A 109,384-nucleotide genomic window follows, 5' to 3' on the forward strand; every position below is an offset into this window, starting at 1 on the left:
CTCGCCCTCGGGGTGGCCGCCGTCGATGGCGCGCTGTCGGACCATCTCCGCGTCGAATTCGAGGCCGAGCAGGATGGCGAGGTTGGTGATCCACAGCCACACCAGGAAGATGATGACGCCGGCCAGGGTGCCGTACGTCTTGTTGTACGAACCGAAGTTCGCGACGTAGAGGGCGAAGCCGGCGGAGGCGACCATCCACAGCACCAGTGCCAGGAAGCTGCCCGGAGTGACCCACTTGAACCCGCGGCCCCTGGCGTTGGGCGCGGCCCAGTACAGGATCGCGATCATGATCGTGACCAGCAGGACCAGGACCGGCCATTTCGCGATCGACCACACCGTCAGGGCGGTGTCCCCGACGCCCAGCGCGCTGCCGGCCCGCTGGGCCAGGGGGCCGGTGAACACCACGATCAGCGCGCTGACGACCGCCAGCACCATCAGGACCACGGTCAGCACCAGGCGCAGCGGCAGGACCTTCCAGGCGGGCCGGCCTTCGGGCATGTCGTAGACGGCGTTGGAGCTGCGGATGAACGCCGCGATGTAACCGGACGCGGACCACACCGCCAGCACCAGACCCACGATGGCCATGAGCGATCCGGTGCCGCCGTTGCCCTGCAGTTGCTGCACGGCGTTGGAGATGATGTCGCGGGCCGGACCGGGCGCCAGGTTCTGGAGGTTGTCCATCACCTGTTGGGTGGCGGACCGGCCGGCGATACCCAGCAGGGACACCAGCACCAGGAGAGCGGGAAAGAGGGAGAGAATTCCGTAGTAGGTCAGGGCCGCGGCGCGGTCGGCGAGCTCGTCGTCCTTGAACTCTTTGACCGTGCGCTTCAGCACCGCCCCCCATGACCGCTTCGGCAGGGAGGTCGGCCCATCCGGTGCGTTGCGCTCCACTTCCGCGTCCGGCCCGATGTTGTCTGTGCCCTGTCGGGTGTCGGGTTCGCCGTTCCCACGGTTCTCGAAGCGCTCGGAGCCGTGGCGGTCGGGGTTGTTTCGGTGCTCATCTGGTTCCGGTGTCCGTGCCATGCCAGATGGGTAACCGCGACCGGCGGGACGAAAACACCTTGCCTTTATGCACGCTACAGCCGTTTCGCCCCATGGATGCCTCTGCGTCGGGCGGACAGCCCTGCACGAGGTCCGGCAGGAGGGTTGCGGTGATCACCGGCTACGGATTCCGCCCCTGCCGGAGCAGTCCGCCGCCCCCGCTGCCAGCCCCCATGGGGAACCGACGGCTGGGCGGACGCGCGAGCTCGTCCGTGCGGCGACGAGTACAGCGCGGCTCGTCGGGCATGCGGTCCGTAGGTTCCCGAAAGATCGGGGCAGTAGAACAGGAGGAGTTGTCGTGTCGTTCCTGTGGGCCATCATTGCGGGACTCATCATCGGGCTCTTGGCCAAGCTCGTCCTCCCTGGCCGCCAGCCCATCCCCCTGTGGCTGACGGTTCTCCTCGGCGTTGTCGGTGCTGTCGCGGGCAATGCCCTCGCCAGTGTCTTCGGCGTGCGGGACACCGGCGGCATCGACTGGATCCGGCACATTTTCCAGATCGGCATCGCTGCCGCCCTGATCGCTTTCGTCACCCCCCTGTGGGCCCGACGACACGCTTGATCGACTGCGATCCCGCCCTGTCGGCACGGCTTCCGCACCGACTGGGCACCCCTCGGGCACGCAGAGCGGCCGGCTGGGCGCCCCGATACGGCCACTCGGCCGCAGGCGCCGGTCAGCCAGGAATACGTGCCGCAGCAGCGCACTACTCCCGGGCCGGGGCTTACATCGTCCGGGTGGCACAGGAAGGGCCCCTCAACACGGTTGAGGGGCCCTTCCTGACGGTTGGGGAGGCGAGCGTGCCTGAAGGTTGATCCCCCTGCCCAGCCATGGGGACTGCGAGCTTGCGCGGCCACCCACTCCCCCGGCGGTCCGCGATCCGCCGGTGGCTGGATCGGGCCGAAGCGGTGACCCACGGCGATCGCCCACCGTTGAGGGCACCGTGATCCGGCCTGCACTCGACGCGTTGCCGCGGCCGGAACGAGGTGTCGGTCCGACGGCGGCCGCGGTGACGGCCTGGAGCACCTGCCCAGGCCCGGGTGAGGGGACGCTTCAGGCCCCTGGCATCCGCTCCGGGGCGCCAGGGGCCTGAAGACCGCCTCGTGGTGAGGTCAGGCGGGGGTGATGTTCTCCGCCTGCGGGCCCTTCTGGCCCTGGGTCACGTCGAAGGTGACGGCCTGGCCTTCCTGGAGCTCACGGTAACCGTTGGCGTTGATGTTGGAGTAGTGGGCGAAGACGTCCGGGCCTCCGCCGTCCTGCTGGATGAAGCCGAAGCCCTTTTCGGAGTTGAACCACTTCACGGTTCCGCTGGCCATGCTGGTGCCTCTCAGTCGATATCGGGACCGCACCGCGCGGTCCCGGAGGTGATCGCCCTGGTCCTCAGGCACTGCACAGCAAGAAGCCCACGCCGTCGCGTGGGCAGGTACTGCGAACCACGACATCTGCGGACGACGCTACACCGTGAAAGGACCCACCACCAGAGAGCAACTCCCCACCGCTCAGGCTGTGTCCCAAAAAGTCCGAGCAGCGGGTCGACGCCCGCAGTCCGGCGCTTCCGCCGGCAGCCCGGCAGCCCGGCAGCACGGCTCCGGCCGAGAGTCCCGGACGGCCGGGCTCGGATGGAGGCGCACCCGGCAGGTCCGGGCGGCCGTGGACCGTACGCGGGGCACGCCGGCGGCCGTGAACGAAGCCGGGCAGCCACCGGACACTCGGCGTCATCGGCGCCGGAGCGGGTGGAGCGGCTCGCACCCGGGTGGCGGCGGTCAGGGCGGGGTGAGGCCGGTCAGCGCCGCTGCGTCATGCGTCGGCTCGGGACTGGGGCCGAGCCACTCGCAGAAGAGGACGGTGGCGTCGTCCTGCAGGTGTCCGTCGTGGTACGCGAGGACGGCGTGGACGAGGCGGCGCAGGGTCTCGGGGACGGGCAGGCCGTCGGCGTGGTGCCGGATGAGGAAGTCGGTGAAGCGCTCCAGCCCGAACTCGACGTCGCCCCGGCCACGGGCTTCGGTGATGCCGTCGGTGTAGAGCACGACCCGGTCCCCTGGTTCGAGCTGCTCCCGGCACAGGGTGGCCTCCAGGCCCAGTCCGGTTCCCATGGGGTGCGCCGGCCGGCAGTGCAGTTTGCTGCTCCAGCGGCCTCCCCGGATGACCACCGGTGGATGGTGGCCGCGGTTGACCCAGGTCAGGACGCCGGTGCTGGTGTCGAGCTCGGCCAGGATGCCGGTGACGTAGCGGGCCTGCCGGTACTGCTCGATCAGCGTCTGCTCGATCCTTTCGGTGATCTCGATCAGGCCCGCGTTCTGCCGGCGGGAATTCCGGCAGGCGGCCATGGCGAGGTTGGCCGTCAGCCCGGCCGCCGTGTCGTGTCCCATGGCGTCGAAGATCGAAAGGTGCACGACCGATCCGGCCGTCGCGTAGTCGAAGGCGTCGCCGCTGATGCGGTAGGCGGGCTCCATCGCCGCGGAGATCACCACCCGGCCGTCCGCGTAGGTGCGCGGCGGCATGAGATGCCACTGCATCTCCGCCGCGATGTTGAGCGGCTCCGTCCGCGTCAGGCGCGCGAAGGAATCGCTGTGACCGCGCTTGCTGACCACGATCAGTGCGATGAGGGATGCCAGCGCCTGCATGTCCCGCCGGACGCGCTCGCCGTCCGCGACGGTGGTGACCCGCAGCACCCCGATCCGCTCGACACCGTCCAGCAGCGGCACCCACCACCGGTGTTCCGAGGCAGCCGCGGACCCGTCGGGCATCACCTGGTTGAACTGGTAGGCGCGCCCGGCGACCGTCCCCTCGATCTTCAGCTCCGCCTCCGCGCCTTCCGGCGCCCGGCCCGCATCCAGCCCTTGGCCGGTCAGCAGCCTCAGCGCACGGCGCTGCAGGTCACCGACGTAGATCAGTACCTCGGGGAAGCCCGCGGCCGTGGCGTGCTCGGCGATCCGGGCCGGCAACAGTTCCAGCGGCATGAGGTGGCTGGCGGCCAGCAGGCCCTCCAGCATCCGCCGGCCATCCCGGCTTCCGTCGTCCACAACAGCACCCTCTCCCTCAGCGCAGTCGCGCGCCACCCATGGCCGACGCGCGCGTCCCCTCTCAGTCTCTCCCCGACCGGGGCCATCAGTCCGTGATCCTTCGACGGCCGGAAACACGACTGCCCAGGTCGCAGCGGTGCCCCGCCCGTGGGTCTGGATCTGGCTCCGGGTCCGGGTCCGGGTCCGTGTCCGGGTCCGTGTCCGGGTCAGCGACTGTGCGGCGCGTGCTCGCCGAGCTGATGGACCACGTGTGGTCACTCAAGACCCCAGGTGGGCGTCCGGCGACCGTGATGCGACGCCGAGTGGCCGGTAGTCCGACCAGATGGTACGACCCGGGCCGGCCAGGTCGTGCCGACTGCCGGGCCGTCGCCGGTGTTCTCGCTCGCGAGGGTTACGGCAGATGGTTCAACGGATGAGACCCCGGTCTGCGACGCCGCCGGCGGGATCCGGCTCGGCGAGTGGAGGGTGTGCCGCTCGGATGTGGTGGTGCATCGCAGCTGCCTCGGCGTCCAGTCCTCGGTCGGTGTAGATGGCGGCGGCCTCTTGCCAGCAGGCGATGGCCTCGGTCACGCGTCCGAGGTGGGTCAGCGAGGTGGCGAGGACGGCGAGGGGCCAGGCGAGTGTCTCGTCGTGGCTGCCGAGTGACGCGCGTCCGAGTGCGATGGCGCGTCGGCAGTGAACGATCGCCGTGCCGTGGTCGCCGAGGCCCTGCCAGCCCCTGGCGATGGCCGAGAGGGCGCATGCCTCGCCGTCGGAGTCGCCGAGCCGGTGGCGCAGCCACGCGCTGCGGCTGCCGTGGTCGATGGCTTGCCGGTGGTTGCCGAGATCAGCGTGGAGTTCGGCGATGTTGCCTTCCGCCACCGCTTCCCACCGTCCGGTGTCGAACCCCCGGCTGAGTACGCGCACCTCCTCGAAGTGGTGCAGGGCTTCGGCGAACCGGGTCTGTCGGCGTAGTAGTCGGCCGAGTTCGGTGCGGGCGGCGATCTGAATGTGGATGTTGCCGGCGTCCTGGGCGAGTGTGGAGGCGTGGGTGAGGTCCGGCTCCGCGTCGGGGTGCTGCAGGTGCGCCAGCGCTTCTCCGCGAGCGAGCAGGACGTTCGCTTCGTGCTCGGTCTCGCCGGACCGTCGCGCCGCCCGCAAGCCCGCGGTGGCGCTGTCGATGCGTTCCTCCCAGGCGCCCATGAGCACGAGGAAGCCGAGAGCGTCGACGAGGTGCAGGGCGTACCGGTCCATGGAACGGTCGACAGCTTGGTGCAGGGCGGCGACCAGGTTGGTCCGTTCGGCGGTGAACCACGCCCAGGCCTGGTCACGGTGGGCCATGGGGTGGGGATGGGCCGGCTCGGCGGGTTCTGCCACCAGGCGCGTGCAGGCCGGGTAGAGCCGGCGGTCGGCGGTGTGAGCCGTGTGGCTGTACCACGTGAGCATCGCGTCGAGGGCGTGGCGGCGCTCGTCCTCGGTGTCGTGTTCACAGGCCAACTCGTCCGCGTAGGCGCGCAGCAGGTCGTGGAAGCGGTACCGGTCGTGCGCGACCGGTTCAATGAGGTGCGCGTCGGCCAGCGCGTTGAGCGACTGCCGTGCCTCGCGTGGTGACAGGCCGGTGAGGGCCGCAGCTGCGGGTGTCGAGATGTCTGGACCGGGGTGCAGGCCGAGGCGCCGGAACAGGTGCGCCTGCGGCGCGGCCAGTTGTTCGTAGGACCACTCGAGTACGTTGCGGACTGCGGCGTAGGGGTCCTTGCCCCAGCTCAGTGCGTCGAGTCTGGAGTCCTCCTCGGCGAGCTCGGCGACGATGTCGGCGACGGAGACGTGCTCGTACGCGGCCGCGCGCCCGGCGGCGATCCGCAGCGCCAGCGGCAGCCGCGCGCACAGCCGGACGAGGTTGTCCACCGCGGCTGGTTGTGCTCGGGCTCGTACGGGACCGACGATGCTGACGACCAGACTCGAGGCCTCGGCCGGGGAGAGCACGTCGAGCGTGAGCCGGTGCGCGGCTTCGGTGACCACCAGGCCGGTCAGGCTGTCGCGGCTGGTCACCAGCACCATGCACCCGGGTGCTCCCGGCAGCAGCGGCCGGACTTGCTCGGCGCAGTTGGCGTTGTCCAGCACGATCAACATGCGTCGCCCCGCCGCCAGCGTGCGGAACAGTCCCGAGCGGGCGCCGGTACCGGCGGGCACCGCCGCCGGATGTATGCCGAGGGCGACCAGGAAGTCGTTGAGTACCTCGTCCGGGTTCGCCGACTTGCCGGGACCGTAGCCGCGCAGGTTGGTGTGCAGTGTGCCGTCCGGGAACCGGTCCTGGACGCGGTGGGCCCAGTGCACCGCCAGCGTCGTCTTGCCCACTCCGCCTGACCCGTCGAGAGCGGAGATCACCACGGCCTGCCCGCCGGCCGGCGGTAACAGGGCGTCGAGCGCGGCCAGATGGTCGGCGCGGCCGGTGAAGTCGCGGATCGTCTGTGGCAGCTGGCGGGGGACCGGTGACGCGACGGCCCAGGGAGGCCTCGGGGCAGGCAGGGCGCCGACGACGGCCGAGGCGAGGTCGTCCCGGCCGGGCGCGGCGAGGTCGTCCCGGCGGGGCGCGGCGGGTTCTCCGCGAAGGATCTGCTCGTGCAGCCGCTGTATATCGGCTCCGGGGCCGACTCCCAGCTCTTCGGCGAGGCAGGTCCTGAGACGGTGGAAAACGTGCAGCGCGTCCGCGCGTCGGCCACAGTGGTCCAGCGCCGTCATCAGCTGCGCGTGCAGCCCTTCGCGCAGTGGGTGGTCGTGCACGAGATCCCCGAGATCATCGACGACCTCACGGTGCTCGCCGAGTTGCAGCCGCCATCTCGCACACAGCTCCAGCGCGCTGAGCCGCTGTTCGTCCAACCGTGCGGCGGATCTGGTCAACGCCGCGGTACCCAGCCCGTCGAGCGCGGGCCCACGCCAGAGGCTCAGCGCCGGCCGGATCGCCCGGACTGCCCGATCCAGTCTCCCCTCAGCGGCGTGGCGGCGGCCGTCGGCGACCCCGGCGGCGAACCGGAGCGAGTCGAGCCGCTCCTCATCGACGCAGAGCCGGTAGCCGGGTTCCAGGGTGATGATGAGCCGCTGGTCGATGTCCCCCAAGCGTTCCCGCAGTGCCGAGACAGAGTTCCGCACCTGCTTGATGGCGGTCGCGGGTGGCTCGTCGTCCCAGGTCGTCTCGACGAGCCTGGACAGTGGCACGACCGAGTTCGGTGCCAACAGCAGCGCCGCCAACACTCGCTGTCGACGTGCTCCGGGCAGAGGCACCCGCTCACAGCCTGTCCAGACCTCAAGCGCGCCGAGTACTCGAAAATCCATCCTCCCGGCCTCTCCCCCTTGCCGACAGTAATCGGATCACAGCATAGCGTTCACCGAAATAGTCCACGTAGCGGCCGATGGTGACGTGGTGATGACGCCGTGGGGACGGCATGCGAGACGGTGACGTCGTACTCACCGATCCCCACACTCGCCGAAGGCGTCCACGCGGCGGCGAACAGGGGACGTTCCGCTATTCGCCATCCGACCTGGAGAACGTCCACACATACCGTCCGTCCGGGTCGCACTGCTGCTCACCCGCGCCGCCGACAAGCACGATCGATACGAACCTGCCGGTACCGGGCGGAAACCGGTGCCGGTTCGCGACCCCGGCCGTCAGTTCCGCACGGCACCCCTTCTCGTCCCCTTTCCGGGGACGGACCCGAATGGCCGGGCAGTGCCCCAGGCGGCGCGCCAAGTACCTGAAACCGAGGGGATCAATCATGAAACTCAAAGGGCACTTCATTCGGCTCGCCGGTGCGGGTGCGGCGACCGCATTCGGCTCGACGCTGCTGGTCGGCGCCGCATCCCCGGCGCAGGCGGCACCGGTCTACTACCAGGTGATCAACGGCAACAGCAGCAACTCCTGCCTTCAAGTGGTGGACGTGGTGGTGGGCGACCCGACAGACCAGGGAAACCTCGTCCTGGGTAACTGTGACCGCAGCGCGAAGCAGGTGTGGACGATCACCGGCGGCGTCTTCAGGAACCCGGCATCGGGCCACTGCCTCGACGGAAACGGCGCGGACGTCTACACATTCCGGTGCAACGCCGGCGGGTATCAGAAGTGGACGACCACGTCCGGCAGCCCGAAGTCCATCAAGCACAACTGGAGCGCCAAGTACCTGCACGCGAATGGAACGGTGGGGGCCCACGTCGTCTTCCAGCCCACCATCGGGACGGCGTCCCGCTGGGTCATCGACCAGGTGTGAACCGGCTGCCCCCGTGAGCGCCGCGGGCCGTCCCCACCGGCCGCCGCCGTCCCCGGGACGCGGTACTCGGGTGTCGGACGATCAACCATGGCACACAGGGGCGGCACCAATCGCATCAGCCTCCGCGCGCCACCGCTTGACCGGCGCGTACACCTGACGCCGGGAGACACCCGGTTCAGCGGCATCGGCGGCGCTCAGCCCAACTGCCGCCCGGTCGGCCAACTCTCCACGCGTCGAAGCACCATCATTCCGCGTTCGAGATCAGCTCTCGATGCGCGCCCTCAACGGGCACGGCGCTCGTGCTCGCGCCGTGACCACTCAACGGACCCCTCACCAGGAGGATGTCGTGCGCATACTTCCCACGAAATCGACACCGGCGAGGACCGCCCTCGCGGTCTTCGCGGCCTTCGCACTCGGCGCCTCGGCTTCCACAGCGGCCGCCGCACCCGCCCCGCAGGCGCCGGCGCCCGATCCCGCCGGTAAGTACTGCTCAGTGGATCTCAGCGATCAGCAGAAGACGACCTGCTTCACCACGGAACAGGACCTGCTCTCCTACGGCTCCACTACGGCGTCGGTCGACCTCATCGCGGTCTACAACTGGATCAACTACGAGAAAGGCGGCGGCTACACCATCTACTCAGGCGATCGGGGTTGTACCAGCACCACCAGCGACGTCGACTACGCCATGCCGAACCTGAACCATCCGTACGCGTACAGCAACCCCAGTGGCATCCTCGAGAACGACACGTACAGCTCGGTCAGCACCTACTACGATCAGCACTGCGACATCAAGCTCTTCGATGGCGCCAACTACACCGGCGCCTCCTCGGAGTGGATTGACCGGTGCACTCATCTGGGCGGATCGGGAACCGGTGACTGCCCGTCCGCCAACTGGTACAACCGCGCCAGCTCGTACCGACTCAGCTAGGACGCGCTGGTGCCCCAGTCGCGCGTGAGACGGGGGCACCGCCGACGCCGTCTGCGAGCCCAGTGGGGCGGTCACGCATCAGTTCGCTGATTGCGTCGGGGCGGTGCGTCGGACGGCGGTGGCGAGAGCCGTGCCGATGGCCTGTGCCCCGTTGGCGTTGGGGTGCAAGGGCATGGCGGCACGGGTGCGTACCCATCCTTCGACGAAGCGATCGGCGGGTGCGGCGCACGCGTCGTGGCCGATACCGAGGCGGTAGGTGTCGACGAAGACCGCGCCGTGTTGTTGAGCGGCCTGCCTCAGCCGGGTGTCGAGGTGGCGAAATACGCTGTGCAGGTAGTCGGCGTCGGTGTCCCAGACGGGCTGGACGGGAAAACAGCCGCCGGGGCGGATGACGTTGCCGTAGCCGACGACGAAGACCTTCGCGTCGGGTGCGCGGCGGGAGATGTCGTCCAGCGCCGCCGCGAACGAGGGGGCCCACGCGTCGATGGCGGTTCTGACCTTGTCCGAGCCGCCTGCGGAGTACTGGGCGGCGCAGCTCACCCCTGCGGGCTCAGGGTCCGGGTTGAGGCAGTCGAGGGCCAGGCCGGGCAGGCCGGTGTCCATGCCGCCGACAGTGATGCTGACGATGTCCGTCTCGGAGGAGAGCGCCTCGTACTGGGCTGCGGTACCGGGGTACTGGGAAGTGCTCAGGTCTTCCACCGTGGCGGCGGAACAGCTGACGTCGGTCAATTTGGCGCTCAGCGCCTTGGCGGCGATGTGCGGGTAGTTGACGAGTGAGCGGAGGCACAGCAGGTTCGAGACGTCGGGCGGTGGGACCTGCGGTGAGGCGGCGAAGGAATCACCAAGAGCCACGTACTCGAGCGGCTCGTCGGCCGCCGCGGAAGCGGTCGGCACCACTCCCGGACAGGCAAGCATTCCAGCGGTGATGAACGCACAGAGGAAACGACGCGGGGTGAATCTCACCGGGGTAGCCCCTTCTCGCAGGTATGGGGTATTCACATATTTTGTGCCGGTTCTACCACATTGTTCGTTTGGTTCAGGGGCGGCGCGTCCCGGGTCGGCGACGACGGCCGGAGGCTGTGCCGCTCGGATCGGCAGCTGGGCCACGCGACCGCCCGCCGGTCCGCCGTCGTCGACCGGTAGGGCACACCTGCGGACCGGTCGGCGCCCACGACTCATCGCTCGGCGGCGGCCTGTGCCACCTCCGTCCACCGCCGTTGGGCAGGCAGTCGGCCGGAACGTGTCTGCGACCGAGTACGGGGGGCACATGGACCCTTGCACTCTTACCGTTTGCCGCCGTCCGAACAAGGGAGTTGTCCCATGCTGGGCATAGCCGCAGCCGTTCTGTTCTTCATCGCCTTTCTGATCAACACCGCCGACATCGCCACGAACGAGGTGTTCTCCTCGGTCAACGTCATGCTGCTGGGGCTGATGCTCCTGGGGCTGCAGGTCGCGGGCGTCGGTTCCTCCTGGCGCACCGGCCGCCGCTGAGCCCACGGGAGACGACGGTCGCCGCCATACCCGGTCGCGGGGAGCGGCGGCGACCGGTGGGGCTGCGGGCCCGCCGTGAGCGTCCGGCACACGGCACGCGAACCCTCATGCGGGAATCCGAACGTGCGGTGTGTCGAGCCGGAGCGAAGCGACTCGGCCTCCACACGCCGGGGCGGGGAGCGGCACCCGGTGCCCGTGGTGTACGAAGTCCTACGTGAACGTACAGACCGAGGCCGCCACCGTTCGCGTCTTCATAGCCCTCGCCCCGCCCGACGACGCGAAGCGGGAACTGGCCCGGGCACTGCGGCCTGCCTACGACGCCTACCCGCGCATGCGGTGGAACCGCATCGAGGACTGGCACATCACCCTGGCGTTCCTCGGTGAACTGCCGAGGACGGCCGTTTCACTCCTGCGGCCGCCGCTCGGAGAACTCGCAGCGAGGCGCCGCCCTCTGCAACTGGCCCTGCGAGGCGGCGGGCACTTCGACGAGCGTGTGTTGTGGAGCGGGGTCGACGGGGACCTCGAAGGGCTGAGGCTGCTCGCCGAGGAGGTGCGGGGGCTGGTCAGAGGGCGCGGCATCTCCTTCGCGGACCGGCCGCTGAACCCCCATCTGACGCTCGCGCGCTCCCGCCGCGACGACGCTTCCAGCGCTGTCCGGGCGGCCGCGGGACTCTCCGCGTTCAGCGGCCGCACATGGCAGGCCGAACACCTGCACCTGGTGGGCAGCAACGTCGGTCGCGGCCCCGGGCCGATCCACTACCGCGACATCGAAGCCTGGGCCTTCAACGGCGCGTCATGAACCATCCTGCCGGCACGTGCGGGGAAGGGGCCCGGTCATGGGCCTGCCGCGGCAGGCGGCACAACGGAGTGACGGTCGACGCCGGACGGCGCACGATACTTGGGGCGGCCGGGCTCGGCGCACCCCGGCCGACAGCATGTCAGGGCGCTCGGCCGCCCGACAGGTGAGTCCGGGCGGCTCCCTACCGTGTGAGGGCCGCCGCCCCTCCCCCGACTGGCAAGGAGCACCAGGCCGTGAACGTCGAGATCGCCCAGCACATACGCGACACTGCCGCCCGGCTCGGGGACGGGGTCCCCTACGCCCCGAAGGTCTTGGCCGGGCGGCTGGCCGACGAGCCCGACATGGGCCGGCCCTCGGATCCGCCCGGCCTCCTCACCGTGACGGTCGACGGCGACCTGTTCGAGGACTGCCCCACGCTGACCGTCGGCTGCAGCCGCTGACCGGCTGACCACACGAGGGGGGCCGGTCCCCCGGGTGGCGGTACGCCGAGCCCTGGAGCCACGGCGTCACAGCACCCACCCCACGCCCCGGCACGGTCGCCCACCGGACGACCGCCTCACGAGACCTCTCGGGTCGCCGCGCCCTGCCTGCGAACACGCGTCGCCCCGCACCGCCGTCTCCGGCGCGGCTGCCCCTGCGTCGACCGCTGGGCACACTGCGCCGCTGCTCCCGGCCCCCCTGTTGTACGCGAGGCGGAGGGGGGCTCCCGCGATGGGGAAGCGGTGCGGCACGGCGTTCGGTGGTGTCGTTTCAGGCGCAGCAGCCGCGCCCGGCTCCGCACCCGTATGCGTCCGCTCCGGCGTCTGCGGATGCGACCGACGCGGCGGCCGGGGTGGCGCAGCAGCCCTCGCCCCGCCAGGCGTCGCGGCCTTCCTTGGCGGCGATGGCCGCTATGACGAGCGCGGCGACGGGGTCGGCCCAGGACCAGCCGAGGGTGGCGTTGAGTACCAGGCCGATCAGGAGAACGGCCGAGAGGTAGGTGCACAGCAGCGTCTGCTTGGAGTCGGCCACCGCTGCAGCGGAGCCGAGTTCGCGGCCGGTCCGGCGCTGAGCGGCCGACAGGAACGGCATCACGGCCAGGGACAGCGCGGCCAGCACGATGCCGGTCATGGAGCGCTCGGCCTCCCCGATGCCGGCCAGCAGCGTGCGGACGGCGTCGACGCCGACGTACGCGGCGAGGGCGAAGAACGACACCGCGATGATCCGCAGCGTGCGCTTCTCCCGCGCCTCGCGCACGGCGTGGTCGCGGGAGGAGAACTGCCAGGCCACCGCCGCGGCGGAGGAGACCTCTATGACGGAGTCCAGGCCGAAGCCGATCAGTGCGGTGGAGGAGGCGACCGTCCCCGCGGTGATGGCCACGACCGCCTCGATGACGTTGTAGGTCATGGTGGCCGCGACCAGCAGCCGTATCCGGCGGGCCAGGACGTCCCGGCGGGCCTCGGCCGGGCGCATGCCGACGGGTATCTCAGCGGTCATCTCAGCAGCAGTCCTTCTTGTCCGCGTCCACACAGGTCTTGTCGGCCTCGACCGCCACCACGGCGGTGCGCAGGTCGTCCAGCGCGTGACCGAGGCGTTCGTCGGCGAGCTCGTAGCGGGTGCGGCGGCCCACCGGCACCGCGACGACCAGGCCGCAGTCGCGCAGGCACGCGAGGTGGTTCGACAACCGCGTGCGGGAGATCTGCAAGGCGTCGGCAAGGTCGGCGGGGTGAGCCGGGGCCTCGCGCAGGGCGAGGAGGACCCGGCAGCGGATCGGGTCGGCGAGGGCGCGGCCGAAGCGCGCCAGAACCTCGATGTCGGCAGCGAGAGTCAGCACGGCCATGACTGTACACGTCATCGTGAATTCATCAACATCTGGATTCGGAAGCGCGGAAATCGGGCTTCGCCGACAGTCGATACCGGCGCCCCGTCACGCAGCCGCAGGAGGGGAGTGAGGTCCGCCTCCTCGGAGCAGGCACACCTCACCGCCGTTCCGGCGAGCCAGGCCGGGGCACCGGTCACGTCGTAGCAGTCGACGCGGCGGTCGGCTCGGCAGTCGGCCGGCCGGGCCGGGAGGTACGGCGGGGTAACCGGCGGCAGCCGGGGTGGTCTTGGGAGCCGGGAACCGGCCGGGGCCCGTGCGCCGATCGTGGCCGGTGACGGCTGCGCGCGCCGGCGCCCCGCCCGTACCGCCGAAGGTCGGTGGGCGTCGACGGTACCGGCACCTCAGGCCGCGCCCGTACCCACCGACGGAGTGTCGGATGCGGGCCCGGTCACGGGCGGCGGGCCGACTCGGAGCACGCCCGCCGCCGCGCAGAGCGCCACGGGCAGCAGCAGCGCGAGGTTCAGTGGTACGAGATGGGTCAGCGGGCCGATCACCGCGGGACCGGCCAGCATGCCGAGGTAGCCCAGCCCCGCGACCCGGGAGACATGGGCGCCCGCCGCGTCCTCGTCGGTGTGACCTGCGGCACTGAAGAGCTGCGGTACGCAGCCGGACAGCCCGAGCCCGAAAACGGCCCAGCCCACCAGCGCGGGCGCCACCCACGGGGAGAGTGCGGCGACGGCCAGACCGGCGCCCGCGGCGGCGGCGCCGTAGCGGACGACGACCACCGGGCCGGTGCGGGCGACGACCCGGTCCGCGAGCAGTCGGCCCACCGTCATGGTCGTGGCGAAGGCGCCGTAGGCGAAGGCCGCGGTGGCGGCGGGCGCGCCGAGCACGTCCTCCAGGTGCAGCACGCTCCAGTCGTTGGCGACGCCTTCGCAGAGCATGAGCAGCAGGGCCATCACGGCCAGGGTCCACACCGTCGGGGTGTCCGCCGCCGCCCGGCCGGGCGTGCGCTGTCGGACGCGGGGCCGGGGACGGGGCCGGTGGACGCGGGGCCGGCGTCGGCCACCGTGCCGCCGGAGCGGGCGCCGCTCCGGACGCCGCCCGGCGGGCCGAGCAGAGCCGGAGCGGCGGCGAGGGCCACCACGCAGCCGGTCACGGCGACCGCGGTCAAGGTCACCCCGAGGTCCCACCCCCAGGTGATGAGCCGTGCGCCGACCAAGGCGGCGAGCACGCCGCCGAGCGAGAACACCGCGTGGAACGCGGACATGACCGGTCGGCCGTACCCGCGCTCCACCTGGACCGCTCACCGGCTGCTCCGAGATGACGGTCCGTCGCGACCTGGAGGTCCTCGCCGAACAGGGCGTGCTCGAACGGTTCCGGGGCGAGCTGACGGGTCCGGCCTACTGGCGCGAGGTGGGGACGACGTTGGGCAGACGCTTCGACGCCGCACGGACCGGCGCACGCATCGAGGCCGACGTCACGGGTTGGAGCGCGGTGGACGTGGGGATGGTGGCGCTCGTCGAGGAGTTCGCCGCAGCGGGCCGGCGCCTCGGCCTGCTCTCCAACATCCCGCCGGGACTGGCCTTGTACTACGAGGAGCACCACGCCTGGCTGAGGCACTTCGAGGTGCGTGGGGTCTCCTGCCGGATCGGTCACGCCAAGCCCGAACCGGGCGCATACGCATGGTGCCTGCGGGCGCTCGCGGCGGAGCCGGCGGACGTTCTCTTCGTGGACGACAGGGAGGAGAACGTGGGGGCGGCGAGGGCCGCCGGACTGCGTGGCGTGCTGTTCACCGGCGCGGCCGACCTGCGCGCGGTGCTGCGGGAAGACCGGTGCGACGCGTTCACCGAGGTCCGCGGCCGGGCCGGCGGCTGACCGCCGGGCGCCGACCGGGCCGCGTGGCGGGAGCAGCGGCCACCGGGGGCGGCCACCTCTGGGCGCAACCGCGCACGCGGACGTCTCCCCCGGTCCCCTCGCCGCGCGGCCCGCTCCCTCCGGCGCATCTCCCTCGGGCCCTGGCGCCGTCGCGGCGAACGCGATTCGAAGGTACGCGGCTGCTTGCCACAGGAGGCGTGGCGGGAAGCGGCCACCCGGGCCGCAGACGACCGGCACCACCCGCCACCCCTGACCGCCACGCGGGACAGCAGACCGGCCGGACCCCGTTCAAGGCATTTCCGCAGAGGCCCCGCCTCACGCGTCGGGGCGCGCACCTCAGGGCAGCCGGCGGTCTCGCGGCGGAGAGGGCCACACCCACCGGGCCGCCGCTGTGCACAGCTGCGACGCGGGGCAGGGCGGCGCCCTGGTGGCAGCCGCCACCCTTGTGCAACCAATGGGTTGCACCAAGTGCGCCGATGTGCAACTCTGGGGTTGCACACAGTGGAGACAACGGAGGAGTCCTCATGAGTGACGACCGGATCGAACGCGAGACCCTGATCGCGGCACCGCTGGAGCGGGTGTGGTCGCTGGTGGCGCAGCCCGGGTTCTGGGTGGCCGACAAAGCCAGCCTGCCCGGCACCGTGGCCAAGGAGGGCGAGTCGATGGTGGCGAGGAACGCCGAGCACGGCGACTTCCCGGTGCGCGTGGAGAAGGTCGAGCCGCCGACGTACCTGGCGTACCGCTGGACCAGCGCGTTCCCCGGAGAAGAGCTGCGCGAGGAGAACAGCACCCTCGTGGAGTTCACCTTGACGCGGGAAGGCGACCAGACGCGGCTGCGTGTCGTGGAGAGCGGGTTCGCGGCGCTGGCCGGCTCCGAGGAACTGCGCAGCCAGAACCTCAAGGAACACACCGAAGGCTGGCCGCTGGAGCTCGACGCGCTCAGGACGCGCGCCGAGCGGCCCTCCGCATGACGGAAGAACAGCCAGGTGCCACCGAGGTCGTCGACAGCGTCCTCGGTGCGCTGGCGGATCCGACGCGGCGCCGGTTGCTCGACCTGCTTGCCGCTCAGGGTGAGGCCACTGCCACGGCGCTCGCGGAACGACTCCCCGTCTCGCGACAGGCGGTGGTCAAGCACCTCGGCGTCCTGGACGCCGCCGGGCTGGTCTCGGGAGCACGGGTGGGCCGCGAGGTGCGGTACGCGGTACGGCCCACGGCGCTGGACACGACGGCACGGTGGATGGCCACGCTCGCGGCCGACTGGGACCGGCGGTTGGCGAACATCAAACGCGTCGCCGAGGCAGCCGAGCGGCCTGCCGACCAGGAGCCGGGAGGGCGGCGGCCTCCGGCGCCGTCGGGGTGACCGGGCAGTGCCTCCGCGAGGCCGGAACGACCGGCGAGCTGAGGCACTGTCCCGAGCAGGCGGCCGACCGCGCCGGCCGCCCCATGGCGTACGGCCGGTCCACCGTCCAGCTGGACGCTGCTCGCCAGGAACTCGCGATATTCGACGACCGCGTCGTGGGACCCGCCGAGGTCTCGGTGCTCGTCCCACCCCCGTTCCGGCCCGCGCTCGGCCACGTCCACCTCCCCGCTGGTTCAGCGCGTCCCGGCCGCGCCGGCCGTGGCATGGCGGCTGGGCGAAAGAGACCGGCGCGGCCGGAGCGCGCTGTTCCGGTCGTTCATGGCCTGCGACCGTGGAAGGTGCGGCGCAGGTCGCTGATCCAGGCGTCGGGGTTCTCCCAGGGGATGAAGTGGCCGCCCCGATCGTGGGCGTTGACGTTGACGTGGTTGAACCAGTCGGCCTGCGGGCCGGTTGTGAATGCCCGGACGCGCTCGTCGGCGGTGTGGATGCCGGGCGGGTTCTCGTACGTGACGAAGGTGAGGCCGACGGGGGCCTGCACGACCGGGGTGCGGTCGTGGGCGGGGGCCCAGGGGTAGCGGTTGGCGTTGGCGTAGTACCGCATCGACGTGGCGATGGAGTTGTTCACCCAGTAGATCGTGGCGTGGGTGAGCAGGTCGTCCTTGGTGAAGACGGATTCGACGTCCCCGCCGTTGTCGCTCCAGGCGTTCCAGCGCTCCAGCAGCCAGGCGAGCAGTCCGGCGGGTGAGTCGCTCAGACCGTGGGCCAGGGTGGCGCCGTCGAGCATGTGCACGGCGAGGTGGGACGCCGAGCGGTGGTCCAGCTCGATGACGCGGGCGCGGACGTCGGCGGGCTGGTCGTCGGTGAGGGGCCGGTTCCGGGCGAAGTCCCAGGCGCGGGGGCCTGTGAAGAAGTCGAGCGGCAGCCCGGACCCGATGTGGATGCCGTACAGCTCGTCGGCGTATTTGTGGCCGAGCTGGCTGGAGACGATCCCGCCGATGTCGCAGCCTCCGGCGGCGTATTTCCCGTATCCCAGGGTCTCGGTCATCAGGGTGTGCCAGAGGTCGGCGACCTTCCAGAAGTTGACGTCCGGAAAGCCGGTGAGCGGGCCGGGGAAACCGAAGCCGGGGAGGGACGGCACGATGACGTCGAACGCGTCGGCGGGGTCGCCGCCGAACGCGGCCGGGTCGGCGAGCGGGTCGATCACCTTCGACCAGTGCCAGAACGTCCACGGCCAGCCGTGGGTGAGGATCAGCGGGATCGGGCGGGGGCCGCGGCCGGGCTTGGCCATGAAGTGCACCGGGACACCGGCGACGCTCACCCGGTAGTGCTCGTAGGCGTTGATGGCTGCCTCGGCCTTGCGCCAGTCGTAGCCGTCCCGCCAGTGGGCGACCAGCTCACGCAGATAGCTGTCCGGGACGCCGTAGGACCAGTCCTCGTTCCCCTCGTCCAGCGGCGGACGGGTCAATGCGAGACGGACGCGCAGGTCGTCGAGGACCTCGTCGGACACATGCAGAGGGGTGGGCTCCAGGGTGAACGCGTGCGGGGTGGTCATGGCGTGGTTCCTCACCAGGTAGGGGGAGAGAGCGGTGCTGTCGGCCTGTTGGACGGCCGGGCGGCGAGCCGGGCCGTTTCCGGGGTGCGGGCAGCGCCGCGGCGAGTGCCTGCCGGTGGTGCGGGCAGCGCCGCGGCGAGTGCCTGCCGGTGGTGCGGGCAGCGCCAGACGGCCAGGACGGTGGGACAACCGGTGCCCTCCTTCACGACGCGACTCGACCATCCTGACACCGGCGCGGACACCACGAACGGCTGCGACGACGGGACGTTGGCCCGGACGCCGCCGTGCGGCCCGCCGACGGGATCCCCTCCCCCGGCGTCGCCGTCACCCTCGTGGTCCACGAGCACAAGCCGCTCCGCCGTGGCAGCCAACTCGCCGCGCCCGCCGAGGAACTGGGGGCGGACGACGCCGTCCAGGAGTCCTGACCGGGGAGGCGAAGTGCTCGCACGACCAGCACAGCGACGCCGAGGGCATCGCCGGCATCTCCCGACGATCACGTACTGGCCGCCGCAACGCCCTGCCCCTTACGGGGGATGCTCAGGGGCCGTCACCCAACGCCTCGTAGCCGCCCACCGGCATGGCGGCCGGGCCCACGGCTGGTGTCCGAGCCGCGAAGCAGGCGCCGCGCCCCCCAGCCACCGCGTCACAGGCCCCGTGTCACAGGCGCCGCGCCCCCTGGCGCCGCACCCCCTGGCGCCGCGCCACAGGCCCCGTGTCACGGGCGCCGCATCCCCAGGCGCCGTGTCACGGGCGCCCGCTTCGTCAGGAGAGTCGGGCCGACGCCGCGGCGGCCGGGCCCGTCCCGGCCGTCTCCCGCGTGACGCGCCGGCGGCGGCCCGGCAGGCCGAGGGTCGGGTTGGCGACGCCCCAAGCGGCGCCCTTGCACACCAGCTCCTTGTAGACGGCGGCGAGCCGCCCGGTCAGGGCGGCGTCGACGGCCCGGTCGTCGGCGGTGACGTACTGGATCAGGCCCTCCCCGCGGCCCAGCGAGACGCACTGGTTGAAGTAGCGGATCGGCACGTTCGGGAGCTTCCCACCGGTCAGGCGCGCCGTGATGGCGCCGGCGGCCTGCCAGGCGCCGGGGGTGCCCGAGGCGCACGACATCCGCAGCGGCCGGCCACCGGGGCCCATCGCCAGGGCCGCGTCCCCGATGGCGTACACGTCCGGGTGTGAGACCGAGCGCATGGTGCCGTCGACCACGATCTGGCCCGTGCCGGTGACCTCCAGGGTGGTGGCCTGCGCGATCGGGTGGACCGCGAAGCCGGTGGTCCACACGGTGACCGCGGCCGGGATGCTCCGGCCGTCGGCGGTGGTGACGCGGCCGGCCTCGACGCCGGTGACGGCGGTGTGCTCGTGCGCGGTGATGTCCAGCTTGCCGAAGACTTTCCGCAGGTGCCCGCGGCCCTTGTCCGAGAGCCAGTCGCCGAGGCCGCCGAGGGTGGCGAAAGCGACAGCGAGGTCCGGACGTGCCTCGGCGATCTCGGTCGCGGCCTCCAGCCCGGTGAGGCCGCCCCCGACGACGACGACCGGCCGGCCGGCTTCCAGGCCCGCCAGGCGCTCGCGCAGGCGGAGCGCTCCTGGCCGGCTCGCGATCTCGTGGGCGTGCTCGGCGGCGCCGGGGACGCCCTGGTCGCTCCAGCCGCTGCCGAGGGCGTAGACGAGTGTGTCGTACTCCAGTTCCTCGGCGCCGCCGTCGGCCGCGAGGACGGCGACCGCCCTGCGGTCGACGTCGATGCCCGTGACCGTCGCGAGCCTCAGCTCGACCCCGGTGCCCCGGAACATCTCGTCGAGGGGCCGGGGACGCAGGTCCTGGCCCGCCGCGAGCTGGTGCAGCCGGACGCGCTCCACGAAGTGGGGCTCGGCGTTGACGAGGGTGATGGCGACGTCGTCACGGTGCAGCCGCCGGGCGAGACGGCCGGCCGCGGTGGCTCCGGTGTATCCGGCGCCGAGGACGATGATGCGGTGCTGCATGCTGCTTGCTCCTGTCTGCGCGGGTCCGCCCTTGGTCTGCGCGGCTTCGCCCCTTGAACCGGGCAGCCCGTCGATTCCTGACAGGAACGCGGTGTGAAGCGGCTCACATCGTCATCGGCAGTGCCTCGTCTCGGAGCCACGAGGTCCCCGCATCGCCGTCAGAAGGCCCGGAACAGGGGCTCTCCGTGATCGGTCGCCGCCCACACCTCGGTCGCGCGCTTGAGCTTGTCGGGATTGACCTGGCTGCGGAACGCGGCGATGCCTTCGGCGGTGACCTCCGGGCACATGACGCCGACCACCCGGCCCTCGACGACCGCCACGACGGCGGGGCCGCCGTTGACGGTCGCGAGGTGCACATCGGGCGAGCCACCGACCAGGGCGCGCTTGGACGGTGCCGGCTTGAACAGGCCACGCATGAACTTCGCGACCGCGAGGGCGCCCTCGAAAGCCTTGGCGCGGGCCGGGACCTTCCCGCCGCCGTCGCCGACGGAGGTGGCGTCGGCGGTGAGCAGCCTCACCAGCGGCTCGGTCCTCCCCGTGGTGGCGGCCGCCAGGAACTCCTCGACGACCCGCCGGGCGGCGGCCTCGTCGATCTCGCTGCGGGTCTTGCCGTCCGCGAGGTGTTTCCTGGCGCGGTGGAAGATCTGCTGGCCGGCTGCCTCGGTGATGTCCAGGATCTCGGCGATCTCCCGGTGTGAGTAGCCGAAGGCCTCCCGCAGGACGTACACCGCCCGCTCGTTGGGGGACAGCCGCTCCATGAGGGTGAGGACCGCGTACGAGACCGACTCGCGCTGCTCGGCGGTGTCGGCCGGACCGAGCATGGGGTCCCCGTCGAGCAGCGGCTCGGGGAGCCACTGGCCCACGTAGGTCTCGCGCCGCGCGCGGGCGGAAGTGAGCTGGTTGAGGCAGTGGTTGGTGAGCACCTTCGTCAGCCATGCCTCGGGGACCTCGATGCGCTCGACGTCGGCCGCCTGCCAGCGCAGGAACGTCTCCTGCACGGCGTCCTCGGCCTCGCTCGCGGAGCCGAGGAGGCGGTAGGCGATGGCTTCCAGACGGGGCCTGGCGCCCTCGAACCGGTTCACGTCCTTCATGGTCAGCGGCATGGCCGGATCCTAGCCGGGCCGGGCGGGAGGCGGCCCGTCCGCACTGGTCGGGGGGGCACGCGTTCTCGCGCTGGTCTCCCGCCCGGTGGACGGGGCCGGCCCGAGAGCGATGACCCGAGCGGCACGAGCCCTCGGCAGAAGCGCTCCCGGGCGGGCCATGCCGCGGGCAGGTCGCCCGCGCGGGGCGTGCCGCGGGCGGGTCGTCGCGGACGGCAAAGAGAAAGGCAAGGAGGTCGGTCTCGGCCTCTCCTTGCCACTCTCAACCTATAGCGCACCGGGGGCCTTGCGGCAAGGCCCGGGTCATGGCGCAGAATCGTCGGCCGAAGCCAGAACATGCGGAAATCGGCGCTTCGCGAACTTCGCGCGCTCTTACTGCGGTCTGTGCCTCTCGGGGCGTCGTGCCCCGTCATCGGACCGCGCCGAGCGGCCGGCCGAAACGCAGCCTTGTCTCATTGGGGGGTTTTCATGATTGACGTGATCGTTGCCGGTGGTGGCCCGACCGGTTTGATGCTGGCAGGTGAGTTGCGGTTGGCCGGGGTGCGGACGGTCGTCCTCGAGAGGCTGGCCGAGCCGACCGAGCAGTCCCGCGCGCGCGGCCTCCACGCGCGCAGCGTCGAGATCATGGATCAGCGCGGTCTGCTGGAGCGGTTCCTCGCGCTCGGCGAGCAGTTCGCGGTCGGTGGTTTCTTCGCCGGCATCGGCACGTCGTGGCCCGACCGGCTGGACACCACGCACTCGTACGTCCTCGCCATCCCGCAGACGGTCACCGAGCGCCTGCTGACCGAGCACGCCACCGAGCTCGGTGCCGAGATCCGGCGCGGCTGCGAACTGGTGGGGCTGAGCCAGGACGAACACGGGGTGACCGTCGAGCTGGCCGACGGCACGCGGCTGCGCTCGCGTTACCTCGTCGGCTGCGACGGCGGCCGCAGCTCGGTGCGCAAGCTGCTCGGCGTCGGCTTCCCCGGTGAGCCCGCCAAGGTCGAGACACTGCTGGGTGACATGGAGGTGACCGAGGACCCGGCGACGATCGCCGCCGTCGTCGCGGAGGTCCACAGGACCCAACCGCGGTTCGGCGTGATTCCCGATGTGGACGGGAACGAGGGGGTGTACCGCGTCATCGTGCCCGCCGAAGGGGTGGCCGAGGACCGTACGGCCGCGCCGTCCATCGAGGAGTTCAAGCGGCAGCTGCGGGCGTTCGCCGGAACCGACTTCGGCGTGCATTCTCCGCGCTGGCTCTCCCGCTTCGGCGACGCCACCCGGCTGGCCGAGCGGTACCGGGTCGGGCGGGTGCTGCTGGCCGGGGACGCCGCGCACATCCACCCGCCCACCGGCGGGCAGGGCCTCAACCTCGGTCTCCAGGACGCGTTCAACCTCGGCTGGAAGCTGGCCGCCACGGTCGCCGGCTGGGCACCGGAGGGGCTGCTGGACAGCTACCACACCGAACGCCGCCCGGTGGCCGCCGACGTACTGGACAACACCCGCGCGCAGATGCTGCTGCTGTCCCCCGAGCCCGGGCCTCGGTCGGTGCGCCGGCTGCTGGCGGAACTCATGGAATTCGAGGACGTGAACCGGTACCTGATCGAGAAGATCACTGCGATCGGGGTCCGTTACGACTTCGGCGAGGGCCATGAGCTGCTCGGCCGGCGGCTGCGGGACGTGGAGCTCGAGCGGGGCCGCCTGTACGGGCTGATGCACGCCGGCCGCGGCCTGCTGCTCGACCGGACCGGCCGGCTCTCGGTGGCGGGCTGGGCGGACCGGGTCGACCACGTCGTCGACGCCGACGAGGAACTGGACGTACCGGCGGTGCTGTTGCGGCCGGACGGCCATGTGGCGTGGGTCGGTGAGGACCAGCGGGATCTGCTCGGCCAACTGCCCAGGTGGTTCGGCGCCGCCGTCGGCTGAGTGTGCCGATGAGATCCGGCGGAGGCGGGGCCTGCCTCAGCCGGGGCGGGTACGGGTCCGGCGGGGGCTGGGGCGGGGGCGGGTACGGGTCCGACCGGGGCGGGTACGGGACGGGCCGGGGCGGGTACGGGACGGGCCGAGGCGGGTACGGGCCGGGGCGGGTACGGGTCCGACCGGAGCGGCCGGGTGCGCGGCTGCCCGGCCGTATGAGAGCCACCGGTGGCCGTCACACCGCCGGGAACCGCCCCTCGGACGCGGCCGCCGGACGTCCGGCCAGGGCGCAGGGCCTCCGGCGCCGGGCCGGCACGCGCCGGTGGGCCGCGCCGGGGAACGTTCGGGGTGCGCCACGGACGCGGGCCACGGCTCTCGCGCCCGCGTCCGTGGCGCGCCGGAGCACTCCGCGTCGACGGACCCTCGCCACCTCGGGCGGGGACGCGTCCAGCGATCGGCTTGCGGCGGCCGGCACCGGGGAGAGGGGACCACCGGCTCGCGGGGCGAGCACGCGTCCCCGCCCGTGCCGTCCGCCGGGGTGGCGGTCAACTGCCAGGTGTGGGCCGAGCAGGGCGGGCTCGGCGCCAGTGGCGGTTCCGGCGGGAAGCCGCACGACGCGCGAGTCGGCGTGAAGCCGGTCAACCACGGCGAGTTGCGCGGACGCGCGAGATGAGTGTCGCTCGCGCTTCAGGGGCGTCATAGCCGGTCCGGGTCGGCCGTACGCAGGCACCGCCTCGTGCGCGGTACCCGTTCGAAACAGCCCTAGCGGCAGGAACGAGCAATTCCGATCACAACGCCTATCCGAATGACTGTTTTCGGTCATAACACAGAGATCAGTTGACCGCGCGTGTGGTCGGCCGGCTCCGTTCCGTCACTGCCGGGGATCCCCGCCTCGACTGGAGCGCCACCCCTGCGATTCATCCGGCGGACACTCCGAAAAGTTGAAAATTTTCCTGATACAACACCGAACCACCGAAAGAAACGACCGAAATTGTCCATCGGCTTTTGACTACTGATCGATGATTCAGTGAAGGTCGTTCACATGTCCGCCACAACCCGAGCCGTGACCAGCGGCCCCTTACGCCTGCGCGACTTCCGCATGCTGCTCGCCGGAGCGGCGGCCGCGCAGCTCGGCGCCCACGTCACGCTGGTCGCCCTGCCTCTCGTGGCCGTGCTCGAACTCAAGGCGACCGCCCTGCAGGTGGGGATGCTCACGGCGGCCGAGACCGCCGCCTTCCTGGTGATAGGGCTGCCCGCCGGTGTCTGGGTCGACCGGATGAGGAAGGTGCCGCTCATGGTCCGGGCCGATGTCGTACGGGCCGTGGCCATGGCGAGCGTCCCGGCAGCGGCCGTGGCCGGTGTCCTGTCGATGGCCCAGTTGTACGCCGTCGCCCTGGTCACCGGCGCAGCGACCGTCTTCTTCGATGTGGCCCACCAGAGTTTCCTTCCCCAACTGCTGCCCCGGGACATGCTGGTCAAGGGCAACGGGGCGCTGGAAACCGTACGCTCGTCCGCGCAGGTCACCGGTCCCGGGCTCGGGGGCGGTCTGGTCCAGCTGCTGGGTGCCCACCTGGCCGTCATCGTCGACGCCGTCGGGTACGTCCTCTCCGCGCTCTTCCTCCGGGGCGTCAAGCAACGCGAGCCCCGCCCCGAACCCGTCCCCGGCGCGTCGCTCCGTGCCGACATCGGAGAGGGGTTGCGCTTCGTGCTGGGTCAGCCACTGCTGCGGGTGATCGCCGCCTCCACGGGCCTCGGCAACTTCTTCACCGCGATGCTGATGGCCACTCAGACGGTCTTCCTCGTGCGTGTGCTGCGCCTTCAGCCCGGGGCGGTCGGCCTTGTGCTGTCGGCCGCGGCCGTCGGCGGACTCGTGGGCGCGCTGAGTGCGGGTGCTCTGGCGGCGAGGGTCGGCCATGCCCGGATCATCCGGGTCTCCGCGCTCGTGACGGGACCGTTCGCGCTGCTGTGGCCGCTGTCGGAGCGGGTGGGCGGCGGCGGCGCGGTGTTCGCCCTCGGCTCGGCCGTCGTCTTCTTCGGTGCCGTGGTCTACAACGTCGCGCAGGTGAGCTTCCGCCAGGCCCTGTGCCCACCCGCGCTCCTCGGCCGGATGAACGCCACCCTCCGCTTCCTGATGTGGGGCACGCTTCCGCTCGGGGCGCTGACCGGCGGGGCGCTCGCCGACACATTCGGTCCCGGCACCGCGCTGTTGTGCTGCGCGACCGGTTTCCTCGCCGTACCGCTGCCGCTGTTGTTCTCCCCGCTCCGCGGAATGCGGGACCTGCCCGCCGGCCCGCACCCCACCACCGCGGGCGCCGGCGAAACGGCCGCGTCCGTCCCGCTCGACTGACGCGGACCCGCAGGGCCGCCGTAGCCGACGACAGAGAGGAACACGTGCTCAGCATCCCGGGCCAGTACCTGGCTCGTTACCGGGGACTCGCCACCGGCGCGGGGACCACGTTGCCCGTCACCGGGGCCCAGCGCCGCTTCATACTGGTGCGCGCCCTCGACCCCACCGGGCGACCGGACCTCGTTCCGATGTTCTTCGCCTTCCCGCGCGGCACGGTGGACCCCGCGCGCCTCGCCGCTGCCGCCAGGCGCCTCGCGGCACTGCACCCGGTGCTGCGCGGGCGGCCGGGCGTACTGCGCGGTACGCCGGTGCTCCGCCTGGAGCAGCCGGAGGTGCCCGTCGTGCGTGTGCCCAGGGCGCCGGGCGAGGACGCGGGCACGGCCCTGCGCCGGGCCCTGGGCTCCTGGGCCCCCGGCGGCCCGCCCCTGCGGCTGTTCCTCACCGATGACGGTCCGGACGGCGGGGCCGACACGGGGACAGGCGGCGGGGCCGACGGTGAGGGGTACGGCAGCGGCGCGGAGCGGGAGGTGCTCGCGATCGTCCTCGACCACACCGCGTGCGACGGCCGGTCGCTCGCCCGGATCGTCGAGGAACTCGGCGCCGCCTACGCCGGGGAACCCGCCGCCGGGCCGCCGGCGCCCGAGGACGTCGCCGCCGAACTGACCGCCTACCGCGAGTCCGTGCTGCGCCAGCTCGACGCCGAGGACCGGGCGGCCTCGCCCGAGGCCCTGGGGTACTGGGGCGACCGGCTCCGGGACGTCCGCGACCGGGCCCCCGCCCCCCGGCCCGGTGCTCCGGCGGCCGGGGCGCTGCCGAGCGGTTCGGCGTCCGCGCTCCTGCCCTCGGCCGCCGGCGGGGTGCCCTTCCCGGAGGTGCTCGACGCCTGCCGCGCGGCCGTGCGCGCCCTGTACGGAACCGGTCACGTGGTGCCGCTCGGCTACCCGTGGGGCGGCCGTCCGCCCGGCGCGGAACGGGTGCTGGGCTGCTTCCTCAACACGGTGGTCTTCCCGGCCTCGACCGGACCGGCCGCCTCCGGCGCCGAGGCGACCGCCGATGCCTGGTGGGACGACCTGGACCGGGCCGACGTCCCCTTCGACACCGTCGTGCAGGCGGCCCGGGAGGCCGGGTCCGGCTGGTCCGGCCGCCTCGACGGGCTGCTGACGGTCGACGACGCCAGGCAGCGGCCCCCGCTCCGGCTGGCCGGTGTCGAGGGCCGGGAGGTCCACGTCGACGGCAGACCCGTGCGCGGCCCCTTCGCCGTCTCCGTCGCCCAAGGCCGCCAACTGCGCCTGCGCATGGTGTGGGACCGCGCCGTGTGGGACGACCGCACCGCCCGGGGCGCCTTCGACGCACTCGCCGACGCGCTCGGGACGACGGCCCGTACGCCGGCGGCCGCCGGCTGACCTCCCTCCGCTCCGTCCAGCGGCCTCGCCGGTCCGCGCGATCCGCGGCCGGTCACGCACCGCACCCGGGCACGACCGTGTCCGGCGCACCCTCACCCGACCCGACAACCCCAGGGATCGCCCATGTTTCCGCTCTCCTCCTCGCAGGAGATCGTCTGGCTGCACGAACAGGTGCAGCCGGGCAGCCGTGCCTACAACTTCACCGCGGCGCTCGACCTGTGGGGCCCGCTGGACCTCGACGCCCTCCGCCACGGCCTCGCCGCCACACTCGACCGGCACGCGGGCCTGCGCCTGGAGCTGGTCGCCGTCACCGGCTCGATGCCCGGCCAGCGGGTCGCCGAGGGCTGCGCGCCCCGGCTGCGCACGGTCGACCTGACCACGGAGACGGACCCCGAGGCCGCCTTCCAGGAGCTGCTGCGTACGGAGGCGGAGACCCCGCTCGACACGTACGAGGCGCCCCTGCTGCGCTGGACGCTGGTGCGGCTCGCGGACGGGCACCACCGGCTCATCCACGTCGAGCACCACCTCATCCACGACGGCCACTCGTTCGCGATCCTGCTCAACGACGTGTTCACCGTCTACCGCGGCCACGTCCTGGGCGAGCCGGCCGCGCTGCCTCCGGCGCCCTCCTACGCCGACCATGTGGACACGCAGTCACGCGGTGGGCAGGACGGGGCACGGCAGGCCGGGCTGGAGTTCTGGACCGCCGAACTGCGCGGTCTCTCCTACGACGTGCCGTTGCCGGGTCTGTCCCGCCCCGGTGCCCGGCGGCGCCACCACGGTGGCCAGATGCGGCAGACGATCGGCGCGGATCTGGCCGAACGCCTGCGCGAACACGCACGCCGGCGCGGTCTGACGCCGTTCTCCACCCTCCTCGGGCTCTTCGCCGAACTGCTGCGCCGGCACAGCGGCCGCTCGCGGCTGGTCGTCGGCACCGCGGTCGGCAACCGGCCCCGGGGGCACGAGGAGACCGTCGGCATGTTCGTCAACACCATCCCGCTCCCGCTGCGGCCGGACCCGGCCGCCCCGGCCGAGGAGACGATGGACGAGGTGACCGACGTCCTCATCCGCGCGCTGCCGTACCAGGACGTGCCGGTACAGGAGCTGACCCGTGCTCTCGGCCTCCACACTTCGGGTGCCGACAACCCGCTGTTCGACGTGATGTTCAGCGCCCATGACGCCGAACTGCCCGAGATCGACGTCCCCGGCCTGGACATCACCCTGTTCGAGGGCTTCAACACCGGCACGACCCGGTTCGACCTGGACGTCGTGCTGCTGCCCGACGACCGTCGTGGCGTCGGCCCCCGGCACGGCGCCGCCGGCATGACCCTGGTCTGGGACTACGACGCGGACATGTTCGGCGAGGACGTGGTACGGCTCCTCGCCGGCCGGTTCCTGGACCTGCTGCGGGCTTATCTCGACGCCCCGGGCACCACCCTCGCCGACCTGGCCCCCACCCGGCCGGACGCCGGGCGGACCCCCGGCGCGGCGGCCGACGGACCGGCCCCGCCCGCCGCCGCTCCCGATCCCACTCCCCCGGCCTCGAATCCGGGACCGCTCGACGCCCTCACCGCCCACGACGCGTCCCTCCCGGCGATGCTCGTCGGCGCCCGGCGCCTCACCTACGGCGACCTCGACGCCCGGGTCACCGCACTCGCCGAGCGCCTGCTCGCCGCCGGGGTGACCGAGGGCCTGCCGGTGGCGGCCGTCCTGCCACGCGGCGTCGACGCGGTGGTGGCGCTGCTCGCCTGCCTGCGGACCGGGGCGGTCCACTGCCCCCTCTCGCCGTCGGACCCGCCCGCCCGGCTGGACCTGCTGCTGAGCCGTCTGAGCCCGGCCCTCGTCCTCACCTCGGCCGACCACCCCGTCACGGTCCCCGGCGGTCTGCCGGCCGCCGCGGTCGACGCGCCGGAGCTGCCGAAGGCACGGGCCGCCGGTGCGGTGCCGGGCGCCGCGTACGTCATCCACACCTCCGGATCGACCGGCACTCCCAAGCCCGTCGCGGTCGGCCGCGCGGCGCTGGAGAACCACCTGACCGGGGTGGCCGACCGGTTCGGGCTGCGCCACGGTGACCGGGTCCTGCTGTTCGCCCAGCCGTCGTTCGACGTGGCCCTGGAGGAGGTCCTGCCGTCGCTGTACGCGGGGGCGTGCCTCGTCGTGCCCGATCGCGAGGTTCCCACGGGCACCGAGCTGGCCGAGCTGCTGGCCCGGGCCCGCGTCAGCGTGGTCAACCTTCCGACCAGCTACTTCCTCGCCACCCGGGAGGAGCTGCGGCCCGCCCTGCGGGACGGCGGCTGGGCGCCGCGCCTGCTCGTGCTCGGCGGGGAACGCCTCCCGGCCGACGTGGTGCGCGACTTCCTGGCGGACACGGACGCCACGGTGCTCAACGCCTACGGGGTCACCGAGGCGGCCATCAGCTCCACCGTCCACCGCGTCGCCCCCGGCGCGGTGGCGGCCGACGGGGCGGAGGTCCCGCTCGGCACCGAGCTGCCCGGCGAGCGGGTCCATGTCCTGGACGAGCACCGCCGCCCCTTGCCCGACGGCGCGGTGGGCGAGCTCGCGATCGCGGGGGCCGGGCTCGCCGAGGGGTACATCGGCAACCCGGAGGCGACGGCCGCCCGGTTCGTACACCTGGAGGCGCTCGACGGCGAACGGGTCTACCTCACCGGTGACCTGGGCTACCGGGGTCTGGACGGGCTGCTGTACTTCCTCGGCCGCCGGGACAACCAGGTCAAGCTGCGCGGCCACCGCATCGAGCCGGAGGAGGTCGAGGCGGCCGCTTCCGCCGCGCTGGGCGGCCGGTCCTGTGCCGTCGTCCTGGACCACCGGGCCACCGGCGGGCCCCGGCTGGTCGGGTTCCTGGAGTGCCCCGACGGGCGCGGCCTGTGGGACGAACGGGCGCTGCGCGCGGAGCTCGCCCGGCGGCTGCCGGCGGCCCTCGTACCGGCACGTTGGGTGCGCCTGGACTCGATGCCCACCCTCCCGGGCGGCAAGCCGGACCGGACGGCGCTCGCCGCCAGGGCGGCGGAGCTCGGCCCGGACGGCGTGGCGCTCCCGCCGGGGGACGGGGACCTGCCGGGGGACGGGGGCCCGGCGGGGGACGGGGGCCCGGCGGGCCGGAGCGGCGAGGGCCGTGCCGGGACGACACCGGCCGACCCGATGACCGGGCTGCTCGCCGACGGCTGGCGCGAGGTCCTGGGGCACGACCGCTTCGACACGACCACCGACTTCTTCCGGGCCGGCGGTCACTCCCTGCTCGCCGCGCGGTTGGCGGCCTGGCTGGAGCCCCGGCTCGGACACCGTCCGCCGATGCGGCTGTTCTTCCGCAACCCGGTGCTCGCCGACCAGGCCGGGGCCCTCACCACCAACACCACCACCACCGCCACCACTTCGACGGAGTCGTGATGACCGGGACGACCACCTCCCCCACCACCGGGCCGGCGACGGGCGACACCGCGGGCAGCGGGCTGCTCAGCGTCGCCCACGGCGACCCGGCCCGCGAGGACACGCCGGCCGGCGTGCTCGCCCTGTTCGAGACGTGGGTACACCGCACCCCGCGGGCACCCGCCGTGACCGACGGCGGGCACACCTGGACGTACCAGCAGCTCGACGCCGCCGCCGACGAGGTCGTGGCCGTCCTGCGCGACCGGGTGGGGGCGGGCGACCTGGTCGGGGTCTGCCTGGACCGCTCCGCCGCGCTGGTCGTGACGGCCGTGGCCCTCGCGAGGATCGGCGCGGTGTACCTGCCCCTGGGCCCGCGCCCCGGTGAGCGCCGCGTCGACGCCGTGACGGAGGACCTGGACGTCGCCTGCCTGATCGGTGATCCCGCTCTCCTCCCGCCCCGGCACCGGGCGGCCGACCACATCGCTCTGGCACTGCCGGCTGAGGGCGCCAACGCCGCCGGCACGGTGGTGGCGGCCTTCGCCCCACCGCGCTCCGGCGCGCTCCGCGCACCTCGCGAAGCGTTCTACGCCGTGCTGACGTCCGGCTCCACGGGCCGCCCCAAAGCCGTCGTCGTCGGTGAGCCGGCCCTCGGCTCGCTGCTCGACTGGTACCGGGCCGAGACCGGACTCGCGCCCGGCGACCGGCAGTCCCTGCTCATCGGCGTCGCGTTCGACCCGCACCTCATGGAGCTGTGGGCGGGACTGACCTCGGGCGCGACCCTCGTCCCCGCGCCGGACGACGTCCGCTGGGACACCGGGCTGCTCGTCTCCTGGTGGCGCGAGGCGGCCGTGTCCGTGGCGGTCGCCGCCACGCCCACGGTGGAGCCGCTGCTGGAACGGCCCTGGCCGGAGGGCCTGGTACTGCGCCATCTCGTCGTCGGCGGGGACCGGATGCGCCGCCGCCCGGGCGCCGATGTGACCGCCACGGTCCACAACGCCTACGGGCCCGCGGAAGCGACCGTGGTCACCACCGCCCACGCCATGCGCGCCGAGGACGCCGGGGCGGAGGGCCCCGGCGCGCCGCCGATCGGCGTCCCCGTGCCGGGCGTGACCGTCGTCGTCACCGGCGCCGACGGCCGCCCCGTGGCACGGGGCGAGGAGGGCGAACTCCTGATCGGCGGCACCGCCCTGGCGCTCGGGTACCTGGACCCCGCTCTGACCGCCGCCCGGTTCACCGCGCCCGCCCCCGGCCTCGGCCTCCCGGGGGTGAGCCGGCTGTACCGCACCGGCGACCGGGTCCGGATGCGGCGGGACGGCCGGCTGGAGTTCCTCGGCCGGCTCGACGACCAGGTGAAGATCAGCGGCGTACGGATCGAGCCCGCCGAGGTCGAGGCCGCGCTGGAGCGGGACCCGGCCGTGCTGGGTGCCGTCGTCACCGCACCCGGGACACCCGGCGGCCCGACGCGTCTCGTGGCGTACGTACGGCTCGCGCCGGGTGCCACGACCTCCGCCGAAGCGCTGCTGACGGCGGTGCGCGCCTGGCTGCCCGAACAGGCCGTGCCTTCGGCCGTACGGCTCGTCGACTCCTTCCCGCTGGACGCCAACGGGAAGGTGGACCGGGCCGGACTGACGCGGGAAGCGTCCGCCCCGGACGCCGGCGACACAGCCGGGTCCGGTCGCCCGGCACCCTCCACCCCGGGTGAGCGGATCGTGCTCGACGCGGTACGCGACCTCCTCGCGCGCCCCTCGACCGCGCTCACCGACAACTTCACGCGGGTCGGAGGCACTTCCATCGTCGCCGCCCGGCTGCTGACCGCCATCGAACGGGAGAGCGGCGTACGTCTGCGTGCGCCGGAACTCCTGCGCCAGCCGGACCTGCGGGCCATCGCCGCCCTCGTCGACCGCCGCCGCGAGGCGGCGCGAGCAGGGGGTGCCTGAGATGGCCGGCCTCATACCGCGTACCGACGCCGCCCCGGAGGAGGAGACCGTGCCGACCTCACGTCCCCAAGCCGCTCCCGACGCTCCCCGGCCGCCGTTCGCGGCCGGGCTGCCCGCCCTGGTGGCCTGGCACGCCGAACGGACCCCGCACGCCCTGGCCGTGGCCGACGGCGACACCACCCTCACCTATCACCGGCTCGTCTCCTGGGCCCGGGCCCTCGCCGGCCATCTGCGGGAGCACGGCGTCCGGCCGGGCGACCGCGTGGCGCTGCTCATGCCGCGCTCGGCGCGCACCGTCGTCGCGCAGCTGGCCCTGTGGTGGGCGGGCGCCACCTGCGTACCGCTGGATCCGGCGCATCCCCGGCCCCGTTCCGAGGCGATGGCCGCGGACGCCGGGGTCACGCTGACCGTCGGTGACGGCAAGCTCCTGGAGTCGACGGCGCTCAGCGGCCCGACGCTGGCGCTCCCGGCGGAGGAGCCGCTGTCCGGCTCGCGGGCCGCCACCCCCGGACCCGGTCCCGACGCGGTGGCGTTCATCATGTTCACCTCCGGTTCGACCGGGCGTCCCAAGGGGGTGTGTGTGCCGCACCGGGCCGTCGTCGAGCTGTTGTCCGAGCCGGCGTACGTGACCCTCACCCCCCGGGACCGGGTGCTGTTCCACTCACCGCTCACCTTCGACGCCTCGACGTTCGAGGTGTGGGGAGCCCTCGCCAACGGCGCCGCCGTCGCGGTGTGCACCGTCGAACGGCCCTCGTTCGAGGACCTGGCCCAGCACGCGGAACGCCATGGAGCGACCGTCGCCTTCTTCACCACCGCTCTCTTCCACCAGCTCGCCGCGCGGCGCTCACGGGTGTTCTCCCTGCTCCGCACGGTCGTGGTGGGCGGGGAGGCGCTGTCGGCCGAGCACGCCAGGCGGGTGCTGCGCGCGTTCCCCTGGCTGGAACTGGTCAATGGCTACGGCCCGACGGAGACGACCACGTTCGCCACCGCCCACCGCGTCACCGACGCGGACTGCGACGGCCCCGTACCGATCGGCAGGCCCGTCGCGGGCGCGACGGCGCACCTCCTGGACGACACCGGCCGGCCCGTTCCGGAAGGCGGGCGGGGCGAGCTGTGGATCGGCGGCAGCCGACTGGCACTCGGCTACGCGGGTCTGCCCGGGCTCACCGCCGAACGCTTCGTCGACCACCCGGACCTGGGCCGCCTGTACCGCACCGGTGACGTCGTCTCCGTACGCCCGGACGGCGACCTCGACTTCCACGGCCGGACCGACGACCAGGTGAAGGTACGCGGCTTCCGCGTCGAACCGGGCGAGGTCGAGCACGCACTGCGCCGGCAGCCCGACGTGGACGACGCCGCGGTCACCGTGCGGCGGCCCGCCCCCGACGACGCCCGGCTCGTCGCCTTCGTCGTGGCCGCGCCGGGCCCCGTGCCCCGGCCCGGCGCGCTGCGCGACCGTCTCGCCACGACCCTGCCCGACCATCTGGTCCCCGACGAGGTGACGATCGTCGCCCGGCTGCCGCTGACCGCGTCGGGGAAGGTCGACCGCCGCGCCCTCGCCGACCTCCGCACCGGGGACGCGGCCGAGTCCCCGGCCGCGCCGCTGACGCCACTGGAGCAGGCGGTCGCCGACATATGGAGCCGCTCACTGGGCCGCGAGGTCACCCGGCCGGACGCCGACTTCCTCGCTCTCGGCGGCCACTCCCTGCTCGCTCTCGTCGTCACCGACGACCTGCGCGAGGAACTCGGTGTCGACCTGGCACTGGCCGACTTCTTCGCCGCCCCCACGGTGGCGGGCCAGGCCGCCCTGGTCGGGCAGGCCCTGCTCGACGCCCACAGCGACCTGCGCCCGAGCGCCCAGGAGGACCCCGATGGCCAGTGACACCCCGACGGCCCCGGCCCTCGCGCTCCAGGAGGAGTTGCTGCGCCGGGCACGCGCAGGCGGAGCGAACCGTTCCGCCGCGCCCCGCGCCGCCGCTCACCACGACCAGGGTCCCGCCCCCCTCTCCCATGCCCAGCGTCGTATGTGGCTCATGGACCGGCTCGGCCCCGGCGACGTCTCCTACAACGTGCCCTTCGCCACCCGGCTGCGCGGCCCGCTGGACGTCGACGCGCTGCGCGCCGCGCTGACGGCCCTGGTGCGCCGCCACGAGATCCTGCGCACGCGGTACGGGCAGCGGGACGGCGAGCCGTTCCAGGAAGCCGTTCCCGCTCCCTGGGCGATCGAGGCGCGGGTGGTGGAGACCGGCCCCGACGGCGCCCACGGACTGCTGGCCGAGGAGGCGCGGCGGCCGTTCGACCTGGCCGCCGGTCCCCTGCCCCGGCTGCTGGTGCTGCGGCACGGCGCGCAGGACCACACGGTCCTGCTGACCTTCCACCACATCGCCGTCGACGGCCCCTCGCTGGAGGTCATCGCCCGCGAACTCGCCCTGTTGTACACCGCCGCGTGCGGCGGGACGGACCCGGAGCCGCTCACGACACCGCCCCGGTACGCGGACTTCGCCCGCCGCGAGCACGGAGCGGCCGACCGGTTCGAGGAGGGGCTGCGCCACTGGACCGCCCGCCTGGAGGGAGCCGGGTCTCCCCCGCTGCCCCGCCCCGTGCGGCCGCCGGCCGACGCGGCCGCACGGCCCGCCGACACCCTCACCGTGCCGCTCGGCCCGCGGGTGCCGGAGGCGCTGAGGCGGCTGGGCGCTTCGCGCCGGGCCACCCCGTTCACCGTGGCCCTCGCCGCGGCGTTCGCCGCCCTGCACCGCTTCACCGGCGAGGACGACCTGGTCATCGGTGTCGCGGGCACGCACCGCAGGGGCACGGACATGCGTGGGCTGGTCGGCCTGTGCGTCAACACCCTGCCGCTCCGGGTCGACACGTCCGGGGACCCGGCCTTCACCGTCCTCGTGGAGCGGGTGCGGGACGCGCTGCTGGAGGCCCAGCGCCACCGCGACGTGCCGTTCGACCTCATGGTGGAACGCCTCGGTGCCGCCGCCCGTGCCGCCGACGGGACGGCGCTGGTGCGGGTGACCGCCGACGTGGTGGCGGAGCCCACGGCGCTGCGGCTGCCCGGCACGGAGGGCCAGTACGTGGACGTGTGCGTCGGCGGGGCGAAGTTCGACCTGTCGTTCGCGCTGCTCGACACCGGGAGCCCCGCCGCCCTCGTCCAGTACGTCCGCACCGCGCTGGACGCGCCGGCGGCCGTCGCGCTGGCCGACGGGTTCGCCGCCCTGCTCACCGCGGTCGCCGCCGATCCCGGGGCGCGGCTGTCCCGGCTGCCCGCGACGGCCCCGGCGCACGCCCCGGACCGGCCGGCCGGGGGCGCCCCGTGCGGCCGCGAGGCCGATCCGGACGCGCATCCGGCGGAGGTGCTGCTGCGGGCGCACCCGCGGGTCGCCGACGCCGTCGTCGTCGAGCCCGCCGGCGGGGGGCCGCTGCTGGCGTACGCCGTGCCGTGTGGCGTCGGTGGACCCTCACGCGCCGAACTGCGGTCGGTTCTGCGGGCCTCCCTGGCTCCGGAGCTGGTGCCGGTGACCGTGACCCTGGTGGACGCCATGCCGCGTACGGCCCAGGGGGCGCCCGACGTCTCCCGGCTGCCCGGGATGCCTGCCGCGCCCGCCTTCGCGGGGCCGTGCGCGGAGGCGGTGAGCGAGGCGTTCGCCGCGGTCCTGGGGTGCCCGTCACCGGGGCCCGACGACGACTTCTTCGCCCTGGGCGGCCACTCGCTGGCCGCGGTCCGGCTCGCGGAGCGGCTGCGCGGTGCGCTGAGGCTGCCGCTGACCGGCCTGGACGTCCTCCAGGCCCGTACCCCCCGGGGGGTCGTGGCCCTGCTGGACGGACGCGCGGAGGAGCGTGCCGCCGCCACCGCCGCCGCGCCGGCCCGCCGGGGGCGCTCCCGCGGTACGCGGGAGGGGACGGTCCTGGTCACCGGCGGCACCGGCGGGGTCGGGGCGTTCGTCGTGCGGGAACTCGCCGCTCGCGGGCGCCCGGTGCTCGCCCTTGCCCGGCCGGAGTCCGCGCACCTGGTGGCGGGGGACGGCGTCGACGTCGTCGAGGGCGACCTCGCCGATCCGGAGGGCCTGGCCGCGGCGGTCGCGCGCGCCGACGCGGTGATCCACGCGGCGTGCACCTTCACCCGCCCGGAGGTGGACGTGGCGGCCTTGGAGGCGATGGTCCAGGCCTGGAAACGCGGCCCGTTCGTCTTCGTCAGCAGCGTCGACGCCTACGGGCGCCCCGCCGACGACGTGGTGGAGGAGGAATCCCCGTCACGGCAGCCGCTGAGCCCCTACGGCCGGGCGAAGCTGGACTGCGAGCGGCTGTTGCTGGACGCGGCCGGCACCGCGGGCCGGGGAGGCGCCAGCGCCGTACGCTCCCCCCTGGTGTGGGGCCCGCACGACCGGCTGCGCGACCAACTGCGCTGGGGCGCCACCGGGGTGCTCTACCAGGCCGTGCGGGAGGGCCGGCCGGTCACCCTGCCGAGGCCGGGCGCCCGTGGCCACGCCTGGTACGGGGCGCCGTGGGTGCACGCGTCGGCCCTGGCACGTGCCGTGGCGTCGTGCCTGGACGCGCCGGTGCACGGGGTCGCGAACGCCGTGGGGGGACATGTCTCCTGGCGGGACCTCGCGACCCGCCTGGTCGAGCTGCTGCACCCCGACGACCGCGGGCTCCGGGACGGGGCGGTGCGGGCGATCCGCGAAACGGACGAGGTTCACCCCGACCTGGACCACCACTGGCGCTACCGCGCCGACCGTCTCGCTCCGTCCCTGCGCGTACACCCGGGCGAGAGCTGGCGCACCGTCCTGGGGGAGATGACCGGAACCTCCCGTTCCTGACGGCGGCGCCGGGCCGCCCGCCGGTCCGCCCGCCGGTCAGGCCGCCCGTCCGGCCACCGGGTGGACGGAGGGTCTTCGGGTCACCGGGGGAGGGCGCGCGGGACTCGTCCCGGGGGCGGCGGTGCGAGCGCCGCCGCCCCCTCACCCGGCACCCGGGCAGCGCAGGCACGCCGCGGGGACGCCAGGGTGACGGCCTGGGCCGCCCGGCGTCTGTGACGGTCGGCACCGCTCGCGGTGTCCGGCCCCACGGAAGGCCCCGATGCCCCCCACCCGCTCACCCGCTCACCCGCTCACCGCCGGAGGCTTCCCCGCGCGTCACGTCCTTCGCCTCCGGCGACAGCGCCCCCGGTCCCAGGCGGTTCCGTCACCCGAACCGGCCGCGATCGGCCGGGCGGCTCGGGCGCTCAGCGCGTCGCCTGCTCGATGAGACTCCAGGCGTCCCGCGCGCATCGCGGTTCCGCCGGGGCCGGGCCGGGCCGGGCGGAGAGGACGTACGAGCCGCCGATCCCTGACCGGCGGCTGGTGGGCCGAACTCCCGACCGCCCCCGGTCGGCGGTCGCCCGCCCCCCCGGCAGGACCGTGGCGGCCCTCGCCCACCTGGGCACGACTGGTGTTCGGAACTGCCGTTGACCAAAGCTTTGCCACTGTGGGTATGTGGCGAGAATTCGGGGGTAGCCGCGTCTCATGGACGCACGGGGGTACCGCATGGCGGATGCGCACGACGAGGCCGGCCGGCTGTCGGCCGCTGGTCGACCGATGACGGCGTCGGCCGTGTACGAGGGCGATTCTTCCTGCATCGGCCTGGCGCGGGACTTCGCCCGCGACTTCCTCACCCGGATCCAGCGCGTGCACGGCCTGCCGGTGTCCGAGCGGGCCATGGGCATGGTGCAGCTGGTGGTCAGTGAGCTGGTCACCAACGTGTGCAAGTACGCACCCGGTCCCTGCCTCCTGGACCTGGAGGTCAGCGGCGGACTGGTGGTGGTGACGGTGTGGGACAGCGCCCCCGAGCTCCCCCTCCCCAGAGCGGCGGACGCGAGCCGGATCGGTCAGCACGGGATGGAGATCGTCGTGGCCGTCTGTCAGAGCTTCACCATCGAACGTCAGCCGGTCGGGAAGCGGACCAGGGCCGCGTTGGCGCTCGCGGACGACCCGGGCGGCCATGTCGCCGGCCGCACCGCGTGACTCCGCCCGGCGCCGTCGAGCTGGCCCGCTCTCCCGTACTTTGCGCCACGGTCCGAACTCCACGTGGTGGGCCGGTCCGCCCTCCGGCCGGTCATCACCCGGTCGGCGCAGTATGCCGCCCGGCAGGCGGGGCAGGCGCGTAACCGTCGGGCCGGTCCATCCTCCGTGCCCGATCAGTGGGGAGTGCCGCAGTCGAACCCCGAGCCGACTGCGGTACGTCCCGCCGACGCGCCCTTCCACGCTCGGGGCCGCAGCCGCTGCGGTTCCTCCGGCCGGGCCGCTCGCCTCGCCGACGACCACGGCGCTCCCGCGCACCGCCAGACGCCCCACCGCGTCGACGGGCCGGAGCCCGGCCACGCCGACCAGCGGCGTCCTCGCCCACACGTCCGTCCCCGGCCACGGCAGCGAAAAACCCTGCTCGGTCCGGCCCCGTCACTGCTACGGGCCACCGGAGGCCCGGTCGTACGGCCTCACCGGAAGCCGGACTCCGGCCGGTCCCCCAGGAGCAACACGCGAGCCGTCGGCTGATGCGCCTTCGCGTGACGACGCGTTCACCCATGAGGCCCGGGCAGTGGCCCCGCCCGGAGGCTTCCCGGCGCGCCCGTGCCAAGCATGGAGGCCGCTCATTACCTCGCAGGGAATCGCCCGCTCACTCCTCGCCCTGCAGGATGAGGCACATCACGGAAACACCCCGAGGGTCCACCCCCAGCCGCGAGGAGAGCGTCATGTCCGTCATCACCACCGGCAACGAAGGTTCCGTCGCCGAGGCCACTCGGGCCGTCGTGCAGGACTTTCTGGCCGCCCGGCTGGCCGGCGACACCGAGCGGCTCGTCGCGCTCTTCGCCGACGAGGTCGACTGGCTCCTCGCCGAGAACCCCGTCGTTCCCTGGATCCGCCCCCGGTCCACCGCCGCCGAATGCGCGGCGCAGGCCGTGGAGTTGGGGGAACACACCGTGCCCGAGGACGCGCGCGCCTCGATCGACACCTTCCTCGTCGACGGCACCGACGCCGTCCTGATGGGGCACGTGTCAGGGACCGTTCGCGCGACGGGCAAGTCCTTCCAGGGCCCGTTCGCGTTGCACCTCACCGTCCAGGACGGTCGCGTCACCCGGCACCACCTCTACGAGAACAGCCTGTCGATCGCCGAAGCCTGCACTCCCTGAGGACGGGCGGGCCCCGCACCACCGACGACGTCCCTCGATCGGGCGCGGTCTCTCGTCCTGGTCGAGGACGCCGGAGGCCTTCCGCCGATGCCCTCGCCCGCGTCGCCCAGCACCTGGCCGGACGGCCCCGTACAGCCTCTCGGGCGACATACGTTGCTACGGCGGCCGGACGAACACCGGCCCGGCGGGGCCTTACCCGCTGTGCACGATCTGGATCAGGTTGCCGCAGGTGTCGTCCAGCACCGCCGTGGTGACCGGACCCATCTCCAACGGCTCCTGGGTGAAGCGGACACCGAGCTCGCGCAGCCGGTCGAACTCGGCGTGTACGTCGTCCACGGCGAAGGACGTGGCCGGGATGCCGTCCTCGACCAAGGCCATCTTGTACGGCTGTACCGCGGGGTGACCGGAGGGCTCGAGCAGCAGCTCCGTCCCGTGGGGATCCTCCGGCGAGACCACGGTCAGCCACCGGTCGTCGCCCATCGGGACGTCGTGCTTCTTCACGAAGCCGAGCACGTCGGTATAGAAGCGCAGGGCCTTGTCCTGGTCATCGACGAAGACGCTGGACAGATGGATCTTCATGGGGTGCTCTCCGGGGCGTCGGGCCTGAGCCACCGGGACACGATGCGCTCAAGGGGTTCGGTGTTCACGTCGTGGAACTTGTAGCGACCTTGGCGCCGCGTGGTGACCAGGCCCGCGGACTCGAGTACGGCCAGGTGCTGGCTGATCGCCTGGCGGGACAGCCCCAGACCGTGTTTGGTCACCAGCCGTGCGCATATCTCGAACAGTGTCTGGCCGTCCCGTTCCACCAGCTCATCGAGGATGCGCCGACGGGTGGGGTCGGCCAGCGCCTTGAAGACATCCTCCGTCACGCCCTCCACGATAGGCAAGTATCCACTTGCCTATCAAGCGGATCGTCCGCCGTCCCCTACCTCCTCTGCCCGCGCTGACAGCTCCCCGGCCGGAACGGCACGGGCAGAGGAGGTAGGGAGGGGACAGTTCGTCGGCCGGTGGGCGGTCCGGATGTGTCCCTCTGTGAGAGCCCCGCGTGTGCCGCCGTACGGACGCGACGGCAATCGGTCACCGGCCGGCGATATGTGAAGGCCTCGGCGCACGGGGGCCGATCGGCGCGGCGGCCTCTGCCTCTGCCTCTGCCTCTGCCTCTGCCGGGAAGTGCCGTCGACCGGCGGCCCAGGGGTCAAGAAGCCGTGGCGCGGGCGGTCGCCTCGTCTGCGAGGGCGGTGAGGTCCTCGACGGACATCGCGCCCGGCGGCAGGCCCTTGCGGGCGAAGATGTTCGCCGCGTGGCGCAGTACGTCGTTCACCGGGGTCGGCACGCCGTGCAGCCGCCCGAGGAGCGATACCTCCCCGTTCAGGTAGTCCACCTCGATCGAGCCGGTGCCCCGGACCAGGCTCTGCCAGGAGGAGCCGCCCCGCACACCGGGCGGCTGGTTCACCTTGCCGTCGCGGGCCTCCGACTGTTCTTCCCGGGAGGCGTACGCGATGCCCGCCGCCGCGAAGGCCGCCTCGGCCTCCTGGACCGCCCGCCGCAGCAGCGCCCGCTTCGCCGGATGGGGCTCGGGGCCGGTGGTCGCCTGGATCGCGTTGCCCAGGTTGTCCAGCAGCTTCGCGTACTTCCACCGCATCACGTCGTCGACGACCGGGGCCTCGAAGGTTGCGGCGTTCAGGTCGGCCGCAACCCGCCCGGCCAGTGCGTCGCTGCCGCCGGCCGCCGGTCCGACGTGCAGGATGCCGGTCAGCGGCGCGCACAGGGCCGACACGGCACCCGGCCGCAGGAACGTGGACGGCAGCCACACGCAGACCCCGTACACCTTGGCGAACCGTCGCAGCGCGAGCCTTTCGCTCTCCACACCGTTCTGCAGGCAGAACACCGGCAGGCGCTGGGCCGCCGTGCCGCCGCCCGCCACCTCCGCGTCGCCCCAGACGTCGAGGGCGTCGACGGCGTGCTGCGTCTTCACGGCGAGCAGGAGCACGTCGTCCCGCCGCAGCGCGCCCAGGTCGGCCGGTCCGGTGGCCACTGGCAGCCGGTGGACCCGGGTGCCTTCCGCGGTGGTGAGCCGCAGGCCGTCCGCCCGCAGGGCTTCCGCGTGGGCGCCCCGCGCGACCAGGACGACCTCCTTGCCGGCCTGGGCCAGGCGCCCGCCGACGGTGGCGCCGACCGCGCCCGCACCGATGATGATGTACCGCATGGGGTGAGCCTCGCACACCGCCCGCCGACGCCGACACCGCGGGCGGCCGGCCCACGACAGGAGCGTGCGGGCGACGGGAGCCGGACGGACACGGCCCCGCGGATCAGCCCCCGTGCGCTCCGGCGACGCGGCACACTTCTCCACAGCGGCCGCAGGGTTCTGGCCCGTCGACGGCACTCGGGGATACCGTCGAAGGCCCCGGCCCCGGCCCCGGACGACATGGAGGAGGACGAGTGAGCCAGGCGCCACGGTCCCCAAGCCTGTCCGCCGCAGACGTCTTCGACGCGGTGGGTGCTCGCTACGAGGAGGTCTTCGCCGACGTACCGGGCCAACTCGCGGCCGTGGCCTGGCTCACCGGCTGTCTGCCGCCCGCCGCGCGCGTCCTCGACGTGGGCAGCGGCACCGGCCGGCCCGCCGCCGAGACGCTGGCCCGGGCCGGGCACGCGGTCACCGGGATCGACGTGTCGGCCGAGATGGTCCGGCTGGCCCGGGAGCGGGTGCCGACCGCGTCGTTCGAACAGGCCGACGTGCGCACCTACCGGGCACCGGAGGGCGGGTTCGACGCGGTGTGCGCCTTCTTCCCGCTGCTCGTCATGGACCAGCCCGAGGTGGAACGGTCGCTGCGCAGGATGGCATCGTGGGTGGCTCCCGGCGGGGCGTTCGCCATGGCCACCGTGCCCGGTGACGTCAGGGGCCTGGACATCGTCTGGATGGGCCACCGGGTCACCGTGAGCAGCCTCGCCACCGAGGACCAGCTACGGGTGCTGAGGGAGGCCGGCCTGGAGACCGTCCACCACCACACGGCTCTCTACCGCCCCCATGGCCCCGACGCGGAGCCCGAACCCCACCTGTACGTCCACGCCAGACGCCCTTCGTGAGCCCTGTGCGGTTGTCCCCCGGCAGCGGCACCTGCCCGTTCAGGCCATCCAGCGGCCCCGAACGCACACGCCGGGACGAGACCGCACCTGACCGCGGCAGCGGCCGTCAGGCCGGGAACCGGGGCGGGGCGAGAGGCGTTGTGCTCCATGAGCGAGCGGGCGGACCGGCCCGCCCGCCGGGGACGGGGAAGGAACGCGGACGGCGTGACCAGCGACAAGGCCCGCAAGCTGTTCGAGGCGCTCGACCTCGACAGGAACGGGACACTCACCCGCGAAGAGGTGATCACCGCGCTGCGGACGAAGGGCCCCTCCCTCGCGGCGGCGGGAGATCTGCCCTTGTGGGGCGTGGGAGACGCCGATGACTCCTCCGCGCTGTTCGACACCGCGGATCAGAACGGCGACACGGTCCTGACGCTCGAGGAGTTCGCGGCGGTGGTGGACCGCCGCTTCGGCTGGCGCTGACGGCCGGTCACCGCCCTAGCTGCGTACGGGAACGGGCCGCGATGCGGTACGGCGCTGCCGGGACGTCCACGCTCCGGGCTTCGACTCGGGGTCACGGGAGCCCGCGGAGCGACCGACCGACTGGCGTACCTCCGCTGGCGAGTAGCGAGCCATGGGTCGAGCGGGTGACCCGTTGCGCCATCCGTCGGGGGGCCGCGGCGCTGACCTCGCCCGGGTCCAGGGCCCTCGGCGTACCGCCGACTCACCGCGACCGACCGCAACCGTCGCGGGGCGGCGCCCGAGCCCGGGAGCGAGCGGTGGGGGCCGTCCGCGGGTGATCGGGCCGGCACAGGCCGGAGCCGGCGGGCCCGTGTCGGGCTCACCGGCTCGGCAACACGTGTCACGATCGGCCCGATGGGCTCGAGGAAGGCGGTCAGTCGGTGGACAGCGCCTCGAGCAGGTCGCCGGCCTTGGGGTCGGGCAGGGCGCGGGCGACGTCCGCCTGGGCCACGATGCCGACCAGTCGGTGACCGTCGATCACCGGGAGGCGACGCACCTTGTGGTCGGTCATGGTGCGCAGGATTTCCTCGGCCTCGTCGTCGGCGCCGATGGTGACCGCCTCTCCCTGGGCGAGGTCGCCGGCCTTGACCTGGGCCGGGTCCTTGCCCGCGCCGAGGACCTTCACCACGATGTCGCGGTCGGTGAGCATGCCCTTGAGCCTGTCGTCCGTGCCGCAGATGGGCAGCGCGCCGACGCCCAGTTCGGCCATCTTCTTGGCGGCGTCGAGCACCGTCTCCTCGGCACCGACACACTCGGCGCCCTCGGTCATGATCTCGCGAGCCGTCGTCATACCGCAGCCTCCCTACGTCTTTGCGTACAGGTCCACCCAGCCATCCACCGAGGATGAACCGGGCGAAAGGACAGGTGCCCCGCAAGCGCGGCCGCTAACGTCCCCGTTCGCCCGCGGCTCCTCCCTCCGGGCGACGGACCGTCAGTCGACGCCCCGTCCGGTGGCGATCACCCGGTCGGCGCAGCATGCCACTGGCCGGCCCGGGCAGGCGCGGTGACATCAGGCCGGTCCACTCCTCCGAGCCTGATGTGTGGGGTGTGCCGCAGTCGAACTCCAGGTCGGCTGCGGCACCGCCGCCGCACACGTCCGGTACGCGCCGCCCGTCGCCGGTGGATCAGCCGGCCGGCGACGCTCCCGCTGTCACGTCGTCCGACGGCGGGCCTGCTTCACTCGGTGGTCGACGGCCCAGGCGTCCGCGACCGGCCCGACGTGCGCGAGCTTGTCGGGGTTGATCACCGAACGGATGGTCTGGATCTGCGCGTCGAGGACGTCGAGGGCCATGATGTACAGCACCTTGCCGTCCCGGTCACGGAAGATCGCTCCGGGTTGGCCGTTGACCTCGTGCGGCTCGAACGTCACATCGACCCGGGCCGCCAGGGGGAAGACGGAGGCCAGCAGCCGGGCCACGTTCTCGGCGCCGACGACCGCCCTGGGCAGCTGCGGGGCCTTGCCGCCGCCGTCCCCGACCAGCTGCACATCGGCGGCCAGCAGATTCCGCAGCCCGCCCACGTCGCCGTTCCTCAGCGCGTCGAAGAACCGCGTCGCCAGCTCCTGCCGTTCCTGCCGGTCCGCCGCGAAGCGCGGCCGCCCGGCCGCCATGTGCCTTCGCGCCCTGACCAGCAGCTGACGGCACGCCGCCTCCGTACGTCCCACCGCCGAGGCGATGTCGTCGAACCCGAAGGCGAACACCTCCCGCAGCACGAACACCGCCCGCTCCAGCGGGCTGAGCCGCTCCAGCAGCAGGAGCGCCGCCATCGACACCGAGTCGGCCAGCTCGGCCGACCGCGCCGGATCCTGGTACGGATCGCTCAGCAGCGGCTCCGGGAACCACGGCCCGACGTACTGCTCCCGTCTCACCCGTGCGGAGTGGAGCACGTCGATCGAGATCCGGGTAACGGCGGCCGACAGATAGGCCTTGGTCGACGCGGGCCGGGTCGTCGAGCGGTCGAAGCGCAGCCATGTCTCCTGCACCGCGTCCTCGGCCTCACCCACGCTGCCCAGGATGCGATAGGCGATCGAGAACAGCAGCGGCCGCAATTCCTCGAACTCGTCGACCTTGCTCACGCCGGACTCCTTCCCATGAGACTCTCCCGCCCGGCCCGGCGCTCGGGTGCAGGCGGCTTCTTGTGATCAGTGGGACCACCGGCAGGCGCAGAACGGTGCCGCCGGAGACCGTGGCCCCGGGCCTGGGCCCGGCCACCGACCCGGACACCGTGCCCAGCAGCCCCGTAGCCGGACCCGAAGCAGTGGGTGAGGCCGTTCAGTGGACGTGCCCGGCCTCGTAACCGCCGGCCGGCTGCCGGGTGATGATGTTCAGCCGGTTCACCATGTTCATGAAGGCGATCAGGAACACCAGGGCGGCGAGCTCGTCCTCGTCGTAGTGCTCGGCCGCGGAGGCCCACACCTCGTCGCCGACCCCATCGGCCCCGTCCGCGATCCGGGTGCCCTGCTCCGCCAGCCGCAGCGCGGCGCGTTCGGCCTCGGTGAAGACGGTGGCCTCCCGCCACGCCGCGACCAGGTTCAGCCGCACCGGGGTCTCTCCGGCAGCGGCGGCCTCCTTGGTGTGCATGTCGACGCAGGCGGCGCATCCGTTGATCTGGCTCACGCGCAGCGCCACCAGCTCCTGTGCAGCCGCCGGCAGCGGCGATTCCTTGAGCGCCTTGCCCACCGACATGACGTACTTGACGGCCTTTCCGGCGGTCGGGCCGGCGAGAAAGTTCAGTCGCGCTTCCATCGTGTGCTCCTCCGTGGTCGTCAGTGGCCGCACCCTTGAGACGGGACAGCGCGGCGCCCTGTGACACGGAGTCGGTGTGACCCACGTCTCCGCCCGGCCTGTGGGACGTGGGTTCCGGCCCGGGCGGGAACACACGCGCCGGGTACCGCCCGTGGTGCGCGGCGCCGCCCCAGCGCGGCGCCCCCGGCGGGTTCGACCGGGGCCCGCCATGGCGCGGTTGCCGCTCAGGGGCGCGGACCGGCGAACTCCCGCAAGGTCGACTCGTAAAGACCGCCGAACTCCACCCGGGTGATGTCCTCGAAGCGGAACTTGGAGACGTCCTCACGCCATCGCGCGTCCGTGTCCACCTCGCGCAGCCGCAACGACGCGCGCCGCAGCTCCGTCAGAGCGCCGATCCAGCAGGCGTCCGGCACGTTCCGTTCGGTATGCAACGAGATGAGCCCGAACCCGGCACAGGCGCTCTCCGCCAGCGCGGGCAGCCCGTCCAACCGGACCGTCGGCTCGGGCATGCGCACCGGCCACTGGCCCCGTCGGCGCAGGGCCCTGATGGTGAGGCACTTCTCGTCACCGCTACGGCGTACCTCGACGATGTCGGTGGTACGGACAGCGGTCCACCCCTCGAGCCGGGTGTCCACGCAGCGCGCGATCAGCGTCCAAGCGGTGTCCACGCCGGTGACGAAACCTTCGAGCCGGTCGGATCGGGGAATCGACCGACGGACACGCACGAGCGTTCCGGTGCGCACTGCCCTGTCGAGCCGGCGCAGGATGTCGCCGTCGATTTCCGTCTCCGACACCTGGGTCCTCTTCATGGCGCCCCCTTCCCGGTGCCCCGCCCCCCATCCCGGATCGTGCCTGATTCCGGCCGCCGTCGCACCCCTGTTTCGCCCACGCTCGGCGCGGGGCCGTGCGCCGGCAGACCGCGCCCCTGCGGCGATCGCTCAAAGAGGCAGGCCCGTAGGTCGTCCGGCTGAGGCCCGGGAAGTACCGCCGAGTGGCTGCCGCTTGCACGGTCGTGGGGCCACCGGGTGTGCGGGAGGCGGTCGCCGTCCGCAGCCGTCGAAGCGTCCTGAACAGCACCCCGTGGCCGGCGCTGCGGTTGCCCCGCGACGGGCGGCCGGGCCGTCGGCGGCCGAGCCGTCCTCGGTGTCGGTACGGACCGCCATGCTGGCGGCGTGACTCCTTGGAACCTGCACGATCTCGACCGAGCCCTGCGAGCCGGCTGGGCCGCGGACACCTGTTCACCCGACGACCAGTCCGACTGGCACACGGCCAACCCGGCTCTGGGGCACTGCGACATAACCGCCTTGCTCGTCAACGACATCTTCGGCGGCGACCTGATGCTCGGAGAGGTCCACCGTGACGGAAGGCAGCACGGCTTCCACTGGTGGAACCGGCTGCCCAGCGGGGTCGAACTCGACCTGACCCGCGAGCAGTTCCGGGCCGGCCAGACGATCACCGCCGCCCGGGTCGTCGAGCGCCCGCCGGGCCCTTCGCCCCGCCGCTGGGAGGAGTACCTGATTCTGCGCCGGCGCGTCGTCGAGCACCTCGGTACGCTCCCGGAGCCCGCCGGAGCAGGGGAAGCCGGCCCGTCCGGTTCAGCGGGATGACACCGTGCTCGATCGCGCGGTCAGCGACCCGTGCTCCCCCACCTCTGCCGCAGTGAGCACGCCGGGCGTGTTCCTCGGCCAGTCCGCGCGGCCGAGGTCGGCGGCGCGCGAGAGGGCAGAGGGCGGCTCGCTGCGGGGTCGGCGGCTCCAGCCCACCACGTACCGAGCCGTGGGCGCCTCGGGCTCGCCGGTGTCGCGATCCGGGGGGTCAGGCGTCGCCGTGGGGCGTGGTGTCGAGAACGCGGAGGTACTCGGCGAGCGTTCCGGCGGCGGTGAGCATGGCGCGTCCACGGTCGGCGAGCCGTTGTCGCCAGACGTCGAGGGAGTGGGCGAGCGGCTCGGGGCCGCCGGCGCGGCGGACCTGGTGCATGACCGTGGCGATGTGGCCGAGGGGGTAACCGCCGCGCCGGAGCATGTGGGCGAGTTGGGCGTCGCGGACGTCGCTCGCCTCGTAATGGCGGTGTCCGGTGTGCGGGTCCCGGACGGGCTGGAGAATCCCGGCTCGTTCCCACTTCCGCAGGGTCGCGGGCGAGACGTCGAGCCGGTGGGCGAGATGGCCGACCGAGAGGGGGCGGTCCGGGAGGCCGGCGGCCGGGGGGCGGCTGAGCGCGTCGGCGGCGGCTTCGACCGCGTCGAGCGTTTCGCGGTCGCGGAGCAGTTGGGCGTGGCTGCGGTCGACCGCTCGCAGCGCGGTGTCCAGGTCGCCCTGGTTGACGGCCCGCATGACGTGCCCGCTGGTCGTGTAGCCGTGCGCGGGGACGAGGGCCAGGTAGGCGCGGAGGGCGTGGAGGTGCACGGACGTGTAGCTGCGGTAGCCGGCGGCGGTACGTCCGGCCGGCGGCAGCAGGCCGTCGCGCTCGTAGTTGCGTACCGCCTGGGTGGAGATCCCGTGCTCCCTGGCCAGGTGCACCGGGCGGTACCGCTCACCGATGGTCGCCTGCACGGCCGTTTGAGGCTTCATACCTGATTCCCCGCGAACCTTCCGCTCAAGTTTACACCGATGGTTCAACGATACGGTCAAGGTCATGACTTCGACCTCCGCCATGATCCCCGCCCCGCACGGTTCGTTCGGCCCTGACGACGACCATGGGATAGCAGCGGCTCTGTCCGCCTTCTTCGAGGCCCGCGAGACGCCACCGGAGCTGTTGGCGCTCGGCGAGCCGACGCACTTCGAGCCGGCCTTCGGGTACCTGCGCAACCGCATGCTGCGGGGGCTCGTGGAGCACGGCTTCAGCTCCGTCGCGCTGGAGTCCGACCGGATCGCCGCCCTGCGGGTCGACGCGTTCGTCCGGGGCGGAGCCGGGACACTCGACCAGGTCATAGCCGAGGGCTTCAGCCACGACTTCGGTGCGCTGGCCGCCAACCGGGAACTCGTGGCCTGGATGCGCGCGTACAACCACGGGCGGCCCGCCGGTGAGCAGCTGGCGTTCCACGGCTTCGACGCCGCCATGGAGACGATGAGCGCGCCGAGCCCGCGCCGCCACCTGCTGCGTCTGCACGGCTACCTCGCCGAGCACCTGGGCCGGGACGCCTTCCTCCACGGCCACGCGGACCTGGAGCGGCTCCTCGGGGACGATGAGCGCTGGAGCTCCACCGAGGCGGTGCTGGCCGCCGAGCACTCACCCGGCGCCTCGGCGGAGGCCTTGGCGTTGCGGGGCATCACCGACGACCTGCTGACCACCCTGCACGCGCAGGTGCCGCGGCTCGTCGCGGCGACCTCGCTCGCCGAATGGCGGCACGCCGAGACGCACGGCCGGGCCGCGCTGGGTCTGCTGCGCTACCACGCGCAGCTCGCCGACCCGGCGGTGCCGGGCGAGCGCCTGGCTCGTTTGTGCGCCGTCCGGGACGCCCTGATGATCGAGAACCTGCTGGACATCCGTGCACGCGAGCGGCAACGCGGCCGGACGCTGGTGTTCGCCCACAACCTGCACCTCCAGCGGAACCCGAGCGCGATGGACATGGGCGGCGTGGACATCACGTGGTCCAGCGCGGGCGCCAACGCCGCCGCACTGCTCGGCGACAGTTACGCCTTCATCGCCGGCAGCCTCGGTGCCAGCGCCACGCTGGGACTGGGCGAGCCGCCGGCGAACACCTACGAGGGCGCGCTGCGGCGGGCGACCCGCGACTGCGCCCTCTTCGACGGGCACCGGCTGCACCAAGCACTGTCCGCCACGGCACTCGACGTCCGTACGGACGCCCGGCCCGAGCAGGGGTACTTCCCGCTCGACGCCGTGATGCTCGAGCACTGCGACGCCGTGCTCCACGTCGCCGCCGCGAGCAGCCGCCCCGTGGACGGGGACGCGGAGGTGGCGCCCGCTTCGTGACGCCCACGCCGTTCCACATGGCCCGGCGGTCCGGTGGTCCACTGGCCCCGTGGGCGGCGGTCGGCGGCCGGCGACCGGCGCGGTCGAGACGGGCGATCCCCCTGACGGGGTGACACGCCCTCCGTCGCACGCCGTGCGGGTGCGGACGGCGCTCCGCGCGGTCAGGCTTGGGCGGACGGGCGACCTTACGGAGCCGAAGCCTCGGATGGATGGGAACACGTGGCGCACATGGACAAGTCGAAGCTGATCGAAGCGACCGCGGAGAAGGCCGCGTCGGCGGAGTCGGGCCGGCCGATGCGGACCGAAGACATCGAGCGGGTCGTCGACACCCTGTTCGGGACCGTGGAACGGCCCGGCACTATCGCGGAGGCTCTGGCCAGGGGCGAGTCGGTCGTTCTCGGCAGCTTCGGCGGGTTCGACCACGCCGACGGCACGGCGGCCTTCCGGCCGGGCAAAGCGCTCACCGAGTACCTGCGCGGTGCCTCGGGCTGACGGCCGCCCCGCTCGCCCGGCGCCGACCGCGCCGTTCGGGCGGGGCGGAGCGGCGGAGCCGCGGCGGTGGTGGCGGCAGTAGCGGTGGCGCGGCGGAACCGCGGCGGCAGCGGCAGCGGCAGTAACGGTGGCACGGCGGGACCGTGGCGGCGGTGGTGGCGGTTCAGGACGCGCCGGGCGGTGCCAGGCGGCGGCGCAGCCGGTGCAGCCCACGGCGGGCGTGGCTCTTGACCGTGCCCAGCGGCAGCCCGGTGCGCCGGGCGATCTGGGCCTGGCTCAGGTCGTCGTAGAACGCCATGCGCAACACCACGCGCTGCGCTTCCGGCAAGAGCGCCATCTCGTCGCCCACGCACACCCGGTCCAGCACGTCCTCGGGCCGGGACGCGGCGGGGGCGGCGTGCCGTTCGCGTTCCGCCCGGGCGGCGAGTTCGGCGCGGCGGGTACGCGCGGCGAGCGCGTCGGCGATCTTGCGGCGGGTGATGCCGACGAGCCAGGCGGACAACGGGCCGCGTTCGGGCCGGTAACCCGCGCGGCCGTGCCAGGCCGCGAAGAACACCTGTTGGGTGACGTCCTCGGCCTCGCCGGGGTCTCCGAGCGCGCGCAGGGCGAGTCCGTGCACGAGCGCGCCCCACCGGGCGTACACACCCGCGACGGCCTCCTCCTCGCCCCGCGCGAGCCGCTCGGCGAGGTCCTCGTCCAGCCGCTCCGGGCGGGCGGGCGCGGCAACGGTCTTCTCCGTCATGGTGGCTGCTCCTCGGCACCGGTGCGGCGCCCGGGTCGTTCCGCCTCCGGCGCCCGGAACACCGCGCTGTGGCCACCGTGCGTAAAGCAAGATCACCTGGGCAACTCGCAACGCTTGTGCATCGGATAATCGACGCGTGAACGATTCCGTGGAGCCCGGTCTGACGACCGGAGCGGTGGCGCGCCTGCTCGGCGTCTCGCCGGTGACGCTGCGCTCGTGGGACCGGCGGTACGGCATAGGCCCGGCGGACCACCGCGTCGGTGGCCACCGCCGGTGGCGTCCGGCCGACATCGCGGTGCTGCGGGAGATGTGCCGGCTGACCGCCGCGGGGCTCCCGCCCGCGGAGTCCGCCCGTGCCGCCCGCGCCTTACGGGAACGGGACGGCCACGCGGACGGCACGGCGCCCCGCTCCGGCTCGGACGGCACTCCCGGGCAGGCCGCCGACCGTGTACCCGGGCCCCGCTCGTCTCCCACGCCCCGCTCGTCTCCCACGCCCCGCTCGTCTCCCACGCCCGGCGGACCGCCCGCCGGGGACCGCGGGTTGTCGGCGGCCGGTGTCCGCCGGGAGTGCCGGGGCCTCGCGCGGGCCGCGGTCCGGCTGGACGCCCCGGCCGTGGAAGAGTTGCTGGACACCCTGGTGGCCCGGTACGGGCCCGTCGTGGCCTGGGAGAAGGTGATGGTCCCGGTGCTGCACGCGGTGGGCCGGACGTGGGAGACGTCGGGCGACCGGTACGTGGAGGTGGAGCACCTCCTGTCCTGGCACGTGTCGACGGCGCTGCGCAGGGTGCCGTCGCCGCCCGCGCGGTGCCCCGGGGACGGCGCGGCACCAGGGCCCGTGCTGCTCGCGTGCGTACCGGACGAGCAGCACTGCCTCGCGCTGGAGGCGCTCGCCGCCGGGCTCGGCGGTTCGGGTGTGCCGTACCGGATGCTGGGGGCCGCCGTGCCGGTCGAGGCCCTGGGCGCGGCGGTGCGCCGCACCGGCCCGGCCGCCGTGGTGCTGTGGTCGCAGTCGCGCTCGACGGCCAACGTGCCGCTGGCGCGGGACGTGGCCGCCACGGGCTGGGGCGTACGCGGGGCCAGGAACACCCCGGCGGTGCTCACCGCCGGTCCGGGGTGGGCGGGGCCGCGGCCGGCCGGGGTGCTCCGGCCGCTGTCCCTGCGGGAGGCGCTGTCCGCCCTGGCCGGAGCGCGCGGGTTCAGTCCCGCCCCCGGGCCCGCCTGAACCGGGTGAGGGCCTCGGCCAGGTCCACGATCGGCTCCGGGTAGTCGTGGCGGGCGCGTTCCGCCTGCGGCAGCTTCCAGGGCTCGTGGACGGCCGGGCCGTCCACTCCGGCGAGTTCGGGCACCCATCGGCGTACGTAGGCGCCGTCGGGGTCGTAACGCCTGCCCTGGACGACCGGGTTGAGGACCCGGTTGGGGCGGGAGTCGGTGCCGGTCCCCGCCACCCACTGCCAGTTGAGCTGGTTGTTGGCGATGTCGCCGTCGACCAGCAGGCCGAGGAAGTGGCGGGCGCCCACACGCCAGTCGACGTAGAGCGTCTTGGTGAGGAAGCTCGCCGTCAGGAGCCGGCCCCGGTTGTGCATCCACCCCTCGTGGGCGAGCTGCCGCATGGCGGCGTCCACGATCGGGTAGCCGGTCAGGCCCCGCCGCCAGGCCTCGATGTCGTCCGCCGCGGTCCTCTCGGTGCGCCAGTGGTCGTGCTTGGTGCGGTAGTCCTGGGCGGAGGCGGCCGGACGGGCGGCGAGCACCTGGCGGTGGAAGTCGCGCCAGCACAGTTGCCGTACGAACGCCTCGGCGCCGGGCCCACCCGCGCGCCGGGCCCGGTGGACGGCCTCGGTCGCCGAGACGGTGCCGAAGTGCAGGTGCGGCGAGAGCCGGGAGGTGGCGTCACCAGCCAGGTCGTCGTGGCGCTCGGCGTAGGCGTCCGCCGCGCCGTGCAGCCATGCCGTGAGGCGCCCGCGCCCTTCCGTCTCGCCGCCCGCCGCCAGCCCCGGGGACGTGCCGCCCACCTCCGTGCGGGCGGTCACCGGCTCGGAGGGCACCCCGCCGGGCACCGGCACCCGGCGCGGGGCGGTGAGGGGTTCGCGGAGCCGATGCACCGCCCAGCGCCGGTAGTACGGGGTGAAGACCGCGAAGTGGTCCGACCCGGCCGGCGTGAGGGTGCCGGGGTCCACCGCCGTGACCACGCCGTCGTGGACGTACAGGCGCCGGCCGTCCGCCTCCAGGGCCACGCGGAGCCGGTCCTCCCGGTGGCGGGCGTATCGGGTGTGCTCGCCCGCCATGTGGACCTCGTCCGCCCCTGCCTGCGCGGCGACGGCGCAGGTCTCCCGCACCACGTCCCCCGAGCGGACGACCAGGCGCCCACCGCGTCTGTGGAGGCCCTCGTCGAGGTCCCGCAGGCAGTCGGCGAGGAACGCCCGCCGGTTGGGCACCGCGAAGCCGGCCGCGTCGATCGCGCTGTCGTGGACGAACAGCGGCACGACCTGCCGGCCGCCGCCGAGCGCGGCCCGCAGCGGCGGGTGGTCGTGCAGTCGGAGGTCGCCGGTGAACAGCACGACGGATACGCTCATGCCGACGCGCCGGTGCGCCGGCCGGAGCCCGGGCGGGCCCGCTCCTCGTCCTCCGCCGCGCGGGTGATGTTGCGGGCCATCCCCCCGAAGACGGTGGCGTGGAAGGGGGACACGCCCCACCAGTAGGCGTGGCCGAGCAGGCCGCGCGGGTGGAACAGGGCGCGCTGCCGGTAGCGGCTGCGGCCCTCGCCGTCCTCCTCGGCGTACATCTCCAGCCAGGCCAGGCCCGGCAGCCGCATCTCGGCGCGCAGCCTCAGCAGCCGACCGCGCTGGATCTCCTCGACGCGCCAGAAGTCCAGCGAGTCGCCCACCCTGAGCCGGTGGGCGTCACGGCGGCCGCGGCGCAGTCCGACGCCGCCGGCGAGCCGGTCCAGCCAGCCGCGTACCGCCCAGGCGACGGGGAAGGAGTACCAGCCGTTCTCGCCGCCGATGCCTTCGATGACCCGCCACAGGGCGTCGGGCGAGGCGTCGACCGCCCGTTCGCGCCGGTCGGTGTAGAGGCTGCCGCCCGCCCAGTCGGGGTCGGTCGGCAACGGATCGCTCGGCGCGCCGGACACGGAGGCGGAGGACCACCGGGTGGTGACCTGGGCCTCGCGGACCCGCCGCAGGGCGAGGGCGAGCGCCTCGTCGCAACCGATGGGGTGACCTGGCGGGTCGGGGACGTGGTCGGCGATGTCGTGCTCACGGCACACCACCTCGTACCGCAGCGACTCGGCGAGCGGCCGGGCGAGGGCGGGCGGTACGGGGGTGACGAGGCCGACCCAGAGGCTCGACAGGTTCGGCGTGAGGACGGGCACCGGCAGGATCAGCCGGCGGCGCAGTCCGGCGACGACGGCGTACCGGCGCATCAGGCCGCGGTAGGTCAGGACGTCGGGGCCGCCGATGTCGAACACGCGGTTCACCTCGGGGGGCATGCCGGCGCTGCCGACGAGGTAGCGCAGGACGTCCCGCACCGCGATGGGCTGGATGCGGGTGCGGACCCAGCTGGGGGTGATCATGACCGGGAGCCGCTCGGTGAGGTAGCGGAGCATCTCGAAGGAGGCGGAGCCCGAGCCGAGGACGACGGCGGCGCGCAGCACGGTGGTGGGCACGCCGGAGTCCAGCAGGATCGCGCCGACCTCGGCGCGCGAGCGCAGGTGCGGGGAGAGTTCGCTCGCGGGCACGCCGGCCGGGGTGAGGCCGCCGAGGTACACGATGCGCCGTACGCCGGAGTCCCGCGCGGAGCGGGCGAAGGCCCGGGCCGCCATGCGGTCGGTCTCCTCGAAGCCCCGCCCGCTGCCGAGGGCGTGGACGAGGTAGTACGCCACGTCCACGTCACGCATCGCGGCCCGCAGCGACTCCTCGTCGGTGACGTCCCCCTGTACCACCTCGACCCGGTCGGCCCAGGGGTGGTCCCGGAGCTTGCCGGGTGACCGTGCCAGGCAGCGGACGCGGTGGCCGGCGTCCAGCAGCTCGGGCACGAGCCGCCCGCCGATGTAACCGGTGGCACCGGTGACCAGGCACAGGCCCGTGCCGTTCGGGTGGGTCATGGGAGCTCCTTGCCGCAGGGTCCTGTCACGTCCACGTTCCCCCTTGTCCGTTCCTTCCGCCCGGCGGGTCCGTCCGGATGCGTGCCGCGGCCGGGCGTCGCGACCGGCGCGGTGGTACGCGTCGGACCTGGCGCGGTGGCACGCGGCACGATCGGCGCGGTGGTACGTGTCGGGCCGGCGCGGTGGCAGGCGTCGCGATCGGCGACAGCGGCGCGTCGCCGTCGGCGCGGTGTGCATCCATCCGGCGTCGCGCGGCACAAGTACTTCCACGAGAACCGTCCCGCGACCCCGAGGAGTGCTATGCCGTTCACCGGCAGGTCCGTCAGGTGGCTGCTGCCCGCCGTCCTGATCGTCGTATGGCTGGCCGTGGGGGGTGGCCTGGGACCGTACGCGGGGAAGCTCGGCGAGGTCGCCACCAACGACCAGGCCGCGTTCCTGCCCCGGAGCGCGGAGTCGACGCGGGTGCTGGAAGCCCAGCGCGCCTTCCGGCAGGAGGAGACGGTACCGGTGATCGTCGTCTGGACCCGGGCGGCCGACGGTGACGCGGCGGCGGGCCCTCCCGTCGCGGCGCGGAAGGATGCGGCGACCACGGCGCTGGCCTCCCTCACCGGCGCGTCCGGTGTGGTCGGGCGCCCCTCCCCCGCCCTGCCCTCGCGGGACGGTGAGGCCCTCCAGGGGGTGGTGCAACTGCGTCCGGATCTGGGCGACCGCCTGCCGGAGGTGCTGGACCGGGTGCGGGACGCGGCGGACGGTGTGCCGGGTACGCGGGTGCAGCTCGCCGGTCCGGCCCCGACGCAGGCGGACCTGTCCGACGCGTTCGCGGGCATCGACGGCGTACTGCTGGTCGTGGCGCTGGTCGCGGTGCTGCTCATCCTGCTGCTCGTGTACCGCAGTGTGCTGCTGCCCCTGGTCATCATCATCGGGGCCGTGTTCGCCCTCGGGCTGGCGTGCGGGCTGGTGTACGCGCTGGCCGAACGGGACGTGGTGCGGGTGGACGGACAGGTGCAGGGCATCCTGTTCATCCTGGTGATCGGCGCCGCGACCGACTACGCGCTGCTGCTGACCGCCCGTTTCCGCGAGGAACTCGCCGGGGGGTTCGACCGGTTCACCGCCGTGCGGACGGCGGTGCGGCGGTCCGCCGGGCCGATCGCGGCGAGTGCGGCCACGGTCGCCCTCGGGCTGCTGGCTCTGCTGCTCAGCGACCTGACCAACAACCGTGCGCTGGGGCCGGTGGGGGCGATCGGCATCCTGTGCGCGGTGCTCGGGGCGCTCACGTTCCTGCCCGCCGTGCTGGTGCTGCTGGGCCGCGCGGCGTACTGGCCGGCGAAGCCGACGGGCGTGGAGCACCCGGTGTGGTCGAGGCTGGCGGCCCTGGTCGACCGGGCGCCGCGCCGGGTGTGGGCCGTGACGCTCGGCGCGTTGCTCGCCTGTGCGGCCTTCGCGCCGACGCTGAGCGCGCGGGGCGTTCCGCTGGACGAGATCTTCGTGAGCGACGCGCCCTCGGTGGCGGCGCAGTCGACGCTGGCCGAGCACTTCCCCGGCGGGTCCGGGAACCCGGCGGTGGTGATCGCCGACGCCGGGCGGCTCGCCCGGGTGACGGCGGCCGCCGAGCAGACCGAAGGTGTCGCGTCGGCCGCCCCGGTGACGGCGTCGGGCCGCCCCGGTGGCGGGCCGCCGCTGGTGGCCGACGGCCGGGTGCGGATCGACGTGACGCTCGCCGACACCGCCGACAGCGACGCCGCGAAGGACACCGTCGTCCGGCTGCGTCAGGCCGTGCACGCGGTGCCGGGTGCGGACGCGCTGGTGGGCGGTTACACCGCACAGCAGTACGACACGCAGCGCACCGCCGAGCGGGACCGCGCACTGATCATGCCGGTCGTGCTGGCGATCATCCTGGTGATCCTCGTTCTGCTGTTGCGCGCCCTGTTGTTGCCGGTGCTGCTCATCGCGACGGTGGCCCTCAGCTTCCTGGCCACGCTGGGCGTCGCGGCGCTGGTCTTCGAGCGTGCGCTCGGTTTCAGCGGCACCGACGCGTCCGTGCCGTTGTACGGGTTCGTCTTCCTGGTGGCGCTCGGCGTGGACTACAACATCTTCCTGATGTCGCGGGTGCGGGAGGAGTCGCTGCGGCACGGGACGCGGGAGGGCATGTCACGCGGGCTGACGGCGACCGGGGGTGTCATCACCTCGGCCGGAGTGGTGCTCGCCGCCACGTTCGCGGCGCTCGCGGTGATCCCGCTGGCCTTCCTGTTGCAGATCGCGTTCATCGTCGCGTTCGGCGTCCTGCTGGACACGCTGGTGGTCCGTACGCTGCTGGTTCCGGCCCTGGTGCGGGACATCGGCCCCGCCGTGTGGTGGCCCGGCGCGCCGTACCGCCGGCGCGAGGCACGGCCTGACGGCCCCCGGACCGAAGCACGGCCTGACGGGGCCCCGGACCGCAACACGGCCTGACGGGGCCCCAGCCGGAGGCGTGACGGCCCCCGCACCCGAGTGCGGCGTGACGGCCCCCGGACGGAAGCGCCCGGCGGGCGCGGCGTTCCGGGCGGTGATCCACTGCGGGTACGGCTGTCGCGGGGCCGCGTCGCGCGGCAGCCGTACCACCGGTCGGGCGCCGGGTGCATCCGGAGCGCGGACCGGTGGCGAAGAGCGGAGGACGGTGCCGTCTACGCGTGAGGGGATGCCGGATGAGGGCCGTACCTGGACGTACCGACCATGTGGTGGTCGTCGGTGCGGGGCTGGCGGGGCTGTCGGCGGCCCTGCACCTGCTCGGCGCGGGGCGCCGGGTCACCGTCGTGGAGCGCTGCGCGGTGCCGGGCGGGCGGGCCGGGCTGGAGACGCGGGGCGGGTACCGCATGGACACCGGTCCGACCGTGCTCACGATGCCGGACCTGGTGGAAGAGGCGTTCGCGGCCGTCGGCGCCCGGATGGGCGACCGCCTCGACCTGGTGCCCCTGCACCCGGCGTACCGGGCGCGGTTCGCCGACGGTGCCACGCTGGACGTGCACACCGGCGCGGACGCGATGGCCGCCGAGGTGGAACGATTCGCCGGAAGCCGGGAGGCGTGCGGGTACCGGCGGCTGCGGGAGTGGCTGGAACGGTTGTACCGGGCGCAGATGCGCCGGTTCATCGACGTGAACTTCGACTCGCCGCTCCAGTTGTTCGGCGCGGACCTTGCGCGGCTCGCGGCACTGGGCGGCTTCGGGCGGCTGGAGAACCGGATCGGCCGGTTCCTGTCCGACGAGCGGCTGCGCCGGGTGTTCTCCTTCCAGGCGCTGTACGCCGGTGTGCCGCCGGCGCGGGCGCTGGCCGCGTACGCCGTGATCGCCTACATGGACACGGTGGCCGGGGTGTACTTCCCCCGGGGCGGCATGCACGCCCTGCCGCGTGCGCTGGCGGACGCGGCGGCCGGGGCGGGCGGGGTGTTCCGGTACGGCGAGACGGTCACCCGTCTGGAGCGTTCCGGCGACCGGGTCACCGCCGTGGTCACCGACCGGGACCGGGTGCCGTGCGACGCGGTGGTCCTCACGGCCGACCTGCCCGCCGCCTACCGGCTGCTGGGCCGCCGTCCCCGCCGGCCGCTGCGGCTGCGCCACTCCCCCTCCGCGGTGGTCCTGCACCTGGGGACCGACCGCGCCTGGCCGGAACTGGGGCACCACACACTGTCGTTCGGGTCGGCCTGGGCCCGCACGTTCGGCGAGATCACCCATGAGGGGCGGCTGATGTCGGACCCGTCCCTGCTGATCACGAGCCCCACGGCCACCGATCCGTCCCTGGCGCCGCCCGGCCGGCACCTGCACTACGTCCTCGCGCCCTGCCCCAACACCGACATCGGGCCCGGTGCCCGCGAGTGGCGCGACCTCGGGCCCCGCTACCGCACCGCGCTCCTCACCGAGCTGGAACGGCGGGGACTGGCCGGGCTCGCCGGCTCCGTGGAGGAGGAGCTGCTGGTCACCCCGGCCGACTGGGCCGGCCGGGGACACGCGGCGGGTACGCCGTTCTCCGCCGCCCACACCTTCGCCCAGACCGGTCCCTTCCGGCCCCGCAACCTCGTACGGGGCACCGACAACGCGGTGCTCGCCGGGTGCGGCACCACGCCGGGCGTGGGCGTGCCCACCGTCCTGCTGTCCGGGAAGCTCGCCGCCGCCCGTATCACGGGTGCGCGTCCGCGGAGGAGGTCCTATGACGGTGCGTGAACTCGACGCGGCCGGGATCACCGACCCGGCGCTGCGCGTCGCCTACGCCCGCTCCCGTCTCCTGAACGCGCGGCACGGCAGGACGTACTTCCTGGCCACCCGGCTGCTGCCGCCCGCGCGCCGCCCGGCCGTGCACGCGCTCTACGGCTTCGCGCGGCGGGCCGACGACATCGTCGACGACCTGGGCGGCACGGCCACCACCGGCGAACGGGCCGCCGCCCTGCGGGCGCTGGAGGAGCGGCTGGACGCGGCGCTGGCCGGCGCGCCGGTGCGGGAGCCGGTGGTGCGGGCGCTCGCGCACACGGCCGCCGGGTACGCCATCGAGCCGTCGCTCTTCCGCGACTTCCTGGTGTCCATGCGCGCGGACCTGGAGGTGACCGAGTACGCGACGTACGACGAGCTGCGCGCCTACATGCACGGGTCGGCCGCCGTCATCGGGCTGCAGATGCTGCCGGTGCTCGGCACCGTCGTGCCCCGCGAGGAGGCGGAGCCGCACGCCGCCGCGCTGGGGGTGGCGTTCCAGCTGACCAACTTCGTGCGGGACGTCGGCGAGGACCTGGACCGCGGCCGGGTCTACCTCCCGGCGGACCTGCTGGCGGCGCACGGCGCGCACCGGGAACTGCTGCTGTGGAGCCGGCGCACCGGGCGCCGCGACCGGCGGATCGTCTCGGCGCTGGCGGCCGCCGCGGCGCTCACCCGTGACGTGTACCGGGAGGCGGCGCCGGGACTGGCCATGCTCGACCCGGTGTCCCGGCCGTGCGTCCGGTCGGCGTTCGTGCTGTACGGCGAGATCCTGGACGCGGTCCGGCGGGACGGCTGGTCCTCGGTGCACCGGCGCTCGGCCGTGCCCCGGCGACGGCGGGCGGTGGTGGCCGCCGCGGGGGTGACGCGGGTGGCGGCCGCCCGGTTCGGCGCGGCGCTGCGCAAGGGGGCGGCGTGAGCCCCCGGGTGCCCCGCCGGGGGTGGTTCCCGCTCGCGCTGCGCAGGGCGTCCGTCGCCTGGGAGCGGCAGCGGCCCACCTGGCGCGAGGCGCGCCCCGGGCTGATCGCCGACGCGCTGAAGCGGGCCGTGGCGCGGCCGTCCGGCAACTGGTACGTCCTGTGCGCCGCCCGGGATCTGGTGGCGGACCGGCCGCGGGGCCTCACGGTGGCCGGGGAGGAGGTGGTGGCCTGGCGCGGCCCCGACGGCCGGGTGCACGCGGGCCCCGGGGCGTGTCCGCACCTCGGGGCGCCGCTCGCACAGAGCCGGGTGCGGTGCGGGAGGCTGGTGTGTCACTGGCACGGACTGGCGCTGGACGGCGGCCCGTTCGCCGGGTGGGAGCCCTTCCCGGCGTACGACGACGGGGTGCTGGTGTGGGTGCGGCTGGACCGGTGCGGTGGCGAGGAGCCGACGGATCGGCCGTCGGTGCCGGTCCGCCCCGACCCCGCGCGGGCGGTCGCGGCGGTCTGGTCGGGCGTGGGGCGGTGCGAACCGGAGGACGTCGTCGCGAACCGGCTCGACCCGTGGCACGGCGCGTGGTTCCACCCGTACTCGTTCGTCGACCTGGCCGTGGTGGACGCCGGCGGGGAGGCGGACCGCTTCGTGGTCGACGTCTCGTTCCGGCTGGCCGGCCGGGTGGTGGTGCCGGTCCGGGCGCGGTTCACGGCGCCGGGGCCGCGGACCGTCGTGATGGAGATCGAGGAGGGCGAGGGGCGCGGTTCGGTCGTGGAGACGCACGCCACGCCGCTCGGCCCCGACGAGCTGGGCCGCCCCCGGACCGCCGTGGTGGAAGCGGTGGTCGCGGCTTCCGAAAGGCCGGGGTTCACCGTGGCGCGGGCCGCCGCGCCGCTGGTGCGGCCGCTGATGAGAGCGGCGGCGGGCCGGCTGTGGCGCGACGACCTGGCGTACGCCGAGAGGCGGTGGGAGCTGCGCTCGACGGGCCGGTTCCCGGGCTGAACCGGCCCGGGCGCGCCGGGCGGCGCGGTGACCGGGCCATGGGTCAGCCGGCCGCCAGTCGGGCCAGCGCGCGCAGCGGTGCCGACCTGCCCCGCGTGGGGACCGTCCACAGCGTCTGCCCGCGCACGCCCCACTGTTCCAGCAGCGCGTTCGCGGCCAGGAACCCGCTGGTGGCGGCCCGTTCCATCAGGGCCACCGGCAGGTCGGTGCGGACCAGGTCGCCCGCCACCACCACGGCCGGGTCGGGCGTCCGTACGGTGGGGCGGTCCTGGTAACCGCCCACGGGGAAGTGGGGGCAGTCGGCGCGCCATTCGTGCCGTTCGTCGACGACGAGGGCGTCCCGGATCTCCGGGTACAGGGAACGCAGCCGGGTCAGCATGCCCTCCTGGAAGATGGGCCGGTGGATGCCGGGGGCGGTGGCGTACGCGTGCAGCTCCACGACGCTCCCGCCGGTGCGGGCCGCCCACCGTGCCGCCTCGCCCTCCCAGCGCTCCAGAACGCTGACGTTGTCCAGGCCGTCGTACCCGCTGGTGGCCAGGAAGCCGGGGCGGTGGCGGTCGACCGGGCGGTCGAGCCAGTACCGGGACACCAGGAACGGCGGCGCCGTGCGCAGGCGGCGGATCCGGGTGCGCCAGGCGCGGTCGCCCAGCCGGGGCGACTGCGCGACGACGCGGCGCAGGCCGGCCGTGTCGAGGGCGAGGACCACGGCGTCGTGGTGGTCGGTCCGGCCCGCCGCGTCGACGGTGAACCCGCTGTTCCGGCCGGGTTCCACCACGTCGACCGGCCGGCCTTCGAGCAACTGGGCGCCGTGTCCCGCGAGGTAGTCCCCGAGCGGCTCCCACAGCGCCTGGGGGAAGGGCTCGTCGGGGACGTCGAAGAGCAGTCCCTCGCTGGAGCCCAGGAAGTAGATGTGGAACATCAGCGCCAGTTCGGCCGCCGACAGCGTGCGTGGCGGGACGAAGAAGCTGCGCGAGAACACCTCGAAGGCCAGGTGGTGTGCCGCCTCCGGGAACCGGATGCGCTCCAGCAGCTCGGCGGCGCTGACGTCGTCGAGCCTCCGGTACACGTCCGGGACACGGACGTCGAACAGCGGCAGCGCCGCGCGCGGATTCATCCCCGCCAGGTCCGCGGCCCGGAAGCTGGGGCTGAGCGCGGCGAAGGCGAGGGCGTTCCACGGCGGGGTGCGGGGGACGCGGGCGAAGCTGTCGCGCAGGCCGCCGCTGTGCCACAGGGGGTAGTCGGGCAGCGCGCGGAGCCGGTCGAGCCCGGGGTCGGCACGGCGCAGCAGACCGCGCAGGTTGTAGTACTGGCGGAAGAAGGCGTGGAAGCCACGGCTCATGGTCGCGGTGGTGCCGTCGGAGAGGGTCACCGGCCGGCCGGCGAGCCGCCCGCCGAGCTGCTGCTCCCGCTCGTACAGGGTGACGCGTACGCCGCGTTCGGCCAGCGCGGTCGCCGCCGCGAGACCGGCGATGCCGCCACCGATGACCGCCGCGCGGGGCGGGTCGCCGGTGATACGCGGCCGGCCCGGCCGCGGCGCCACGATCCGGGCCCTGCGGTCGCGGCCCCGCCGGGGCGCCGCCGCCGGGCGGAAACCGGGTGTGCGGTCCGGGGCGGGGGTGTGGCGCCGTGCGGGGGCGTGCTCCGGGGCGGGGGTGCGATGCGGTGTGTACGACTGGTCCGGGGCGGGAGTGTGGCGCGGTGCGGGGGCGTGCTCCGGGGCGTACGAGTCGCCCGGGGCGTGGAGGTGGTCCGGCGCGTGGAGGTGGTCCGGGGCGTCGTCGTGCGGAGCGGTCATGGGCGGTTCCCTTCTCGGCGGCCGGCCGGCGCGTGGCAGCGGGCCAGGGCGGGGATTTCGGCGACGGTGCGCAGCATCGGCAGCACCGGGGTGCGCAGCCCGATACCGAGGTCTTCGAGCAGGTGGGTCCCACCGTCGAGGAAGCGCAGCAGGCGTTCGGTCGGCACGGTGCGGAAGAGCTCGGTGAAGAAGGCCGGCCCGTCGAGACGGCCGGTGTCGAGCGCGCGCAGCACCACGGCGTCCATGGCCCGTGCCCGGCGCGGGTAGGCGGCGGGCGGCACCGGGACCCGCCCCTCGCGCAGGGCTTCGGCGACGGCGCGGGTCTGGCGCTGCACGCCGGCGAACGTATAGCCGGTGGAGGGCCTGGTCGCGCCCCCCGCGGCCCCGATGCGGAACACCGAGTGTCCCGCGCGGCGCCGGTGGCGCCCGTCGCTCATCGGGATCACGCCCTGTTCGCTGCCGGTCACCTCGTAGCGCCCGATGCCGAGCACGTCGTGCACGTAGTGGCGCAGCGCGCGGTCGTACCCGGGGGCGGTGAGGGGCGCCGCGGAGAACCCGGTGTACTCGACGAGCGCGTGATGGGTGCCGAGCGGCAGGACGTACCCGAAGGCGAGCCCGTGGCGGGGCTGCGGGACCCGGAAGTCCATCAGCTCCACGGTCGTGGGATCGAACACCGGCCGCTCGGTGTGCAGGAACCAGCCCCGGAAGTGCTGCAGGAGCAGGGTGCGGGCCGGCGGCGGGCGCAGCGGACGGCGCGAGTCGAAGACCCAGCGGGCGCGCACCAGCAGGCGGCGGCCGTCGGCGGTGACACCCAGCACCTCGGCGCCGTCGGGCCGGTCCCGGACGCCGCGTACGGCGGCTTCCAGGTGGGTGACGGCGCCGGCGCCGACGCGTTCGCGTACCGCCCGCGCGAAGGTGTCCGAGCGCAGCATCTTGTAGCGCAGCGGGCCCGGGCTGCCGGTGACGGCCCCGCCGTCCGTGCCACGCACCCGCAGCCGGTCCCAGCACCGGACCAGCAGGTCGTCCCAGTCGCCGCCCGGTTCCTCCCAGAAGCACCAGGTGCGTTCGGGCGGCCGGAGGGGTCCCGCCGGGGCGTCGACCAGCACGACCCGCGACGGCCCCCGACCTCCCGGTCCCGGCCCCGGTGCGCACAGGTGGTGGGCCAGGGAGAGTCCGGCGGCGCCCGCTCCCACGATCGCGACCTCGGTGTCCACCACCAGGGGCGTGTCGCGTCCGACGTGTGTCCCGGGCACGGGCGGCTCCTTCTCCTGCTGCGGTTGCCTTTCCCATTCGGCAGAAGGGCCGCGCTCGGATGCGGGGGTGGCCCGAACGGCCGGATCGGGCACCACTCGGTGCCCGGCGGACACCGTTGCGGGCAGGGCGCGCCGGATCACCGCTCGGCGGCGCTCCCGCACTTCGTCCGAGTGCCTCGACGTCGACCGCGACGGGGTCCTGGAATGACGGGAGGGAACGGCAGGTCTCCCGGAAGCCGACGGGGAGCTGCACGGGCTGCCCGTCGGTGCCGCACGGATCCGGTCCGTTCCCTGTGCGGGTCTCGGGGCCACGGCCAGGTGGCGGGCCGGGTCGGGGCCGGGGGAGCCCGCTTCCTCGACCGCCCCGACCCGGGGACGGCACCCGGCGGGCGGCGGGGCGGGGCGGCGGGGCGGCGCCCGGTAGAGGGCCGACCGCTAGGACTCGGTGCGCAAGGTGGCGAGGGGCGTGCGGTGTTCGGTGCCGTCCGGGAGACGCCAGGGGGCGGTGACGCAGGTGTGCTCGGGGTTGGGAGCGGAGGGCCGGAGGACGCGGACCACCGTGAGGGTCGACGGGCCGGTGTCCGTGGGGATGGTGACGGCGGTGCCCTCAGGGGTCTCGGCGACGGTGCTCGGACCGGTCGGCGACGAAAGGGGGCGGGCGGCGCCGTGCCGGACGACGGAGCGGTCGGGGGTGTCGGACTCGCTCTGCGCCTGCGGCTGCGCGTGGCCCTGGAGGAGGGCGAGGAGCTGGGCGACCATGACCGGGTCGCCGGTGCCGTCGTAGACCCAGCGCCGCCCCAGCACCCCGTGCTCGGACGTGCCGACGAGTGCGGCCCCGTCGTCCTCGTGAGGCTCCTCGATCGGGGCGCCCCGGTAGGTGAGCGGGACGTGGTACGTGACCGGCCGGTCGCCGGACTCGTCGGTGACCACCATGAACTCGACGCCCACCTCGCCCTCCGGGTCGTCGAGCCGGAAGCCGCCCGCATGGGAAAGCGCCGGGGCGTTCCCCGTCGAGACGTACCACGGGCGCGTGGGCAGCCAGGACGCCAGCAGTTCCAGCTTGCCCGGGGTCATCGTGGTCCGGTGAACGACAGCCATGCCTTCGTGGTCCTCCCGTGTCACTGTGCCCGTCCCGCCGGTACGTACGAACACCGAATACCCGTCAGGCTACTTGGCGCACTCCAGCCCCGCAGCGGTACCCGTGTCCCAGGGGCGGCAGGCGCCCTGGGAAGTGGGGCGGTGTCGTGGCACGATGGGCGGACGAACAGTGTCGACCGTCGGTACTCGTTCCCTGGGGCAGCAATGAACGACTGGCTCCGCTTCCGCCTCATCGGTGTCGCGCTCGCGACCGGCTTGTCGCTGCTCGCCTGCAGCGGTACGGACGGGCGTCAGGACGCGCCGACGACGTCGGCCGCGCCGAGACCGCCCGCTCCGTCGCTGTCGCCGTCGTCGGCACCCGTACCGAGCGGGGATCCGTCGTCGACGCGGGCCACACCGGCACCCGACACGTCCACCGCCCCGGGGCCGGGCGGCAGCGAGCCCGCCACCGGCCTGGGACGCCTCCAACCGATCTGGCCCTTCACCACGCTCGGCCAGGCGCAGGCGTGGCAGCGTGAGCACCGTGCGGGCGGCCATCAACCGTGGCACCTGGACCCGGAGCAGACCGCGCTGTCGTTCACCCGCGGCTATTTGGGCTTCTCGGAGATCGACCGTGTCACCTCGCGGTCGATCGACGCGACGCGTGCCCGTATCGGTGTGGGCCTGAGCGTGCACGAGGATTCGGGCAGCGCGGCGGTCGTCCACCTCGCGCGGTACGGCACCGGCCGCGACGCGCCCTGGGTGGTCGTGGGCACCGACGACGCCACGTTCACTCTGACCCGGCCCGCGTACGGATCGGTGGCCCGCTCCCCCATGACCGTCGGCGGGCGGATCAGCGGTGTGGACGAGAGCATCCGGGTAAAGGTGCGTCAGCCGTCGTCCGAGGCACCGCTGGGCGAGTCGTGTTGCACGCCCGCGGGCGGCTCCGGCCGGCCGTGGTCGACCTCGGTCTCCTTCAAGGGTGCGAAGGACGCGGTCCTGACGGTGGTGGCCACGACCGGCGGGCACATCGCCGAGGTCGAGCGGTTCACGGTCACAGCCGTGCGGACCGGCTGACGCCGGGCCGAGCGGCAGCGAGCCGGTACAGGCGGGTGGCCGGCGGTGCCGGCGCCGCCGGGACGCCGGCATCCCGGCCGCGCCGGGGCCGGGTCACCGGACGGCCGCTCGACGGGTACGGCTCCACCGGACGGCCGCTGGACCGGGGAGGAGGGCGCCTGGAGAGCTGTGTGTCAGTGGCACTGGTTACCGTGGCAATCATGATCGACGCTGATGACGTCCGCCGGATCGCGCTCTCCTTCCCCGAGACCGTGGAGAAGGAGGCGTGGAACATGCCCACCTTCCGGGTGGCCGGGAAGATGTTTGTCACGGTCCCCGACGATCAGACGTCCTTCGCGGTGCGCTGCCCGAAGATCGAGCGCGCGGAGCTGATCGCCGCCGAGCCGGAGAAGTTCTGGGTGCCGCCGCACGAGGCGAGTTCGGCATGGGTCCGGGTGCGGCTCGCCGCTCTGGAGGACCAGGAGGAACTGCGCGACATCCTCGTCGACTCCTGGAGACAGGCGGCCCCGGACCGGCTCACGGAGCGGCACCCCGACCTGAGCCCGGGCGCGGGCGCCGGCGGCCCTCGATGAGCGGCGGCTCCGATCACCCACGGCCTCGGTGCCGTCAGGGCCGGCGTCGTGGTCGATCAGCGCGACGGGGTGGCGCCCAGTTCGCGAACCGCCCCGTGCCTCGTCCGCGACGTGCTGATCGGTGCTCCGTGGCCGCAGCGGATCCGCACGGGAGATGAACGTCGCCCCCCCCTGCGCGGCACCTTGTCCGGCGTGCTGGCCGCTTCCCTCTCCGGAGGCAGGTCCGCGGCCGGCACCGTCGGCCTTCGGCGCGGATGCGCGGGGGCTCCACGACCATGGCGGCCGGTCCGTGGGCCGCTGAGGCCCGTGCCGGAGGCCGAGCGCCTCCCGTTGTCAGTGCCGGATGTGAAGCTGATCGGCATGGACGACAGCATCCTCAGGCGCCGGGTCTATGGCGCCGACCACGACGACCCCGACCCCGGTCCGCGTCCCGGCCGGGTCTACGGCGAGCTGGTGGGCGGTCCCCTCGACGGGCTTCTCCTCGACGTCACGGGATGGAGTGGGAGCCGGCTCGCCGAAGAGGCCCGGCTGCCCACGGAGATAGGGCGGTACGGCCCCGGTGGCCGTACGCACTACCGGCGCCGTCCGAGCGACCCCGCCCGGTGGGACTGGACGGGCGACAGTCCGTGACCCCGGGGCCGGCGCCCCTCCCCCGCGCGCGGTGACAGGACCTGTCGGTCCGGTGCCTCCGCCGGGCGCCGCCGGTCCGCCGGTCCGCCGGTCGGGACGGGCCGGGCGCTCAGGACAGACCGCTGACGACCTGCCGTACACGGGCGGCCACTTCGTCCGGCAGAGGGGCGTAGTGGATCCGGGAGAGGTCCTTCTGTCCCTCCGCGCTCGCCGTGTAGGTCAGGAAGGACTTCAGAGCGGGCAGCACCTCCGCCTGGTTGCCGCTGTCACAGACGATCTCGTACGTGACGAGGACGATCGGGTACGCGCCGCCGGCCCGGGTCCGGTAATCGAAGGCCAGCGTCATGTCGTGGCCCGTGCCCTTCACCCGGGCGGCGGCGATACCCGCCGAGGCCGTCTGGGCGGAGACGGCGACGGGTTCCGGCGCGCCGGTGTCGAGCCTCACCGTCGGGAGGCCTTTCGCCTTGGCGAAGGACAGCTCGAAGTAGCCGATGGCACCGTCGGTGACCTGCACCCGGGACGCCACGCCGTTGGAGCCGGCTGCCGACTGGCCGCCCTTGGCCTGCCAGGCCTTGGCCTGTGGGTACGGCCATGCGTCGGGCGCGGCGCCGGCGAGGTAGGCGTTCAGGTTCTGGGTGGTGCCCGACTCGTCGGAGCGGTGGACCGTGCTGATGGGCTTGGCGGGGAAGTCGGTGCCCGGGTTGAGGCGCCGGATCTCGGGCGCGTTCCACATGGTGATCTTCGAGTCGAAGATCTTCGCGAGGGTGGGGGCGTCGAGGACGACGTCCCGCACTCCGGAGAGGTTGTACCCGATGGCGACGGGCCCGCCGACCATCGGCAGATCGATGGCCCTGCCGCCCCGGCACACCTCACGGGAACGCGCGACCTCGTCGGCGTTCAGCGGGCTGTCGGTTCCTCCTATCACGGTGGCACCGCGCAGGAACTGGGCGACGCCTCCGCCCGAACCGATGGGCACGTAGCGGATCTGGACCCCTGGGCAGGCCTTCTGGTACTCGCGCATCCAGTGCTTCATCGCGTTCTGCTGAGCGCTGGAACCGGACGCTGCCAGTTGGCCCCGCTGCGCGCACGCGATGCTGCTCGTGCGCGCGGGGGCGGGACCGTCGTCGGTGACGGTGGTGGTGCCGCAGGCGGACAGCAGCAGGGCGCCCGCTGCCGCTGCCATGGCCGCCGCCGTGTTCGTTCCCACCGGACGTACGCGATGTGCCCGTCGACGCTGCACCTGTCGTTCCTCTCCGAAGGCGGGAACATCGATGCTTGCCCATGTGTGCGGTCCGATGGTGTCGTGCCGACGAACGGACGCTGTCCTTCGGGCGACGTACTGGCCCCCCCGGCGGTGACCGTCGCGCCTTTGACCAAGCGCCGGAGGAGAGTTCACCCGGGGCGTCAGGGCGCCCGGACCGCGGGCGGGTCGCCCCAGGGGGCTGCCAGGGCTTCTCGCAGGCAGGTGGTGGCGTCCCGGCCGATGCGCCCCGCCAGGTGGTCCTCGAGAACGTCGAGTGTGGCCAGGGCACGGCGGTGGACGCGGGCGCCTTCGGCAGTGGTGCGGATCAGGCGGTTGCGGGCCGAGGCGGGGTCGGGAATCTGCTCCAGCAGTCCCATCCCGATGAGGCCGTGGACGGCCTGGTGGGCCGTCTGGCGGGTGACGCCGATCCTGCGGGCGAGTTCGGCGATCGTGGTGCCCTCGTCGTCCAGGGTGGCGAACACCGCGCCCTGGGCGGCCGTCACGGGCTGCTCTCCGGCGGCCCGCATGCTCTCCTGCAACGCCTCGTCGAACCAGCGCTTGGCCTCGATCAGCAGCTGGGGCAGGTTCCGTGCGGGGGTGGTCATGGCTCCTCGGATGGCGGGGGATCCGAGCATAGCCGTGCCACCGGCGACAACACCTCACGGCCCGTCACCGCGCCCGCCGCGGCACGACCGGGCGCGGTGGGCCGCGGCCGGCCGCCCAGGGGCGCTTTCGTGACGGCGCGGCGGCGGGGCAGGCCCACGCGGAGGCGCTCGCCCACCGCCGTCCGGTTCAGTCGTCCGGGTGCGTCTCCGTCTTCACCGACCAGGAGCCCCCCGTGCAGCCGGCGGGCAGAGGCGGAAAGCGGTGCCCCTTCACGTCCGTGCTCCAGTGGTGGCCCGCTCCGCAGTCGCACTGGTAGATCCCGCTCGCGGGGACGATCTCACCGGGATGCCACGACGTCTTCTCCTCGCTCATGACATCTGTCTACGACGCCGCTCCCCGCTCCGCGACCCGACAGCCGGACGGCCCGACGGCCCCCGACGGCCCGACGGCCCGACGGCCAACCGGACGGCCCGACAGCCGGACGGTCGACTCCAGTGCTAATCCGAACGATCGGCGTCACGACCGGCTCCCGTTCGTTCACCTTCGACCCTCTTGTGGTCACGCGTTAATGTCCCCGCCCGCCGAGGCGTCCAGAGGTGACGGCGCAATCCGCGCCGCGCCCTCTCACGGAAGATCGGGAGCCCTTGCATGACGTCGTCCCTGGACTGGGTCGGATGGGTCACGGCCGCGTCGGGTGCCGTCCAGGCGCTGGGCGCCGTACGGCGCCTGCGCTGGAGGCGGCCGGCCCGGCACACGCCGGGTGCGGGCATCGGCACGGGCCACGGAACGGAGCCGCGGCCGTGCGGGTGCCTGCCATGGGCGGTGCGGTACGAGGCGGCCGACGGCAGCGTGCTGACCGTCTGGACGGCGAGGCCGGTACCGGACGGGCGTCGCGAGGAGAGCGGCCTGTGGTGAGCGACGTACCGCCCGACGAACCACTCCGGCTGCGGGGGAGCCTCGGTCAGCGGCTGCTGGAGATCTATCCGGCGTACATCGAGCGAGCGCCGTACGCCCTGCGCAGGACCTTCCGCATCTCGCTGGTCCAGGGCCAGGACGTCGCACAGGAGGCGTTCTTGCGGGTCGCCCGCGCGTGTGTCACGGGGCGGGCCGTTCCCGGCGAGCACCTGATGGCGTACCTGCTGGGCGCCGCGCACAACCTGGCCGTCAGCACGTTCCGCAGGGAACGGTCGGTGCTGGTGGCGGACACCGTACTGGCCCGCCTCCAGGAGCGGCGGTCGCCCGTCGCGACCGGTGACCTGCGGGTCTTGCACGAACTGGTCGTACCCGCCATCGAGGAGATGGCACCCGGGTCGCGGAGGCGGATCGTCGAGTTGCAGGCCCGGGGGCTGGAGGACGGCGAGATCGCCGAAGCACTCGGCATATCGCTGGAGAACCTACGGGTCCAGCGGCACAACGCGATCGTCGAGCTGCGGCGCAGGCTCGGACGGCATTGCCGCCCTCAGCGGCGGAAGGACACGGCGGTGCACGGAAAGGGAATCAGGTGAGTGATGTGAGCAGGGACGACGCTCCCCGGGGCGAGCGCTCGGAACCGCCGGTTCCGGCCGGGCTCACCGAGTTGCTGCGGGAGTTGGAGGGGGCGAGGGACTTCTGGGACCGTCCGTACGGCACGTGCGGTCGCGCTCCGCACGGTGAGGCGGAGGAGGAGCGGGCCCTGGCGAACTCCTTCTACCGGCTGGGCACCAAGGCGCTGCGCCGCGGTGAGCTGGCAGCGGCGGCGGACTGGCTGGGCCGGGCCGGTGAAGAGGGCCATCCCGGAGCGCTGTTCCGTCTGGCGGTCGTCGTCCACCGCCGGTTCGGGAGCGAGGGTCGCGAGGATGCCGAGTTCCTCGTGGCCGAGGCGGCGCGGCTCGGCCACGGTGACGCCCGGGCCATGCTCGGTCCGCCCACGGCCCGTGAGGCGGGGGCGGGGACGGGGACGGGGACGGAGGCAAAGGCGCCGGCACAGGACCCGGAGTTCGCCGGTGAGGTCCGTGCCGCCCTCGGACGGCCGCTCACCGCGTCGCCGGCGGCCGTGCCCCCGGCCGGAGGCACGCGTCCGGAGGCCGGTGCGGCCGGGCCCGGCTCCGGTTCGCGCCCTGTACATGGCCGGGCCGCCGCGGCGGACGCGTCGGACCCCGCGGCGGAAGGCGACCGGCCCGGCCGCCCCGCGGTGGCGCCCCCGCCACCCGGCCCCGCGGTGGCGCCCCCCGCCTCCGGCCAGGCCCCAGCGGCGCCGGGCATGGCGCCTGGCACCGGGGCGGGCCCGGCGGCGCGGCCCGTCGCACCCGCGCCCGCGCCCGCGCTCCGCCCTGCCGGTGGCCTCTGGGTGCCCGGCGGCCCCGACGGGCGCAGCCGCCTGTGGACACCGTCGCCGATGCGGCCCCCGTCCCTGGCCGGTCTCGCCCAGCAGGTGCCGTCGGCGCACGAGTCGGCCCAGCGGTGGCAGCAGGCCATGCGCGTACTGGACGTGCTCCACACCATCGGCGGCGCGGACGGGCCGATGAGCGCCGTCCAGATCGCCCGGGGCACCGGCGTGGAGACGTCAGCGCTGGAACGCCTGCTGGCCTGGCTGTCCGAGCAGCGCCTGGTGGCGGTTCCGGAGCCCGGCGCGTACACGGCGGGCCCGCTCCTTCGCGTCTGGGCCGAGCACAAGGGCGCCGAACGCGAGAGCGCCCTGCGGGAGATCCTCTCCGAACTCCGGGACAGGGTGGGGGCGGCGGTGTACGTGAGCCGCTACACGGACGGCGAGGTGCGCATCAGTCAGTACGCGGCCGGACCGGGCGCCCCGGCGGTGCGCGAGTGGGTGCCCTTCCGCGAGGCCGCGCACGCCAGCGCCGTCGGCAAGAGTCTGCTGGCGCAGCTGGACTTCGAGGACCGCATGGACCACCTCGACCGGCGCCGGCCCGTCCCTCTGACGCCGCGCACCATCACGGATCTCCGCCATTTGTTCCACGCCCTCGACCACCACGGGCCGCAGGCGGCCCAGTTCGACCTGCTCGAGTACTCCAACGACGAGGTCTGCGTCGCCTTCCCGCTCACCGTCGCCGGCCGCGCGGGGTGCGTGGCGCTGTCCCTGCCCGTGACGCAGCAGCACCGGCTGCTCGAAGCGGCCGATGCCCTGAGCAATCGCTCGGCGACCCTTCTGGCGACCCTGCTCCTCGCGGAGGACCCCCCGCGGTGCGACCCCGGCACGGGTCAGGGGCTCCTCGCGGAGGACCCGCCGGGACACGACCCCGGCACGGGGCGGGGCGACGAGGGTACGGAGGCCTTCGTCCGCACGGGCGTCCCGCTCCCCGCGGAGTAACCGGTGGCGCTCGGGAGGCATGCGGGCGGGGCGAGCGGGCACGCGGTCGGCATGGCCGGTGACACGGACGACGACGCACGGGTCCGCCGCCCCGGGGCGAACGGGCATCGGACGGTGCCGCACACCGCTGACGTGCGCGTCGAGGCGTGGGGTGCGAGCCGGGAGCAGTGCCTGGTGGAGGCGGTGCTGGGCATGGTCGAGTGCTTCGCCGACCTCTCGGGGCAGCGGGCGACCGCCGTACGGCAGGTGCAGGTGGCCGAGTGCAGCGACGACGACCTGCTGGCCGCGCTGCTGGACGAGGTGGTCTTCCGGCTGGAGGTGGACGGTGACGTGCCGGTGGACGTCGAGGTGGAGGCGGTGGAGGGCGGGCTGGACGTGCGCATGGCGGTGACGGACGTGCGGTCGGTGCCGGTCATCGGTGCCGTTCCGAAGGCCGTCTCCTGGCACGAGCTGCGTCTGGCCCCGGGCCCCTACGGCTGGTCGTGCGCGGTGACGGTCGACGTCTGAGCGCTTCCGGCGGGCGGCCGCGCCGGTCATCCCTTGACCACGCCGAGGGGGACGAGGCGGGCCACCTTCCGGCACAGTCCCGCGCCCTCGCTCGCCGCCACCACCTCGGTGACGTCCTTGTACGCCTCGGGGGTCTCCTCCGCGAGGCCGCGCCACGACAGCGGGCGCACCGCGACACCGTCCTCCTCGAGCCGCGCCCGCAGCTGCTCGCCGCCGATGGTGCGGGCGGCCTGGTGGCGGCTCATCACCCGGCCCGCCCCGTGACAGGTGGAGTGGAAGGCGCCGCCGCCGGGAACGCCGGTGAGGACGTACGAGGCGGTCCCCATGGTGCCGGGGATGAGCACCGGCTGGCCCACGGACCGCAGGTCCTCGGGCAGTTCGGGGTGGCCGGGCGGGAACGCCCGGGTGGCCCCCTTGCGATGCACGCACAGGCGGCGCGGCACGCCGTCCACCGCGTGGGTCTCGACCTTGGCGAGGTTGTGGGACACGTCGTACACCAGCGTGAGGCGGGCGCCCGCCTCACGCCGGAACACCCGGCGGGCGGCCTCCGCGAGCAGCTGCCGGTTGGCGCGGCCGTAGTTGGCCGCGGCGGCCATCGCGCCCAGGTAGGCACGGCCCTCCGGCGAGTCGGCCGGCGCGCACGCCAGCTGCCGGTCCGGCACGGTGATCCCGTACCGGGCCATGGCCTTGTCCATCATCCGCACGTGGTCGGAGCAGATCTGGTGCCCGAGCCCCCGGGAGCCACAATGGATCATCACACACACCTGGTCGGCCGCGAGCCCGAACGCGGCGGCGACGGGCTCGTCGTAGACCTCGGTGACCTGCTGCACCTCCAGGAAGTGGTTCCCCGACCCGAGGCTGCCGACCTGGCCGAGTCCCCGCTCCCGGGCCCGCGCGTCGACCTGGCCCGCGTCCGCGTCGGAGACCGCCCCGCCGTCCTCGCAGCGCCGCAGGTCCCGCTCCTCCCCGTGGCCCTCCTCCACCGCGTACCGGGAGCCGCCCCGGAGGATTCGTTCCAGCTCACGACCGGTCACCGGCCAGACCCCGCCCGGTCCGGCGCCGCGCGGGACGACGTGGCCGAGGCCGTCCATGAGCGAGTGCAGCACGGGATCCAGGGTCCGCCGGTCGCAGTCGGCCGCGAGCAGCCGCACTCCGCAGGAGATGTCGAACCCGACGCCACCGGGCGAGACCACGCCACCGTCGTCCACATCGGTGGCGGCCACTCCCCCGATGGGGAAGCCGTAGCCCCAGTGGATGTCGGGCATGGCGTACGAGGCGTCCACGATGCCCGGCAGGGTCGCCACGTCGACGACCTGTCGCAGTGATTTCTCCGCGTCCCGCAGCAGTTGCCGGGACGCGAACACCAGGCCCGGCACCCGCATGGTCCCCCGGCGGGCGATACGGAATCGGTAGGGGCCCTCTTCCACGTACTCCATCGCAGCCTCCCGGAGCGGCCGATGTCCCCCGCACCGCCTGCCGTGTTTCCCGCGCCGTCCCGGACAAACACCATGCGCCGCGTCCCGGGCGCGCGGGGCCCCACCGGGTGACTGCTAGCTTCCTGTGCCATGCGATCACATGACTATGACCTGGACTTCCGCGATCGGGCCCGGCGTGTACGCGCCTGGGGCGCCGGGCTGTTGTCGGTGGCCGGTCTGCTGTGGACGTGGTGCGCGGTGCTGCTGCTCATGCCGTACGAGGTCGACCGGACGCCCGACGACCGTTACCCGGAGGAGTGCGAGTCGCGGTTGCTCACCGACGGCGATACGGCCAACGACGGGGTGCGGCGCGGCGAATGGTGCGAGAACGAGCGGGACTGGCCGGAGGCCTTGGCGGTGCTCGGCCTGTCGATCCCGGTCTCGCTCGCCGGGGCGATGCTGTTCACCAGCGGCAGCGTGAGCGGTCGGATGAGCGCCCACTCCGAGGCCATGCGCGTACTGGACGGCCTCGCGGACCGGCCGTCGTAGCAGCCGCGCCGGGGCCGTGACGGACGGGGGACGCCCTCCCCGCGGGGAGGGCGACTCCGGCGAGCAAGCACAAAAGTTGAGCCTGCACTTGTCAACTTGTCTGGTGCGAGCTATATAGATGTCGAGCAAGCCGACCAGCCGCGTCTGGACGGCTACGGATGACGAACACGAGGAGGCGATGACTCGATGCTGATGCGGACGGATCCCTTCCGTGAGCTGGACCGCTTTACTCAGCAGCTCTTCGACGGCACGCGTCGGCCCGCGGCCATGCCCATGGACGCCTGGCGCGAGGACGGCTCGGTGCGGGTCATGTTCGACCTGCCGGGCGTCGATCCCGACACGGTGGACCTGAAGGTCGAACGGAACGTGCTGACCGTCCAGGCCGAGCGCAAGCCCGTAACCGGCGGGGAGGGCATCGAGCCGGTGATCTCGGAGCGGCCCACCGGCACCTTCACCCGGCAGGTCTTCCTGGGGGAGAACCTGGACACGGAGCACATCGAGGCGACGTACGACGCGGGAGTGCTGAGCCTGCGCATCCCGGTCGCCGAGCAGGCGAAGCCGCGCAGGATCGAGATCGTCAGCGGCGACCGCAAGGAGCTGGTGTCCTGACCTCCTCCGGCGGGGAAGCCCGCGCGGAGGTGCGCCCGCCTGGCGCCGCACCCCTACGTGGCCGACGCGGAAAGGACACCTCTGCGGCCCCGTCGCCCTGGCCGGCCGTCCTCTTGGCGGCCGGCCAGGGCGTGTGCGTCCGGGTCCGTACGCCTCGCGCCCCGCCCCGTCGGGGACCGGTCTACCGCGACCGGGACCGGGCCGCGCCGCACGAGGGCCCGGGGCACTGGGCCGGTCACAGGGACACGGCCGGGGTGAGACCGCTGGGCGGGGCCGGCGTCTCGTTCGACGACGCGTTGAGGACCGCCGTGAGGAGCAGCCCCACCAGGGCGATGACGACCACGATCAGTGTGGCCCTGGCGCGACGGCTCCGCTTGGGTTTCGCCGGGGCCGCGTCGCCACCCCGGTCCTCCCCGGACCCGGAGAACTGGGCGTTGAGCGTGTCCATCCGGGCGGCGAGCTCGGGATCGTCGCTGGTGAGCCCCCGCTCGATCCACTCGATGATGCGCCCTTCCGGCTCGCGTTCCATGGCAGCACCTGCTTCATGGGAAGGAGTCACGCGCGGGAGGGTTGCTCCCCATGCTCCTATTCTCCCTCACTGCGCCCGCAGCGGCCCGTGGGCGTCCTCAGCCCGCGGTGACCTTGGCCGCGAACGCGTCCAGGTTGCCCGTCATGCGGGCGACGCGCTCCTCTACGGTGAGGGACTCCTCGTACCGCCCGGAGCGCAGCTTCGGCTGCCGCTTGCCGCGGACGTACAGGGGACAGGCGAGGTCCGAGCACACGTAGATGCCGACCGTGTTGCCCTCACGCCCTCGCGCCCCCGCCAGCGGGGCGGCGAGCAGGGTGACCCCGGAGGAGGCGTGTCCGGTGAGGCATATCTGGCAGAGACTGGACTTCACCGCGCTGGTGCGCCCCACCGCCGGAACACGCAAGGTGATCCCCAGCGGGCCGTCCGCGCGGGGCAGGACGAGATGGGCCCTCAACGGCGCGGCGGGATCCACCCACCCGAGAAAGTCCAGCTCCTCCCAGGGAAGGTCGGCGAAGCCGGCGGGCAGCTTCAGCCTCATGGCCTCGCCCTTGGTGCAGTTCACGAAGGACGAGCGGATCTGTTTCTCACTGAGCGGTTCCACGGGCGTCGACCCTACGCATGGGTCGGCCGAGGCGCACCCCGATAAAGGCCGCCGCCCCACCCCGCCGGATGCCCGCAGCCCGTAAATCCCTGCGTGCAGGGGGTGTTGGGGTCCTACCATGATCAGCCATGCCCACGAACGCAGAGATCATCGCCGGCGCCCTGGACCGGATCACGGCCGGATACGTCTTTCCCGGGAAGACCACGTCCATCGACACCGCGATCCGGCAGCGTCTGGATGCCGGAGACTACGACGGCCTGGAGGGCCCCGCGCTCTGCGCGACGGTGACCGCACATATGCAGGAGGTCTGTCCGGACAAGCACCTCCGGCTGCTGTGGACGGACGAGCCGCAGAACCTGGACCGGGCGACCGATGACGAGGGCCGGTCGGCCTTCCTCGAACTGCTGAGGGCGGAGAACCAGGGCATCCGGCGCTTCGAGCGGCTGGACGGAAACATCGGGCTCATCGACATCCGGCGCATCGCGTACGCGGACGAGGGCGGCCGGGCCATCGGCGCGGCCATGGAGCTGGTCGCCCTGAGCTCCGCCCTGATACTCGACCTTCGCGCCTGCCGGGGCGGCGCCCCGGAGGGCGCGGCGATGTGGTGCAGCTACTTCTTCCCCGACGACCAGGTGCACCTCAACGACATCTACGACCGCTCCACGGACTCCACCCGCCAGTTCTGGACCACCGCCCACCTCCCCGCCCCGCGCTACCTGGACCGGCCGGTGTACGTGCTGACCAGCGCCCTCACCTTCTCGGGCGGCGAGGACGTGGCGTACACCCTCCAGGCCCACGGCCGGGCCGCCGTGTACGGCGAGACGACCCGTGGCGGTGCCCATCCCACGGCCCGGTACCCGGTGTCCGAACACGTCCTCGTGACCGTCCCCACCGCCCGCACCGTCAGCACGGTCACCGGCACCAACTGGGAGGGCGTCGGGGTCGCCCCCGACGTACCCGTTCCCGCCGGCCAGGCTCTCGAGACGGCGCACCGGGCCGCACTCCGCGCACTCGGCGCCTGAGCCCCGTACCTCCGGATCCCGGACGGCGGTTTCGGCTTCGGCCGTCTCGTCGGTCATGGCGCGAGGGGTACGGAGGGTGCTGCCGCGGTCCTTCGCGGGCGCGAGCCCGCCGTCGGTGGGTCGGCACCGGCCCGCTCCCGGCCGGCCCGATCGGCCCGACCGGCGCCGGCCCGGTGACCGGCGTCAGCCGTCGATGATGCCCAGCTCGGTGTCGGGGCGGCACACCGGGCACGCCTCCACCTGCTCCGCAAGGGCCCGCCGCGCTGTCTCCTCCGACGCCCCGGTCGCCCTTCGGCCGGCCAGCTCGCAGTTCCCGATGTGCACCTTCACCGGTGTACGGCCGGCGTCCAGGCTCCGCTGGACGCGGTACGGCGGCGGGGTCGGCGGAGCCGTACGCTGCTGGATCTCCCTCTGGCGGGCCTTCGCCGCGCGCTGCTGCCTGACGTGCATGATCTGCACGGTCAGGTACGCCTCGATGGCGGCCAGCCGCTCGTCGTCGGGCGGGTACGGGGACGGCAGTGGGTCGGACATGGTCCTGTCCTGTCGGACGTCGTCGGCGGGGGCACGGGGTCAGGCGGCTTCGTCGACGTCATGCCGCGGCGTCGCCGGCCGCCGCGTGACGGCCTTCAGCTCGGAGCGGGCCCGTACGCGCTCCTCGGCTTCGACCTTGTACCAATAGGCGTGTGTGCTGATCCGGAGGGACAGCTCGACACACTCCGTTCGCAGGCGCGCGACTGCTTCCTTCTCCTCCTCGGTCCAGCCAGGGCCCTCCGGCCGGCCGGCGGTGACCTGCCCGGTACGCGCACGCGCGGCGCCCGGCCGGCCGGTCACCGGCTCGACGCTCCAGGGCAGCTTGTGACAGAGGACGGCGAGCTCGGCGGTCGCCTGGTGCAGGCGGGTCTGCGCGGCACGCAGATCTTCGGGGAAGTCAGTTCCAGCCATGGCCAGAATCATACGCCTGTTCGATTCACCACGGCGGGCGGTACTCCACGACCATGCCCGGCCCCGCGACAGGAGCGGCGGCGGGACGACCACACCGATGCCCGGATCAGGGACCGCGCTCCGCACGGAGCGTGGCCGTCCCCTCGCATGGGGTGTGGCCGTCCCCTCGCATGGGGTGTGGCCGTCCCGCCGCACGAGCCGTGGCCGTCCGGCCGGACGCCCGCCGGACGTCAGGCCGAGACGATGTTCTCGGCCTGCGGCCCCTTGCGCCCCTCGGCGACGTCGAAGGTCACCTTCTGACCTTCCAGCAGCTCGCGGTACCCGGCCCCCGCGATGTTGGAGTAGTGGGCGAAAACATCCGGTCCACCGCCGTCCTGGGCGATGAAGCCGAAGCCCTTCTCACTGTTGAACCACTTGACCGTTCCAGTAGCCATACCGGCCTCCTATACCTGAACGGCCCGCACCGTGCGGGCCCGGAGAGTGCGGGCCCGACATGGGGTGTGACAGCACAAACGCCCGTGATCGCGATCACGGGCGCAGACTTCGGAACCACGACTTCTCTGCCTCCGACCGTACCCGAACAGTGCTCGTCCCGCTACGCAGCGCACACGACCGGCGTGTGTCGTCCGCCGCCCCGCGTGGCGAGGGTGGTCCGCCGGGCGCACGCTGGGATGAGTGGATGTCTCCGATCTTCCGCACCGAGGAGGTGGCTTCCCCATGACGGAGCCGAGCGGTTCGAAGAACCCCACTGCCGACCCGGCGGAACGGGGCAGGACGACCATCGCGGACGGAGTGGTGGCCAAGATCGCCGGAATGGCGGCCAGAGAGGTGGACGGCGTCCATGCTCTGGGCGGCGGCCTGGCCCGCACCGTGGGAGCGGTGCGCGACCGCGTACCGGGCGGACGCGCGAGCGTCACGCGCGGCGTCAAGGTCGAGGTCGGTGAGCGTCAGAGCGCCATCGATCTGGAACTCGTCGTCGAGTACGGCGTCGCCATCGTGGACGTGGCCGGTGACGTGCGCGAGAACGTCATCGAGGCGGTGGAGCGCATGACGGGCCTCGAAGTCGTCGAGGTGAACATCGCCGTGGACGACGTCCACCTGCCCGAGGAGGAGGACGAGGAGGAGGAGTCCTCGTCGGAGGGGCGCGTCAAGTAGCCCCGGCCCCCCGGCCCGCAGGGGCTCCGGCCGCAGGGGCTCCGGCCCGCGGGGCTCCGGTCCCGCCCGGCGATCGTACGCGGAGAGGCAGGCACCAGCCGGTGGGAAGCCGCTGCTGCCTGCCCTGTCGCCCGCGCGGTGCGCCACTACATCGGGTCGGTGTTCCCGCCGGCCATGCCGCGCTCCTGCTCGCTCTGCTCCTTGAGGCGACGGGCCTTGTCCCGCAGCCGCTGGCGGTCGTGCGGGTCGGTGGCGCGTTCCGCCGCCTGCTCAAGCTCCTGCGCCTTGGCGCGCATCTGGTTGATCCGGTTGCCGGGTTCGTCCGCGATGCTCATGGGGATCCTGCCTTCCGTTCGGGTGAGGCCGCTCGAGGCGGGGCCAGATCAGCCAAACAGAGCCTCCCCACATCCGCATCCCGGGCGGTCACCCATCGTCACCGGCGCGTGCCCCGCCCCGTCGGGGGTATCGGAAGGTGGAGCAGACCGACCTGAGTTGGGGGCGTGTGATGGCGCGGACGCAACTGCGCGACAAGGCGGTACGGGACCGGCGGGGAACGCCCCGGTGGGGCCGGGTGGCGGCCATGCTGTTGGCCTTCGCGGGGATGGTGGCCTTCGCCGCGGTACTGGCCCGGCTGACCCTGGAACCCTCGGCCGCGTCCGAGTCGTTGACGCACACCAACCTGCGGCCGGGTGACTCCATCCGCGACTACCTCTCACAGCCCGCCTTCCGGGACACCGTCAAGCAGCTCGGTGGCAACATCCTGCTCGGTGTCCCGTTCGGCGTGCTGCTGCCGGTGCTGGTGCCCCGCGCTCGCGGACTGCTGCGCGTCGCGGTGGTCACCGCGCTGGTGATGCTGCTGGTCGAACTCGTCCAGGGTGCTCTGATCACCGGGCGGGCGTTCGACGTCGATGACGTGCTGCTCAACACCACGGGCGCGTTGCTGGGTTATCTGTTGATCGGCCGCCGGCTCGGCAGGGCCGTACACCCCAGGCGTCACCACTGGTGGCACCGCTTCACCGGGGGGCCGGAGACCCCGCCGGCCGAGCGGTAGCGCACGGCGGACGCCTCCGCCCGGCCGATGGGCCGCTTCGGTCCGGCGGTCAGGCACTCAGGTGCTCGGCCGGCCCGGCGACCAGGTGGCCAAGTGGGTCAGAAGAACGCCCGGTCGCCTCCGAAGCTGACGGCCACGTGGTACGCCTGGGCCGCGTTGACGCAGTTCAGATGCGCCAAGTAGGTGGCGTAGGTGTCCTGGCAGACCCGCTCCATCTCGGTCCGGAACTGGCTGTCGATCCAGTTCTTCGTCTCGCGGGTCGGGCTGAGCCTCAGTTCGTGGTTGGCGCCGTAGTTCCGGTAGCCGAAGTCGTGCTGCACGCAGGCGGGGCGGAACACCTGGCTGTAGGGGGCGTATCCGACGGGTACGGAGCAGCCGTCCGTCGTCCAGTTGAACGGCTCGACGCGCGGCGTGCGGGCGAAGTCGCGGTAGGTGAGGTTCATGATCCTGTCCGCCTCCTCCCGCACGGCCGGGTCCGCGACGGGGACGGGTACGGTGCCGGCGGCGACACTGGTGCCTGCCGTGGCGACGACGCCGCTCAGGGCAGTGGTGGTAGCGAACGCGAGCGCGGCGACGGTCGTCGAGAGCTTCCGGCGCATCGGGCCTCCTGGGAGTCAGTCGTGGGCGACGAGGTACGCCCAGGAGTGCAAACGATCAGCCGGTTGCGAGGTTGCTGAAAGTCGCCTGTACGGGGCACGGACCACTGGCGCGGCGCGATCCGCCACCCGCCACGCGGACGCCCCGGCCCCGTCGGCGCGTCAGATGCGCCAGCCCCGGATCCGGTCCGCCGCCTGGTAGACCGTCGCTTTCGCCGCCTGGATGTCGCGGACCAGCTCCACCAGCGCTCCGTAAGGGGCGTCGATGCCCTCACCGGAGGCGTGCATATAGGCGACCGTCACCTGACAGGCGTACAGGGAGTTGCGGTGCGGCAGGGGCTGGAGGCGTACGAGGGTGTGGAGGAGGGCGGCGGCGCGCCAGGCCGGGTCGGGTTCGGCGGTCGTGGGGCGCGGGATGCGGGTCTTGTGCCGGGCGACGGCGGCGACGAGGGCGGAGTAGTCCGCCACGGACACGTCTTCCGGCACGGCCTGCTCCTGCACGTCCAGGAGCCAGGGCACGTCGATGTAGAACACCATCAGGCGGCCGCGCCTCCCCGCCGCTCCTCGGCCCGGGGGACCTCGTCGGGGAAGGCGTCGTCGAACTCGGCGCGGTGGGCCTCACCCCAGGAGACGGCGTAACGGACGAACTGGCGTCGCTGCCGTTCACGGAGGGGGAGGTCGTGGACGTACTGCTTGAGCGATTTGCCTTCGGCGGCCGCCGCGGCGCGGACCTCCGCCAGCTCCTCGTCGGTGAAGGTGATGTTCAAGGACGGCATACCCGTGATGGTACCTAGTAGGTACCGGACCGGCCAGGGCGAGGCGGCGGCGGCGTGGGACGGGCCCCGGGACGCGTCAGGCCGGATGCCCCGGCGAGAGGCCGGCGACATCGCTGAACATGACGAGCGGAGGCCGCCCGGGCGCGGGCGGGGACGCCTCGACGGGGTCCAGGAGGAAGGCCACATGGTCCCCGCCGTCGATGCGGCTGTGTACGCGGCCGACGAACCAGGCGCAGGTGCCGGGCAGGACGGGAGCCCCGCCGGGCCCTGGCCGCCACGTGATCCGCTCGAACTTGTCGATCTCGTCGCCCGTCTCGCCACCGAACAGCCGGGCCACTTCGCCCTGTTCCCGGTGGAGGAGGTGGACGGCCAGATGAGTCGCTCCCCTCGCCACGCGGAAGGTGCGGTTGGCGGTGGACAGCCACACGGCGAAGCGGGGCGGCCGGATCGAGCACTGCGAGGCGAAACCGACGAGACAGCCGGCCCGTTCTCCGCCGGTCTCGGCCGTCACGACGTACATCGGATAATCCAGCAGGGCGCTGAACGCGTCGAGTTGGGCCATGGGACGACACTAGCGCGCGTTCCCGCCGGGCCGGGCTCGCGGTGCCGGGGCGGCGGCGAGCCCGGAAGCCGGTTCGGCCCCTCGGTGGGGCGGCCTGCGTCAGCGCACGTGGACGTTGATGACGGGCGAGACGACCCGCTTGCGGCTGTCGACGAGGCGCAGCTTGTTGTGGCCCTTCATCCCGAGCACGACGCGCATGCTGTAGGTCGAGCGGGACGTGGTGTTCATCGACGCGGGGAGCGTCACCCAGCGGCCGTGCTGCTTCTGCTGCAGGGTGACCCTGCTGCCCGGCCGGAGGCTCTTGACGACGCCCCGGACGCGGAACTGCTGCCAGGCTCTCACGCTCTTCACGGTGGCGTTGGCCGACGCGGTCGTGGGCGCGGCACCGACCGCCGGCTTCTTCGGCGCGGAGGCCGGGGACGTGACCGCCACGGCCGTTCCGACCGAGCCGGCGATCAGCGCGGCGGCGGAGATCGCGGCGCCCCAGGTACGTGCGAACTGACCCATTGCTATGTCTCCCAAGCGTAGGGGGGTGGCTTCAGCGGGCTCACCTTAAGCACGTGGACCGATAACCGGATTATTCGACACGAACCGGATAATCCATCCAGCGTCAACCCCAGTGCTGGGAGTAGTGCGCGCGGAGGTGTCCGCGGTCGGCGCGCTCGGTGAGGAGCCGGCCGACGGCGAGCAGGGCGAGCAGGCTCACGCCGATGATTCCCAGGCCGGGAACGAGCCGGCGCGTCCCGGCGATGCCGGCGACCGACCGCTGTCCCGTGCCGCCCGGCGGTGCGACGGCCTGGGCGGGCGGCACGGCACCGGCGGGGGACGGAGGTGCCGACGGGGGCGCGGACGGGGCGACGGCGGTGTTCCGGTCGGCCGCCGGGCGCCCGTCGATGATCCGTACGCCCAGTGCCGTCAGAGCGGAAGTCACGGGCTGGAAGAACGTCATGCCGCCCTCCGTGCAGTCGCCGTTGCCGCCCGAGGTCACGCCCAGGGCGAGACCCTCTGCGAGGAGCGGGCCTCCGCTGTCCCCCGGCTCGGCGCACACGGTCGTCGCGATCAGGCCGGAGACCGTGCCCTCGCGGTAGTTCACCGTGGCGTTCAACGCGGTCACCCTGCCCGAACGGAGCCCTGTGGTGCTCCCGCTGCGGAAGACCTCCTGGCCGACGACCGGGTCGGCAGCGCCGATCACCGGAACGCTCCGGCCCTGGCCGATGTCGACGGCGTTGGTTCCGTCGAAGGCCCCCCGGTCGTCGTACCGGACGAGGGAGAAGTCCTTGCCCGGGAAGCTGCGGGCGACCGTGGTCCCGAGCCGTCCGCCGTCCTGGGTGCCCCGGAACCAGGGCGTGCCGACCGGTCCGCAATGCCCGGCCGTCAGAAGGAAGTTGTCCCGCCCGTCCGTGACGTTGAAGCCCACGGAACAGCGGCCGGTTCCGTTGAAGATCGGGGCCGCTCCGTCCACCCGGGTGGTGAAGGCGCCATCGGTCCGCTGCGTGCGGACGAAGTCACCCGCCCGGTGCGCCACGTCGGACATACGTGACCAGTCGCCGGCGGACACGGTGCGGTCCGCGTACACCGTGACCTGGTTGGAGGCGTAGTCCACCGCCCAGGCGGTGCCGGGCACCCTGGGGGCCCGTGCCAGGGTCTCGGTGGCCGCTCGGAGGTCCTCGGCGCTGTGCCGCTTCACCACGGCCCGTGCTCCCGCCCGCCGGACCTCGGCGGCCGTGGCGTCGTCGGTCACGGCGACGACCGGGCGGCCGTCCGCCCCGATCCAGCTTCCGGCGGTACGCGCGGTGCCCAGCCGGTCGACGAGTTCCGCCGCTGCTCGGGCGGGCGGGGCGGTGTCGGCGGGTATGCGGCCACTCGGCGTCGGCTCACCCGCCACCGCGCTCGACACCATCAGCCCGCCGCAGAGCAACCCGCCTTACAGCCGCCAGCCTGATGGCCCGCCGGAGGGTGCGCCGCCCGTGCTTCATCCATGGCCCCCAATGCCGTACCGGTGCGAGAGGAGAAGGTCGCCCTCCCATACGTGCCGCCGCGCCGTTCGGTTCATCGGGGTCAGCCGCAGCCCGGTGTCACCAGGCCCGTCTCGTAGGCCACCACGACGGCCTGCGCGCGGCTGCCGAGGCCCAGCTTGTGCATGGCGCGGTTCAGGTGCGTCTTGACCGTGGCCTCGCTGATGAAGAGTTCGCCGGCGATCTCCTGGTTGCCGAGGCCACGCGCCGTCAGCCGCAGCACCTCGGTCTCCCGGCCGGTCAGCAGGTCGAGATCCGGGGGCGGTTGCGCGGCGGCGGTGCCGGACCGCCGCGCGTACGCCTCGACCAGCCGCCTGGTGACGCTGGGGGCGAAGAGCGCGTCGCCGCCACCCACCGCGGCGACCGCCGCGAGCAGCCGCTCGGGTCCCGCGTCCTTGAGCAGGAAGCCCGAGGCGCCCGCGCGCAGCGCCCCGTACACGTACTCGTCCAGGTCGAAGGTGGTCAGCACCAGCACTCCGGGGGCCGGGACCGGCGCCTCGGCGAGGATCTTCTCCGTGGCCGCGACACCGCCCATCCCGGGCATCCGGATGTCCATCAGCACCACGTCGGGGCGGGTCTCGGCGACGAGCGCGACGGCCTCCTCGCCGTCACCGGCCTCACCCACGACCTCGGTCCCGGGCGCGGCCCGCAGCAACCCCACCAGGCCTGCCCGGATGAGGAACTGGTCGTCGACCACGAGCACCCTGGTCATTCCGACGTGCCGTCCCCCTGCCGTGCGGCCCGCGTGGAGGTCGGCAGGATCACCCTGACGGCGAATCCCCCCTCGCTCCGCGGGCCGATGCTGACCGTCCCCCCGTACAGCTTGGCCCGCTCGCGCATCCCGATCAAGCCGTGCCCGCCGCCCGTCCTCACTCTGTCCTGAACCGCCCCATCGCCGTCGTCCGTGACCGAGACCGTCACGTGCCGCGGCCGGTAGTGGACCTCCACGAGCGCGGTCGAACCGGGCGCGTGCTTCAGCACGTTGGTCAGGGCCTCCTGGACCACGCGGTACGCGCACAGGTCGACACCGGGCGGCAGCGGGCGCGGCGTACCGTCGACGCGCAGGCGGACGGGGACGCCCCCGGCCCGTACGCGTTCGGCCATCTCCTCCAGGCGGGCGATGCCCGGCATGGGCGCGGCCTGGCCGCCGTCATCGTCGGCGCGGAGCACCCGCAGGACGCGCCGCAGCTCCTCCAGGGCCTCCGCGCTGGTGCCGGCGATGGTCCCGAGCGCGGTGCGGGCCGTGCCGGGGTCGGAGTCGAAGACGAAACGGGCCAGACCCGCCTGGACGGATATCACCGAGATGTGGTGGGCGACCACGTCGTGGAGTTCCCGGGCGATCCGAGCGCGCTCCTCGGCGACCTCGTGCCGGGCCCGCTCCTCCTGCTCGGCGCGCAGCCGGCGGGCCAGTTCGGCGGAGCGGCGGGCCACATGACCGAAGCGGACCAGGACGAGGGAGAAGCCCATGGCCTGGCCGACGACGGACGGCATGGCGGCGCGGTCGCTGATGAGACCCGCGTAGATCCAGACGGTGCTCATCAGCACGGCGCATCCGGCGGCCGTGCGCGGCGGCCGCAGGGAGGCGACCGTGTAGAGGGTGAGCATGGGGGCGAAGGAGTTGACCACGGGCCAGTAGCCGGCGGTCACGTACACGGTCCACATCGCCAGGACGAAGAGACAGACGGCGACGGGCGCCCTGCCGCGCACCACGACCGGCAGGTTGACCAGACCCACCAGCAGGTGGCCCGCGAGGTCGAGTGGGGGCCATCCCTGGCTCGCCGCTTCCTGGCCGAGCAGTACGGCCACGCCGGTGAGCGCCGCCGTGATCAGGAGGTCGGCGGCAGGGGGACGGATCCGCATCGCCGCAGCGTAACCCCGACGGAGGAGGAACCACTTCAACCAGGCGCTGTAGTGCGGTAGTTGGGGGCGTGCGGCCTGCCCCCGGGGGCGGCGGGGGACGTCGTGTCCGGTTGTGGGACTGGCGCGGCTGCCGGGCCGCCGTCACGAGGGGGGCGGGCTCCACGGTGGGACGGCACGGTGTGACGGCACGCGGGCCGAGACGCTGCCGCGCGTCGGGGGCGACGGCGCGGCGGCGGGAGCGAGCGCAGGCCCGGCGCGAGAGCCATGGGCGGGAAGGCACCGTTCAAGCTAGTCCGGGGCCGCTCAGCCGGGGCGGCGGCGGTACCCCGCCCCCTTCCCCCGAGATGGGCGGAACACCGTCGCAGGAGGATCTCGTCGATCCCGTACGCATGGATCCGCGTGGACGGGTACCCGCACCACCGGCCGACGTGCGCGGCGGGTACCGCCGCGCCGCAGACCGGGAACAAGGAGGCGCCGAATGAGCAAGGTGAAGGAATCCGTCGAGGTCGAGGTCCCCGTCCACACCGCGTACAACCAGTGGACGCTGTTCGAGGAGTTCCCGCAGTTCATGGAGGGCGTGGAGGAGGTCATCCAGGTCGATGACCGCCACAACCACTGGAAGACCAAGATCGGCGGAGTGCAGCGCGAGTTCGACACCGAGATCGTCGACCAGCTGCCCGACGAGCGCATCGCGTGGAGGACCATCAGCGGCGACACCCAGCAGAAGGGTGTGGTCAGCTTCCAGCGCCTGGACGACACGCACACGCGCGTGGAGCTGGTGATGGACGTCGAGACCAGCGGCGTCGCGGAGAAGGCCGCCGACCTCACCGGGACGATCGACCGGCGCGTGAAGGGCGACATGCGGCGGTTCAAGGACTTCATCGAAGGCCAGGGCGGCGAGTCCGGCGGCTGGCGCGGCCGGATCAAGCCGGGCGACCGCTGACGCCCGCACGGACCGACGCCGCCGCCGGCCGGCCGGTACGGCGACACCTCGCCGCACCGTGCCGACCGGCGCCGGTGTCGGCCTGAGCCGGGGCGGGGGGCGTGGGGGCCGGGGCCGCGCCCGGCGGCGCCGGAGTCCGCGGGTGCCCGGCGTTTCGGCGTACCGGTGGCCTCCTGGTGGGGCGACACGGTGACGCCCCGGGGGCCGGGAGCCCCCGCTCGGTGGTGGCGACTGGCTCAGCAGGTCGCAGGCCGCCGCGGGGTCAGCAGGCCGCGCCCTGGGAGCGGAGCCACTCGCACTGCGTCTCGCCGGATGTCTTGCCACCGTCGTACGCGCGCGGGTCGCGGTAGCCGGGGCCGACCGGCTCGTGCGGCTCGAAGACGCCGTCACCGTCCGTGTCGCCCCCCTGGGGGTCGATCGTGCCGCCCGGGTTCCGGCAGGCCGCCCGGTCGGCCGGGTGCGTGGTGCACACGTTCGGGCGAGGATCGGGTGCCTGGGCCTGCCGCGCCGCCGCGACCTGCGCCGTGGCCTGGCCCTCCACCGCCCGCGCGAGCGAGGCGCCGGAGAGTTCCAGGGAGACGGCGGCGGGCCGGGCGGCGGGTGCGGTCACCGGCTCGCCCGCCGGAGGGGCACCTGAACCGCAGGCGGACATCGTGAACGCGAGGCCCGTGGCCAGCAGCGCTGAGCCCGCGAAGGCGGCTGCCCGGCGGCGGGCACGTGATGCGAGGGCCATGACGACCATGGGAACACCTGGCGAGCGATCGACGTGATGGGTGATACGCACCCTACGGCGGCCTCCGGAGCCGGTCAATGCGCTCGTGGCCGACGGAGCGCGCCGGTCCAGGCCGTAGTCGGTGCGGCAGGCGGCGAACGGTTCACGGTGCCGGGCGATGACGGCGCCGCTCCCCCTTGGGCCGGCCGGCGCTCCGGTGACCGCGCGGAAAACGGCCTCCACGGCACGACGGACGGCGCCGCCCTCGCCGACCGTGCGCGTGCCTCGACCACGAACCCCGCTCCCGTCCATCGAGCCGGCCGGACGGCGCCCCCATACCCAAAGGCCCGTCGCGGCGGGGCCCATCGCGGCCAGGGGCCGTCGCGGCCAGGGGCCCGTCACCGGCCGGGCACGGAGCCGGAGGCGCTCGGCCTCCGGAGCCGCGGCAGACGGTCGCCGGGACCGGAGTGGTGCCGGCGAAGCGGTACGCGGTGCCATGGGCCCGCCGGCGGCACACGCCGGTAACATCACCGGATCATGGACGTGTACGGGGAGAACGAGACGGTGCCCGTCCCGGAGGGGCGGGTGACGCTGTCGGACCGGCGGACGGGGCGGAAGTGGCCGGTCGAGCTGGAGCCCTACCGGCTCGCGGCCCGTCCGGTCACCCAGGCGCGGTACGCACAGATCACCGGGCGGCGGCCGAGCAGCGCGCACGGCGACCGGCTGCCGGTCGAGAGCGTCTCGTGGTGGGACGCCGTCCGCTTCTGCAACACCCTCTCCGAGCAGGAGGGGTTGAGGCCCGCGTACCGCGTCCGCGGCGACGACGAGGTCGAGGTCGAGGTCGAGTGGGACGCGTCGTCGGACGGGTACCGGCTCCCCACCGAGGCCGAGTGGGAACACGCCTGCCGTGCCGGCACGACCGGCGCGCGGTACGGGGAGCTCGACGAGATCGCCTGGCACCGCGGCAACTCGCTGGAGCGGATGCGCGAGGTGGGTGGCAGGCGGCCCAACTCGTGGGGGCTGTACGACATGCTGGGCAATGTGTGGGAGTGGTGCTGGGACCTCTACGACCCCGAGGTCTACGGCACCTACCGGGTACTGCGCGGTGGCGGGTGGTTCGACGAGCGCTGGAGCTGCCGCGCCTCGGTACGGCGCCGCAGCCATCCGACCCTGCGCATCGACGACGTGGGGTTCCGCGTCGCCCGTTCCCTCTAGGCGGCGTCGTCCCTCGGGCGCCGCGTCGCCGCCGCGCGGGCGGGCCCGGTGGGAGCGGGCCGTGTCGTCGGCCGGTCCGGTTCGTTGCACATTCCGGCCGCAGAATTCCGGCCGCATTCCCCCTCGTACGACAGGAGCACGCCTTGTCCCGTCACCCCCGCACCCGTCTGATCGCCGTCGCCGCCTCGATCGCGGGCGCGAGCGTCGCCGCCGCCGCCCCCGCGATGGCCGACGAGCAGCCGCCCGCGTCCGTCGGCGCCCCCGTCGTCACGGACCTCAACAGCACGGGGCCGCTCAGCACGTCCCCGGACACCCAGGGCCACCAGGCGTCCCCCCTGCCGGTCGGCGGAGCCCTGCTCGGCGGCCTCCCGTCGGGCCTGCCCATCGGCGGCTGACAGACCCGCCGGGGAGCGCGCCGCTCCCCCGCGCCCCCTGAACGGGTGGCCGCCACGTCCCGTAGTAGGGGACGAGCAAGTCATCCGTACGGAAAGGGGGCGATGAGCCGTGCTGCGTCGCTGGGGGCGGAAGGCGCGGGTCGCGCACGGACCGGCGGGGAGCCCGCTGCCGGAGGAACGGCCGCCCGGCGACCGGCTGCCCGGCAGGGGCCGCCGGTTGCGGTTCCGCGTCGACTACCCGCGCCCCGGCCGGCGGGGAGTTCTCCGGTGGGTTCCGTCATGGCGCCAGGTCCTCGCCGTCGCACTGTCCGGCTCCGCCGTGGTCGCCGCGCTGGTGGGGTACGTGTACTCCACGGTGCGGGTCGCGGACGTGAACGCCGACGCACGGGCCGAGGCCAATGTGTACTACTGGGCGGACGGCACGCAGATGGTGAGCGTCGGGCCGGTCAACCGGCAGAACGTCCCCCTCTCCGACATTCCACCGTCCCTGCAGAACGCCGTCATCGCCACCGAGAACGCCACGTTCTACAGCGACCCCGGGTTCTCGGTGCGTGGACTGGCGAGAGCCGTGGTCAACATGGCACGCGGCCAGGAGGTGCAGAGCGGCTCCACCATCACCCAGCAGTACGTCAAGAACACGTACCTCACGCCGGAACAGACCCTCGACCGCAAGCTGCGCGAGCTGTGCCTCTCGGTCAAGCTGTCGAGGTCGCTGTCCAAGCAGGAGATCCTCCAGGGGTACCTCAACACCAGTTGGTTCGGCCGGAACGCCTACGGGGTGCAGGCCGCGGCGGTGGCGTACTACGGCATGGACGCCAAGGACCTCGACCCCTCCCGCAGCGCCCTGCTGGCCGCGCTGCTCAAGGGCGGGGAGCTGTACGACCCTTCGCTGAGCCCGGCCCACCACCGCCGTGCCGTCGAACGGTGGGGCTACGTCCTGGACCGGCAGGTGGAGCTCGGCTACATGTCCAAGGGCGAGCGGGCGAAGTACACCGCCTTCCCCGAGCCCCGGCCGGAGTCGGTCTCCACCAGCATGTCCGGCCAGATCGGCTACCTGGTCGACGTGGCGGACAAGTACATCAAGAACCGCACGGGCCTGACGACCGAGCAGCTCGGACGCGGGGGCTACCGGATCCGCACCACCTTCGACGAGCGGGAGGTGGAACGGCTGCGGACCACGGTGGAGGAAGTGCGGCAGACCTCGCTCGACCCGGCCCGCCGGATCGCCGACCGGGACGTGGAGATCGGCGCGGCATCGGTCCGGCCGGGCGACGGCGCGGTGCTGGCGTTGTACGGAGGTCCGGACGCGACCGAGCACTTCACCAACAACGCCGACACGGCCGGTGTGCCGGTGGGTTCGGCCTTCACGCCGTTCGTCCTGGCCGCGGCCCTGGAGCACGGCGCCGGTCCCGCCGCCGACGCGCCCTCCGCGCTGCGGCGGGCGCTGGTGCGGGGCGACAGCCGCCTCTACAGCCGGCTGGGCGAGGCGGTGGGGCTGGAGAAGGTACGGGACCTCGCCGTCGGCTCGGGCCTGTTGCCGCTCAGCATGGCGCCGCTGGAGCCCTCCTTCTCCGTCGGCACGTCGACGCCGAGCGCCATCAGGATGGCCGGTGCGTACGCCACGTTCGCCGCCGGCGGGCGGCGGACCGACCCGTACTCCGTCACCGCGGTCAGCCACCTCGGCACGCCGGTGGAGGGGCTGGAGCGGCCCGCCGCCCGGCGGGTGATGGACGAGAGGGTGGCCCGTGAGGTGTCGGAGGCGCTGCGGGACGTGGCGGTGGACGTCATGGCGCCGGACGCCATCCGTGCCCTGCCCCCGGTCACCGCCGGCCGGACCGGTGCCGAGGACCGGGTCCCCGCGTCCTGGTTCGTCGGGTACACCGGCCGGCTGTCCACCGCGGTCACGGTGTTCCGCAGCCGGCCCGGTACGGGCGGTCTGCTGCCCCTGAACGGCGTGGGCGGGAGCGAGTCGGACCGGGCCGCCGACTTCCTGCCTCTGCGGGTGTGGTCGTCGTACATGACCGGCACTCCCGCCTCACGCGGCACCGACTAGCTCACAGGGCGCCGGCCATGCGCCGGACCGCTTCCGTGAGCACCTCGGGCGAGGTGGCGAGGTTGAGACGGGCGTGCCCGGCGCCGCCGGTGCCGAAGGGCGGACCGGAGTGCAGCGCCACCCGGCCGCGCTCGAGGAAGGCGGCGGCCGGGTCGTCGCCCAGACCGAGGGCCCGGCAGTCCAGCCACGCCAGGTACGTGCCCTCGCCGGGCCGGTGGCGCACGCCCGGCAGGTACTTGGCCAGGAGCTCGTCCAGGAGCCGCCGGTTGTCGTCGAGCCCGTCCAGCAGGGCGTCGAGCCAGTCACCGCCGTCCCGGAAGGCGGCCGTGTGGGCGATGGCACCCAGGTGGCTGGGGCCGTGGCCGACCTCGGGCGGCATCCGCGCCAGGTCGTCGGCGGCGGCCGGTCCGGCCACAGCGAGCGCGGCCTTGAGCCCGGCGAGGTTCCAGGCCTTGGACGCGGACATCACGGAGAAGCCGCGGTCGGCGCCCGGCACGCTCAGGTAGGGCACGAAACGCGCCGAGCGGGACACGACGGGGGCGTGGATCTCGTCCACCACGACGCGTACGCCATGGCGGTCGGCGAGGGCCGCCACGGCGGCCAGTTCGTCGGCGGTGTGCACGGTTCCGGTCGGGTTGTGCGGGCTGCACAGCAGGTACGCCGCGCGGCGGCCGCCTCGTACGGCCCGCCGGAACGCGTCCTCCAGTACGGTCAGGTCGATCCGGGACCGCTCGTCGAGCGGTGCTTCCACGACCCGGCGGTCCATGTGCTCGACGAAGAGGTAGAACGGGTTGTAGACCGGGCAGTTGACCACGACCGCGTCCCCGGGGCCGGTGAGGAGCTTGAGCACCTCCACGATGCCGAGCATCACGTCGGGCACGAGCCGGGTCCGCTCCACGGCGAGCGTGTCCCAGCCCCAGCGTCCGCTCGCGAACGACGCCAGCGCCTCGGCGTAGCCCGTGCCGGCGGGGTAACCGGTGTCGCCGATGGCGACCGCTTCGGTGACCGCCCGTGCCACGGGCTCTGCCAGCGGCACGTCCATCTCGGCCACCCACAGGGGCAGCACATCGTCGGGGTACTCACGCCACTTGATGCTGGTGCGGCGGCGCAGTTGTTCCAGGGAGAGCCGCCGGAGCGGGTTCGGGTCGTCGGGCGAGCCGTGCGGTGTCTGCTCCATGCCGGGCGATTCTAGGCGGCGGGGTGCGGATCCGCGGGGTGTCTTTCCGCCGCGTGCCCGGGGGCCGGAGGGTCAGGAACACGCGAAACCGTCCGCAGCCATGGCGTGCTGTTCCGTGCCGGACGGCGGCCCGGGTCCCGGCCGTCGCGTCACCTCCGCGTCTCCCCGCCGGAGCCGTGCGCCGGGGTCGTTTCGGCCGGCGTGCCCACGCGGACGCGGTTGCCGTCCGGGTCGCGCAGCTCGATCCCGCGCGCCCACGGCTGGTGTGCCGGCCGTTCGCCGAACTCCGCCGCGAGGGCGTCGACGTCGTGCACCCGGAGGTAGACCAGTGTGTCCGGGCGGGCGTCGCCGAGGTGTTCCGACAGGAACAACCGCACGCCGCCGCGGGCGACTTCGACGAAGGCGGGGAAGCCCGGGGCGAAGCGGTGCTCCCATCGCGGCGTGAAGCCCAGCCGCTCGTACCAGGCGACCGCCACGGCGGCGTTCTCGACGCGGAGGACCGGGATGACGGCCTCATCCATGTCCATGTCCATGCGGTCATCGTCGCAGAGGTGCGCCGTTCGACCGATTCCCCCGAGAGCGGAACGCCGTTGGGCTCCGCGGCGGGCCGTACCGGGGCCGATGCTCCTAGTCTGTACGGGTGACCAACCACATACCCGCGGAGCCCCTGTGGCGGCACGTCGTCGGTGGCGTCCTGCGCCGTGAGCGCCTCGCCCAGGAACGCACGCTCAAGGACGTCGCCGAGGCGGCCAAGATCTCCGTCCCGTACCTCTCCGAGCTGGAACGCGGCCGCAAGGAGGCTTCGTCGGAAGTCCTGGCGGCCGCCGCCCACGCCCTCGGGCTCGGGCTGGCCGATCTGCTCGCCCTCGCGCACGCCGATCTGGCCCGTCCGGCACGGACCCGGCCGGTGACGGGGCGGGTCGCCGCCCGCGTCGACGGCGGTTCCGCGGTGAGCGAGACCGCACTCCGGCCGGTGGGGACGGCGCGGGTGCGGCGGACGGGCGCCCGGCAGGCCCGGTTCGGTCTGGCGGCCTAGCCACCGGCGCCGCCGGTACACCCGGTGCTCCGGGGTACGCCCGGTGCTCCGGTACGCCTGGCACCCACCGCCGGGTACGCCCGGTGGGTGCCGGGTGCCACCGGGTGCGCCCGGTGGGTACCGGGTGCCGCCGGCTCCGGTCAGGGACGGTGGCCGTCCGGAGGCGGCACCGGTGCGGCGGGGTCCGTACCCTCCCGTACGGCACACCGCTCGACGAGGGCCACGGTGTGCGCCCATCCCGCGGCGAGGGAGCGGACGCGGTGCTCGCGGCGGCCACCGGACAGGTCGAGGCCGGCCGGCCGGGGCCCGTCCGGTGACCGGTCGTCGGGGGCCAGCCCCCAGGTGACGCACTGCCGCGGTCCGTCCGCCCGCCCCTGGTCGAGCACGGCCACGTTGTGCCGGTACCCGGCCGTCACGCGGTCCGCGTGCCGTACGTGGGGGACGACGACCGGTCCGGCGGGGTCGTGCTCCGGGTCGAGGCCCAACTGCCCGCAGTGGTTGTTGCCCCACGCGCGTACGGTGCCGTCCTTGATGACGGCCAGGCTGTGGTGCCATCCGGCGTCGAGGGACGTCACTCCGGCGAGGTTCCGGACGGCGACGGGGGTGCGGCGCTCCTCGTTGGTGCCGTCGCCGAGCTGGCACCAGTGGTTGGTGCCCCAGGCCCGTACCGTGCCGTCGGACAGCAGGGCCACGCTGAAGTAGCCGCCGCCGGACACGGCCGTGACGTCCCCGAGATCGCGGACGGCCACCGGGGTGCGGCGTTCGTTTTTGCTGCCGTCGCCGAGCTGCCCCCGGTTGTTGGAGCCCCAGGTCCGGACGGTGCCGTCGGCCAGCAGGGCGAGGTTGTGGCCGCCGCCCGCCGCGACCGCCACGACGTCGTGCAGACCGGTCACGGGGACGGGGACGTGGTGGTCGTGCCGGGTGCCGCTGCCGATCTGTCCCCAGTCGTTGGCGCCCCACGCCCGTACCGTGCCGTCGGACAGCAGGGCCACGCTGTGGCCGCCGCCCGCCGCGAGCGCGGTGACGCCGGTCAGTTCCCGGACGGCCACCGGCCGGTGGCGGTCCTCCCGCGTGCCGTCGCCGAGCTGGCCGTAGTGGTTGGCACCCCAGGCCAGGACGGTCCCGTCGCGGGTGAGGGCCAGGGTGTGGTGGGAGCCGGCCGCGACGGAGACGACGTCGTGCCCGATGCCGTCCAGGGCCACCGGCACGGCCCGTTCGCCGCGTGTCCCGTCACCGAGCTGTCCGCAGTGGTTGACGCCCCACACCAGAACGGCACGGCCGTCGGATCCGATGCTCATGCGATGCTCACTCCCGGTCGCCGGCTTCCTCGCGGGGCACCCGTTCGGCGCCCCCGCCGAAGCCGTTCCACGCTGCGCACCGGAACGCACCCCGAGCGCCGTGGATCACCCCCACGTGGGGGCGCACGGAGGCAGACGGCAGGTCCGGCGGGGTACCTCCTTAGACTGCCTGACGTGGAGCTTCGGCATCTGGAACACTTCGTCGCCGTGGCCGAGGAGGGCAATGTGACCCGGGCCGCCGCCCGGCTGCACCTGGCGCAGTCGGGGCTGTCGGCATCGGTGCGCGCCCTGGAGCGGGAGCTGGGGGCCGAGCTGTTCGTCCGTACGGCGCGTGGCGTGGAGCCGACCGAGGCCGGCCGGGCACTGCTGCGGGAGGCGCGGCGCACGCTGGACAGCGCGGCGGCGGCGCGTGAGGCGGTCGCGGCGGTACGGGGCGTGGTCGGCGGGACGCTGCGGGTGGGGACCGAGCAGTGCATGGGCGCGGCCGACCCGTTCGGCGCGCTTGTGGAGTTCGGGGCGCGGCACTCCTCGGTCGACGTCCACGTCGAGCAGGCGGGGTCGGCCGTACTGCTGGAGCGGTTGCGGCAGGGCCGCCTGGACGTGGCCTTCGTCGCCGGTCCGGGCGGGACCGCGGGGTCGCGGCTGCGGGCGCTGGCGCGGGAGCCCATGGTGCTGTTGTGCGCGCCCGGCCACCGGTTGGCGGGGCGGGCGGAGGCGGTGGACCTCGCGGAGCTGGCGGAGGAGGTGTTCGTGGACCTGGGCCCGCACTGGGGGTCGCGCCGGGTGGCCGACGCCGCGTTCGGGGCCGCGGGCGTCCGGCGCGCCATCGCCATGCAGCTGGACGACGTGCACAAGCTCCTGGAAGCCGTGGGCCGCGGGGTGGGAGTGGCGTTCGTGCCGCGCTCGGTGGCGGACAAGGAGCAGGCGGGCGGTCTGCGGTGGCTGGCTCCGGCCACGGAGGTCGTGTGGGAGGTGTCCGTGGCGTGGCCGTCGCCCGCCCGCCCGTCGGCGGCGGTCCGGGCGCTGCTGTCGTCGCTGCCCTGCGGGGGCGATCGGTCCGGCTGATGGCTGCCATCACCAACCGGTGTTGGACGGTGCGGGCGCCCGGAACGGAGGCTGGAGCGGTGACAGTGACAGGAACACACCCCGCCATGCCGGCCCGCCGAATCGGAAGCGTGGAGGTGAGCGCGATCGGCTTCGGCGCCATGCCGCTCTCCGTCCGGGGACGGCCCGACGAGCGGCGGGCGATCGCCACTCTCCATACGGTGCTGGACGCCGGGATCAACCTGATCGACACGGCCGACGCCTACCACCTGGACGCCGGCGATCCCGGCCACAACGAGACGCTGATCGCGACGGCGCTGGCGGCGTACGGGGGCGACACCGGGGACGTCCTGGTCGCCACCAAGGGTGGTCACACCCGCCCGGACGGCTCCTGGGCGCTCGACGGCTCGCCCGAGCATCTGCGCCGGGCCGCCGACGCGTCGCTGCGGCGGCTGGGCGTGGAGGCGATCGGGCTTTACCAGTACCACCGCCCGGACCCGGACGTGCCGTACGCGGAGTCCGTCGGCGCCCTCAAGGAGCTGTGCGACGCCGGGAAGGTGAGGGCGGTGGGTGTCTCGAACGCCGGCCCCGACCAGATCCGGCTCGCCCACGCCATCCTGGGCGAGCGGCTCGTCGCCGTACAGAACCAGTTCTCCCCCTCCTTCCGCGGCAGCCTGCCGGAGCTGGAGCTGTGCGAGCGGCTCGGGCTGGCGTTCCTGCCCTGGAGTCCGCTCGGCGGCATGGGTGAGGCGGGTGCGCTGGGGGCGCGGCACCGCGCGTTCCACGAGGTGGCCGCCGAGCTGGGGGTGAGCCCCCAGCGGGTGTGCCTGGCGTGGATGCTGGCCCTGTCTCCTTGTGTGGTCCCGATCCCGGGCGCCCGTCGCCCCGGGAACGTACGGGACTGTGCCATGGCCGCGGGGCTGACACTGACGCCGGCGCAGCTGGCGCGTCTGGCCGCGACCGGGTGAGCCGGCGGCCCCGGCCCCCGGCCCCGGCCGCCGACGGCAGCCGTCATCGGCCCTTGAGCACGACCCAGACCTGTCCGGGGGCGAAGGTGAGGGGCTGTCCGGCGGGGGTGGTGAAGGTGGTGACGGCGTCCGCCGCGGGACGGCTCCACCGTGCGTCGTGGCGCCGGCCGTCCCGCAGGACGACCGCGGTGCCGGATCCCACCGTCTCGGTGTACGGGGTGACGTTGCCTCCCCGGTCGCGGAACTTCGAGGGGCGGACGTCCACGTCCTGGACGACGACCGTGGCCGCCGCCGCCCGCGAGCCGTCGGTGGTGCGGGCGGGTGTCCCGTCCATGGTGACCAGCCACCGCTTGCCGGTGTCGGACCAGGTGAAGGTGAACCGTGCGGCCGGGTAGCGCACCGTGTGCTCGTTCACCTGTCTGCCGCCCGGGGGTGCGGCGCCGAAGCGGAAGCCGATGTCCTTCGCCTTGTCGGCCTTCGGGACGGCGGACAGGGCACGTTCGGGCCGGACGTACAGGTTGTGCGGGGCCGGGCGTTGCTCGCCGCGGAAGTACGCGCGGGGGGCGTCGCCCGGGGTCAGGGGGAACAGCGGGGCGGCGTCGATCAGGGGCCGGAGCGCGGACTGCTCGCCGGAGTAGGCGAGGGCGGGACGGCCGAACTGGCGCAGCAGCTCCAGGTCCGCTTCGCGGGCGCTGCGCACCGGCCCCACCGTGGCGGGCAGCCGCGACGAGTAGACCGCGAGGAGCCTGGTCTGGCCCGCCTCGACCTGCTCGACGTAGACGATGTCCGCCGCGCCCAGGCCGGTGTGGGGCCGCGCCGGGCGGACGTTGTCGATCTTGACGGCGAGGACCGGGGAGGGTTCGGCCGGACGTCCCGTGAAGGGCGAGACGCCCTGTCCGGGCGGGTTCGGTGGGACGGACGTGCCGGGCGGCCGCTGGGGCGTGGGCTCGGGGGCGGGACCGGTCCCGGAGCACGCGTAGAGACCGGCGGTCATCACCGCGGACACCGTGGCGGCGACGGCCGCACCGGCCCGACCCGATCTGCGTTTCGCACCCATCGGTCCCGTTCCTGCCTGTCTGCCTCAAGTGCACCACGAAAAGCGGTACCGGAACAGCGCAGGAGCGGGCTCGCCTCAGGGCGCCGCCCGGATGCTCCACAGGTGGTAGGCGACCACGCCCGCGAGGCAGAGCAGGACGATCCAGGAGCCGAGGCCGGTGTGCCGTGCCTTGGGCCCGGAGCGGCGGGGCTTGCGGCCCCGGGGCCTCACCCTCGCCGCCTTCCGCGCGGCGCCGGCGGGGGCTCCGCCGGTGGAGGGCCCGTCGGCGGCGGCTTCGGCGGCCGTCTCGGCGAGCAGGCGCCGGCAGGCGGTGGCGAGCTCCGCCGTGCCCGCGGTGAGCGGCATGACGGCCTCGGAGCGGGCCGGGGCGGTCGTCCCGCCGTCCAGGATGCGGCCCGCGCGCAGGAGTATCTCGTCCCTGCCTCCGGCGGGGGCGAGGCTGATCCAGCGCTCCACATGCTCGCCCCGGATGACCACACCTCCGGACCGTTCGCGGTAGACGGTGTGCTCCCGCCACAGCATGGCCGCCAACTCACCCGCCGCCTCGCGCAGTTGCGCACTCATGCGCCGCCCCCTCCTCCGTACGCCACTGGATCAGGCACGCACTCTAGCGTCAGGTACACACCAAGCCGACGCCGGGTGCCGGGGCACGCCCCTGCCGCACACTGGCGTCATGACTCCCACCGACGACTTCACGAGCCCGAGCCGCCTCACGCGCGCGGCGTACGGGGCCTTCATGGCCGCCGTCCGGAAGATCGACGACGAAGCGTCATGGGCGCCGACCGGTTGTACCGGGTGGGCGGCGCGCGACCTGGTGTTCCACTGCCTGACCGACGCGCAGCGCGCCCTCAACGCACTCCACACGCCCACGGACGCCGCACCCGACCGGGACGCCGTCGACTACTGGACCGACTGGCGGCAGCAGGACGCCGCGGGCGGGGAACGCGCCGCCCACGAGCGCCGGTTCGCACGGACGGTGGCCGGGACGTACCCGCACTTCGGGGAGTTGCGCGAGCTGTACCTGGAGACGGCGACGGCCGTCGTGCACGCCGCCGACCACACCGATCCGGGCCTGTCCGTGGCCACCCAGGGGCACGTCCTGAGCGCGGGTGACCTGTTGCGCACGCTCGCGGTGGAGGCGACGATCCACCACCTGGACCTGGGCGGGTCGTTGACCGGCCTGCCCGGCCCCTCCCCCGAGGGGCTCGCCGAGGTCCGCCGCACTCTGGACGGTCTCCTGGGCCGCCCCGTACCGCTGCCGTGGGACGACGCGCACTACGCCCGCGCGGCCACCGGCCGGGCCGCGCTCACCCCGGCCGAACGCACCGCCCTCGGGCGGGACGCGGACCGCCTGCCCCTCCTCGGGTGACGGCGTCCGTCATACGTCGTGCCCCTGTGCGGCGAGCCAGTGGTGGACGGCCGTCTTGTCGGCGACGCTGATGCGTACGGGCCCGTCGGGCGCGGGGCCCTCGTCCTCGTTGAAACCGGTGTCGGTGACCCGCGCCGTCACCCAGTCGGCCAGCTCCCGGGCGGACTCGGCGGACAGGCTGCCCCGCCGCCACTCCTCCCGTGCCTCCCTGGCGGCTCGCGCGTCATGTCGCGCCGCCTCCTCCAGCCATGCCGGTACCAGCCGTTCGACGACCCGCAGGTCCGCTTCGGAATGGTTCATGCACCCATGTGTGACCGTTCGGGCACGCTGTCATTCCTGCTTGCCCCGAACGCGTCCCCGGCCGGCATCCTCCACCGCGCGCCCCGGCCGTCGGCGACACCGCCGTCCGGCCCTGCGGCGAAAGGGTGAACTGTCCGCCCGCCGCGGGCGGGGCCGTTACGCACCACGGAGCCGCCTGTTACGCAAAGGAGCCCGGGAACCCGGTGTCACGACGATGAAGGACGAACATGATCAAGAAGGTTCTGGCCACCGCCGGTGTCGCCGCCGCCGTCCTCGGTGTGTCCGCGCCGATGGCGGCCGCCGTGGGCGACCGCGGAGTCGACACGCAGAACGGCAACTTCGCCACCCAGTCGTACGGCAACACCGTGACCGGCGGCCACATGAGCCCGCAGGTCGGGCTCGTCCAGGGCTCGCTGAACAAGCTGTGCGTCGGCCTGCCGGTCCAGGGTGACGTCCAGAACATCCTGCTGATCAACATCGGTGTCCAGGACCTGCTGAACGACACGCAGAACCAGCAGTGCGCCGAGAACTCCACGGCGGTCAAGGGTGACAGCGCCCTGTCGCACATCCTCGAGGACGTCCTCTCCGAGAACCTCTCGGCCGCCGTCCAGAACTGACGCGAGCCCTCCGGCCCGCACGCCGCCCCGGGCGCCGTGCGGGCCGGCCGTGACGAGAGGGCGGACCGAGGGGCGGGCGGCACGGAGGGTCAGGCAGGGGGGCGGGCGAGGCCGCCGGGCAGGGCGAAGGACGCCCAGACGGTCTTGCCCCACAAGGGGGCCGGGTCCCAGGACCAGGACTCACTGAGCGCGCCGACGAGGGCGAGACCCCGGCCGTTCCCCGCGGTGTCCCGCGCGGCGCGCGGTCGCGGCGGATCGGAACTCGGGTCGGAGACGGCGCACACCACGGTGCCGGGATAGCGGAAGAGCCCCAGCCAGACCGGGTTCTCCGAAGGCGGTGACGACGACGGGGCCAGTCCGTGCTGGACCGCGTTGGTCACGAGTTCACTGACGACCAGCGTCATGTCCGGCACGAGGGACGGCAGCGCCCATGAGGTCAGCGTGGTCCTGACGAACCGCCGCGCCTGACCCGCGCTCCTCGGGCACCCCCCGAGCCCGCAGGCCGCGAAGGCACCAAGACTCTCGTCGCGCGGCAGCGCGGCGTCCGTACGCGATAAGGCCGACGTGTGAGCCGTCACTGGGCATGTCCCCCTGCAGACTTCGGTGTTCGACGGTGCGGCAGGCGATCTGGAACGAGTATCGTCGGCTCTGCGCACAAAATGCAATTGCATCTGAGATTGCAGTCAAGGATGGCTGGAACGCCTGAACGAAACGGGAGGGGTTGGTGAGCGTGGAGTTCTTCAACGGCATGAGGGCCGGAGCCCTGGGGTCCGTCGCCTGGACCAAGAGCAAGCGGAGCAACGCCACGGGGAACTGCGTCGAGCTGGCGGCGCTCCCGGGTGACCGGGTCGCCGTGCGCAACTCCCGTGATCCCCACGGGCCGGCGCTGATCTACACCCGCGACGAGATAGCCGCGTTCGTCGCGGGCGCCCGGGACGGCGATTTCGACTCCGTACTGGACTGAACCGGCCACCGGATCGGCTCGCGCTCTGGCTCACCGCGCCCCGTGCTGGATACTGTCATGTCCTCACAGAGCAGGAGCGCAAGATGGCTGCAACGGAACGGAGCCCGTCGTTGTTCGTCCGGCCCCTGGGAGCGGTCGAGAACAACCCGACCGCCCTGAAGCTGATCCTGGGCGGCAAGTTGCGCGAACTACGCGTGAGCGCCGGGCTCGACCCGGCGGACGTCGACGACCGCCTCGGCTTCTCACGGTCGAAGACCAGCCGGATCGAGCTGGGCCGCCACGGATGCAAACCCGCTGACGCCGAAGCCCTGTTGCGGCTGTACGGCGTGGAGGACGAGGAACTGGTCACGGAGTTCCAGCGGTTGGTCACCCAGTCGCGCCAGTCCGACTGGTGGCGTTCCTTCAGCGACGTCCTGTCGGACTTCTTCACACCACTGGTCGCCCTGGAGGGAGCGGCCGCGATCATACGCACCTACGAGCCGTTCTACGTGCCGGGCCTGCTGCAGACTCCCGCGTACGCGCGTGCGGTGATCGAGTCGGGCCCCGCCCGGCTCCTCCCCCACGACGTCCGGCGCCGGGTGGACCTGCGGCAGGAACGGCAACGGCAGCTCGACCAGCCGGACGCGCCCCGGCTGTGGGCCGTGATCGACGAGTCGGTACTGATGCGCACGGTCGGCGGCCCCCGGGTGATGCGGGAGCAGCTGGAGCACCTCGCCGCGATGATGCGGCGTCCCCACGTCACCGTGCAGGTGGCACCTTTGGACGTCACCGCGTCCGTGGGCGTGGGTACGGGCGTGACCTATCTGCGGTTCGCGCTCGGCGACCTCAAGGACGCGATCTACATCGAGCACCTGACGGACAGCACCTTCAGCCAGAAACCCCAGTCGGTCGAGCAGTACCGCGACATGCTCGACCGGCTGGGGGCCTGCGCTCTCACGCCGAAGGAATCACTGGTGCTGCTGGAGGAACGGATCCGGCGCTACTCCTGACGGGCGGCGCCGACCCGGGTCACACGATCCGCGCGACGCCGCCCCACTCCACCCACTCGTCGGTCTGCTGGGTGGGGGCGAGGTCGTTGTCGGGGCGCCATGTCGACACCTCCACCAGGCCCGGTTCGAGAATCTCCAGGCCGTCGAGGAACCCGGCGACCTCGTGCTCCTCGCGCACCCGGCCCCAGTGGCCGTCGGTGGCCTCCGCCATGAAGTCGGTGACGAAGGTACGGATCTCCGGACGGTCGCTGACCAGCTGGCACACGACGAGGAAGCTTCCCGGTACCAGGTGTTCGGCGACCCGGCGGACCAGCGCGCCCGGGTCGTCCTCGTCCGGGATGCAGTGCAGCACCGACACGAACAGCGCCGCGACCGGCCGGCTGAAGTCGATGAGCCGCCGGGTCTCCTCGTGGCCGAAGATGCCGTCGGTGTCACGCATGTCGGCCTGGATGACCGCGGTCCGGTCGTTCTCGTCCAGGAGGGCGCGGCCGTGCGCCAGCACGATGGGGTCGTTGTCGACGTAGACGACGCTGGAGGCGGGGTCGACGGCCTGGGCGACCTGGTGGACGTTGTCCTGGGTGGGCAGGCCCGATCCGTGGTCGATGAATTGGCGAATTCCGTACTCCCTGGCGAGCACCCGCACGACCCGTCGCAGGAAGTGCCGGTTGTTCACCGCGAGCGCCTTGGTGCTGGGCACCTGCTTCAGCAGGAGCTCGCACGCCTCGCGGTCGGACTCGTAGTTGTCGCTGCCGCCCAGGAAGAAGTCGTACATGCGCGCCACGCTGGGCACGGTCGTGTCAATTTCGGCGGGGCTCCACAACTCGCGTACCATCCAGTCCTCATCCGCTCGGGTGCCGTCAGATCGGTCGTACGAGAGGCACATGCTAGGGAGAGTCGGCCCGCCGGTACGAAGAATGACCGTAAGAGCGGTCAGGAGGGACGCCTTTCGGCCATTGTGTCAGCGCATGACATTCTCAGGCGTGTCGTGCCAGCGTTCGAGCCGGCGCTGCAGGACCTCCAGCGCTCCGCGCTGGCGTCCGGGCACCCGGCGGCGCAGGGCGATCAGGGCCGGGGCCAGCGCTCGGGCGGCCTCCGGGTCGCGCAGCTGCTCCCACTGGTGGTGGGCACGGTCGACGGCGCCCTCGACCTCGGGGTCGTCCAGGGCCTGTCGGCGCGTCAGCCTCGCCTCCGCGGCGACCAGCCACAGCCGGCAGCTGGCCGCGGGGTCCCCCGCCAGGCGGGCGAGGTCGGCCCGTACCTCCAGCCAGTGGATCGCCTGGGGCGAGCCGGAGCCGTGGGTACGGTGCGCGTGCTGCTCCCAGGCCGCGGCGGCGGCCCCCGCCTCACCGTGCCGGCCGGACTCGGCGGCGGCGAGGATCGACGGCAGCGGATCGGTACCGGTCTCCTGCCGTGCGGGCGGGACCGCCGGTACGGACACGTGCGTGGGCTCGGGCGGGGCGGGCGGCGTCGCGGGCACGTACGCCGACGGCGCGGACGCCGGGGCGGGCGACGGGAAGCCGGCGGCGAACACCAGTGCGCCGAGCGCCGCGCCCGACTGGGGCGCGGTCTGCGCGACGACCTGTTCGTGGAGTGCCGCCAGGGGCGGGCGCGCTCCGCTGCGCCAGATCGCCGCACAGGCCTTGAGGTAGTCGGGGCTCGCGATCGTCCGGCGCCCCGGCGGAGGGGCGACCCGGCCGTACACGCCCACTCCGTGACAGAGGGCGAGCAGGCCCCGGTCCGTGACCAGTCGCCGCCAGGTCGGGTCGTCGGCGACGAGGTCGACGACGACCGTGGTCGTGCCGGGGCGGCGGAGTTTCAGCTCGCCGGCGATCCAGTGCCAGGGCAGGGCGGTGTAGCGCAGCGTGGAGGGTGACGTACGCGCCAGGGCCAGGTGCGGCAGGCACTGCCGGTGGTCGAGGTGGAGCTGCCCGGCGATGTAGAGCGAGAGCGGGCCGGGCGTGGCCACGGCGGCACGGAGGCGGGTGAGCACGGCCTGCGGGTCGAGCGGGTCCGCCAGCTCGACCAGCGTCGCGGACGCCGTGCCGGTCAGCGCGCCCGGCGGTACGGCGGCGAGCGCGGGAAGCACGCCCACCGCGTCGATCAGTCTTCCCTTGCCGACGGGGGCGGCCGCCAGCAGCAGCGCCGTCCCTGCCGTGTCCTCCCTGTCGATCACCACAGCAGCACCGTATCCGCTCTACGGGGTGCCTGACCCCACCGGGTGGCGGGGAGACAGGCGGTGGAGGCGGACCTCGGCCAGCGCGCCCCCGGTGACGACGGCGGTCATGTAGGTGCGGTAGGGCTGGCGCCGGCGGTCGGTGGGCGAGCCGGGGTTGAGCAGCCGGAGCCCGCCGGGGGCCGTGCTGTCCCAGGGGATGTGGCTGTGCCCGAAGACCAGGACGTCGAGGTCGGGGAACCGCTCCTCGCACCGGCGTTCGCGGCCTTGCGCGGGGCCCGTCTCGTGGACGACCCCGAATCGCAGCCCGCCGAGTTCGGCCCGCGCCACCTCGGGCAGCCGGGCCCGCAGCTCGGGGCCGTCGTTGTTGCCGTGGACGCCCAGCAGCCGCGCGGCGCGGGCCTCCAGCAGGTCCAGGGTGGCGACGTCCACCCAGTCGCCGGCGTGCAGCACCACGTCGGCGGTCTCGATGTCCGCCAGGAGCTCCGCGGGCAGGTGCCTGGCCCGCTTGGGCAGGTGGGTGTCGGCGGTCAGAAGCAGTCGCACGGCGCTGGTCGGGTTCACCCCTCAATGGTGCGGGTGGCGGGGCGGGAGTCCGAAGCGGGCGCGCCACGACCCGGGAGCCGGGTGGGCGCGCCAGCCGCGGTCCCACTCCGCCCGGCGCGACGCCGTACCGGTTCCGCGCCCTTCCGCGCCGGACCGGCACGCGAGTGCGGTCAGCACGGCGGTGAGGGCGGCGAGTTCGGTGGGGGTCGGGCGGCCGTGGACGATGCGGAGATGGAGGGGCATTCGTTCATGCTCCGCCGTCCCCTCCCGCCGGAGCATCCGCTGTTCCCCCGTCCGGGGGAACGGAGGGGCCCCGTACGGGCCCGTGGGCCGTGCGGGCGCGACGCCCGGCGCTGGCGTGACGGCGGCGGGTGTGCTCCCGGCGGGCCCGCCGGCCGTCACCCGGGCGGGCGCCGGTCGGTGCGGCACGGAAGGCGGCGGGTGCCCGGGGTCACGCGTCGGCGCCACCGCGGGCGTGGACGGCGCCGCGTCACCGGTTCGGCGTAACCGGGCGGACCTCCTTCGACGCGCGCGACGATCGCCCGTCCCGGATCCTTTGAGTGCAAACGCGACGAAAGGGCTTACCCCATGGCCACGTTGTGCAGACCCGCGGTATCCGTCCCCGAGCACGTGATCACCATGCAGCAGACGCTCGACCTGGCACGGACCATTCACGCGGACCACCCCCAGCTGCAGCTGGCCCTGCGGCTGATGGAGAACACCGGCGTCCAGAAGCGGCACCTCCTGCGACCCATCGAGGAGACGCTGCGGCACGACGGATTCGAGATACGGAACCAGATATACGAGGCCGAGGCCAAGGCCCGGGTGCCCGCGGTCATCAACCGGGCGCTCGAGGACGCGGAACTCCGTGCCTCGGACATCGATGTGATCATCTACGTCTCGTGCACCGGCTTCATGATGCCGTCGCTCACGGCGTGGCTGATCAACACCATGGGCTTCCGCAGCGACACCCGCCAGGTGCCCATCGCCCAGCTCGGCTGCGCGGCGGGCGGCGCGGCGATCAACCGGGCGCACGACTTCTGCACCGCCTACCCGGAGGCGAACGCGCTCATCGTGGCGTGCGAGTTCTGCTCGCTGTGCTACCAGCCGACCGACCTCGGCGTCGGGAACCTGCTCTCCAACGGCCTGTTCGGCGACGGCCTCGCGGCCGCCGTGATGCGGGGCCAGGGCGGTACGGGCGTGACGCTGGAGCGCAACGGCTCGTACCTGGTTCCCGAGACGGAGGACTGGATCGCGTACGACGTGCGCTCCACCGGCTTCCACTTCAAGCTCGACAAGCGGGTGCCCGGCACCATGGAACCCCTGGCGCCGGCGCTCAAGGAACTGGCCGGACAGCATGGCTGGGACGCCTCCGACCTGGACTTCTACATCATCCACGCGGGCGGCCCGAGGATCCTGGACGACCTCAGCACCTTCCTGGGTGTGCCCGCCGAGGCGTTCCGCTTCAGCCGGGCCACGCTGACCGAGTACGGGAACATCGCGAGCGCCGTCGTCCTGGACGCGCTGCGGCGGCTGTTCGACGAGGGGAGCGCGCACCCCACGGCGCGCGGTCTGCTCGCCGGCTTCGGTCCCGGCATCACGGCCGAGATGTCGCTGGGCCGCTGGACCGTCTCCGACCGAACGTCCGAACGCCTCGACACCGGTGTGATCAAGGACGTGCCCGACCGAGTCCTCGTGGAGGAACCGACCCGTGTTGGATGAGACGACGACCACGGCCGCACTGCCCCCCGTGCGCCACTGGCCCGCCCTGGACCTGTTCGGGGTGGAGTTCGACCCGGTGCTCGCGGAACTCATGCGCGAGGGCCCGGTCACCCGGATCAAGTTGCCCAACGGTGAGGGCTGGGCCTGGCTCGTGACGCGGTACGACGACGTCAGGGCGGTGACGAACGATCCGCGCTTCAGCCGCAAGCTGGTCGTCGACAACGACGTCACGCGACTGGCTCCGCACTTCATCCCGGTCGACGGGGCGGTGGGGTTCGAGGATCCGCCCGACCACACGCGGCTGCGCAGGGCGGTGGCGCCTGCCTTCACCACGCGGGGCGTGGAGCGGCTGCGCGAGCGGGCCCGGCGGATGCTGGACGAGCTTGTCGAGGAGGTGCTGGCCGACGGGCCGCCGGCCGACTTCACCGAGCGTCTGCTGGGGCCGTTCCCGCTGGCCGTGGTGTGCGAGCTGATGGGCGTCCCGCCGATCGACCGGCCGCGGATGCACGAGTGGACGAACCTGATCCTGTCGTCCGCCCACGGGGTCGAGCGCAGCCAGCGGGCCAAGGAGGACATGTGCGCCTACTTCGCCGACCTGCTGAGCCAGCCGCGTGACGACGGAGACGGTGACGGCGACGAGGAGAGCGTCATCGGGCTGCTGGGGACGGCCGTGGCGAACGGGGAGATCACGGCCTCCGAGGCGGTGGGGCTCGCGCTGCTGATCCAGATCGGCGGCGAGGCGGTCACCAACAACTGCGGCAACATGCTCTTCGTCCTGCTCACCCACCCCGAGCACATGGCGCGGCTGCGCGCGGAGCCGGACACGCGCCCGCGCGCCATCGACGAGCTGCTGCGGTACATCCCGCACCGAAGCGCCGTCGGCCTGTCCCGCATCGCCCTGGAGGACGTGACGGTGGCGGGAGTGCGGATCCGGGCAGGCGAGCCGGTCTACGTCTCGTACCTGGCGGCCAACCGTGACCCGGACGTCTTCCCCGCGCCGGAGTCGCTGGACTTCGACCGGAGTCCCAATCCGCACGTGGCGTTCGGGTACGGGCCGCACTTCTGCGTGGGCGCCATGCTCGCCCGGATGGAGTCCGAACTGCTGGTGGACGCCTTCCTGGACCGGTTCCCCGGTCTTCGCTTCGCCGTCCCGGTCGAGGAGGTGCGGTTCCGCCGCGGAGCGCTCATCCGCGGCCCCGAGTCCCTTCCGGTGACCTGGTGACCGCGCATCAGGGGGCGCCGGCCGCTCTGCTGGCCGACGCCCCCGACGGGCTGCTGGTGCCGAAGGGCCACGGCCGTACGCTCCGGTCGCCCGCGCAGGAGGTCACCTTCAAGGTGACCGGTGAGCACTCCCGGGCCGCGTCGAGCTTCGAGGTGCTGGTCCCCCCGGGGTTCGACGTGGGCGCCCATGTGCACACCCGCAGCGAGGAGCTGTTCTACATCCTCGACGGGGAGCTGGACGTCCTGGCCTTCGAGCCGCGGGTACGGACGGGCGACGACTGGCGGCACTGGGAGTCACCGTCCGGCCGCCGCACCGTCCGGGCGACGCCGGGCACGGTGATCGTGGTCCCGCCGGGCTGTCCGCACGCCTTCGCCAACCGTACGGACCGGCCCGCCAGGATGTTCTTCCAGGCATCCCCTCCCCCGGACCACGAGCGGTACTTCGAGGAGCTCATCGAGATCCTCGACCGGGACGGGCCCCCGGACCACGCGGCGATCGCCGCGCTGCGCGGCCGCTACGACATCGAGCAGCTCACGCCGTTGCGGCACGACGCGGACCGGGGGCCGGTGACCGCCCCCTGAGGCTCAGGCGGCGGGATCGGCTCAGGCGGCGGCGGGGAAGCGGTCCCAGACGCGGTGGCGGCCGAGGAGCCGGGTGATCTCCGCGAGGACGCTCTCCCCGCTGTCGCCGGTCACCACGCCGGGGGCTCCGGCCGGTACGCCGGCCGCTTCCAGGACGCTCCCGGCGCCCGCCCAGCCGCCGATGGCCTTGGCGTGCCGGTAGGCCTCGGAGATCATCATGAGGAGGCGGG

The 109,384-nt window shown here is 73.6% G+C and carries 111 protein-coding genes (2 of these 111 only partly in view); 55 read left to right on the forward strand and 56 right to left on the reverse strand.

Annotation, left to right across the window (positions count from 1 at the left end):
- Positions 1-1,023 carry the 5' portion of a YihY/virulence factor BrkB family protein gene (locus tag ABD347_RS15640; protein ID WP_344361406.1) on the reverse strand. Its footprint begins 66 nt before the window's first position, so the window shows 1,023 of its 1,089 coding nt (coding positions 1-1,023); it begins with the start codon at positions 1,021-1,023; the stop codon falls past the left edge of the window.
- A gap of 316 nt (positions 1,024-1,339) precedes the next feature.
- Here ABD347_RS15640 and ABD347_RS15645 point away from each other — a divergent pair, with 316 nt between their 5' ends.
- A complete protein-coding gene (locus ABD347_RS15645; RefSeq protein WP_344361408.1) occupies positions 1,340-1,600 on the forward strand; it encodes a GlsB/YeaQ/YmgE family stress response membrane protein in 261 nt (86 codons plus the stop codon).
- A 548-nt stretch (positions 1,601-2,148) separates the two neighbouring features.
- Here ABD347_RS15645 and ABD347_RS15650 read toward each other — a convergent pair.
- The 3 genes from ABD347_RS15650 to ABD347_RS15660 form a co-directional block, all read right to left on the reverse strand.
- Positions 2,149-2,352, reverse strand: coding sequence for a cold-shock protein (locus ABD347_RS15650; RefSeq protein WP_344361410.1), 204 nt, complete (start codon positions 2,350-2,352; stop codon positions 2,149-2,151).
- Positions 2,353-2,799: 447 nt separating this feature from the next.
- A complete protein-coding gene (locus ABD347_RS15655; RefSeq protein ID WP_344362348.1) occupies positions 2,800-4,029 on the reverse strand; it encodes a PP2C family protein-serine/threonine phosphatase in 1,230 nt (409 codons plus the stop codon).
- A gap of 435 nt (positions 4,030-4,464) precedes the next feature.
- Entirely contained in the window at positions 4,465-7,368 is a 2,904-nt protein-coding gene (locus tag ABD347_RS15660) for an AfsR/SARP family transcriptional regulator (RefSeq protein ID WP_344361413.1), read from the reverse strand.
- Positions 7,369-7,808: 440 nt separating this feature from the next.
- Between ABD347_RS15660 and ABD347_RS15665 the strand changes: the two genes are divergently transcribed.
- Together ABD347_RS15665 and ABD347_RS15670 are read left to right on the forward strand one after the other, a co-directional pair.
- On the forward strand, positions 7,809-8,294 hold the full coding sequence (locus ABD347_RS15665; RefSeq protein ID WP_344361416.1) for an RICIN domain-containing protein: 486 nt from the start codon (positions 7,809-7,811) through the stop codon (positions 8,292-8,294).
- A 346-nt stretch (positions 8,295-8,640) separates the two neighbouring features.
- Positions 8,641-9,222, forward strand: a complete 582-nt coding sequence (locus tag ABD347_RS15670) for a hypothetical protein (protein ID WP_344361417.1) — start codon at positions 8,641-8,643, stop codon at positions 9,220-9,222.
- A gap of 78 nt (positions 9,223-9,300) precedes the next feature.
- On the opposite strand, the gene ABD347_RS15675 is transcribed toward ABD347_RS15670, so the two are convergent.
- Entirely contained in the window at positions 9,301-10,116 is an 816-nt protein-coding gene (locus ABD347_RS15675; RefSeq protein ID WP_344361419.1) for an SGNH/GDSL hydrolase family protein, read from the reverse strand.
- A gap of 426 nt (positions 10,117-10,542) precedes the next feature.
- Here ABD347_RS15675 and ABD347_RS15680 point away from each other — a divergent pair, with 426 nt between their 5' ends.
- The 3 genes from ABD347_RS15680 to ABD347_RS15690 all read left to right on the forward strand — a co-directional run bounded on the left by ABD347_RS15680 (position 10,543) and on the right by ABD347_RS15690 (position 11,952).
- Positions 10,543-10,713, forward strand: coding sequence for a hypothetical protein (locus ABD347_RS15680; protein ID WP_344361420.1), 171 nt, complete (start codon positions 10,543-10,545; stop codon positions 10,711-10,713).
- 214 nt (positions 10,714-10,927) lie between these two features.
- Positions 10,928-11,512 carry an RNA 2',3'-cyclic phosphodiesterase gene (thpR, locus tag ABD347_RS15685; protein ID WP_344361422.1) on the forward strand — a complete coding sequence of 195 codons (585 nt, stop codon included), beginning with the start codon at positions 10,928-10,930 and terminating at the stop codon, positions 11,510-11,512.
- Positions 11,513-11,745: 233 nt separating this feature from the next.
- Positions 11,746-11,952, forward strand: coding sequence for a hypothetical protein (locus tag ABD347_RS15690; protein WP_344361424.1), 207 nt, complete (start codon positions 11,746-11,748; stop codon positions 11,950-11,952).
- Between the two features lie 310 nt (positions 11,953-12,262).
- On the opposite strand, the gene ABD347_RS15695 is transcribed toward ABD347_RS15690, so the two are convergent.
- From ABD347_RS15695 to ABD347_RS15705, 3 genes are all read right to left on the reverse strand, one after another.
- Entirely contained in the window at positions 12,263-12,988 is a 726-nt protein-coding gene (locus ABD347_RS15695) for a cation efflux transmembrane domain-containing protein (protein ID WP_344361426.1), read from the reverse strand.
- Between the two features lies 1 nt (position 12,989).
- On the reverse strand, positions 12,990-13,325 hold the full coding sequence (locus ABD347_RS15700; RefSeq protein WP_344361427.1) for an ArsR/SmtB family transcription factor: 336 nt from the start codon (positions 13,323-13,325) through the stop codon (positions 12,990-12,992).
- 389 nt (positions 13,326-13,714) lie between these two features.
- Positions 13,715-14,623 carry an MFS transporter gene (locus ABD347_RS15705; protein ID WP_344361429.1) on the reverse strand — a complete coding sequence of 303 codons (909 nt, stop codon included), beginning with the start codon at positions 14,621-14,623 and terminating at the stop codon, positions 13,715-13,717.
- A gap of 13 nt (positions 14,624-14,636) precedes the next feature.
- Between ABD347_RS15705 and ABD347_RS15710 the strand changes: the two genes are divergently transcribed.
- The 3 genes from ABD347_RS15710 to ABD347_RS15720 all read left to right on the forward strand — a co-directional run bounded on the left by ABD347_RS15710 (position 14,637) and on the right by ABD347_RS15720 (position 16,551).
- The gene (locus tag ABD347_RS15710) at positions 14,637-15,191 is read left to right on the forward strand and encodes an HAD family hydrolase (protein WP_344361431.1); all 555 of its coding nucleotides are present in this window, start codon (positions 14,637-14,639) and stop codon (positions 15,189-15,191) included.
- Between the two features lie 524 nt (positions 15,192-15,715).
- Entirely contained in the window at positions 15,716-16,162 is a 447-nt protein-coding gene (locus ABD347_RS15715) for an SRPBCC domain-containing protein (protein WP_344361434.1), read from the forward strand.
- Entirely contained in the window at positions 16,159-16,551 is a 393-nt protein-coding gene (locus tag ABD347_RS15720; RefSeq protein WP_344361436.1) for an ArsR/SmtB family transcription factor, read from the forward strand. The genes ABD347_RS15715 and ABD347_RS15720 overlap by 4 nt, the downstream gene beginning before the upstream one ends.
- A 316-nt stretch (positions 16,552-16,867) precedes the next feature.
- On the opposite strand, the gene ABD347_RS15725 is transcribed toward ABD347_RS15720, so the two are convergent.
- A complete protein-coding gene (locus ABD347_RS15725) occupies positions 16,868-18,103 on the reverse strand; it encodes an epoxide hydrolase family protein (RefSeq protein ID WP_344361438.1) in 1,236 nt (411 codons plus the stop codon).
- Positions 18,104-18,387: 284 nt separating this feature from the next.
- Here ABD347_RS15725 and ABD347_RS15730 point away from each other — a divergent pair, with 284 nt between their 5' ends.
- Entirely contained in the window at positions 18,388-18,528 is a 141-nt protein-coding gene (locus tag ABD347_RS15730) for a hypothetical protein (protein WP_344361439.1), read from the forward strand.
- A 337-nt stretch (positions 18,529-18,865) separates the two neighbouring features.
- On the opposite strand, the gene ABD347_RS15735 is transcribed toward ABD347_RS15730, so the two are convergent.
- Both ABD347_RS15735 and sigJ read right to left on the reverse strand, forming a co-directional pair.
- Positions 18,866-20,074: an NAD(P)/FAD-dependent oxidoreductase gene (locus ABD347_RS15735; protein ID WP_344361442.1), complete on the reverse strand. Its 1,209-nt coding sequence runs from the start codon at positions 20,072-20,074 to the stop codon at positions 18,866-18,868.
- Between the two features lie 158 nt (positions 20,075-20,232).
- Entirely contained in the window at positions 20,233-21,177 is a 945-nt protein-coding gene (gene sigJ / locus ABD347_RS15740) for an RNA polymerase sigma factor SigJ (RefSeq protein WP_344361444.1), read from the reverse strand.
- Between the two features lie 465 nt (positions 21,178-21,642).
- Here sigJ and rox point away from each other — a divergent pair, with 465 nt between their 5' ends.
- The 9 genes from rox (at position 21,643) to ABD347_RS15785 (ending at position 39,309) form a co-directional block, all read left to right on the forward strand.
- Complete coding sequence (gene rox / locus ABD347_RS15745; RefSeq protein WP_344361446.1) at positions 21,643-23,079, forward strand: rifampin monooxygenase; 1,437 nt, start codon at positions 21,643-21,645, stop codon at positions 23,077-23,079.
- Between the two features lie 1,033 nt (positions 23,080-24,112).
- Positions 24,113-25,417 carry an MFS transporter gene (locus ABD347_RS15750; protein WP_344361448.1) on the forward strand — a complete coding sequence of 435 codons (1,305 nt, stop codon included), beginning with the start codon at positions 24,113-24,115 and terminating at the stop codon, positions 25,415-25,417.
- Between the two features lie 44 nt (positions 25,418-25,461).
- Positions 25,462-26,820 (forward strand): condensation domain-containing protein, encoded by a 1,359-nt coding sequence (locus ABD347_RS15755; RefSeq protein ID WP_344361450.1) that lies wholly within the window; start codon positions 25,462-25,464, stop codon positions 26,818-26,820.
- A 123-nt stretch (positions 26,821-26,943) separates the two neighbouring features.
- Positions 26,944-30,225: a non-ribosomal peptide synthetase gene (locus tag ABD347_RS15760; RefSeq protein WP_344361453.1), complete on the forward strand. Its 3,282-nt coding sequence runs from the start codon at positions 26,944-26,946 to the stop codon at positions 30,223-30,225.
- On the forward strand, positions 30,225-32,141 hold the full coding sequence (locus tag ABD347_RS15765) for a non-ribosomal peptide synthetase (RefSeq protein ID WP_344361456.1): 1,917 nt from the start codon (positions 30,225-30,227) through the stop codon (positions 32,139-32,141). The genes ABD347_RS15760 and ABD347_RS15765 overlap by 1 nt, the downstream gene beginning before the upstream one ends.
- Before the next feature lies 1 nt (position 32,142).
- Positions 32,143-34,023: an amino acid adenylation domain-containing protein gene (locus tag ABD347_RS15770; protein ID WP_344361457.1), complete on the forward strand. Its 1,881-nt coding sequence runs from the start codon at positions 32,143-32,145 to the stop codon at positions 34,021-34,023.
- On the forward strand, positions 34,013-36,964 hold the full coding sequence (locus tag ABD347_RS15775; RefSeq protein WP_344361458.1) for a condensation domain-containing protein: 2,952 nt from the start codon (positions 34,013-34,015) through the stop codon (positions 36,962-36,964). The genes ABD347_RS15770 and ABD347_RS15775 overlap by 11 nt, the downstream gene beginning before the upstream one ends.
- A 705-nt stretch (positions 36,965-37,669) precedes the next feature.
- Positions 37,670-38,146, forward strand: a complete 477-nt coding sequence (locus ABD347_RS15780) for an ATP-binding protein (protein ID WP_344361459.1) — start codon at positions 37,670-37,672, stop codon at positions 38,144-38,146.
- A 725-nt stretch (positions 38,147-38,871) separates the two neighbouring features.
- Positions 38,872-39,309, forward strand: a complete 438-nt coding sequence (locus ABD347_RS15785; protein WP_344361461.1) for a nuclear transport factor 2 family protein — start codon at positions 38,872-38,874, stop codon at positions 39,307-39,309.
- Between the two features lie 192 nt (positions 39,310-39,501).
- Here the strand turns inward: ABD347_RS15785 and ABD347_RS15790 are convergent, their stop codons facing one another.
- The 3 genes from ABD347_RS15790 to ABD347_RS15800 all read right to left on the reverse strand — a co-directional run bounded on the left by ABD347_RS15790 (position 39,502) and on the right by ABD347_RS15800 (position 41,515).
- Positions 39,502-39,888 carry a VOC family protein gene (locus ABD347_RS15790; protein WP_344361462.1) on the reverse strand — a complete coding sequence of 129 codons (387 nt, stop codon included), beginning with the start codon at positions 39,886-39,888 and terminating at the stop codon, positions 39,502-39,504.
- A complete protein-coding gene (locus ABD347_RS15795; protein WP_344361464.1) occupies positions 39,885-40,178 on the reverse strand; it encodes an ArsR/SmtB family transcription factor in 294 nt (97 codons plus the stop codon). The genes ABD347_RS15790 and ABD347_RS15795 overlap by 4 nt, the downstream gene beginning before the upstream one ends.
- Before the next feature lie 326 nt (positions 40,179-40,504).
- Positions 40,505-41,515 (reverse strand): ketopantoate reductase family protein, encoded by a 1,011-nt coding sequence (locus ABD347_RS15800; RefSeq protein ID WP_344361466.1) that lies wholly within the window; start codon positions 41,513-41,515, stop codon positions 40,505-40,507.
- 233 nt (positions 41,516-41,748) lie between these two features.
- On the opposite strand from ABD347_RS15800, the gene ABD347_RS15805 reads away from it, so the two are divergent.
- Both ABD347_RS15805 and ABD347_RS15810 read left to right on the forward strand, forming a co-directional pair.
- Positions 41,749-42,393 carry a class I SAM-dependent methyltransferase gene (locus ABD347_RS15805; RefSeq protein ID WP_344361469.1) on the forward strand — a complete coding sequence of 215 codons (645 nt, stop codon included), beginning with the start codon at positions 41,749-41,751 and terminating at the stop codon, positions 42,391-42,393.
- Between the two features lie 204 nt (positions 42,394-42,597).
- Complete coding sequence (locus tag ABD347_RS15810; protein WP_344361471.1) at positions 42,598-42,855, forward strand: EF-hand domain-containing protein; 258 nt, start codon at positions 42,598-42,600, stop codon at positions 42,853-42,855.
- A gap of 412 nt (positions 42,856-43,267) precedes the next feature.
- Here ABD347_RS15810 and ABD347_RS15815 read toward each other — a convergent pair whose 3' ends face one another.
- From ABD347_RS15815 to ABD347_RS15830, 4 genes are all read right to left on the reverse strand, one after another.
- Positions 43,268-43,684, reverse strand: coding sequence for a CBS domain-containing protein (locus ABD347_RS15815; RefSeq protein ID WP_344361472.1), 417 nt, complete (start codon positions 43,682-43,684; stop codon positions 43,268-43,270).
- Positions 43,685-44,044: 360 nt separating this feature from the next.
- On the reverse strand, positions 44,045-44,968 hold the full coding sequence (locus ABD347_RS15820; protein ID WP_344361473.1) for an RNA polymerase sigma-70 factor: 924 nt from the start codon (positions 44,966-44,968) through the stop codon (positions 44,045-44,047).
- A 196-nt stretch (positions 44,969-45,164) separates the two neighbouring features.
- Positions 45,165-45,638: a carboxymuconolactone decarboxylase family protein gene (locus ABD347_RS15825; protein ID WP_344361476.1), complete on the reverse strand. Its 474-nt coding sequence runs from the start codon at positions 45,636-45,638 to the stop codon at positions 45,165-45,167.
- A 224-nt stretch (positions 45,639-45,862) separates the two neighbouring features.
- Positions 45,863-46,447: a hypothetical protein gene (locus tag ABD347_RS15830; RefSeq protein WP_344361479.1), complete on the reverse strand. Its 585-nt coding sequence runs from the start codon at positions 46,445-46,447 to the stop codon at positions 45,863-45,865.
- Positions 46,448-46,810: 363 nt separating this feature from the next.
- On the opposite strand from ABD347_RS15830, the gene ABD347_RS15835 reads away from it, so the two are divergent.
- The gene (locus tag ABD347_RS15835) at positions 46,811-47,245 is read left to right on the forward strand and encodes a YunG family protein (protein WP_344361482.1); all 435 of its coding nucleotides are present in this window, start codon (positions 46,811-46,813) and stop codon (positions 47,243-47,245) included.
- 208 nt (positions 47,246-47,453) lie between these two features.
- On the opposite strand, the gene ABD347_RS15840 is transcribed toward ABD347_RS15835, so the two are convergent.
- Positions 47,454-48,206 carry a MerR family transcriptional regulator gene (locus ABD347_RS15840; protein ID WP_344361484.1) on the reverse strand — a complete coding sequence of 251 codons (753 nt, stop codon included), beginning with the start codon at positions 48,204-48,206 and terminating at the stop codon, positions 47,454-47,456.
- 64 nt (positions 48,207-48,270) lie between these two features.
- Here ABD347_RS15840 and ABD347_RS15845 point away from each other — a divergent pair, with 64 nt between their 5' ends.
- Both ABD347_RS15845 and ABD347_RS15850 read left to right on the forward strand, forming a co-directional pair.
- A complete protein-coding gene (locus ABD347_RS15845) occupies positions 48,271-49,569 on the forward strand; it encodes an erythromycin esterase family protein (protein ID WP_344361487.1) in 1,299 nt (432 codons plus the stop codon).
- Positions 49,570-49,797: 228 nt separating this feature from the next.
- Positions 49,798-50,061 carry an HU family DNA-binding protein gene (locus ABD347_RS15850; RefSeq protein WP_344362351.1) on the forward strand — a complete coding sequence of 88 codons (264 nt, stop codon included), beginning with the start codon at positions 49,798-49,800 and terminating at the stop codon, positions 50,059-50,061.
- A 163-nt stretch (positions 50,062-50,224) separates the two neighbouring features.
- Here ABD347_RS15850 and ABD347_RS15855 read toward each other — a convergent pair whose 3' ends face one another.
- Positions 50,225-50,803 carry a sigma-70 family RNA polymerase sigma factor gene (locus tag ABD347_RS15855; RefSeq protein WP_344361489.1) on the reverse strand — a complete coding sequence of 193 codons (579 nt, stop codon included), beginning with the start codon at positions 50,801-50,803 and terminating at the stop codon, positions 50,225-50,227.
- A 136-nt stretch (positions 50,804-50,939) separates the two neighbouring features.
- Between ABD347_RS15855 and ABD347_RS15860 the strand changes: the two genes are divergently transcribed.
- The gene (locus ABD347_RS15860) at positions 50,940-52,025 is read left to right on the forward strand and encodes a MerR family transcriptional regulator (protein ID WP_344361492.1); all 1,086 of its coding nucleotides are present in this window, start codon (positions 50,940-50,942) and stop codon (positions 52,023-52,025) included.
- Here the strand turns inward: ABD347_RS15860 and ABD347_RS15865 are convergent.
- Both ABD347_RS15865 and ABD347_RS15870 read right to left on the reverse strand, forming a co-directional pair.
- The gene (locus ABD347_RS15865) at positions 52,000-53,373 is read right to left on the reverse strand and encodes a cryptochrome/photolyase family protein (protein WP_344361494.1); all 1,374 of its coding nucleotides are present in this window, start codon (positions 53,371-53,373) and stop codon (positions 52,000-52,002) included. The genes ABD347_RS15860 and ABD347_RS15865 overlap by 26 nt on opposite strands.
- Positions 53,370-54,902, reverse strand: coding sequence for an SDR family oxidoreductase (locus tag ABD347_RS15870; RefSeq protein ID WP_344361497.1), 1,533 nt, complete (start codon positions 54,900-54,902; stop codon positions 53,370-53,372). Before ABD347_RS15870 ends, ABD347_RS15865 begins: the two co-directional genes overlap by 4 nt.
- A 300-nt stretch (positions 54,903-55,202) precedes the next feature.
- On the opposite strand from ABD347_RS15870, the gene ABD347_RS15875 reads away from it, so the two are divergent.
- The 4 genes from ABD347_RS15875 (at position 55,203) to ABD347_RS15890 (ending at position 61,027) form a co-directional block, all read left to right on the forward strand.
- On the forward strand, positions 55,203-57,350 hold the full coding sequence (locus ABD347_RS15875) for an MMPL family transporter (protein WP_344361498.1): 2,148 nt from the start codon (positions 55,203-55,205) through the stop codon (positions 57,348-57,350).
- A gap of 233 nt (positions 57,351-57,583) precedes the next feature.
- The gene (crtI, locus tag ABD347_RS15880) at positions 57,584-59,092 is read left to right on the forward strand and encodes a phytoene desaturase family protein (RefSeq protein WP_344361500.1); all 1,509 of its coding nucleotides are present in this window, start codon (positions 57,584-57,586) and stop codon (positions 59,090-59,092) included.
- A complete protein-coding gene (locus tag ABD347_RS15885) occupies positions 59,079-60,032 on the forward strand; it encodes a phytoene/squalene synthase family protein (RefSeq protein ID WP_344361502.1) in 954 nt (317 codons plus the stop codon). Before crtI ends, ABD347_RS15885 begins: the two co-directional genes overlap by 14 nt.
- On the forward strand, positions 60,029-61,027 hold the full coding sequence (locus tag ABD347_RS15890) for a Rieske (2Fe-2S) protein (RefSeq protein ID WP_344361504.1): 999 nt from the start codon (positions 60,029-60,031) through the stop codon (positions 61,025-61,027). Before ABD347_RS15885 ends, ABD347_RS15890 begins: the two co-directional genes overlap by 4 nt.
- Before the next feature lie 43 nt (positions 61,028-61,070).
- Here the strand turns inward: ABD347_RS15890 and ABD347_RS15895 are convergent, their stop codons facing one another.
- The 3 genes from ABD347_RS15895 to ABD347_RS15905 form a co-directional block, all read right to left on the reverse strand.
- The gene (locus ABD347_RS15895) at positions 61,071-62,822 is read right to left on the reverse strand and encodes an FAD-dependent oxidoreductase (protein WP_344361505.1); all 1,752 of its coding nucleotides are present in this window, start codon (positions 62,820-62,822) and stop codon (positions 61,071-61,073) included.
- Entirely contained in the window at positions 62,819-64,039 is a 1,221-nt protein-coding gene (locus ABD347_RS15900; protein ID WP_344362354.1) for a lycopene cyclase family protein, read from the reverse strand. The genes ABD347_RS15895 and ABD347_RS15900 overlap by 4 nt, the downstream gene beginning before the upstream one ends.
- Before the next feature lie 471 nt (positions 64,040-64,510).
- Positions 64,511-65,173, reverse strand: a complete 663-nt coding sequence (locus tag ABD347_RS15905; RefSeq protein WP_344361508.1) for a maltokinase N-terminal cap-like domain-containing protein — start codon at positions 65,171-65,173, stop codon at positions 64,511-64,513.
- A 204-nt stretch (positions 65,174-65,377) separates the two neighbouring features.
- Here ABD347_RS15905 and ABD347_RS15910 point away from each other — a divergent pair, with 204 nt between their 5' ends.
- The 3 genes from ABD347_RS15910 (at position 65,378) to ABD347_RS15920 (ending at position 67,431) form a co-directional block, all read left to right on the forward strand.
- Entirely contained in the window at positions 65,378-66,229 is an 852-nt protein-coding gene (locus tag ABD347_RS15910) for a hypothetical protein (RefSeq protein ID WP_344361510.1), read from the forward strand.
- Between the two features lie 200 nt (positions 66,230-66,429).
- Positions 66,430-66,801, forward strand: coding sequence for an MmcQ/YjbR family DNA-binding protein (locus ABD347_RS15915; protein ID WP_344361512.1), 372 nt, complete (start codon positions 66,430-66,432; stop codon positions 66,799-66,801).
- Positions 66,802-67,161: 360 nt separating this feature from the next.
- Positions 67,162-67,431: a hypothetical protein gene (locus ABD347_RS15920; protein ID WP_344361515.1), complete on the forward strand. Its 270-nt coding sequence runs from the start codon at positions 67,162-67,164 to the stop codon at positions 67,429-67,431.
- A gap of 109 nt (positions 67,432-67,540) precedes the next feature.
- Here ABD347_RS15920 and pstS read toward each other — a convergent pair whose 3' ends face one another.
- The 3 genes from pstS to ABD347_RS15935 form a co-directional block, all read right to left on the reverse strand.
- Complete coding sequence (pstS, locus tag ABD347_RS15925; protein ID WP_344361518.1) at positions 67,541-68,614, reverse strand: phosphate ABC transporter substrate-binding protein PstS; 1,074 nt, start codon at positions 68,612-68,614, stop codon at positions 67,541-67,543.
- A gap of 221 nt (positions 68,615-68,835) precedes the next feature.
- Entirely contained in the window at positions 68,836-69,279 is a 444-nt protein-coding gene (locus ABD347_RS15930; RefSeq protein WP_344361520.1) for a MarR family winged helix-turn-helix transcriptional regulator, read from the reverse strand.
- Positions 69,280-69,466: 187 nt separating this feature from the next.
- On the reverse strand, positions 69,467-69,652 hold the full coding sequence (locus tag ABD347_RS15935) for a hypothetical protein (protein ID WP_344361522.1): 186 nt from the start codon (positions 69,650-69,652) through the stop codon (positions 69,467-69,469).
- Positions 69,653-69,928: 276 nt separating this feature from the next.
- Between ABD347_RS15935 and ABD347_RS15940 the strand changes: the two genes are divergently transcribed.
- From ABD347_RS15940 to ABD347_RS15955, 4 genes are read left to right on the forward strand one after another with little or no spacing between them, the layout of a single operon-like run.
- On the forward strand, positions 69,929-70,195 hold the full coding sequence (locus tag ABD347_RS15940) for a hypothetical protein (protein WP_344361523.1): 267 nt from the start codon (positions 69,929-69,931) through the stop codon (positions 70,193-70,195).
- A complete protein-coding gene (locus tag ABD347_RS15945) occupies positions 70,192-70,785 on the forward strand; it encodes an RNA polymerase sigma factor (protein ID WP_344361526.1) in 594 nt (197 codons plus the stop codon). The genes ABD347_RS15940 and ABD347_RS15945 overlap by 4 nt, the downstream gene beginning before the upstream one ends.
- 5 nt (positions 70,786-70,790) lie before the next feature.
- The gene (locus ABD347_RS15950; protein ID WP_344361529.1) at positions 70,791-72,584 is read left to right on the forward strand and encodes an IclR family transcriptional regulator domain-containing protein; all 1,794 of its coding nucleotides are present in this window, start codon (positions 70,791-70,793) and stop codon (positions 72,582-72,584) included.
- Between the two features lie 51 nt (positions 72,585-72,635).
- Entirely contained in the window at positions 72,636-73,091 is a 456-nt protein-coding gene (locus ABD347_RS15955) for an archease (RefSeq protein WP_344361531.1), read from the forward strand.
- Between the two features lie 26 nt (positions 73,092-73,117).
- Here the strand turns inward: ABD347_RS15955 and ABD347_RS15960 are convergent, their stop codons facing one another.
- Positions 73,118-74,527: an RtcB family protein gene (locus ABD347_RS15960; protein ID WP_344361533.1), complete on the reverse strand. Its 1,410-nt coding sequence runs from the start codon at positions 74,525-74,527 to the stop codon at positions 73,118-73,120.
- A 129-nt stretch (positions 74,528-74,656) separates the two neighbouring features.
- On the opposite strand from ABD347_RS15960, the gene ABD347_RS15965 reads away from it, so the two are divergent.
- A complete protein-coding gene (locus ABD347_RS15965; RefSeq protein ID WP_344361536.1) occupies positions 74,657-75,055 on the forward strand; it encodes a hypothetical protein in 399 nt (132 codons plus the stop codon).
- Positions 75,056-75,241: 186 nt separating this feature from the next.
- Entirely contained in the window at positions 75,242-75,664 is a 423-nt protein-coding gene (locus tag ABD347_RS15970) for an Hsp20/alpha crystallin family protein (RefSeq protein WP_344361538.1), read from the forward strand.
- A gap of 235 nt (positions 75,665-75,899) precedes the next feature.
- On the opposite strand, the gene ABD347_RS15975 is transcribed toward ABD347_RS15970, so the two are convergent.
- Together ABD347_RS15975 and ABD347_RS15980 are read right to left on the reverse strand one after the other, a co-directional pair.
- Positions 75,900-76,193, reverse strand: coding sequence for a DUF3040 domain-containing protein (locus tag ABD347_RS15975; protein WP_344361541.1), 294 nt, complete (start codon positions 76,191-76,193; stop codon positions 75,900-75,902).
- 97 nt (positions 76,194-76,290) lie between these two features.
- On the reverse strand, positions 76,291-76,794 hold the full coding sequence (locus tag ABD347_RS15980; RefSeq protein WP_344361544.1) for an FBP domain-containing protein: 504 nt from the start codon (positions 76,792-76,794) through the stop codon (positions 76,291-76,293).
- Positions 76,795-76,922: 128 nt separating this feature from the next.
- On the opposite strand from ABD347_RS15980, the gene ABD347_RS15985 reads away from it, so the two are divergent.
- Positions 76,923-77,816 carry a S41 family peptidase gene (locus ABD347_RS15985; RefSeq protein ID WP_344361546.1) on the forward strand — a complete coding sequence of 298 codons (894 nt, stop codon included), beginning with the start codon at positions 76,923-76,925 and terminating at the stop codon, positions 77,814-77,816.
- A gap of 183 nt (positions 77,817-77,999) precedes the next feature.
- On the opposite strand, the gene ABD347_RS15990 is transcribed toward ABD347_RS15985, so the two are convergent.
- From ABD347_RS15990 to ABD347_RS16000, 3 genes are all read right to left on the reverse strand, one after another.
- Positions 78,000-78,347 carry a DUF6233 domain-containing protein gene (locus ABD347_RS15990; RefSeq protein ID WP_344361549.1) on the reverse strand — a complete coding sequence of 116 codons (348 nt, stop codon included), beginning with the start codon at positions 78,345-78,347 and terminating at the stop codon, positions 78,000-78,002.
- 39 nt (positions 78,348-78,386) lie between these two features.
- Complete coding sequence (locus ABD347_RS15995; RefSeq protein ID WP_344361552.1) at positions 78,387-78,758, reverse strand: hypothetical protein; 372 nt, start codon at positions 78,756-78,758, stop codon at positions 78,387-78,389.
- A gap of 230 nt (positions 78,759-78,988) precedes the next feature.
- Positions 78,989-79,192, reverse strand: coding sequence for a cold-shock protein (locus ABD347_RS16000; RefSeq protein WP_344361553.1), 204 nt, complete (start codon positions 79,190-79,192; stop codon positions 78,989-78,991).
- 283 nt (positions 79,193-79,475) lie between these two features.
- On the opposite strand from ABD347_RS16000, the gene ABD347_RS16005 reads away from it, so the two are divergent.
- Positions 79,476-79,913 carry an Asp23/Gls24 family envelope stress response protein gene (locus tag ABD347_RS16005; RefSeq protein ID WP_344361555.1) on the forward strand — a complete coding sequence of 146 codons (438 nt, stop codon included), beginning with the start codon at positions 79,476-79,478 and terminating at the stop codon, positions 79,911-79,913.
- A 146-nt stretch (positions 79,914-80,059) separates the two neighbouring features.
- Here ABD347_RS16005 and ABD347_RS16010 read toward each other — a convergent pair whose 3' ends face one another.
- Positions 80,060-80,248, reverse strand: a complete 189-nt coding sequence (locus ABD347_RS16010; protein ID WP_344361558.1) for a DUF6381 family protein — start codon at positions 80,246-80,248, stop codon at positions 80,060-80,062.
- Between the two features lie 170 nt (positions 80,249-80,418).
- Between ABD347_RS16010 and ABD347_RS16015 the strand changes: the two genes are divergently transcribed.
- Complete coding sequence (locus tag ABD347_RS16015; RefSeq protein WP_344362356.1) at positions 80,419-80,964, forward strand: VanZ family protein; 546 nt, start codon at positions 80,419-80,421, stop codon at positions 80,962-80,964.
- Between the two features lie 98 nt (positions 80,965-81,062).
- Here ABD347_RS16015 and ABD347_RS16020 read toward each other — a convergent pair whose 3' ends face one another.
- From ABD347_RS16020 to ABD347_RS16055, 8 genes are all read right to left on the reverse strand, one after another.
- Complete coding sequence (locus ABD347_RS16020) at positions 81,063-81,563, reverse strand: phospholipase A2 (RefSeq protein WP_344361561.1); 501 nt, start codon at positions 81,561-81,563, stop codon at positions 81,063-81,065.
- 159 nt (positions 81,564-81,722) lie between these two features.
- Positions 81,723-82,097, reverse strand: coding sequence for a toxin Doc (locus tag ABD347_RS16025; RefSeq protein ID WP_344361563.1), 375 nt, complete (start codon positions 82,095-82,097; stop codon positions 81,723-81,725).
- Complete coding sequence (locus tag ABD347_RS16030) at positions 82,097-82,336, reverse strand: hypothetical protein (RefSeq protein WP_344361565.1); 240 nt, start codon at positions 82,334-82,336, stop codon at positions 82,097-82,099. Before ABD347_RS16030 ends, ABD347_RS16025 begins: the two co-directional genes overlap by 1 nt.
- Positions 82,337-82,412: 76 nt before the next feature.
- On the reverse strand, positions 82,413-82,898 hold the full coding sequence (locus ABD347_RS16035; protein WP_344361567.1) for a flavin reductase family protein: 486 nt from the start codon (positions 82,896-82,898) through the stop codon (positions 82,413-82,415).
- A gap of 99 nt (positions 82,899-82,997) precedes the next feature.
- A complete protein-coding gene (locus ABD347_RS16040; RefSeq protein ID WP_344361568.1) occupies positions 82,998-83,405 on the reverse strand; it encodes a hypothetical protein in 408 nt (135 codons plus the stop codon).
- 103 nt (positions 83,406-83,508) lie between these two features.
- Positions 83,509-84,798: a S1 family peptidase gene (locus ABD347_RS16045; RefSeq protein WP_344361570.1), complete on the reverse strand. Its 1,290-nt coding sequence runs from the start codon at positions 84,796-84,798 to the stop codon at positions 83,509-83,511.
- 158 nt (positions 84,799-84,956) lie between these two features.
- On the reverse strand, positions 84,957-85,625 hold the full coding sequence (locus ABD347_RS16050) for a response regulator (RefSeq protein WP_344361573.1): 669 nt from the start codon (positions 85,623-85,625) through the stop codon (positions 84,957-84,959).
- Entirely contained in the window at positions 85,622-86,773 is a 1,152-nt protein-coding gene (locus ABD347_RS16055) for a sensor histidine kinase (protein WP_344361576.1), read from the reverse strand. The genes ABD347_RS16050 and ABD347_RS16055 overlap by 4 nt, the downstream gene beginning before the upstream one ends.
- 478 nt (positions 86,774-87,251) lie before the next feature.
- On the opposite strand from ABD347_RS16055, the gene ABD347_RS16060 reads away from it, so the two are divergent.
- Positions 87,252-87,716 (forward strand): SRPBCC family protein, encoded by a 465-nt coding sequence (locus ABD347_RS16060; RefSeq protein WP_344361578.1) that lies wholly within the window; start codon positions 87,252-87,254, stop codon positions 87,714-87,716.
- A 262-nt stretch (positions 87,717-87,978) separates the two neighbouring features.
- Here ABD347_RS16060 and ABD347_RS16065 read toward each other — a convergent pair whose 3' ends face one another.
- Entirely contained in the window at positions 87,979-88,449 is a 471-nt protein-coding gene (locus ABD347_RS16065) for a hypothetical protein (protein WP_344361581.1), read from the reverse strand.
- A gap of 516 nt (positions 88,450-88,965) precedes the next feature.
- Here ABD347_RS16065 and ABD347_RS16070 point away from each other — a divergent pair.
- The 3 genes from ABD347_RS16070 (at position 88,966) to ABD347_RS16080 (ending at position 92,091) form a co-directional block, all read left to right on the forward strand.
- Positions 88,966-89,643, forward strand: a complete 678-nt coding sequence (locus ABD347_RS16070; protein ID WP_344361584.1) for a formylglycine-generating enzyme family protein — start codon at positions 88,966-88,968, stop codon at positions 89,641-89,643.
- A gap of 143 nt (positions 89,644-89,786) precedes the next feature.
- Positions 89,787-90,038 carry a hypothetical protein gene (locus tag ABD347_RS16075; RefSeq protein WP_344361586.1) on the forward strand — a complete coding sequence of 84 codons (252 nt, stop codon included), beginning with the start codon at positions 89,787-89,789 and terminating at the stop codon, positions 90,036-90,038.
- A gap of 109 nt (positions 90,039-90,147) precedes the next feature.
- Positions 90,148-92,091: a transglycosylase domain-containing protein gene (locus tag ABD347_RS16080; protein ID WP_344361588.1), complete on the forward strand. Its 1,944-nt coding sequence runs from the start codon at positions 90,148-90,150 to the stop codon at positions 92,089-92,091.
- A 1-nt stretch (position 92,092) separates the two neighbouring features.
- On the opposite strand, the gene ABD347_RS16085 is transcribed toward ABD347_RS16080, so the two are convergent.
- The gene (locus ABD347_RS16085) at positions 92,093-93,268 is read right to left on the reverse strand and encodes a MalY/PatB family protein (RefSeq protein WP_344361590.1); all 1,176 of its coding nucleotides are present in this window, start codon (positions 93,266-93,268) and stop codon (positions 92,093-92,095) included.
- Positions 93,269-93,417: 149 nt separating this feature from the next.
- Positions 93,418-93,789, reverse strand: coding sequence for a glyoxalase superfamily protein (locus tag ABD347_RS16090; protein ID WP_344362358.1), 372 nt, complete (start codon positions 93,787-93,789; stop codon positions 93,418-93,420).
- A 119-nt stretch (positions 93,790-93,908) separates the two neighbouring features.
- Here ABD347_RS16090 and ABD347_RS16095 point away from each other — a divergent pair, with 119 nt between their 5' ends.
- Positions 93,909-94,304 carry a helix-turn-helix domain-containing protein gene (locus ABD347_RS16095; RefSeq protein WP_344361592.1) on the forward strand — a complete coding sequence of 132 codons (396 nt, stop codon included), beginning with the start codon at positions 93,909-93,911 and terminating at the stop codon, positions 94,302-94,304.
- A 140-nt stretch (positions 94,305-94,444) separates the two neighbouring features.
- On the opposite strand, the gene ABD347_RS16100 is transcribed toward ABD347_RS16095, so the two are convergent.
- Positions 94,445-95,692: an RCC1 domain-containing protein gene (locus ABD347_RS16100; RefSeq protein WP_486388596.1), complete on the reverse strand. Its 1,248-nt coding sequence runs from the start codon at positions 95,690-95,692 to the stop codon at positions 94,445-94,447.
- An 84-nt stretch (positions 95,693-95,776) separates the two neighbouring features.
- Between ABD347_RS16100 and ABD347_RS16105 the strand changes: the two genes are divergently transcribed.
- Complete coding sequence (locus ABD347_RS16105; protein WP_344361596.1) at positions 95,777-96,667, forward strand: LysR family transcriptional regulator; 891 nt, start codon at positions 95,777-95,779, stop codon at positions 96,665-96,667.
- 86 nt (positions 96,668-96,753) lie between these two features.
- Complete coding sequence (locus tag ABD347_RS16110; protein ID WP_344361599.1) at positions 96,754-97,614, forward strand: aldo/keto reductase; 861 nt, start codon at positions 96,754-96,756, stop codon at positions 97,612-97,614.
- Between the two features lie 43 nt (positions 97,615-97,657).
- Here ABD347_RS16110 and ABD347_RS16115 read toward each other — a convergent pair whose 3' ends face one another.
- Entirely contained in the window at positions 97,658-98,671 is a 1,014-nt protein-coding gene (locus ABD347_RS16115; RefSeq protein WP_486388597.1) for a DUF3048 domain-containing protein, read from the reverse strand.
- A gap of 75 nt (positions 98,672-98,746) precedes the next feature.
- A complete protein-coding gene (locus ABD347_RS16120) occupies positions 98,747-99,235 on the reverse strand; it encodes a hypothetical protein (RefSeq protein WP_344361604.1) in 489 nt (162 codons plus the stop codon).
- Between the two features lie 109 nt (positions 99,236-99,344).
- On the opposite strand from ABD347_RS16120, the gene ABD347_RS16125 reads away from it, so the two are divergent.
- Positions 99,345-100,040, forward strand: a complete 696-nt coding sequence (locus ABD347_RS16125) for a maleylpyruvate isomerase N-terminal domain-containing protein (RefSeq protein ID WP_344361606.1) — start codon at positions 99,345-99,347, stop codon at positions 100,038-100,040.
- A gap of 9 nt (positions 100,041-100,049) precedes the next feature.
- Here ABD347_RS16125 and ABD347_RS16130 read toward each other — a convergent pair whose 3' ends face one another.
- Positions 100,050-100,340 carry a hypothetical protein gene (locus tag ABD347_RS16130; RefSeq protein ID WP_344361608.1) on the reverse strand — a complete coding sequence of 97 codons (291 nt, stop codon included), beginning with the start codon at positions 100,338-100,340 and terminating at the stop codon, positions 100,050-100,052.
- 227 nt (positions 100,341-100,567) lie between these two features.
- On the opposite strand from ABD347_RS16130, the gene ABD347_RS16135 reads away from it, so the two are divergent.
- Positions 100,568-100,957 (forward strand): rodlin, encoded by a 390-nt coding sequence (locus ABD347_RS16135; RefSeq protein WP_344361611.1) that lies wholly within the window; start codon positions 100,568-100,570, stop codon positions 100,955-100,957.
- Positions 100,958-101,046: 89 nt separating this feature from the next.
- On the opposite strand, the gene ABD347_RS16140 is transcribed toward ABD347_RS16135, so the two are convergent.
- A complete protein-coding gene (locus tag ABD347_RS16140; protein WP_344361614.1) occupies positions 101,047-101,628 on the reverse strand; it encodes an ATP-binding protein in 582 nt (193 codons plus the stop codon).
- Between the two features lie 59 nt (positions 101,629-101,687).
- On the opposite strand from ABD347_RS16140, the gene ABD347_RS16145 reads away from it, so the two are divergent.
- Positions 101,688-101,921 (forward strand): DUF397 domain-containing protein, encoded by a 234-nt coding sequence (locus ABD347_RS16145; RefSeq protein WP_344362360.1) that lies wholly within the window; start codon positions 101,688-101,690, stop codon positions 101,919-101,921.
- Positions 101,922-102,004: 83 nt separating this feature from the next.
- Positions 102,005-102,910, forward strand: a complete 906-nt coding sequence (locus tag ABD347_RS16150; protein WP_344361617.1) for a helix-turn-helix domain-containing protein — start codon at positions 102,005-102,007, stop codon at positions 102,908-102,910.
- 19 nt (positions 102,911-102,929) lie between these two features.
- Here ABD347_RS16150 and ABD347_RS16155 read toward each other — a convergent pair whose 3' ends face one another.
- The 4 genes from ABD347_RS16155 to ABD347_RS16170 all read right to left on the reverse strand — a co-directional run bounded on the left by ABD347_RS16155 (position 102,930) and on the right by ABD347_RS16170 (position 105,872).
- Entirely contained in the window at positions 102,930-103,742 is an 813-nt protein-coding gene (locus ABD347_RS16155; RefSeq protein ID WP_344361619.1) for an SAM-dependent methyltransferase, read from the reverse strand.
- Between the two features lie 126 nt (positions 103,743-103,868).
- Positions 103,869-105,086 carry a hypothetical protein gene (locus ABD347_RS16160; protein WP_344361622.1) on the reverse strand — a complete coding sequence of 406 codons (1,218 nt, stop codon included), beginning with the start codon at positions 105,084-105,086 and terminating at the stop codon, positions 103,869-103,871.
- An 18-nt stretch (positions 105,087-105,104) separates the two neighbouring features.
- Entirely contained in the window at positions 105,105-105,629 is a 525-nt protein-coding gene (locus tag ABD347_RS16165; RefSeq protein ID WP_344362362.1) for a metallophosphoesterase family protein, read from the reverse strand.
- Between the two features lie 21 nt (positions 105,630-105,650).
- A complete protein-coding gene (locus tag ABD347_RS16170) occupies positions 105,651-105,872 on the reverse strand; it encodes an acyl-CoA carboxylase subunit epsilon (RefSeq protein ID WP_344361625.1) in 222 nt (73 codons plus the stop codon).
- Positions 105,873-106,166: 294 nt separating this feature from the next.
- On the opposite strand from ABD347_RS16170, the gene ABD347_RS16175 reads away from it, so the two are divergent.
- Genes ABD347_RS16175 through ABD347_RS16185 form a run of 3 tightly spaced genes read left to right on the forward strand, consistent with a single transcriptional unit; the run spans position 106,167 to position 109,154 of the window.
- The gene (locus ABD347_RS16175) at positions 106,167-107,351 is read left to right on the forward strand and encodes a type III polyketide synthase (RefSeq protein ID WP_344362364.1); all 1,185 of its coding nucleotides are present in this window, start codon (positions 106,167-106,169) and stop codon (positions 107,349-107,351) included.
- Positions 107,344-108,573 carry a cytochrome P450 gene (locus tag ABD347_RS16180; protein ID WP_425575683.1) on the forward strand — a complete coding sequence of 410 codons (1,230 nt, stop codon included), beginning with the start codon at positions 107,344-107,346 and terminating at the stop codon, positions 108,571-108,573. Before ABD347_RS16175 ends, ABD347_RS16180 begins: the two co-directional genes overlap by 8 nt.
- On the forward strand, positions 108,570-109,154 hold the full coding sequence (locus ABD347_RS16185) for a cupin domain-containing protein (protein WP_344361630.1): 585 nt from the start codon (positions 108,570-108,572) through the stop codon (positions 109,152-109,154). The genes ABD347_RS16180 and ABD347_RS16185 overlap by 4 nt, the downstream gene beginning before the upstream one ends.
- 21 nt (positions 109,155-109,175) lie before the next feature.
- On the opposite strand, the gene ABD347_RS16190 is transcribed toward ABD347_RS16185, so the two are convergent.
- Positions 109,176-109,384: the 3' end of a catalase gene (locus tag ABD347_RS16190; protein ID WP_344361633.1), read on the reverse strand. The gene runs 2,068 nt beyond the window's last position; only the last 209 of its 2,277 coding nucleotides appear in the window; the start codon falls outside the window, past its right edge — the gene reads right to left on this strand; the stop codon is at positions 109,176-109,178.

It is taken from the genome of Streptomyces gobitricini (genome assembly GCF_039532985.1).
GTDB classification, from domain to species: Bacteria; Actinomycetota; Actinomycetes; order Streptomycetales; family Streptomycetaceae; genus Streptomyces; species Streptomyces gobitricini.

What these genes read in the sequence shown, in the direction of transcription:
- ABD347_RS15650 (WP_344361410.1), bottom strand. Translation starts at nt 2,352, where the DNA reads ATGGCCAGCGGAACCGTGAAGTGGTTCAACTCCGAAAAGGGCTTCGGC.
- ABD347_RS15655 (WP_344362348.1), bottom strand. Translation starts at nt 4,029, where the DNA reads ATGCTGGAGGGCCTGCTGGCCGCCAGCCACCTCATGCCGCTGGAACTG.
- ABD347_RS15660 (WP_344361413.1), bottom strand. Translation starts at nt 7,368, where the DNA reads ATGGATTTTCGAGTACTCGGCGCGCTTGAGGTCTGGACAGGCTGTGAG.
- ABD347_RS15665 (WP_344361416.1), top strand. Translation starts at nt 7,809, where the DNA reads ATGAAACTCAAAGGGCACTTCATTCGGCTCGCCGGTGCGGGTGCGGCG.
- ABD347_RS15680 (WP_344361420.1), top strand. Translation starts at nt 10,543, where the DNA reads ATGCTGGGCATAGCCGCAGCCGTTCTGTTCTTCATCGCCTTTCTGATC.
- ABD347_RS15695 (WP_344361426.1), bottom strand. Translation starts at nt 12,988, where the DNA reads ATGACCGCTGAGATACCCGTCGGCATGCGCCCGGCCGAGGCCCGCCGG.
- ABD347_RS15710 (WP_344361431.1), top strand. Translation starts at nt 14,637, where the DNA reads ATGACGGTCCGTCGCGACCTGGAGGTCCTCGCCGAACAGGGCGTGCTC.
- ABD347_RS15715 (WP_344361434.1), top strand. Translation starts at nt 15,716, where the DNA reads ATGAGTGACGACCGGATCGAACGCGAGACCCTGATCGCGGCACCGCTG.
- ABD347_RS15720 (WP_344361436.1), top strand. Translation starts at nt 16,159, where the DNA reads ATGACGGAAGAACAGCCAGGTGCCACCGAGGTCGTCGACAGCGTCCTC.
- ABD347_RS15725 (WP_344361438.1), bottom strand. Translation starts at nt 18,103, where the DNA reads ATGACCACCCCGCACGCGTTCACCCTGGAGCCCACCCCTCTGCATGTG.
- ABD347_RS15735 (WP_344361442.1), bottom strand. Translation starts at nt 20,074, where the DNA reads ATGCAGCACCGCATCATCGTCCTCGGCGCCGGATACACCGGAGCCACC.
- sigJ (WP_344361444.1), bottom strand. Translation starts at nt 21,177, where the DNA reads ATGCCGCTGACCATGAAGGACGTGAACCGGTTCGAGGGCGCCAGGCCC.
- rox (WP_344361446.1), top strand. Translation starts at nt 21,643, where the DNA reads ATGATTGACGTGATCGTTGCCGGTGGTGGCCCGACCGGTTTGATGCTG.
- ABD347_RS15750 (WP_344361448.1), top strand. Translation starts at nt 24,113, where the DNA reads ATGTCCGCCACAACCCGAGCCGTGACCAGCGGCCCCTTACGCCTGCGC.
- ABD347_RS15760 (WP_344361453.1), top strand. Translation starts at nt 26,944, where the DNA reads ATGTTTCCGCTCTCCTCCTCGCAGGAGATCGTCTGGCTGCACGAACAG.
- ABD347_RS15765 (WP_344361456.1), top strand. Translation starts at nt 30,225, where the DNA reads ATGACCGGGACGACCACCTCCCCCACCACCGGGCCGGCGACGGGCGAC.
- ABD347_RS15770 (WP_344361457.1), top strand. Translation starts at nt 32,143, where the DNA reads ATGGCCGGCCTCATACCGCGTACCGACGCCGCCCCGGAGGAGGAGACC.
- ABD347_RS15775 (WP_344361458.1), top strand. Translation starts at nt 34,013, where the DNA reads ATGGCCAGTGACACCCCGACGGCCCCGGCCCTCGCGCTCCAGGAGGAG.
- ABD347_RS15780 (WP_344361459.1), top strand. Translation starts at nt 37,670, where the DNA reads ATGGCGGATGCGCACGACGAGGCCGGCCGGCTGTCGGCCGCTGGTCGA.
- ABD347_RS15785 (WP_344361461.1), top strand. Translation starts at nt 38,872, where the DNA reads ATGTCCGTCATCACCACCGGCAACGAAGGTTCCGTCGCCGAGGCCACT.
- ABD347_RS15790 (WP_344361462.1), bottom strand. Translation starts at nt 39,888, where the DNA reads ATGAAGATCCATCTGTCCAGCGTCTTCGTCGATGACCAGGACAAGGCC.
- ABD347_RS15800 (WP_344361466.1), bottom strand. Translation starts at nt 41,515, where the DNA reads ATGCGGTACATCATCATCGGTGCGGGCGCGGTCGGCGCCACCGTCGGC.
- ABD347_RS15815 (WP_344361472.1), bottom strand. Translation starts at nt 43,684, where the DNA reads ATGACGACGGCTCGCGAGATCATGACCGAGGGCGCCGAGTGTGTCGGT.
- ABD347_RS15825 (WP_344361476.1), bottom strand. Translation starts at nt 45,638, where the DNA reads ATGGAAGCGCGACTGAACTTTCTCGCCGGCCCGACCGCCGGAAAGGCC.
- ABD347_RS15830 (WP_344361479.1), bottom strand. Translation starts at nt 46,447, where the DNA reads ATGAAGAGGACCCAGGTGTCGGAGACGGAAATCGACGGCGACATCCTG.
- ABD347_RS15840 (WP_344361484.1), bottom strand. Translation starts at nt 48,206, where the DNA reads ATGAAGCCTCAAACGGCCGTGCAGGCGACCATCGGTGAGCGGTACCGC.
- ABD347_RS15845 (WP_344361487.1), top strand. Translation starts at nt 48,271, where the DNA reads ATGACTTCGACCTCCGCCATGATCCCCGCCCCGCACGGTTCGTTCGGC.
- ABD347_RS15850 (WP_344362351.1), top strand. Translation starts at nt 49,798, where the DNA reads ATGGACAAGTCGAAGCTGATCGAAGCGACCGCGGAGAAGGCCGCGTCG.
- ABD347_RS15855 (WP_344361489.1), bottom strand. Translation starts at nt 50,803, where the DNA reads ATGACGGAGAAGACCGTTGCCGCGCCCGCCCGCCCGGAGCGGCTGGAC.
- ABD347_RS15865 (WP_344361494.1), bottom strand. Translation starts at nt 53,373, where the DNA reads ATGAGCGTATCCGTCGTGCTGTTCACCGGCGACCTCCGACTGCACGAC.
- ABD347_RS15870 (WP_344361497.1), bottom strand. Translation starts at nt 54,902, where the DNA reads ATGACCCACCCGAACGGCACGGGCCTGTGCCTGGTCACCGGTGCCACC.
- ABD347_RS15875 (WP_344361498.1), top strand. Translation starts at nt 55,203, where the DNA reads ATGCCGTTCACCGGCAGGTCCGTCAGGTGGCTGCTGCCCGCCGTCCTG.
- crtI (WP_344361500.1), top strand. Translation starts at nt 57,584, where the DNA reads ATGAGGGCCGTACCTGGACGTACCGACCATGTGGTGGTCGTCGGTGCG.
- ABD347_RS15885 (WP_344361502.1), top strand. Translation starts at nt 59,079, where the DNA reads ATGACGGTGCGTGAACTCGACGCGGCCGGGATCACCGACCCGGCGCTG.
- ABD347_RS15895 (WP_344361505.1), bottom strand. Translation starts at nt 62,822, where the DNA reads ATGACCGCTCCGCACGACGACGCCCCGGACCACCTCCACGCGCCGGAC.
- ABD347_RS15905 (WP_344361508.1), bottom strand. Translation starts at nt 65,173, where the DNA reads ATGGCTGTCGTTCACCGGACCACGATGACCCCGGGCAAGCTGGAACTG.
- ABD347_RS15910 (WP_344361510.1), top strand. Translation starts at nt 65,378, where the DNA reads ATGAACGACTGGCTCCGCTTCCGCCTCATCGGTGTCGCGCTCGCGACC.
- ABD347_RS15915 (WP_344361512.1), top strand. Translation starts at nt 66,430, where the DNA reads ATGATCGACGCTGATGACGTCCGCCGGATCGCGCTCTCCTTCCCCGAG.
- ABD347_RS15920 (WP_344361515.1), top strand. Translation starts at nt 67,162, where the DNA reads ATGGACGACAGCATCCTCAGGCGCCGGGTCTATGGCGCCGACCACGAC.
- pstS (WP_344361518.1), bottom strand. Translation starts at nt 68,614, where the DNA reads ATGGCAGCGGCAGCGGGCGCCCTGCTGCTGTCCGCCTGCGGCACCACC.
- ABD347_RS15930 (WP_344361520.1), bottom strand. Translation starts at nt 69,279, where the DNA reads ATGACCACCCCCGCACGGAACCTGCCCCAGCTGCTGATCGAGGCCAAG.
- ABD347_RS15935 (WP_344361522.1), bottom strand. Translation starts at nt 69,652, where the DNA reads ATGAGCGAGGAGAAGACGTCGTGGCATCCCGGTGAGATCGTCCCCGCG.
- ABD347_RS15940 (WP_344361523.1), top strand. Translation starts at nt 69,929, where the DNA reads ATGACGTCGTCCCTGGACTGGGTCGGATGGGTCACGGCCGCGTCGGGT.
- ABD347_RS15955 (WP_344361531.1), top strand. Translation starts at nt 72,636, where the DNA reads ATGGCCGGTGACACGGACGACGACGCACGGGTCCGCCGCCCCGGGGCG.
- ABD347_RS15960 (WP_344361533.1), bottom strand. Translation starts at nt 74,527, where the DNA reads ATGGAGTACGTGGAAGAGGGCCCCTACCGATTCCGTATCGCCCGCCGG.
- ABD347_RS15965 (WP_344361536.1), top strand. Translation starts at nt 74,657, where the DNA reads ATGCGATCACATGACTATGACCTGGACTTCCGCGATCGGGCCCGGCGT.
- ABD347_RS15970 (WP_344361538.1), top strand. Translation starts at nt 75,242, where the DNA reads ATGCTGATGCGGACGGATCCCTTCCGTGAGCTGGACCGCTTTACTCAG.
- ABD347_RS15975 (WP_344361541.1), bottom strand. Translation starts at nt 76,193, where the DNA reads ATGGAACGCGAGCCGGAAGGGCGCATCATCGAGTGGATCGAGCGGGGG.
- ABD347_RS15985 (WP_344361546.1), top strand. Translation starts at nt 76,923, where the DNA reads ATGCCCACGAACGCAGAGATCATCGCCGGCGCCCTGGACCGGATCACG.
- ABD347_RS15990 (WP_344361549.1), bottom strand. Translation starts at nt 78,347, where the DNA reads ATGTCCGACCCACTGCCGTCCCCGTACCCGCCCGACGACGAGCGGCTG.
- ABD347_RS15995 (WP_344361552.1), bottom strand. Translation starts at nt 78,758, where the DNA reads ATGGCTGGAACTGACTTCCCCGAAGATCTGCGTGCCGCGCAGACCCGC.
- ABD347_RS16000 (WP_344361553.1), bottom strand. Translation starts at nt 79,192, where the DNA reads ATGGCTACTGGAACGGTCAAGTGGTTCAACAGTGAGAAGGGCTTCGGC.
- ABD347_RS16005 (WP_344361555.1), top strand. Translation starts at nt 79,476, where the DNA reads ATGACGGAGCCGAGCGGTTCGAAGAACCCCACTGCCGACCCGGCGGAA.
- ABD347_RS16010 (WP_344361558.1), bottom strand. Translation starts at nt 80,248, where the DNA reads ATGAGCATCGCGGACGAACCCGGCAACCGGATCAACCAGATGCGCGCC.
- ABD347_RS16015 (WP_344362356.1), top strand. Translation starts at nt 80,419, where the DNA reads ATGGCGCGGACGCAACTGCGCGACAAGGCGGTACGGGACCGGCGGGGA.
- ABD347_RS16020 (WP_344361561.1), bottom strand. Translation starts at nt 81,563, where the DNA reads ATGCGCCGGAAGCTCTCGACGACCGTCGCCGCGCTCGCGTTCGCTACC.
- ABD347_RS16025 (WP_344361563.1), bottom strand. Translation starts at nt 82,097, where the DNA reads ATGGTGTTCTACATCGACGTGCCCTGGCTCCTGGACGTGCAGGAGCAG.
- ABD347_RS16030 (WP_344361565.1), bottom strand. Translation starts at nt 82,336, where the DNA reads ATGCCGTCCTTGAACATCACCTTCACCGACGAGGAGCTGGCGGAGGTC.
- ABD347_RS16035 (WP_344361567.1), bottom strand. Translation starts at nt 82,898, where the DNA reads ATGGCCCAACTCGACGCGTTCAGCGCCCTGCTGGATTATCCGATGTAC.
- ABD347_RS16040 (WP_344361568.1), bottom strand. Translation starts at nt 83,405, where the DNA reads ATGGGTCAGTTCGCACGTACCTGGGGCGCCGCGATCTCCGCCGCCGCG.
- ABD347_RS16045 (WP_344361570.1), bottom strand. Translation starts at nt 84,798, where the DNA reads ATGGTGTCGAGCGCGGTGGCGGGTGAGCCGACGCCGAGTGGCCGCATA.
- ABD347_RS16050 (WP_344361573.1), bottom strand. Translation starts at nt 85,625, where the DNA reads ATGACCAGGGTGCTCGTGGTCGACGACCAGTTCCTCATCCGGGCAGGC.
- ABD347_RS16055 (WP_344361576.1), bottom strand. Translation starts at nt 86,773, where the DNA reads ATGCGGATCCGTCCCCCTGCCGCCGACCTCCTGATCACGGCGGCGCTC.
- ABD347_RS16060 (WP_344361578.1), top strand. Translation starts at nt 87,252, where the DNA reads ATGAGCAAGGTGAAGGAATCCGTCGAGGTCGAGGTCCCCGTCCACACC.
- ABD347_RS16065 (WP_344361581.1), bottom strand. Translation starts at nt 88,449, where the DNA reads ATGGCCCTCGCATCACGTGCCCGCCGCCGGGCAGCCGCCTTCGCGGGC.
- ABD347_RS16070 (WP_344361584.1), top strand. Translation starts at nt 88,966, where the DNA reads ATGGACGTGTACGGGGAGAACGAGACGGTGCCCGTCCCGGAGGGGCGG.
- ABD347_RS16085 (WP_344361590.1), bottom strand. Translation starts at nt 93,268, where the DNA reads ATGGAGCAGACACCGCACGGCTCGCCCGACGACCCGAACCCGCTCCGG.
- ABD347_RS16090 (WP_344362358.1), bottom strand. Translation starts at nt 93,789, where the DNA reads ATGGATGAGGCCGTCATCCCGGTCCTCCGCGTCGAGAACGCCGCCGTG.
- ABD347_RS16110 (WP_344361599.1), top strand. Translation starts at nt 96,754, where the DNA reads ATGCCGGCCCGCCGAATCGGAAGCGTGGAGGTGAGCGCGATCGGCTTC.
- ABD347_RS16115 (WP_486388597.1), bottom strand. Translation starts at nt 98,671, where the DNA reads ATGGGTGCGAAACGCAGATCGGGTCGGGCCGGTGCGGCCGTCGCCGCC.
- ABD347_RS16120 (WP_344361604.1), bottom strand. Translation starts at nt 99,235, where the DNA reads ATGAGTGCGCAACTGCGCGAGGCGGCGGGTGAGTTGGCGGCCATGCTG.
- ABD347_RS16125 (WP_344361606.1), top strand. Translation starts at nt 99,345, where the DNA reads ATGACTCCCACCGACGACTTCACGAGCCCGAGCCGCCTCACGCGCGCG.
- ABD347_RS16130 (WP_344361608.1), bottom strand. Translation starts at nt 100,340, where the DNA reads ATGAACCATTCCGAAGCGGACCTGCGGGTCGTCGAACGGCTGGTACCG.
- ABD347_RS16135 (WP_344361611.1), top strand. Translation starts at nt 100,568, where the DNA reads ATGATCAAGAAGGTTCTGGCCACCGCCGGTGTCGCCGCCGCCGTCCTC.
- ABD347_RS16140 (WP_344361614.1), bottom strand. Translation starts at nt 101,628, where the DNA reads ATGCAATTGCATTTTGTGCGCAGAGCCGACGATACTCGTTCCAGATCG.
- ABD347_RS16150 (WP_344361617.1), top strand. Translation starts at nt 102,005, where the DNA reads ATGGCTGCAACGGAACGGAGCCCGTCGTTGTTCGTCCGGCCCCTGGGA.
- ABD347_RS16155 (WP_344361619.1), bottom strand. Translation starts at nt 103,742, where the DNA reads ATGGTACGCGAGTTGTGGAGCCCCGCCGAAATTGACACGACCGTGCCC.
- ABD347_RS16170 (WP_344361625.1), bottom strand. Translation starts at nt 105,872, where the DNA reads ATGCCCCTCCATCTCCGCATCGTCCACGGCCGCCCGACCCCCACCGAA.